Origin of the sequence: Kitasatospora sp. NPDC048545 (assembly GCF_040651155.1) — a bacterium.
Lineage (GTDB): Bacteria > Actinomycetota > Actinomycetes > Streptomycetales > Streptomycetaceae > Kitasatospora.
The window spans coordinates 1-111288 of the sequence record NZ_JBEZIQ010000026.1 but is presented as its reverse complement, the minus strand read 5'-3'; the positions used below and the strand labels follow the sequence as shown (position 1 = coordinate 111288).

Sequence of the window (111288 nt, the reverse complement as noted above, 5' to 3'; positions counted from 1 at the left end):
ATCGCGTTGTCCGCCCCGGCGGAGCCGACCGGCGTGATGGGAAGGCGCTCCCACTGCGGGAACTGGGCGGCGATCAACCGCCGTACCAGGGCCGCGTCGACCACCGGCTCGTCGGGGTGCATCCGGGTGGCAGCGCACATGCCCGGCAGCGTACAGCTCCGATCGTTTCCGTTCAGCCGTATTTCCCAACTGCGTGGACTTGTAGGCTGACGACATGGTGATCGGGCGGCAGACGGCGGGGGAACGACGGGCCCTGCGCGCGGCCCTGGCCGGGCTGGCGCTGCTCGTCCTACTGGGCGCGGTCGGGTGGTACAGCGAGCGCTCGGGCGGCCTGCTGGCGCTGCGCGACTGGTTCGACCGGCCGCTGCTGCTGTTCACCGTCGCGCTGCCGCTGCTGCTGGCGGTCCTGTACTGCGTCACCTGGCGGGCCTGGATCCGGGTGGTCCTGGGCATCGGCGTGCTGCTGACGGCCGCGGCGACGGTGCCGCTGTGGGTCTTCCTGGACGACCCGCAGGTCACCGGGACGCAGGGCGCGCCCGACCGGCCGGACCGGCGGATCGTCCGGCAGGAGGAGCCCGGGATGCTCAGCACCGCCCAGTGGGTCTTCGTCGACCAGGGCACCGGACTGACCACCCGCCGCTGGCAGGTCGCCTACGCGGGCTTCCGGTACGGCGACTCGATCGACGCCGTCTGGGACGGCCCGGACCGGATCAGGCTGACCTCCGGCGGCCGGACCACGGTGATCGACCTGGCCGCCGACGGCCGACCCAGCGGATCGCTCACGCTGGCGTGACCTGCACCCGCACCCCGATCGTGCCGTCCTTGCCGAACCGCAGCACGTTCGCGGTCAGCGCGATCGCGCACAGCAGCCCGTACTTGCGCCGCAGCAGCTTGCGGTAGGCGGGCGCCCGGACCGGGTCGAGCACGGCCGTGGCCGGGACCTGCGGGCCGAGCAGGTTGCCGCGGATGTCACTGGGGCCGACCAGCACGTCCCGGCGGTTGCGCAGGCGCTTGACCTTGCCGGTCTTCGTCACGGTGGTGAAGACCAGCGCGTCGCCGTCCCGCGCGACCCAGACCGGGGTGGCCACCGGAGCGCCGTTCCTCCGGTAGGTGGTGAACAGCAGGTACTTGGCGGCGGCGAGCCGCTCCAACTCGGCGGCAGCGTCCAGAGTGTCCATGCCCGCCAGCCTAGGGAGCCGCAACTGGGCATCGCTTGAGTCTCCTTGGGGCCGCCGGCCGGGCGCGCCACGCCCGGCCGGCACGGGTGCGGCCGGGCGTCGTCGCCGGTACCTGCCAGAATGCAGGGCGTACGGCGAAAGCACTGAAGGAGAAGGTGACCGGCTTCGTGACCACGCCAGTCGAACAGGTGGCCCGGCAGGCCCAGCACGCGATCGAGCGCAAGATCGCCGAGGAACTGGGCGTCCGCGAGGGGCAGGTGAAGGCGGCCGTCGACCTGCTCGACGGCGGCGCGACCGTGCCCTTCGTGGCCCGCTACCGCAAGGAGGCCACCGGATCCCTCGACGACACCCAGCTGCGCGGCCTGGAGGAGCGGCTGCGCTACCTGCGCGAGCTGGAGGAGCGCCGGGCGGCCGTCCTGGAATCGATCGAGTCCCAGGGCAAGCTGGACGACGCGCTGCGCGCCCGGGTGCTCGCCGCGGACTCCAAGGCCCGGCTGGAGGACATCTACCTCCCGTTCAAGCCGAAGCGGCGCACCAAGGCGCAGATCGCCCGCGAGGCAGGGCTGGAGCCGCTGGCCGACACCCTGCTCGCCGACCCCGCCCAGGACCCGGCGGTCCTCGCCGCCGGCTACCTCAACGAGTCGGTGGCGGACGCCCCGGCGGCCCTGGAGGGCGCCCGCGCGATCCTGGTCGAGCGTTTCGGCGAGGACGCCGACCTGGTCGGCTCGCTGCGCGAGCGGATGTGGACCCGCGGCCGCGTGGTCGCCACGGTCCGCGACGGCAAGGAGCAGGACGGCGCCAAGTTCGCCGACTACTTCGACTTCGCCGAGCCCTTCACCAAGCTCCCCTCGCACCGCATCCTGGCGATGCTGCGCGGCGAGAAGGAGGAGGTGCTCGACCTCGAACTCTCGCCCCACGACGGCGAATCCGAGGGCGACCTGCCCGGCGCCAACGACTACGAGCAGCGGATCTCCGCCCGCTTCGGCATCGCCGACCGCGGCCGCCCCGCCGACAAGTGGCTCGGCGACACCGTCCGCTGGGCCTGGCGCACCCGGATCCTGGTGCGCCTCGGCATCGACCAGCGGGCCCGGCTGCGCGTCGAGGCGGAGGAGGAGGCGGTGCGCGTCTTCGCCGCCAACCTGCGCGACCTGCTGCTCGCCGCCCCGGCCGGCACCCGCGCCACCATGGGCCTGGACCCGGGCTTCCGCACCGGCGTGAAGGTCGCCGTGGTGGACGCCACCGGCAAGGTCGTCGCCCACGACACGATCTACCCGCACCAGCCCGCCAACAAGTGGGACGCGGCCCTGAACACCCTCGCCGCGCTGGCGAAGAAGCACGACGTCGACCTGGTGGCGATCGGCAACGGCACGGCCTCCCGGGAGACCGACAAGCTCGCCGAGGACCTGATCAAGCGCCACCCGGAGCTGAAGCTCACCAAGGCGATGGTCAGCGAGGCCGGCGCCTCGGTCTACTCGGCCTCCGCGTTCGCCTCGCAGGAACTGCCGGAGCTGGACGTGTCGATCCGCGGCGCGGTCTCGATCGCCCGCCGCCTGCAGGACCCGCTGGCCGAGCTGGTCAAGATCGACCCCAAGTCGATCGGCGTCGGCCAGTACCAGCACGACCTGAGCGAGGTGAAGCTCTCCCGCTCACTGGACGCCGTGGTCGAGGACTGCGTCAACGCCGTCGGGGTGGACGTCAACACGGCCTCGGCGCCGCTGCTCACCCGGGTCTCCGGCATCACCGGCACGCTGGCCGACAACATCGTCGCCCACCGCGACGCCAACGGCCCGTTCCGCACCCGCAGGCAGCTGAAGGACGTCTCCCGGCTCGGCCCCAAGGCCTTCGAGCAGTGCGCGGGCTTCCTGCGCATCCCCGGCGGCGAGGACCCGCTGGACGCCTCCAGCGTGCACCCCGAGGCGTACCCGGTGGTGCGCCGGATCCTCGCCGCGACCGGCGGGGAGCTGCGGGAGCTGATCGGCAACGGCGAGCGGCTGCGCGCGCTGCGCCCGGCGGACTTCGCCGACGACACCTTCGGCGTCCCGACCGTCACCGACATCCTCGGCGAGCTCGACAAGCCCGGCCGCGACCCTCGCCCGGCCTTCCGCACCGCGACCTTCAAGGAGGGCGTCGACAAGATCGGCGACCTGGAGGTCGGCATGGTGCTGGAGGGCGTGGTCACCAACGTCGCCGCCTTCGGGGCCTTCGTGGACGTGGGCGTCCACCAGGACGGGCTGGTGCACGTCTCTGCGCTGTCCAGGACCTTCGTGAAGGACCCGCGCGAGGTCGTCAAGCCCGGCGACATCGTGAAGGTCCGGGTGGTCTCGGTGGACGTGCCGCGCAAGCGGATCGGGCTCACCCTGCGGCTGGACGACGAGGTCGGGCGCGAGCGCGGGGACCAGGGCGACCGGGGCGGCGACCGCGGGGACCGGGGCGACCGGCAGGCCCGTCCGCCGCGTCAGGAGCGGCGCGGCGGCGGTCCGGGCGGTCAGGGCGGTCAGGGCGGCCAGGGCGGCCAGGACCGGCGCGGTGGCCAGGGCGGTCGTGACCGTGGCGACCGTGGCGGCTCCGGCGGCGCGGCGCCGGCCAACAGCGCCATGGCGGACGCGCTGCGGCGGGCCGGCCTGACCGGTGGCGGCGACGGCGGCTCGGGCGACCGGCGCTCCGGCCGGCGCTGACCGGATCCGGGTGCACGACGGCGGGGCCGGTGGACACCACGTCCACCGGCCCCGCCGTCGTACCGGTCACCGTGCCGGGGCACCGCTCCGGTCAGGTCAGGATCTTGTCCTTGGCCTTCTGGTACTCCTCCTCGGAGATGGCGCCCTTCTCCTTCAGGTCCGCCAGTTTCGCCAGGTCGTCGACGTGGCCGGCGCCGCCGCCGGCCGCGTCGGACGCCGCCGCGTCCCGGATGTAGGCCTTGAACGCGGCGTCGTTCTGCCTGGCCTGCTCGATGTCGCGCCGGCCCATCGACTGCCCGCGGGCGATCAGGTAGACCAGGACGCCGATCAGGGGCAGGAGGATCACCAGGACCAGCCAGCCGGCCTTGCCCCAGCCGCTGAGGTCGTGGCTGCGGAAGATGTCCGTGATGATCTTGAACAGCAGGAAGAACCAGAGGATCCAGACGAACAGCTCCAGCATCGTCCAGAAGATGTTGAGCAGCGGGTAGTCGGTCGCGGCCAACGGTGACGCGGTCAGCGAAGAGGTGTCCATGGGTGATTCATATCACCACAAATCGGACACATGCCCCTGCTGTTCGGCCATTCCGGTGATCCTTCCCCGGAGCGGGACTAGCCCGGCCGCGCGGGTGACCGGTCCTGCCCGTGACCGGTCCTGCCCGTGACGGGTCCTATCCCAGGCCGGCCCGGCGCCGCAGCTCCACCGCCAGCCCGACCAGCTCGCCCCACCAGGCCTCGTGCCCGGTCAGCAGCAGCCGCTGCGCCTCGGCCGCCGGGACGGCGCGGACCTCGACCACCTGCTCGCCGTCCGCCGGGTTGGTCGGCGAGGAGTCCAGCACGACCTCGCCCCAGCCCCACAGCCAGGCCTTCTCCGGGTGCGGCTGCCACGGCCGGTACGGCACCGGGTCGTCGGTGCGGCAGCGGTGCGCGCCCAGCCAGCCCGGCTCGCCGACCAGCCGGGCGCCCGCCTCCTCGCGCAGCTCGCGCTCCAGGCAGGCGGCGACGCTCTCGTCCTGCTCCCGGGTGCCGCCGGGCAGGAACCAGTGGTCCTGGTCGTCCCGGCAGAGCACCACCTCGCCGTCCGCGAAGCCGACCAGGTGGATGTTGGTGACCAGGCCGTCCGGCGGCAGCTCGGTGGAGAACTGCGCGTCGTACCGTCCCCAGCTCCAGTACTGCGGCGCGTGCAACGCCGGGAAGCGGGAGGCGAGTTCGGCGGCTCTGACGGAGGCGTCGGTGCGGTCCGTGGTATCGGTCATTCGGTGATCGTAGTGCCGGCCGGGAAACGGCGGGGGACGGTCGGATGGACGAGGGCGATGCCGGAGGTGGAGAGGGCGCGCGGCCGCGGGGGAAGCGCCGGATCGACCGGCGCCCCGACCCAACTCCCCAGGGAGATCTCGGCGGTGATGCCCGGTCCGAAGCCGGCGATCAGCCCGGTGGTGCCCTCGGGGACGCCGCCGTCGTCGAACAGCCGGGACAGCGCGTCGAAGACGACGGCACTGGCGATGTTGCCGCGCTCGGTGAGCGTTGCACGGCTGTAGCGGAAGGCGGCCGGCTCCAGGTCGAGGAAGCGGCACAGGTCGTCCAGGATGCGCGGGCCGCCGGCGTGCACGATGTAGAAGCCGAGCCTGGAGACGTCCCAGCCGTGCTCGCCGGCCAGGCCGCGCAGTGCGGGCGCGAGCATCTCCATCGTGCCGGGCACCCGCTTGTCGAGCTGGAAGTGGAAGCCGGTCTCCTTCACCCCGTAGGAGATCCAGTCCTCGGTGTCCGGGACGAGGTGCGAGCCGTTGCGTTCGACCTGCACACCGTGCCCGCCGTGCCCGCGCATCACCACGGCGGCCACCGCGTCCCCGAACAGGCCGTTGGAGAGCAGCGAGCCGACGCCGAGGTCGGTCGGCTGGTAGCAGAGCGAGCAGAACTCGCAGGCGACGATGAGCACGTTGGCGCCGGGGTAGGCGCGGCAGAAGTCGTGCGCGCGGTTGACGGCGGCGCCGCCGGCCGCGCAGCCGAGCTGGGCGATCGGCACCTGGCGGGTGTCGGAGCGGAAGCCCATGGTGTTGATCAGCCAGGCGGTCATCGACGGCATCATGAAGCCGGTGCAGGACACGTAGACCATCAGGTCGATGTCCCGGGCGGTCAGCTCGGCGTACGCGAGCGCGCGTTCGACCACCTCGGGGACGCGGCGCTTGGCCTCGCGCTCGTACACCTCGTTGCGGACGGTGAAGCCCGGGTGGGTGAGGGTGCGCTCGATCGGCTGGACCAGGTGCCTGGTGCGTACGCCGGTGTTCTCGATCAGCCGCAGTGCCAGGCCGAGCTGGGGGTGGCCGGCGTGCAGGGCGCGGGCCAGGTCCAGGGTCTCGTCGAGGGTGATGACGTGCTCGGGCACGGCGATGGCGGGGCGGCAGAGTGTTGCCATGGGTGCGGGTCTCCCCTGGGGGGCCTGGGGGCAGGCCGGTGGATGCGTGGAACGGTGACGCCGGCCGCGCGGCGGCGGGCGGTGGTGCGCGGTGGTGCGCGGCGGCCGGGGAGGCGGCTACCAGGCCACCGGCAGGGTGCGCGGGAAGCGCCAGATCGAGCCGGAGTCCCAGTCGAGGTCGGCCGGTGCGACGGCCAGGCGCAGGCCGGGGAAGCGCCGCAGCAGGGTGCCGATGGCGACCTGCAGCTCCATCCGGGCCAGGTGCGAGCCGAGGCAGTGGTGCTGGCCGTGGCCGAAGGCCATGTGGGTGGGCGCGCCGCGGTCGAGGTCCAGCTCGTCGGGGCGCTCGTACACGGCCGGGTCGCGGTTGGCGGTCAGGTAGGAGACGTGCACCGCCTCGCCGGCCCGGATCGCCACCCCGCCCAGCTCGACGTCCTCGGTGGCGACCCGGGCGATGCCGACGCCCTGGCGGAACGGGATGAAGCGCAGCAGCTCCTCCAGGGCGCGCGGCAGCAGGTCGGGCTGGGCGCGGAGCTTGGCGAGCTGCTCGGGGTGGGTGAGCAGGGTGTAGGTGATGTTGCCGAGCTGGTAGGTGCTGGTGTCGTGGCCGGTGACCAGCAGGACCATCGCCATGACTGTCAGCTCGTCGGCGTCCAGCAGTTCGTCGCCGTCGCGGGCGGTGGCGAGCGCGCTGATCAGGTCCTCGCCCGGGTCGGCGCGGCGGGCGGCGGTGAGCTCGCCGAAGTAGGCGCGCAGGGCGGTCTTGGCGGCCTCCTGGCCGTCCCGGCTGCCCGGGCCCATCCGCATCATCGCGACGGCGTGGCCGCGCAGTTCGGCGCGGTCGTCGGCGGGGATGTCCAGCAGCTCGCAGATGGTGGTGAGCGGCAGCCGGCCGGCCAGGAAGTGCATCAGGTCGGCGGGGGAGCCGTGTTCCGCCATCTCGTCGAAGTAGTCGTCGACGGTCCGCTGGGTGGCCGGGCGCATCCGCTCGACCTGGCGGTTGGTGAAGCCCTGGGCGACCAGGCGGCGCAGCCGGTTGTGGGCGGGCGGGTCCATCAGGTTGATGGCCTCGGCCTGGGCGATCGGGGCCGGCGTCATTCGCGGCAGGTCGCGGCCGATGCCCGCGGCGCGGCTGAACCGGCGGTCGGTGGTGACCGTCCGGACGTCCTCGTAGCGGGTGGCCAGCCAGGCCTCGCCCTCGCCGTGCGGCAGTCGGATCCGGGCGACCGGGGCCTCGGCGAGCAGTCGCTTGAGGAGGGGGTCGAACTCCAGGCCGTCGGTGTGGTGGAAGGGGCAGTCCCACACGGGGGGAGTGGTGGTCACGGGCCTGTCCAATGGTCTTCGTCATGCCGGGTGATGCGGCCCGAGGGTTCTTCCGTTCGGGCGCGGACATGCAGATGTTCCCCCATGGACTGGCAAAAAGGCGGATTCGACGGGGAGTTAGCTCTAATGAGTGAGCTGGCTGATTGTCATGCGAACTGTCGGGTCACTGTGGCGAGTTGGGGATCAGCCCGCGCCGCCCGGCGCGACCAGCCCGGTCTCGTAGGCGAGGACCACCGCCTGCGCCCGGTCGCGCAGGTGCAACTTGGCGAAGATCCGGGCCACGTGCGTCTTCACCGTCGACTCGCTGAGGGTGAGTTCGCGCGCCAGCTCGGTGTTGGACAGCCCGCGTCCGAGCAGGGCCAGCACCTCCGCCTCGCGCGGGGTGAGCGGGGTGAGGTCGCGGTGCAGCGCCGGGCCGTCGGCGCCGGGGGCCGGGCGCGGGGCGCCGGCCGCGAACCGCTCGACCAGCCGCCGGGTGATCGAGGGCGCGAGCAGGGCGTCCCCGGTGTCCACCAGCCGTACGGCGGCGGCGAGGTGGGCGGAGGTGACGTCCTTCAGCAGGAAGCCGCTGGCACCCGCGGACAGGGCGGCGTAGACGTAGTGGTCCAGGTCGAAGGTGGTCAGCATGATCACCCGGCAGCCGGGCACCCCGGCGAGGATGCGCCGGGCGGCCTCCAGGCCGTCCATGCCGGGCATCCGGATGTCCAGCAGGGCGACGTCCGGCCGGTGCCGGGCGGCGGCGGCCACCGCCTCGGCGCCGTCGCCGGCCTCGGCGACCACGTCGATGCCGCGCGCGGTGAGGATCATCCGGAAGCCGGTGCGCACCAGCTCCTGGTCGTCGGCGATGACCACCCGGGGGCGGCGCTCCCGGCCCCCGTCCGCCGCGGTGCCCCCGTCCGCCACGTCGTCCTCCACGGTGCCCACGTCCGCCACGTTCTCCTCCTCCACCACGGTGCCCTCCGTCGGGCGCTTCGTCACGGCCGGTCCAGCGGGATGCGGGCGCGGACCCGGTAGCCCCCGCCGAGCCGGCGCCGGGCGTCCAGGTCCCCGCCGTACACGGCGACGCGCTCGCGCAGGCCGATCAGCCCGCGTCCGGCGCCGTCGCCCCGGCGGGGCGACGGGACGGGCCCGTCGGGCGCGGCGGCCGGTCCGCCGACGAGCACGCTCGGCCCGCTGTTGAGCACCTCGACCCGCAGGTAGTGGTCCGCGTAGCGCACCGTCACCTGGGCCGTCACCCCGGTCCCGTGCTTGAGCGCGTTGGTCAGTGCCTCCTGGACGATCCGGTACGCCGTCACGTCGATCCCGGCCGGCAGCGGCCTCGGCTCGCCGGAGATCCGGACCTCGACCGGCAGCCCGGCGAAGGCGAACCGGTCGACCAGCGGGCTCAGCCGGCCCAGGCTCGGCTGCGGCGCGAAGTCCTCCCGCACCGGCTCCTCGCTGCCGTCCGCGGCGGGGGCGAGCAGCCCCAGCAGGTGGCGCAGTTCGGTCATCGCGTCCCGGCCGGCGGCCTCGACGGCGGCCATCGCCGCCGCCGCCTCCTCCGGCATGGTGGCCAGTACCTCGCGTGCCGCGCCCGCCTGCACCACCATCAGGCTCACGTTGTGGCTGACGATGTCGTGCAACTCGGCGGCGATCCGGTTCCGTTCGGCGTCCACGGCGGTCCGGGCGGCGCTCTCCCGCTCCCGTTCCAGCAGCCAGCCGCGCTCGCCGATCGCCTCCCGGTGCAGCCGCCGCGCCCGGGCCAGCGCCACGGCCAGCCAGCCGGCGCCCGCGCACGCCACCCCGGCCACCGCGACGGCGGCCCATTCCGTCCCCGTTCCCCACACGGCGTCAGCTTCGCAGGTCACGTCATGATCCGCGTCACCCGGGGGTGCCGGGCCCGTACATCCCCGGTACTACGGCGGTGCGCGGTTACACCCCGGGTGGGACGTACCGGCCCCGCGCCCCCGCCTACCGTCGTCCACCATGAGCAACGACCACGACGGGACCTCCCGGCCGGACGACGCGCAGGTCGTCGTCGAGCTGTCCGGGGTCCACAAGGAGTTCGGCGACGCCAAGGCGCTCGACGGCGTCGACCTGCGGATCCGGGCGGGCGAGGCGGTCGCCGTGATGGGCCCCTCCGGGTGCGGCAAGTCCACCCTGCTGAACATGGTGGCCGGACTGGACCGGCCCACCGCCGGCACGGTCCGGGTGCAGGGGCAGGACCTCGGGCAGCTGAACGAGACCGGGCTGGCACTGTTCCGCCGCCGCCACATCGGCATGATCTTCCAGTTCTTCAACCTGATCGACGACCTCCCGGCCCTCGACAACGTCGCCCTGGCCGCCCAACTGACCGGCACCACCGCCCGCCAGGCCCGCCGCCGCGCACTGGAACTGCTCGACGAACTCGGCGTCGCGCACCGCAAGGACGTCTACCCGGCCGCGCTCAGCGGCGGCGAACGCCAACGGGTCGCGGTGGCCCGGGCCCTGGTGAACCGGCCGGCCCTGCTGCTCGCGGACGAGCCGACCGGCGCGCTGGACAGCCGCTCCGGCGAGCAGGTGATGGACCTGCTGATCGACCTCAACCAGATCGGGCAGACCCTGCTGATCGTCACCCACGACCCCAACCTGGCCACCCGCTGCGCCAGTCGGCTGGTCGAGGTCGCGGACGGCAAGGTGGCGCGCGAGCGGATGCTGGAGGCGCAGTCGTGACCGGCGCCGTGTGGCGGGCCTCCCGGGCGGCCGTGAAGCGCCGCCGGGTGCAGACCGTGGTGATCGGCCTGGTCGTCTTCTGCTCCACCACGACCGTGCTGCTCGCCCTCGCGGTGATCAGCGCGGCCCGGGCGCCCTTCGACGACGCGTTCTCCGGGCAGCGCGGCGCCCACGTCGTCGCCTCCTTCGACCCGGCCGCGGCCCCGGCGGAGCAACTGGCCGCCACCGCCCACCGGCCGGGTGTCGAGGCGGCTGCCGGGCCGTTCGACCAGGCCGTGGTGGAGGTCTCCGCCGACTGGGCCGGCCGCCCGCCCGGAGCACTGACCCTGGTCGGCCGGTCCGACCCGGCCGGGCCGGTGGACCGGGTGCAGATGCTGGGAGGCCGGTGGGCCACCGCGCCGGGCGAGGTGGTCGTCAACGAGCCGTTCGGGGGCTTCTCGGAGAAGCTCCTGAACCTTCGGATCCCGCTCAGCAGCGGCGAAGGGCTCACCGTCGTCGGCTTCGCCACCAGCATGAGCCAGAGCGCCGGCGGGTGGGTCACCCCCGCGCAGGCGGCCGCCCTGCACCCGGTCGCCCGGCAGATGCTCTACCGGTTCTCCGACGCCTCCGACGAGCAGCGGCTCGCCTCCGCCGTGGACACCGTCACGGAGGGCCTGCCGAAGGACGCGCTCACCAACACGCAGTCGTACCTGGTACTGAAGGAGGCCTTCTCGGCGGGCGCCGACGCCTACCTGCCGCTGATGACGGTCTTCGGCGTGCTCGGCCTGGTCGTCGCCGCACTGATCGTCGGCAACGTGGTGAGCGGCGCGGTGGTCTCCGGCTACCGGCACATCGGCGTGCTGAAGTCGATCGGCTTCACCCCGCGCCAGGTGGTCACCGTCTACCTGACGATGGTCTCGGTGCCCGCGGTCGTCGGCACCGTCCTCGGCACGGCGGTCGGCTGGGCGGCGTCGTACCCGATCCTGCAGTCCGCCTTCTCGGGGATCACCACCGGCACCGCCCGGATCGAACCGGCCCGCTGGCTGCCCGCCGCCACCCTGATCAGCGTCCCGCTGCTGGTCGTCCTCGCCGCGCTCGTCCCGGCCTCGCGCGCCCACCGGCTCTCCGCCGCCCAGGCCATCTCGGCCGGCAGCGCGCCGCGCAACGGGCGCGGGCTGAGGATCCAGCGCCGGCTGAGCGGCACCCGGCTGCCGCGCGCCGTCAGCCTCGGCCTCGGCCAGCCCTTCGCCCGCCCCGCCCGCACCGCGCTCACCATGTCGGCGATCGTGCTCGGCGTGCTCACCGTGACCGTGACGACCGGCCTGAGCAGCACCCTGACCAGGCTGATGGACCACAACGACGGCCACACCCACGTCACCGTGCAGACCGCCCACTTCGCCGGCAACAGGACCGAGCCCACGCTCACCCCCGCCCAGACCGAGACGATGCTGCGGACCACCCCCGGCGCCGAAGGGGTCGCCGTGCGCGGGCTGGTCCAGGTCGGGCTGGTCGGCTTCACCCAGCCGGTCTTCGCCGACTTCTACAGCGGCGACGACGCCGTCGACTCCAAGCGCCTCCAGGTGGTGAAGGGCCGCCCGGCGACCGGGCCGAACGAGATCGAGGCCGGGCCGTCCTTCCTCAAGCAGCACGGGCTGAAGCTCGGCGACCGGCTCACCCTGGACCTGGACGGGCGGCACCTGACCGTCACGGTGGTCGGCGAGGAGAGCCAGGGCAACGCCCGGGCGTTCACCTCCAACGGCGCCACCAGGGCCGCGCTCACCGACGACCCGCACGCCGTCGAGTACGACGTGAAGCTCGCCCCGGGCGCCGACGCCGAGGCCTACCAGCGGGCGGTCTCGGCCGCCGACCCGAGCCTGTCGCCCTCGGTGTTCGCGCCCGACCTGGCCGGTCCCGTCGTCGCGGTCATCAGCTTCGCCACGATCTTCACGGTGCTGCTGTCGGTGGTCGCCGCGCTCGGCGTCTTCAACACCCTGCTGCTCACCATCCGTGAGCGCCGCCGGGACCTCGGCATGCTGAAGTCGATCGGGATGACGCCCCGGCAGGTGGTGACGATGACGATCACCTCGGTGGCCTGGCAGGGCGCGGTCAGCGCGGTCATCGGCGTCCCGGCCGGGATCCTGGCGCACCGGCTGCTCGTGGAGAACGTCGCGAGCATCGTCTTCCCGGAGTCCACGATCGACGTCTGGGATGCCCTGCCGCTCACCGGGCTCGCCTTCGCGGGCGTCGCGATCGCCGTCCTGGGCGCGCTCGTCCCGGCGCGGTCGGCGGCGCGGCTGCCGATCGCGGAGGTGCTGCACAACGAGTGAGCCCGCCGGGGGACGGCGGGGGCGGTCGGACGGGAAACCGTCCCGTCGCCCCCGCCGTCCCGTCGCCCCCGCCGGGGAGGGCCGGGGCCGCGATCGACGCCGTGGGGCCGGTGATGCGGAACGGGCGGCAGGGGCGGATGAGGCGGCACTGTGCGCCACATGCCTGACGTGCCGTCAAGGAAAGCCGTTCGACGGCCTATCATCGCGCCATGTCCACCGCAGAGCTGATCCGCATCGTCTCCCGCTCCTCGCCCATGGCGCTCGCCCAGGTCGAGCGGGTCCGCGCCGAACTCGCCGTCCTGCACCCGGGCCTGCGCACCGAGGTGGTTCCGGTCACCACCTCGGGCGACCGCTGGACCGGCGACCTCGCCCACCTGGGCGGCAAGGGCGCGTTCACCAAGGAGGTCGACGCCGCGCTGCTCGCCGGAGAGGCCGACGTGGCCGTGCACTGCCTCAAGGACGTGCCCGCCGACCGTCCGCTGCCCGCCGGGACCGTCTTCTCCGCCTACCTGCGCCGGGACGACATCCGCGACGCCCTCGTCCACCCCGGCGGCCTGACCCTCGCCGAACTCCCGCCCGGCACCCGGATCGGCACCTCCTCCGTCCGCCGCACCGCCCAGCTCGCCTCCTCCCACCCGCACCTGGAGTGCGTGCCGATCCGGGGCAACGCCAACAGCCGGCTCGCCAAGCTCGAAGCCGGGACGGTGGACGCCCTGCTGCTCGCCGTGTCCGGCCTGGAACGGATCGGCGAGCAGGCGCGGATCACCGAGGTCCTCGGCGTCGAGGCGATGTGCCCGCCGATCGGCGCCGGGATCCTCGTCCTGCAGTGCCGCGAGGACGACACCGCGACCATCGACGCCGTCACCACGCTCGGCCACCACGACACCTGGCGCGAGGCGGCGGCCGAGCGGATGTTCCTGCACGTGCTGCAGGGCCACTGCAACAGCCCGATCGCCGGCTACGCCAAGGCCGAGCGGGACGGCCGCCTCTCGCTGCGCGGCCGGGTCTTCACCTCGGACGGCAAGCAGGTGCTGGACGCCCACGAGTGGGCGGGCGCGCTCAGCCCGGAGGACCTGGGGACCTCGGTCGCCCTGGCGCTCAAGCGGCAGGGGGCGCAGGAACTGATCTCCTCGATCCCGCACTGACCGCACTGACCGCACGGACCGCGGGGGCCGCACGGACCGGGCGGGATTCTCCCAGCCCCGAGGAGAACCGGGCGGGGGTCCGCGGCGTCCGTTGAGAAGTGATCAGTGCGGTGCTCGGCGCGATGCCGATGTTCTGGCCCGGGCTCCTGCTCTCGCTGGCGCCGGCGGCCCTGCTGAACCGGCAGGTGGGGCGGCTGCTGCGGGCCCACTGGGCGGTCGGCTTCGTGCTGCTGCTCGGGCTCGGCGGGGTGATCGTGGCGACCCTGCTGCCGGAGGCGTTCCGGCTCTCCGAGGACGCCGTCCGGCACTGCACCGTGGCCGGCGGGCGGCCGCGGTCGCCGTACGAGCTGCTGCACGTCCGGCACATCGAGCTCAAGCTGGCGACCTACGCCCCGGTCGGCTTCGCGGCCGCCCTGGCGGGCACCCGGCGGCGGGCGGCGGTGGCGCTGCTGGCGACGGCGGCGCTGCCGTTCGCGGTGTCGGTGTTGCACTACGCGCTGCCGGTGATCGGGCGGACCTGCGACGTGCAGGACGTCTGGGACGGCGTGCAGGGGGTCGTGTTGGGTGCGGCGGCCGGGCTGCTGGTCGGGCCGCTGGTACGGGCGGTGGCCCGGCAGTCCTGGCGCCGGGCCTGAGCGCCGGCCCGGGACCGGGGCGTCTGGCTCCTGTTCACCGGGCCTGAGCGCCGGTCACCGCTCCTGGGCAGGCTCGTCGAGGAGCGGGAAGAGGCGGGTGACGGCGGCGACCGGCCGGGAGCCGGCGGGGCGGGTGGCCGGGTCGGTGTCGCGGCCCCGGTAGCGGGCGAGGACCTGCCGGACGGCCTCGCCGACGGCCGCCAGTTCGGCGGGGGTCAGGTGGACGACGGTGCTGAAGGCCTCGTCGTGCTGCCACTGCGCCGGGGCTTCGGCGCGCCGGGCGAGCCAGCGCCGGTGGCTCTCGTCCTCCAGGCCCCGGGCCAGGGCGTCGAACCCCTCGTCGTCCGCGACGGGGCGTGGTTCCTGCGGCAGGCGCCACGGCCGGGCCCGTCCGTCGGCGGCCGGGGCCTCCTCGATCAGTCCGTGGCGGGCGAGCTGCCGCAGGTGGAACGAGCACAGGCCGGAGCTGTGGCCGAGCCGGGCGGCGGCCTCGGTGGAGGTGACGGTGCCGCGCTCCGCGAGCAGCTCCAGCAGCGCGGTCCGTACGGCGTGTTCGGGGAGGGCGCCGGTTCTGACGAGGTCTTCGGTCACTTTGCAAAGTCTGCTACTTTGCAAAGCCGATGACAAGCCCGACCCCCGGAGGAACCCCGTGTCCGAGCTGCGCGAACGTCCGACCGTCCTGCGGATCACCGAGGTGGGGGAGGACATCCTGCGCCGCACCTGCCGGACGGCGACCGACGAGGACTTCGGCAGCGAGCGCCTGGCCCGGCTGATCGACGACATGTTCGTCACCATGCACGTCGCCGAAGGCTGCGGCCTCGCCGCCAACCAGGTGGACGTGGACCTTCGGCTGTTCGTCTACGACTGCACCGACGACGACGGCGTCCGGCACGTCGGCCACGTGCTCAACCCGGTGGTGGAGGAGCAGGAGCCCGGCCGCGCGCTGATCGAGGAGGTCGAGGGCTGCCTCTCCGTCCCCGGCGCCAACACCCGGCTCGCCCGTCCGGTCAACACCGTCGTGCACGGCGTCGACCAGCACGGCGCCCCCGTGACGGTCGAGGGCACCGGCTACTTCGCCCGCTGCCTCCAGCACGAGACCGACCACCTGAACGGCGGGCTGTACATCGACCGGCTCTCCGCACGGGACCGCAAGCGGATGATGAAGCAGACCGCCGACCGCCGGGAGAAGGTGTTCGCCGAGCGGGCCGCCAGGGCCGCCGAGCGGGTCGCGGCCGACCGCTGAGGATCCCGCCGGACAAGCCCTCGTCGGCCGGGCCCTCGCCGACCGGGCCCTCACCGGCCGGGCTCTATGGTGACGCGGTGACCGAACCCGCGCACCTCGCCGCCGTCCGGGAGTCGTACGACACCGTCGCCGCCGACTACCTCCGCCTCGTGGTCCCGCCGGAGGGCATGGACCCCGTGTCACGGGCCGTGCTCGCCGCCTTCGCCGAGCTGGTCCGGGAGTCGGGCGGCGGCGAGGTCGCCGACCTCGGCTGCGGGCCGGGGCGGGTGACCGCGTACCTGGCCGGTCTGGGATTGACCGCCTTCGGCGTCGACGTGTCCGGGAAGATGATCGACCTCGCCCGCCGCGCCCACCCCGGACTCCACTTCCGCCGGGGCTCGATGGCCGACCTCGACCTCCCCGACGGCACCCTCGGCGGCATCCTCGCCTGGTACTCCGTCCACCACACCCCGCCCGAGCAACTCCCGGAACTCTTCGACGAGTTCGCCCGCGTGCTCGCCCCCGGCGGTCACCTGCTGCTCGGCGGCCACGCCGGTGAGACCGCCCGGCTGAACCCCACCCGGGGATACGGCCACCCGGTGTCCTACACCTCGCACCTGATCCCGGCGACGCGCCTGGCCGAGCTGCTGACCGCCGCCGGCTTCACCGTCACAGCACGGCTCGAACAGCCGAACCCGCGCGACGGATCCCGTTCCTACGTCTGCCTGCTGGCCGAATCCGACACAACGCCGTCGCATCACCCTGCGCCCCCGGCGGAATGAACGAGCAGGGCGGGGCGAAGTGCGGCGCCGCACCGGCCGCCGACGCAACGCGGTCGTACGGGGCGCACGGCCGAACCCGCCGGGTGGCGCGGACCGGCAGGGTGGATGTCGGTCGGGCCCGCTACCGTCGCTCGCCATGGACAAGGACCTCCTGAAGGACACCGACCCGCTGCCGGACCGGGTCGGGCACGTCGGCGGCATCGAGTCACTGACCCTCGACGGGCGCCGCCACTACTACGGGTTCGACTACGCGAGCGACCTGGTGCTGTCCCCGATGATCGAAGACCCGCACGTGATGGCGGACTTCGCGAGCCGGCACATGCGCCAGAGCACGGGCAGCCACGAAGCCGCCCACTGGGCGGAACTGGTCGCCGCCGCGGTCGACGGCTCCGCGCTGACCGACGACGACACCACGCGGGAGTTCGACTCGGAAGCCCTGCGGGCCGGCCTGCCCGAACCGGGGAGCCACCTGCTCTACCTCCTGGGCGCCGCCACCGGATGGGAGGACTGGTCCGAGGAGGCGCCGCCGGAGGTGCGGCAGGCGTACCGGCGGCTCGGATTCGACGAGGACGACGACGAGTTCCTCGACCACTGTCTGGAGGCCGTCCACGATCACGGCGCGAAGGCGCGACCCGACGAATGGGTGGTCATCCGCCACCACCTCACCACCGCGGTCCACCGACTGCCGGGCAACTGGAAGCTGCTGTTCGCGCCGCTCGCGGAAGGCGTGACCAGGATCGGGTGAGCGCGGCGATCCCTCGACGGGGTACACCAACGGCCCGTCACCCGGAAGGTGATGGGGCGCTGGGGGAGGGGGTTCGGTCAGACCTCGGCAGATCCGTGACGCGATGGCGGCGTACTACGCCCGGCCGGTGGAGAGCGGCCGCTCGCCGAACGTCGAGAAGTCCGGTTACGTGCTGCACGCCGCCGCCGATCCCGACGTGTTCATCGCCGAGATCGACACCGTCTTCGACGGCGATGACGGCGACGGCGACGGTGTGACCGTCTCCCTCGTGCAGATCTTCCGGGTGCGGGACGGGAGGATCGCCCGGCTGCGCGACTACGTCGGGTCCGCCGACGTCCTGCGCAGCACCGACAGCTACGGGGGAGGGTGGCCGGCGGGGGCGGTCGAGGGGTCAGTCGCCGCGGTTCGCCGTGACGAGCGAGTCGGCGAGGCGTTCCGCCGTGTCCTGGTCCAGCGGTCCGTGCCCGAGCAGGAAGCGGTACCAGAACACGCCGTAGACCTGGTCCACGATCAGGTCCAGGTCGGCGTTCCCGGCGAGCTCTCCGCGGTCGCGACCCCGGGAGAGGAGGTCGTGCAGGGCGTTGCGGCGGGTGGCGGTGAAGCTCCGCATGAGGTCGGCGAGGTGCGGGTCCCTGGCGGCCTCGCGGGCGAGGGCGCGCAGCGCGGAGGCGGTGGTGCCGTGCTGGGCGGCGTCGAAGGTGGTGGCGACGAAGGCGCGCAGGTCGGTGCGCAGGGCGCCGGTGTCGGGGCCGTCGACGTCCTGGTCGGCGCGGTCGGTGAGGGCGTCGAGCAGCACGGCGCCCTTGGAGGGCCACCACCGGTAGACGGTCTGCTTGCCGACGCCGGCCGTACGGGCGATGGCGTCGATGGTGACGGGCGCGCCGTCCGGGGCCGCGAGCAGGTCGAGGGCGGCGTCGAGGATCGCCCGGTGGGCGGCCTCGTTGCGGCGGCGTCCGGTGTGCGGCCGGGCGGACGGGGCCTGCCCGGGTGCCGGGTCGGTTCGCCCCGACCGTTCCGTTCGGGGTTCGGTCTCGCTCATGGTCTCCCGCTCCTCCGGTCCGTTCCCTTGTCCGCGCTTGACAAGACTAGCAGTCTCGACAAACATCATTGCCGGAACGGCCGGTCTCGACAAGTTGAAGGGCACCACCATGAGCACTGCATCGAACCTCTTCGCCGGACAGCGCGTCGTCGTCATGGGCGGCAGCTCCGGCATCGGCGAGGCCGCCGCCACCGCCTTCGCGGCCGACGGAGCCGAGGTCGTGGTCACCGGCCGCGACCGCGAGCGGCTCGACGCCGCCGTAGCCCGGATCGGCGGCAGGACCACCGGCCGCCGGCTGGACGCGGCCGACCCCGCCGCAGTCGCCGCCTTCTTCGCCGAGGAGGGCACCGTGGACCACCTGGTCGTCGCGGTCAGCGGCGCGGCCGGCAGCGGCCCGTTCGCCCGGCTCGACCTGGCCGAGCTCGCCACCGGCTTCGACGCCAAGTTCTGGCCCCAGGTCCGCGTCCTGCAGGCGGCGCTGCCGCACCTGCGCCAGGACGGCTCGGTCACCCTGATCACCGCCGCCTCCGCCCGCGCCGCCATCCCCGGCACCGCCGGACTGGCTGCCATCAACGGCGCGCTGGAGGCGATGGTGCCGCCGCTGGCCGTCGAGCTGGCCCCGCTGCGGGTCAACGCGGTCTCGCCCGGCGTGATCGACACCCCGTGGTGGGACCGCGTCCCGGCCGAGCAGCGCACCGCGCTCTTCGAGGGCCTCGCCGCCACCACCCCGGTCGGCCGGGTCGGCCGCGCCGAGGACGTCGCCCGGGCGATCCACATGCTGGCGGCCAACACCTTCGTGACGGGTGTGGTGTTCGACTGCACCGGCGGGGCCAACCTGCCCACCGGGCGCTGAGCACGCCGGACGGCCCGGCCCGGGAGCACTCCCCGGGCCGGGCCGTTGTCGCACCGCGCCCGTACGGTTCGGGCATGGACGTTCCCGAGGTGATCCCGATCCGGCACGAGCCGCAGGGTCGCACCCGCACCATCGGCCGCTGGCGGGGCGGCGAGTTCTTCGCCTCCGTCACCGGCCCGGCCGGCCGGCCGGGGTGGTACGCGGTGCTGCACCGCTTCGACCCCGCGGGCCGGCACCTCGACTCGCGGGTCCGGGCCACGGCCACCGGCCCGGAGGCCCGGCAGCTGCTGGACGCGTGGCTGGCCGCCCTGCCCGGCCGCGAGTACCGGGACATCGCGATCGCGCCGTTCGAGGTCCGGGTCGACGGCGAGCTGTTCGGGCTCGTCGTCGAGGAGGACGACGAGGTGGAGGAGGACGAGGAGGACTACCGCTTCACCGCGGAGCTCCTCCCCGACGGCCTGGGCTTCCACGAGCCGTGGTGCGGCTGCTACGACACCTGAGCGGCGGCCGCCCGGGACGGCCGGGCGGCCCGGCCCGTCACCACTCCGCGACCCGGTAGTCCTTGAGGAACACCCCCGACAGCGGCTCCCCGGCCTCGCCCCGGACGATCGGGTCGTAGACCCGGGCCGCGCCGTCCACGATGTCGAGCGGCGTGCGGAAGCCCAGCCCGGCGAGGCGGGCCTTCTTGGGCGCCGGGTTCTCGTCGGTGATCCAGCCGGTGTCGACGGCGCACATGTACACGCCCCGGGTGGCGAGTTCGGCGGCGCTGGTGCGGGTGAGCATGTTGAGCGCGGCCTTCGCCATGTTGGTGTGCGGGTGCCGCGCGGTCTTGTTGCGGACGGCGAACCGGCCCTCCACCGCCGTGACGTTGACGATGTAGCGGGAGGGGTGAAGGGAGGCCAGCAGCAGGGGCAGCAGCCGGTCGCAGAGCAGGGCCGGGGCCAGGGCGTTGACCAGCTGGGTTTCCAGGACCTCGGCCGGGTCGAGCGAACCGAGCGTGGCGGACCAGGAGTTGGCGGGGGCGAGGTCGGGCAGCAGCCCGGCCTCGTCGGTGCCGCCGCTCGGTTCGCCCGGGCCGCCCGTCCCGATCAACGACCCGGCTCCGGACGTCAGCCGGGCGCCCGGAGCGGACGGCCGGAAGCCCGGGGCGTGGCTGATCGCCCGGCGGTCGGCGGCGGGCAGGGCGTCCCGCTCGCCGGCGGCCAGCAGCGCGTACGACTCGGGCGGGCGGCGCAGCGTCTGGGCGGCGTTGTTGACGAGGATGTCGAGCGGACGTCCGTCGGCGCGGAACTGCTCGGTCAGGCCCAGGACCTGGCGCGGGTCGCGGAGGTCGATGCCGACCACGCTGAGGCGCTCCCACCACTGCTCGCTGCCCTCGGCGGCGCGGAAGCGGCGGACGGTGTCCTGCGGGAAGCGGCTGGTGACGGTCAGCTCGGCGCCGTCGCGCAGCATCATCAGGGCGAGCTGGAAGCCGATCTTCACCCGGCCGCCGGTGAGCAGCGCGCGGCGCCCGCGCAGGTCGGTGCGCAGGGCCCGGCGGGCGGTGTTGTCGGCCGAGCAGTCCGGGCAGAGCATGTGGTAGAAGCCGTCGACCCGGCGGTAGGCCTGTTTGCAGACGTAGCACTTGCGCCGGAGCTGCAGTTCGCCGACCGGTCCGGTGGGGTTGGCGGTGAGCGGTGCGTCCTCGCGGCGGTGCCGGGCGCCGGTCGCGGTGGCGGCGAGCAGTGCGGCGTCGGCCTGCCGGACGGCCTCCTTGGCCTCCTGGCGGCGGCGCTTGCGGCTCTCCATGACGAACGAGCTGAGCTGCCGCTCGACGTGCAGCCGGTCGCGGTCGTGCGGGGGCAGTGCCCGTAGCCGGCCGAGGGTGCGGCTGAACGCGGCGAGTTCCTCGGCGCTGGGGCCCGTCGCGCCGGCGGCCTCGCCGGTCGGATGGATCGTGCTGAGCTGGTTGTGGTCGTCCCGGACCGTCATGTCCGCCCCCTCGTGCCGTACAGGTGGGTGGGACAGTAGCCGACGGTCCGGGATGATGGGATGCCAATTTTCTCCGGTCGGCGGCCGACGGGCTCTTCCGGGAACGCCGGGGTGCCGGCGGCCCTTCCCGGGCTGCCGGCACCCCGGTCGTGCTGCGGGGATCAGCCCGCGTACCGGCTGAAGATCCTGGCGAACTCGTACGGCTGCTGCGGGATGTCGGTGCACTTGGAGAGCGAGCCGCCGGTGCAGGCGTTGGCGTCCCGGGTGGCGTCCCAGAAGGCGAGCAGGCCGAGGTGGTTCTGCTGGGCGAACGTCACCAGCTGCTGGGCGGCGGCCTGGTCGTAGACCTGGTGGTCGTCGTTCTCGCCGATCATCGGGGTGACGCCGACCATGGCCCACAGCCGGGCGTCGGTCTTCGCCGGGTAGAGGGCCTTGAGCTGGCCGAACAGCGACTGGGCGGCCTGGACGGCGGCGTTGCCGTAGTCCGTCCCGCTGCGGTAGTAGTCCATCGCCATGACGTTGACCAGGTCGGTGGTCACTCCGGCGTCGCGGGCCGACTTCGCGATGGCGACGCCCTCGGCGGTCAGGCCCTCGGGCAGGACCGGCAGGGTGAAGGAGACCTTGAGGCCGGGGTGGGCCTGCTGCAGCTTGGCGAGCGCGGCGGAGCGGCGGTCGTTGGCGGCGGTGTCGGCGATTGCCGCGCCCTCGATGTCGAAGTCGACGTAGCGCAGGCCATAGGCCTTCACCACGGCGTCGTACTCGGCGAACAGCGAGTCCACCGAGGTGCAGGCGGCGGCGAGTTCGGTGCCGCCGGCGCCGCCGAAGGAGACCTTGACGTCGCCGCCGGCCGCGCGCAGCGCGTCGATCTGGTCCTTGGCCCAGCCGGTGCGCGGGTCGTAGGCGTTGAACCAGCTGGCCTTGCAGCCGACGCCGGTGACGAAGCCCATGGTGTAGCCCTTGAGGTTGCCCGCCTTGGCCATGTCGGGCATGGACGGGGTGGGCCAGGCGCCCATGTCGATGTAGGGGGCGACCGGGAGCGGGGTGTTCGGCGGCGGGGTGGCCGGTGGCGGGGTGGTCGGCCCGCCGGTGGGCGTCGAGGTCGGGGTGCCGGTGGGCGTGCCGGTCGGGGTCGTCGAGGTGGGCGGCGGGGTGGTGGGGGTGCCGCCGGGGCCGGTCAGGGTGATGTCGTCGGCGAGGTAGCCGCCCTGCCCGTACCAGCCGTGCAGGTACACGGTGACGCTGGTGGTGGCGGGGCCGGTGGTGAAGCCGGTGGACAGCTGCTGCCAGCCGGCGCCGCCCGGGGTCCAGGCGGCCGGGTCGGTGACGCCGCTGCCGGTGGCTCCGAGATAGACGTACTGGCCCTGCACCCAGGCGCTGAGGCCGTAGGTGGTGTTGGGCCGGACGCTGACGGTCTGTCCGCACTGCGCGGTGTCGCTCGCGGTCACCGCCCCCTTCAGCGCGTACGTCCCGCTGTGCGCGCCGGAGCCGACGACGCCGCCGGTGTCGGCGGAACAGCTCCAGGGGCTGAGCGCGCCGCTCTCCAGGCCGCCGTTGGCGAGCAGGTTGCCGTCGGCGGCGCCGGCGTTCCCGGCGAGGACGGCCAGGCCGCCGGCGGCCAGCGCGGTGGCGGCGGTGAGGCTCAGCAGGGTGGTCCGGCGGGCGGGGCGGCGGTGCGTGGGGGCAGGCTGGATCGCGCTGGGCATGGGGGTGCCGCTCGGGACGTGGTGGGCCGCCCGCGCCGCGAGGGGGGAGACGCGGGGCGGGCGGCGGCCTGGGGTGGTCCGGTGCGGGGGAGCGCGGTGCTGAGCATCAAACTGGACTAGACCAGCTGTGCACGTCAAGCACTTCCCGGCACCGGACGCCCCGCCGAGGGCAGGTTTCAGGAGGGGTTAAGGCGGCGGCGCCCAGGGGCTGCGGACGGTCAGCCGCAGCACGGCTTGCACTCCGTGACCCGCACGTCGTCGATCACCGGGCCGTACGCCCCGGCCACGGTGCTGGCGAAGGCCAGGGTGGTGGAGGAGTTCTGGGCGACGAAGGTGAACTGCCGTCCCACGTACCCCATCGCGGCCGCGCTCCTGCCGGTGACGTCGAAGGTGAAGGCCTGGAAGTCCTGGCCGTCGATGCGCGCCCAGCCGGTCCGTACGGCGGGCCCGCCCGCCGGGTTGCCGGCCAGGGCGTACGTGACCGAGTAGGTGGCGCCGGGGGTGGTGGTGAAGGTCTGGGCGATGGTGCCGCTGTCGGCGCCGTTGAGGTCCACCGACTGGTCGCCCTCGGCGGCCTGCCAGAGGCCGGCGCTGATCAGGTCGACGCTGCCGGCGGTGATCCGCCACGGGCCGATGGTCTGACCGGCGGTCAGTTCGGTGAAGGCGTTCGCCGGGGCCTTGGGCGACTCGAAGCTGCCGTCGTCGAAGCGGCTGAGCGCGCGGTTGCCACCGGCGGCCTGGGCCGGGACGGCGAGCGTGACGGCGGCGGCCGCGAGCAGGGCGACGGCGGTGGTGCGGGTGCGCGAGAGCTGCATGGGTTCCTCCCCGATCGGATGTGAAACGGACGGGCCCGGTGGTGAACCGAGGCGTCGACGGTCGGCTGTGCACAGAGCGTCGACCGTCCCGGTCGGTGCTGCCAAGACCGGACGGTCGGCGCCCGGTCGTGCGGGAGGTCCGTGCGCGGGCTCCGGTGCGCTGGTTTGACGGGGCGTCACCTCCGTCGGCCCGGCGAAAGGTCCGGGGGCGAACGGCGGAGGACCGACGGTCGACTCGCCCGCCCGGTGGTGAAAGCGGAAGCACGCGCCCCGCTCGCGCCCCTACGGTGGGCCGATGACCATACGAACCGGCTTCGACGGACCGCGGATCTGCTTCCTCGGCGACTCCTTCGTCCAGGGCCTGGGCGACCCGGAGTTCCGCGGGTGGGTCGGCCGGGTGCTGCAGGCCGCGGCCCCGGGCGCCACCGCCTTCAACCTCGGCGTCCGGCGCGACTCCTCGGCGCAGGTGCTGCGGCGCTGTTGGCCCGAGGTCGGGGCGCGCGTCCTGCCCGGGGCGGACAACCGGCTGGTGGTCTCGGTCGGTGCCAACGACGCGATGGAGGAGGCCGGCGTTCCCCGGGTGGCGCACCACGACACCCTGGCGAACCTCGCCGCCCTGCTCGACGGCGCCCGCAAGCGCGGCCTCGGCGCCCTGGTGGTCGGCCCGCCGCCGGTGGTCTGCGGAGGAGCGGCGCACCTGGACCGGTTGCGGGCGCTCGTCCCCGCGATGGCCGGACTGTGCGCCGACGCCGGGGTGCCGTTCGTCGACGTCACCGGGGCGCTGGCCGGCGATCCGGTCTGGACGGCCGAGGCCCGGGCGGGGGACGGCGCGCACCCGGGAGCCGGCGGGTACGGGCGGCTGGCGGAGCTGGTCCTGGCGGGCGGCTTCCGCGCCTGGGCGGGACCGGGGCCCGGGCCGGACGGGTTCGGGCCGGAACGGACTTGACCTCGAGTGCACTCCAACGTGAAAGCTGACGGCGTCGATCACGCACCACCACGGAAACCACCGCGCGGACCGCGCGGACACCACGATGGGAGCACCGTCATGCGCAACGTCCCGTTCGGTACCACCGGCCCGGAGATCGGCGTCGTGGGTCTCGGCTGCATGGGCATGACCTGGGCCTACGACGTGCGGAACCGGGACGACGAGAACTCCGTCCGGGTGATCCGGCAGGCGCTGGACCTCGGCGTCGGCCTGATCGACACCGCCGACATGTACGGCCCCTACACCAACGAGGAGGTCGTCGGCGCCGCGCTGGCCGGCCCGTACCGGGAGCGCGCCTTCCTGGCCACCAAGGTGGGCATCGTCCCGGGCGGCGGCGGCCAGCAGGCGCGCAACGGCCGGCCCGAGCACGTGCGGCGCTCCATCGACGAGAGCCTGCGCCGGCTGGGCACCGACCACGTCGACCTCTACCAGCTGCACCGGGTCGACCCGGAGGTCCCGATCGAGGAGACCTGGGGCGCGTTCGCCGAGGTCGTCGCGGCGGGCAAGGCCCGGAGCATCGGCCTCTCCGAGGTGACCGTCGAGGAGATCGAGCGGGCGCGGTCGGTGCACCCGGTGGCCTCCGTGCAGAACGAGCTGTCGCTGTGGACCCGGGACGCGCTGGCCGAGGTGCTGCCGTACACCGAACGGCACGGGATCGCCCTGCTGCCGTTCTCGCCGCTCGGCCGGGGCTTCCTGACCGGCAGCATCTCCTCCTTCGACGAGCTGCCCGCCGACGACTTCCGCCGCCGGCTGCCGCGCTTCCAGCAGGACGCGCTCAAGGCGAACCTGGCGCTGGTCGCGAAGGTCCGGGCGGTCGCCGAGCGGATGGGTGCCACGCCCGCGCAGGTCGCGCTGGCCTGGGTGCTGGCGCAGGGCCGGTACGTCTTCCCGATCCCGGGCACCAGGACGCCGCGCTACCTGGTGGACAACGTGGGGGCTGCCGGGCTCGTGCTCTCGGCCGCCGACCTCGCCGAGCTGGACGGGCTGCCGGCGCCGACCGGCGGGCGCTACTGAGCGGTTCCCCGGCCGGCCGGTCCCGGCCGGCTCCGGGGGGCCTCGGGATCCTGGGTGTTCCGGGGGTCCTGGGTGTTCCGGCCCGCGCCGGATGGCCCGGACCGCTCCTTGACCCACACGAGCTGCCGTCCGGTCTCGCCCGGAGCCCGGACGGCGGCCTCGGCGATCCGGTCCAGCCGGTAGCCGAGCTTGCGCGGGACGGCCGCGCTGGCCGCGTTCGCCCGGTCGCAGTGGATCTCGACCCGGGTGATGCCGGGCAGGGCCAGCGCGGCCTCGGTCAGCGCCCCGGCCGCGGTGGTGGCGATGCCGCGGCCGACGTGCCCGGCGGCGACCCAGTAGCCGATCTCCAGCGCGCCCGGGCCGATCCGCCCGTGCAGGCCGAACGCGCCGATCACCCCGCCGGGTTCGCTGTTCAGCCCGGCCAGGTACATGAAGTCGGTGCCCGCTTCCCAGGCGGCGGAGCCGGCCCGGGCGAGCTCGGCGGTCTGTGCCCGGGTGGGGGCCTCGGCCGCCCACTCCAGCCAGGGGCGCAGGTGCTCCAGGTTGGCGCAGACGGCCCGGTTCAGCGCCACCGCGTGGGTGCTGCGGCGGCGGCGCAGCCAGAGGCCGCCGGGCAGCCGCAGCAGTTCGGGCGGCCGCCCGGTGGTCGCCTCCACGGCGGCCCGCGCCCGTCCGGCCGGGGCCGGGTCACAGGACCGTGACTGTGCTTGGCTCATGGCGGCGATTATGTCCTTGGCCCGGACCTGTCACCATCCGGGCCCCCTCCGGACACCCTGACGGCGGGCGCGCACGGGCCCGGCCCCGGCGTGCGGTCGGGACGGCCGGCGTGCCGCGGGGGCCTCCGGTGCACCACCGGGGCGCCCGGCGCCCGGGGTGTGGCCCCGGCGCGTCAGAGCCGGACCAGCACCTCGTCGAGCTCCTTGCGCCGCAGGTCCGGCACGCGCGCCCCCTCGGCCGGGTAGCCGACCGGGATCACGTAGGCCGCCCGCTCCTCGGCCGGGCGGTCGCACACCTCGTTGAGGAACCGCATCGGGCTCGGCGTGTGGGTCAGCGTGGCCAGTCCGGCCTGGTGCAGCGAGGCCAGCAGCAGCCCGACCGCGATCCCCACCGACTCCTTGGTGTAGTAGGGCCGCGGCGAGTCGGGGCCCTTGTGCACCTCGAACACCACGATCACGGCCGGCGCGTCCTCCAGGAACGGCTTGCGCCAGTCGGTGCCGATCGGCGCGAGCGCGGCCAGCCACTCCTCCGACGCCCGGTGGCCGTAGAACTCGCGCTCCTCGGCCTCGGCGGCCTCGCGCAGCCGCCGCTTGCGCTCCGGGTCGGTGATCACCACGAACCGCCAGGGCTGGACGTGCGCGCCGCTGGGCGCGGTGCCTGCGGTCCGCACCGCCCATTCGACGACGCCGTCCGGGATCGGGCGGGTGGCGTAGTCGCGGACGGTGCGGCGCCGGGCCATCACCTCGTGGAAGGACCTGCTGCGCTCCTCGGCCTCGTGGGCCGGGACGGTCATGGGGGCGAGGGGGACGGTCGGGTGGGACGTCCCCGCCGTGGTGCTCTCTGCACTGTCAACCATGGCGGACAGCACAGCACATGACGGCCCCTCCTGGAAGAGGTAGAGACCAATCCTGGAGGGGTGCGGCCACGCCGACGGCTACAGCTCGTGCACCCGGCCGCCGCGGACCTCGATCCGCCGGTTCACTGCGACGGTGTCCAGCATCCGCCGGTCGTGGGTGACCAGCAGCAGGGTGCCGGTGTACGAGCCGAGCGCGGACTCCAGCTGCTCGATCGCCGGGAGGTCCAGGTGGTTGGTGGGCTCGTCCAGCACCAGCAGGTTGACCCCGCGGGCCTGCAGCAGCGCCAGCGCGGCCCGGGTGCGCTCGCCGGGCGAGAGGGTGCCGGCCGGGCGCATCACGTGCACCGCCTTGAGGCCGAACTTGGCCAGCAGGGTGCGCACGTCCTCCGGCGAGAGCTCCGGGACGGCGGCCGCGAAGGCCTCCGCCAGCGGCTCCCCGCCCAGGAACAGCCCGCGCGCCTGGTCCACCTCGCCGACCACCACGCCCGAGCCCAACGAGGCGCTGCCGCCGTCGAGTTCGAGTCGGCCGAGCAGCGCGGCCAGCAGCGTGGACTTGCCCGCGCCGTTGGCGCCGGTGATCGCGACCCGGTCGGCCCAGTCGATCTGCAGGTCCACCGGGCCGAAGGCGAAGTCGCCGCGCCGGGCCACGGCCCCGCGCAGGGTTGCGACCACCGAGCCGGAGCGCGGCGCGGTGGCGATCTCCATCCGCAGCTCCCACTCCTTGCGCGGCTCCTCGACCACGTCCAGCCGCTCGATCATCCGCTGGGTCTGGCGGGCCTTGGAGGCCTGCTTCTCGGTGGACTCGGCGCGCACCGCGCGGCCCATCTTGTCGTTGTCGGAGGACTTGCGGCGGGCGTTGCGCACGCCGTGCTCCATCCAGCCGCGCTGCATCCGGGCGCGGGCCTCCAGCCCGGCCTTGGTGTCGGCGTACTCCTCGTACTCCTCGCGGGCGTGCCGGCGGGACACCGCCCGCTCCTCCAGGTACGCCTCGTAGCCGCCGCCGTACAGGTTGACCTGCTGCTGGTGCAGGTCCAGCTCCAGCACCTTGGTCACGGTGCGGGCCAGGAACTCGCGGTCGTGGCTGATCAGCACGGTGCCGGCGCGCAGGCCCTTGACGAAGGCCTCCAGCCGCTCAAGGCCGTCCAGGTCGAGGTCGTTGGTGGGCTCGTCGAGCAGGAAGACGTCGTAGCGGGAGAGCAGCAGCGAGGCGAGGCCGGCCCGGGCGGCCTGGCCGCCGGAGAGCGCGGTCATCGGCAGGTCGAGCGAGACCTTCAGCCCGAGCGAGTCGGCGACCTCCTCGGCGCGCTCCTCCAGGTCGGCGCCGCCGAGGTCCAGCCAGCGGTCCAGGCTCGTCGCGTACGCGTCGTCGGCGCCGGGCCGGCCCTCGACCAGGCCCTCGGTGGCCTCGTCCAGGGCGGCCTGGGCGGCCGCCACGCCGGTGCGGCGGGCCAGGAACGCGCGCACCGACTCGCCGTCGCGGCGCTCCGGCTCCTGCGGGAGGTGGCCGACGTTGGCACCGGCCGGGCTGAGCCGCAGCGAGCCGCCCTCGGGGGTGTCCAGGCCCGCCAGCAGCCGCAGCAGGGTCGACTTGCCGGCGCCGTTCACGCCGACCAGGCCGATCACGTCGCCGGGGGCGATGACCAGGTCCAGGCCGGAGAAGAGGGTGCGTTCGCCGTGACCGGCGCTGAGGTCCTTGACTACGAGTGTCGCGCTCATGATGGGGCCGATTGTAGAAGGAGCAGGGCCGCCACCGGAAAAGCCCGGGGGCCGCGGCCGTCACGGCCGCGGCCCCCGGGACCGGTGGGGATCATCCCCGGTGGATCACTTGGCCTTCTTCGAGAAGTACTCGAACATGTGCTGGGCCACGTCCTCCAGGTACGGACCGGCCTCGTAGGTGTTCGCGCCGTTGCCGATGGAGGTGTCGCTGACCAGGGCCGGCTTGCCGTCCTTGGTGGCGTACCAGCCGCCGCCGCTGCTGCCGCCGGTCATGTTGCAGCCGATCAGCAGCATCGCCGGGCGGCTCGGGTCGCCGGTCTTCTTGGACGGCTTGCCGCCGTCGCAGTGCTCCAGCTCGACGCCGTCGAAGGGCTTGCCCTCCGGGAAGCCGTAGTTGGAGACCGAGGCGAGCTGGTCGCGCGGGGCGTTGAACCACAGCGGCACGGAGCCGCCGACGGTCTCCTCCAGCGACTTGCCGTTCGGGTCGGGGTTGGCGACCTTGATGATGCCGAAGTCGTACTGGCTCCAGGGGCCGCCGTGCTCAGGGTCGGCCTCGCCGGTCCACTGCGGCGAGACCATGCCGGCGGTCGCGCCCCACTCGCCGTACGGCTCGGCGTCGTCCAGCTTGGACTTCTGCTTGTTGCCGTTGCTCAGCACGCCGTTGCTGTTGAACGCCGGGGCGAAGGTGATGTCGGTGTAGTACTTGTTGCCCTTGCCGCCGTGCAGGCAGTGGCTCGCGGTCCACACCAGGTTGCTCTTGCCGGGGTTGGCCGGGTCGGAGACGACGGTGCCGGAGCACACGTAGTCCTCGTTGCCGTCCTTGAAGAAGATCTTGCCGTTGACGTGCATGTTCTTCGGGAACGGGTGCGCCACGGGCTTCGCCGGGACCATGGCGGGCATCTGGTCCGGGCCGGCCGGCGGCTGGGCGGCGGTGGGCTGGGCCGGGGCGGCGCTGGTGGGCTGCGCGGTCGGCTGGGCGGGCGCCTGCGTCGGGTCCTGGGCGGGGGCCTGCGGCAGCGGCTTCGGCTTGGCGTCCAGCAGCTTCTGCAGGGTCCAGTAGCCCTTGACCGCCGGGGTGATGACGTTCGCCTGGGCCCACTTGTCCCAGTCCTCGAGCTTCCAGGTCTTCAGTTCCTCGACCGTCGGGAGCTTGATCGGGGCCGCGCCCGGCTTGCCGGTGGCACTGGCCGCGACCGAGGGAGCCGCGGTCTCGGCGCCGGCCGGGTCGGAGTTGTCCGGTCCGCACGCGGTGGCGACCACCATGGTCAGCGCGGCGACGGAGGCGCCCAGGACGGCACGGCTCGGCCGGGATATCGGTGACATGAGTTCAAATCCCCCTGTTGACTACCGCCATACGGCCCGTTCCTCGGGTACGGCCCCACCGGGCCGCAGGTATGGCAGGTGAGGAGTCTGCCATGTGGATAAGGATCTCCTTACACCCACCCCCGGCTGGGACGAGGCTGTCACCGGATCGGCACGGGATCGGCACGGGGCCTTCGTCGAGGCCCTGTTCGGGATGCTGTCCGGGGTGCCGCTGTGCCCTCCGGGTCCCGCCGGGGGCCCCGCCCCGGGCCCTTTGCGGGGGTTGCGGCCGGGCCCGGAAAACCGGTTGCACGCGTTCCCCGGCGTGCCTAGCGTGGTCAGGGTCATCAGCCAGACAAGGAGAAGGCCGTTGCTCTACTGAGGTCCCGGGACACCGCCCCGCCGCGCAGGCCCAGTTGCCGCGTGGTGCGCGAGTGTGCGACCTCAGTCACGGCCCCGTGGCGATCCTCCGTGTGACGCCACCCCTTCGTCCTCCTCGGCCGTACCGGTTCCGCACCAGCGGTGTCTCCCCGTGTTGCTCACCACCCCTTCGGCAACCACCCCGGGAGGCCCACATGGCACAACCCACCACCGCCGTCCTCTGCACCGACCTCACCTTCGAGTGGCCCGACGGCAAACCCGTCCTGGACGGCTTCCACCTCGCCGTCGGCCCCGGCCGCACCGGCCTGATCGGGCTCAACGGCGCGGGCAAGTCCACCCTGCTGCGGCTGATCGCCGGCGACCTCACCCCGGCCGGCGGCACCGTCCGGGTCGACGGCGAACTCGGCTACCTGCCGCAGGGCCTGACGCTCGACACCACCCTGCGGGTGGACGAGGCGCTCGGCGTCCGGGCCGCCCGCGAGGCCCTGCACGCCATCGAGTCCGGCGACACCGACCAGCGCCACTTCGACGCCGTCGGCGACGACTGGGACGTCGAGGAGCGCGCCCGCGCCACGCTCGACCGGCTCGGCCTGCACCGCCTCGGCCTCGACCGCACCACGGGCGAACTCTCCGGCGGCGAGGCGGTGCTGCTGCGGCTGGCCGCCCTGCTGCTGGCCCGCCCGGACGTCCTGCTGCTGGACGAGCCCACCAACAACCTCGACCGGGCCGCGCGCGAGCGGCTCTACGAGACGGTGGCCGACTGGCACGGCGTGATGCTGATCGTCAGCCACGACCGCGAGCTGCTGCGTCACGTCGACCGGATCGCCGACCTGCGGGACGGCGAAGTCACCTGGTACGGCGGCAACTTCGAGGAGTACGAACGCACCCTCGCGGCCCAGCAGGAGACGGCCGAGCGGCTGCTGCGCAACGCCGAGGCCGACGTCCAGCGCCAGAAGCGGGACTTGGTCGAGGCCCGGAGCCGGCTCGACCGCAGCGCCGCGTACGGCAAGAAGCGCTCGGTCACCCGCAACGACCCGCACATCTTCGCCGGGATGCTCAAGCGCAAGGGCCAGGAGACCGCCGGGCGGATCCAGGGCATGCACACCGAGCGGCTGGAGGAGGCCAGGGCGCGGCTCAGCGCGGCCGAGGAGGCGGTGCGCGACGACGCCGAGATCCGGATCGACCTGCCGCGCACCGCCGTCCCGGCCGGGCGCACCGTGCTGACCCTGCAGAAGGTTCGGCTGCCGCACGGCGGCACCGCCGACCTCGACCTGCGCGGTCCCGAGCGGATCGCCCTGGTCGGCCGCAACGGGGCGGGGAAGTCCACCCTGCTGCGCACCATCGCGGGCGAACTCGTCCCGCTGGAGGGGGAGATCACCACCCCGGTGCCGCTGCGGCACCTCCCGCAGCGGCTCGACCTGCTGGACGACGCGCTCAGCGTCGCGGAGAACGTCAAGCGGTTCGCCCCCGCCGCCGGGGACAACGCGATCCGCGCCCGGCTGGCCCGCTTCCTGTTCCGTGGCGCCCGCGCCGACCAGCCGGCCGCGACGCTCTCCGGCGGCGAGCGGTTCCGCGCGACCCTGGCCGCGCTGCTGCTGGCCGACCCGCCGCCGCAGCTGCTGCTGCTCGACGAGCCGACCAACAACCTGGACCTCGCCAGTGTCCGCCAGCTCACCCAGGCGCTGGCCGCGTACCGGGGCGCGCTGGTCGTGGCCAGCCACGACCTGCCGTTCCTGCGCGGCCTGGGCGTGACCAGGTGGCTGGAGCTGGACGGGGACCTGCGGGCGGTGGAGCCGATGTAGCGGATACGGGCACGGGGGAGGGCCAGGGAAAGGGCGCGGAGACGCGCACGGGCAGCGCGGCGCCGGCCGAGGCCGGTGCCGCGGTTACTGCCGGTGGCCCCCGGTGACCTCGGTGAGCACCCGTTGGGCCGCGCTCAGGGCCGAGTCCCTGAGCGCGGCCGGCTCGTCGGGGGCTGCCCCGGGGAGGATCGACGGCAAACCGTTCTGACGGCGGGTGGGAACGGGACGCCGGGCCCGATGCGCTGCGCCGGTGCCCGCGGCCCGGGTCCGCCGTCGGTGCCCGCTGCCCGTCTCCGCCGTGGGTGCCCGCCGCCGGTGTCCGCGGGTCACGTCTGCGGTGCGGGCCGCACCTTGCCCGCGACCAGCGTCCCGAGCCGGTCCAGCCCGACGACGAGGACGGCCAGGACGACGAACTCGACGGTCAGCTGGGCGATCTGGCCCCAGACGTAGCCGTAGCCCCTGGTGGTCGGGTCGAAGAAGAAGTACGGGTAGGGCAGCGGGTAGTCGTCGAACAGTGCGTTGCGGGCGAGCACGATCGCCGCGTAGCCGAGCGGGAAGGCCAGCCAGAGCGGGATGTCCTTCCAGGCCGCCGCGTTGCGCGGCTTCAGCACCAGCCAGTCGGCGATCACCATCACCGGTGTGACGTAGTGCAGGAAGAACGACGACCAGTGCGCCAGTCTGTCCGGGCCGCCGACCAGCCCCGGCAGCGGGCTGGCGCCGTGCTGCAGCAGGACGTGCGAGACCAGCCCGGTGATCAGGATGTACAGCGTGGCGGCGCCGCGCAGCCGGGGCGCGGGCGCGTCCACGCTGTCGCGCTTGAGCATCCAGTACACCGCTCCGATGAAGTAGCCGAGCACGATCACGTTGCTCTGCACGGTGAAGTACACCAGCGGTGCCGTCCCGAGGGTTAGGCCGAGGCCCGACGAGAGCACGATTCCCATGCGCCACCACAGCGCGGGTCGGGTCCGGACTGTCATGCGGCCACCAGTTCGTTTCAGGTGATACGGGAGGTATCGGACGGCTGAGGGGAAGACCGCACTCTACTCGCCGGTACCGGGGAGGTGGAACCCGCGTGCGATTCCCCGCGGCTGCCCGCGCCGCCTCCGGGCCCTCGCGGCCCGCTGCCCGCTGCCCGCAGGCATCACGCAGCGGGCCCTCAGCCCGGCAGCACGAAGCCCGACTCGTACGCCGCGATGACCGCCTGGGTGCGGTCCCGTGCGCCGAGTTTGGCGAGCACGCTGCCGACGTGCGTCTTCACCGTCTCCTGACTGACCACCAGTCGCGCCGCGATCTCGCCGTTGTTGAGTCCGGTGGCCATCAGCCGCAGCACCTGCCCCTCCCGCTCGGTCAGCCGGCCGACCGGTCCCCGGCCGGCCGAGGACTCCCGGCGGCGGTCCGTGCCGTGGCGCACCGCGAGTTCGCGGACGGCCGCCGGGAAGAGCAGCGAGTCCCCGCGCGCGACCAGTCGCACCGCCTGCACCATCTCCTCCGCCCGCGCCCGCTTCAGCAGGAACCCGGCCGCGCCCGCGCGCAGCGCGTCGTACACGTGGTCGTCGTGCTCGAAGGTGGTGACCACCAGGATCCGCGGCGGCTCGGCCATCCCGCCGACCAACTGCTCGGTGGCCCGGATCCCGTTGATGCCCGGCATCCGGACGTCCATCAGCACGACGTCCGGTCGCAGTTCGCGCACCAGGGGGACGACCTCGGCGCCGTCGGCGGCCTCGCCGACCACGGTGAGGTCCGGCTCGGCGTCGATCACCACCCGCAGGCCCATCCGGACCAGCCGTTCGTCGTCCGCGATCACCACGCGGATGCCGTCCGGACGGCCGTCCGCGCCGGTCCTCCCGCCGTCGTCGGCCCTGCCGTCGTCCGCCACGCCGCGTGCGCTGCCGTTCATGCCGTGTCCCTCGCTCACCGCGTCCCCGCCGTTCACCGTGCAGTCCCTCCCAGCGGCAGCCAGACGGCCAGCCGCCACGTCGTTCCGTCCGCGCTCGGCCCCGCCGTGCTGCCGCCGCGCAGCGCCGTCGCGCGCTCCCCGATGCCGCGCAGCCCGCGTCCGCCGCCGGGGCGGCTCGGCCGGGCAGGGCCCAGCGGGTTGGTCAGTTCGATCTCCAGCCGGTCCCCGGCCAGCCCGACCCGCAGTCCGGCAGGCGCCGGTCCGGCGTGCCGCAGCACATTGGTCAGGCCCTCCTGCACGATCCGGTACGCCTCGCGGGAGACCGGCGCGGGCAGGCCGGGCAGGCCGGGGGCCAGCTCGGCGTCCACCGTCACGCCGGTGCGGGCGAGCTGGCGGAGCAGGTCGTCCAGTCCGGCGAGGGTGGGCCCGGCCGGTCCGGTGGCCTCCGGGTCCTCCTCGCGCAGCAGGCCGAGCACGGTGTCGAGTTCGGCGACGGCCGCCCGCGCCGTCTCCTCGATCGCCTGCAGCGCCTCGGCGGCGAAGTCGGGGTTGGTGCGCAGCACCCGGGCGGCCGCCGAGGCCTGGATGCCGACCGCGCTGAGCGCGTGCCCGACCGAGTCGTGCAGTTCGCGGGCCAGCCGGTTGCGCTGGGCGAGTACGGTGGCCCGGCGCTCGGCGGTGGCCAGCCGCTCCTCCGGGGTCGGGCCGAGCAGGGCGGGGGCCCAGCGGGCGAGCAGCGCGCCGAAGCCCGCGTTGGCGAGCACGATCAGCAGCAGGACGGCCAGGCCCAGCAGCGGTCCGGTGATCATCCAGCCGGGGAAGCGGTTCTCCCAGAACGCGGCGAGGTCCCGGGCACCGCCGAAGGAGCACATCAGCACCACCGCGAACGGCGCCCCGGTCAGCGTCATCCCGGCGACCACCCCGCCGAAGAACAGGTGCAGCACGAACCAGAGCGCGGTGCGCCGGCGGGCAGGCCAGGAGCGGGCCGGCCCGGTGGCCAACTCCTCTGCCCGGGGCGCCGCGCACAGCGCCCGCGCGGCCGCGCCCTCCAGCCCCCGGACGGTCGGCACCAGTGCGGTGACGGCGGCCATCGGCAGCGAGGTGAACAGCGAGAGGAACTGCAGCAGCGCCTGCCGGGCGGGCGCCTGGGCGGCGTCGAGCGCGCCGAGCACCACCACCGACAGCAGCCAGTACGGCATCAGCAGCGCGCCGCCCAGCACCAGGTGCACCCAGCGCAGCCGCGCCCGCCGTCCGACCAGCGCCCCCGCCGCACGCCGCAGCCGTGTGCCCGCCCCCGTGATCACCCGGGTGACTCTATGTCAGCCGGGTGGTGGCGGGCCCCCCATTCGGTGAGCGCGATCGCGCCGGCGGCCAGCATCAGCAGGCCGGCCGAGAACTGCCCGGCCTGCACCAGCACCATCAGTCCGGGTACCGCGCCCGGCAGGTCGGGCACCGTCGTCGACGTCCCGAACGCCACCAACTGGTAGCCGCCCCAGCCGAACAGCGAGCCGGCGCCGATCCAGGCCGCCGTCAGCGGTACCCGCAGCCGTCGTCCCGGCCCGATCCGGAACGCGAGCACCAGCAGTGCCACCGCCGCGACCACCGCCATGGCGGCGGTGACGGCCTCCATCGTCGCGATGGACCGGCCGCGGTCGTCCGCCCAGCGCAGCGGGAGCCCCACCGTCCCGCCGGCGGCCCAGTAGGCCCGGGCCGCCGCGACGCCGAGCGCGACCGGGGCGGCGACGGCGGCGAGGGCGCGCTGCACGTTGCGGGTGGGGGAGTCGGGCAGGTCGCCGATCCGGGCCTGCAAGAGGCCGGCCCAGCGGCGGCGGGCGTAGAGCACGAAGGCGGTGATCAGGGCGATGCCCTGTACTCCGAAGCCGCCGTAGACCAGGGCGAACACCCAGCCCGCCAGCCCGTCGTCGGCGTGCTGTCCGGGCGGGCGGTGCTCCGGGCCGAGCACGAGTGAGGAGAGGAGGTCCGCCGGTACGGCGACCAGGATCGTCCCGAGCAGTCCGGTCGCGACCCACATCGGGAACGCCACCAGTCCGGCGGCCGCCCGGCGCCCCCACGGCCGGACGAAGGCGAGCGCGAGGGCGAGCGCGATCGCGTCCATGCCGAAGGTGAGGAGGTTGAGCGTCCACAGTCCGCCCAGCGCCCCCGGATCGCGCACGCCGACCTCGGAGCCGGTCAGCCAGAGCAGCTTCAGCATCAGGTAGGGGACGGTGGCGGCCATCGCGACCCCGGCCGCCACCACCCGTACCGCGTCGTCCTTGTGTCTCATGCCCCCACGGTCGCGTCCCGCCCGGGCCCCGGTCCTCAGCCCCGGGCGGGATCCCCCTCCCCCCGGCGGGGGATTCGCGGCTCAGGCCATCCGGTGGATCAGCCGGTCCTCCTCGTCGACCCGCCCGTCCGGGTCGGCCACCAGCCCGAGCCGTTCGGCGAGCCGGCGGGAGGGCAGGTTGTCGGCCCGGATCAGGGCGACCACCGGGATCCCGGGGAACCGCGGGCGCCCCTGCGCCATCGCCGCGCGGGCCGCCTCCGCCGCGTACCCCTGGCCCCAGGCGGACGGCCGGAACCGGTAGTAGAGGTTGAACACCCGCTCCCCGTCCAGGGTGTGCAGGTACAGCCCGGCGAAGCCGATGATCACCTCCGGCTCCTCTCGCGTGGCCACGGCGCAGTACCCGATCCCGTCCCGCACCCAGTCGGCCACGAAGCCGTCCAACGCCTCCTGGGCGGCCGCGAGGTCCCGCTGCGGCCCGTGCGGGTTGTACCGGTTGGTCTCCGGATCCCCGTGCACGGCGAACATGGCCTCGGCGTCCCCCTGCTGCGGCTGTGTGAGCACCAGCCGCTCGGAGACGGCGACGACCGTGCGGGCGGTGTGCTGGGCGGTGCTCATGACGATTCCCCCGTCGTGATTCGTAATGGATGCCTAGCAGGATAGGCCATTACATGTGCAGGTGCCCGTCGATATTCCCGGCCGTGCGGACCGGCGGCCGGACCGGCTCGCGGCGGAGCGGCGCGGAGGTCTTGTTACCGGCGGGTCGCTTGCCTATCATCCCGAGTGTTACAGCTTTACTGTCAAACCCTGAAGGGGTTCTGCGGCCAGTGCGTGACACAAGCAGTCCAGCGGGCCCGGGCGGCCCGGCCCCGTCCGCGGGCGGGCCGCCGGCGGGCGGACCGCTGGCGGGCGTGCGGGTGGTGGAACTCGCGGGCATCGGGCCGGGCCCGTTCGCCGCGATGCTGCTCGGGGACCTCGGCGCGGACGTGGTGCGGGTGGACCGGCCGGAGCCCTCGCCGCTCGGGACGGACCCGGCGTACGACCTCAGCAACCGCAACAAGCGCTCCGTGCTGGTCGACCTGAAGTCGCCTGGCGGGCCGGGGCTGGTGCTGGACCTGGTCGAGCGGGCCGACCTGCTGATCGAGGGCTACCGGCCCGGTGTCGCGGAGCGGCTCGGCGTCGGCCCGCAGGCGTGCCTGGCGCGCAACCCGGCACTGGTGTACGGCCGGATGACCGGATGGGGACAGGACGGGCCCCGGGCCGCGACCGCCGGGCACGACCTCGGGTACGCGGCGGTCGCCGGGGTGCTGGGGATGGTCGCGGCGGCGCCGGGCGGCGCCGACCAGGCGCCCGGGATCCCGGCCAACCTGCTGGGCGACTACGCGGGCGGCTCGCTCTACCTGGTCGTCGGCCTGCTCGCCGGACTGCACCATGCCCGGGCCACCGGCGCGGGCCAGGTGGTGGACGCCGCGATCGTGGACGGTGCGGCACACCTCGGCAGCATGCTCTGGGGGCTGCTCGCGGCCGGCCACTGGCAGGACCGCCGGGGCGTCAACCTGCTGGACGGCGGCGCACCGTTCTACGCGGTCTACCGGGCCGCCGACGGCGGATACCTGGCCGTCGGCGCGCTGGAACCGCGCTTCTACGCCGAGTTCGCCCGACTGCTGGAGCTCGGCCCCGACGCACCCGGCCAGTACGACCCCGCCCGTTGGCCGGAGCTGCGGGCCCGGATCGCGGCCCGCTTCGCCACCCGGACCAGGAGTGAGTGGGAGGCGGTCTTCGAAGGCTCCGACGCCTGCGTCGAACCGGTGTTGACGATGCGTCAGGCCGCGGGCGACGGCCACCTGGCGGCGCGCGGGACGTACGTCGAGGCGGACGGCGTCACCCAGCCCGCCCCCGCCCCGCGCTTCTCCGCCACCCCCGGCGCGCTGCGCCGCCCGCCGGCCCGGCCGGGGGCGGACACCGCCGAGGTGGCCAGGGACTGGGGCGTCCCGGGCCTCGGCGCCGCGGCGGGCGATTCGACGGCGGACGGTTCCGGGACCGACCGCTCCGGGACTGACCGCTCCGGCGTGGGCCGCTCCGGGACTGACCGCTCCGGCGTGGGCCGCTCCGGGCCGGACGAGGCCGCTGCGGTCGACACCGCAGCAGAGCAAGGAGAGTAGCGTTGCAGCGCGAGATCTTCACCGAGCAGCACGACGACTTCCGGGCCACCGTGCGGGCCTTCCTCGCCAAGGAGGTGCTGCCGCACTACGACCGCTGGGAGAAGGCCGGGATCGTCGACCGCTCCGTCTGGCTCGCGGCCGGACGCCAGGGCCTCCTCGGTATCGCCGTCCCCGAGGAGTACGGCGGTGGCGGCACCCCGGACTTCCGCTACGCCGCCGTGCTGGCCGAGGAGTTCGCCCGGGCCGGCGCCTCCGGGTTGGCGATCGGCCTGCACAACGACATCATCGGCCCCTACCTCACCTCGCTCGCCACCGAGGAGCAGAAGCGCCGCTGGCTGCCCGGCTTCTGCTCCGGCGAGCTGATCACCGCGATCGCGATGACCGAGCCCGGCACCGGCTCCGACCTGCAGGGCATCCGCACCCAGGCGGTCGACCGGGGTGACCACTTCCTGCTCAACGGCGCCAAGACCTTCATCTCCAACGGCATCCTCGCCGACCTGGTCGTCGTGGTCGCCCGGACCACCCCCGAGGGCGGCGCGCACGGTCTGAGCCTGCTGGCCGTCGAGCGCGGCACGCCCGGCCTCGAGCGCGGCCGCAACCTCGACAAGATCGGCCAGAAGGCCCAGGACACCGCCGAACTGTTCTTCGAGGACGTCCGGGTGCCGAAGGAGAACCTGCTCGGCGAACTCGACGGCGGCTTCGTCCACCTGATGCAGAACCTCGCCCAGGAGCGGCTCACCATCGCGGCCGCGGCGATCGCCGGTGCCGAGTACCTGGTCGAGATCACCACCGACTACGTCAAGCAGCGCGAGGCGTTCGGCCGGCCGCTGGCCACGTTGCAGCACGTCCGCTTCGAGATCGCCGAACTGGCCACCGAATGCGCCGTCACCCGGACCTTCGTCGACCGCTGCATCACCGAGCACAACCGCTACGCGCTCACTCCGGCCGACGCCTCGATGGCCAAGTGGTGGGCCACCGAGCTGCAGAAGCGCACCGCCGACCGCTGCCTCCAACTGCACGGCGGCTACGGGTACATGACCGAGTTCCCGGTCGCCCGGGCGTTCACCGACGGCCGCATCCAGACCATCTACGGCGGCACCACCGAGATCATGAAGGAGATCGTGGGCCGTTCCATCCTCGGCTGACCCCTCCGGCGATTCCTCTCCGACCGGCCCGACCGGCCCGGCCCGGTTTGGCACCGGAACCCCGAAGCCCCGAAGCCCCGGCCCCGAAGCCCTGAAGCTCTGAAGCCCTGAAGTCCGAAGCCCGAAAGGCATTCCCATCGTGACCACCGAAGCGTACGTCTACGACGCGATCCGCACCCCGCGCGGCCGGGGCAAGGCCACCGGCTCGCTGCACGCCACCAAGCCGATCGACCTGGTCGTCGGCCTGATCCACGAACTGCGCCGCCGGTTCCCCGAGCTGGACCCGGCCGCGATCGACGACATCGTGCTGGGCGTGGTCAGCCCGGTCGGGGACCAGGGCTCCGACATCGCCCGGATCGCGGCCGTCGCGGCCGGCCTGCCCGACACCGTCGCCGGGGTCCAGGAGAACCGCTTCTGCGCCTCCGGCCTGGAGGCCGTCAACCTGGCCGCGGCCAAGGTCCGTTCGGGCTGGGAGGACCTGGTCCTGGCCGGCGGCGTGGAGTCGATGTCCCGGGTCAAGATGGCCTCCGACGGCGGCGCCTGGTTCGCCGACCCGATGACCGCCTACGAGACCAACTTCGTCCCGCAGGGCATCGGCGCCGACCTGATCGCCACCATCGAGGGCCTCTCCCGCACCGACGTGGACGCCTTCGCCGCCGAGTCCCAGGCCCGCGCCGCCAAGGCCCAGGCCGACGGCCTGTTCGACCGCTCGGTGGTCCCGGTGCGCGACCGCAACGGCCTGGTCGTGCTGGAGCGCGACGAGTTCATCCGCCCCGGCACCACCGTCGAGACCCTGGCCGGCCTCAAGCCCTCCTTCGCCCAGATCGGCGAGGCCGGCGGCTTCGACGCCGTCGCCCTGCAGAAGTACCACTGGGTGGAGGCCATCGACCACGTCCACCACGCGGGCAACTCCTCCGGCATCGTGGACGGCGCCGCCCTCGTCGCCATCGGCAACCGCGAGGTCGGCGAGCGGTACGGGCTGCGTCCGCGTGCCCGGATCGTCTCCGCCGCCGTCTCCGGCTCCGAGCCGACCATCATGCTCACCGGCCCCGCCCCGGCGACCCGCAAGGCGCTCGCCAAGGCCGGTCTGACCGCCGCCGACATCGACCTGGTCGAGATCAACGAGGCCTTCGCCGCCGTCGCGCTCCGGTTCATCCGCGAACTCGGCTTCCGTCCCGACCAGGTGAACGTCAACGGCGGCGCGATCGCCCTCGGCCACCCGCTCGGCGCCACCGGCGCGATGCTGCTCGGCACCGTCGCCGACGAACTGGAACGGCGCGACCTGCGCTACGGCCTGATCACCCTCTGCGTGGGCGGCGGCATGGGCATCGCCACCATCGTCGAGCGCGTCTGAGCCCACCCGTCGCCCGCCGCCACCCTTCCCGGGGCACGTTCCTCCGGACCCCGTCCGGGAGACCCCCTCGCGTGGCACCTCGCTTTGCAGACCTGGAGACCGTGAACCCATGAGCGACACCACCACCATCCGCTGGGAGCAGGACCAGGACGGCGTGGTCACCCTCGTCCTCGACGACCCCACCCAGTCCGTCAACACCATGAACGAGGCCTTCACCGCCGACTTCGAGACCGCCGTCGGCCGGCTGGCCGGACTCGGGGACGCGCTGCGCGGAGTGGTGATCACCTCCGCCAAGAGGACCTTCTTCGCCGGCGGGGACCTGCGGATGCTCTCCGCGGCCCGCCCCGAGGACGCCGAAGCCGTCTTCGAGAAGTCGATGCGGATCAAGCGCTCGCTGCGCACGCTGGAGACCCTCGGCAAGCCGGTCGTCGCCGCCGTCAACGGCAGCGCGCTCGGCGGCGGCCTGGAGCTCGCCCTCGCCTGCCACCACCGCATCGCGCTGAACACCCCGGCGAGCCGGATCGGCCTGCCCGAGGTCACCCTCGGCCTGCTGCCGGGCGGCGGCGGAGTGGTCCGCACCGTGCGGCTGTTCGGCATCACCGACGCCCTGCTGAAGTACCTGCTGCAGGGCCGCCAGTACCGCCCGGCGCAGGCGCTGGAGCACGGCCTGGTGCACGAACTGGTCGACAGCACCGAGGAGTTGACCACCCGGGCGCGCGCCTGGATCGAGGCCAACCCGACCGCCGTCCAGCCCTGGGACGTCAAGGGCCACAAGATCCCCGGCGGCACCCCGACCACCCCGGCCTTCGCCGCCAACCTGCCCGCCTTCCCCGCCAACCTGCGCAAGCAGCTGAACGGCGCGCCCTACCCGGCCCCGCGCAACATCCTGGCCGCCGCGGTCGAGAGCGCCCAGGTGGACGTCGACACCGCGATGGTGATCGAGGCCCGCTACTTCACCGAGCTCGCCTGCGGCCAGACCAGCAAGAACATGATCCAGGCGCTGTTCTTCGACATGCAGGCGGTCAACTCCGGTGCCGGGCGCCCCAAGGACGTCGAGCGCCGGACGGTCCGCAAGGTCGCCGTGCTCGGCGCCGGGATGATGGGCGCGGGCATCGCCTACGCCTGCGCCAAGGCCGGCATCGAGGTCGTCCTCAAGGACGTGAGCACCGAGGCCGCCGAGCGTGGGAAGGCCTACTCCGAGGGGCTGCTGAACAAGGCCGTCGCGCGCGGCCGCTCCACCGAGGCCAAGCGTGACGAACTGCTCGCCCGGATCACCCCCACCGGCGACGCCGCCGACCTGGCCGGCTGCGACACGGTGATCGAGGCGGTCTTCGAGAACACCGAGCTCAAGCACAAGGTGTTCCAGGAGGTCGAGGGCGTCGTCGCCCCCGACGCGCTGCTCTGCTCCAACACCTCCACCCTGCCAATCGGCGTGCTCGCCGAAGGCGTCCGGCGCACCGGCGACTTCATCGGCCTGCACTTCTTCTCGCCGGTCGACAAGATGCGGCTGGTGGAGATCATCCGCGGCCCGCAGACCGGCGACGAGGCCCTCGCCCGCGCCTTCGACCTGGTCCGGCAGATCGACAGGACCCCGATCGTCGTCAACGACTCCCGAGGCTTCTTCACCTCGCGGGTCATCGGCCAGTTCCTCAACGAGGGCGTCGCCATGGTCGGCGAGGGCATCCACCCCGCCTCCGTCGAGCAGGCCGCCGCCCAGGCCGGCTACCCCGCCAAGGTGCTCTCCCTGATGGACGAGCTCACCCTCACCCTCCCGCGCAAGATCCGCGACGAGTACCGGCGCTCGGTCGAGGACGGCGGCGGCACCTGGACGCCGCACCCGGCCGACGCCGTGGTCGACCGGATGGTCGACGAGTTCGGCCGCCCTGGCCGCAGCGGCGGCGCCGGCTTCTACGAGTACGGCGAGGACGGCCGGCGCGGGCGGCTCTGGCCGGGACTGCTGGAGCACTTCACCGCTTCCGGTGCGGACGCCGCCGAGGTGCCCTTCGAGGACCTCAAGGAGCGGATGCTGTTCAGCGAGGCGCTGGACTCGGTGCGCTGCCTGGAGGAGGGCGTGCTGACCTCGGTCGCCGACGCCAACGTCGGCTCGATCCTCGGCATCGGCTTCCCCGCCTGGACCGGCGGCGTCTTCCAGTACATCAACGGGTACGAGGGCGGCCCGGCCGGCTTCGCGGCCCGCGCCCGCGAACTCGCCGCCGCGTACGGCGAGCGGTTCGCGCCGCCGGCGCTGCTGGAGCGGATCGCGGCCGAGGGGCGGACGTTCACGGACTGACCCGGGTGCCGCCCGGGGTCGGGCGGTGCCGTGTTCCGCACGATGCCGCCCGACCCCGGGCCTCACGCCCGGCGGGGTTCCCCGGTCGGCCCGTCGGGTTCCTGCCCGGGCTCGTGTCCGGTCGGCTGTCCGGGCTCGTGTCCGGGCTCCTGTCCGGCTGGTTGTCCGGGCTCGTGTCCGGCCGGTGGCCCGGTCGGTTCGGCGGGCAGCACCACGGTCAGTTCCTCGCCGAGTTCCTCCCGGAGCGAGCGCTGGAACGCCGTGACCAGGGCCTGCGCCACCATCGGCTGGATGTGGTCCGTCAACGCCTTCATCCGGGCCAGCTCGTCCGGCGCCGGCTCGCTCTCCCGGAACGGCTTCCACACCGTCTCCCGGAACAGCCGCTGCAATTCCCGTGCCGTCGCCCGGCTGTGCTCCAGCACCACCGCCCGGGCGGTCAGCAGCGTCTCCAACGGGATCGGCACGTCCAGGATCCGCACGCCCAGCGGCAGCAGGCCCGGATCCACCCGGAACACTTCCGGGTCGTCGGTCCGCTCCAGCGCCCCCATCGCCGCGAGCCGTCCGACCTGCTCCTCCGACAGCCCCCGCCCGGTGCGCCGTTCCAACTGGGCCCGGCCCAGCTCCTCGACGGCCTCCGGCGTCCAGGACGCCACCAGCGCCCGGTGGATCGCCAGGTCCAGCGGAGTACTGTCCTCCGGCAGCCGCGCCAGGTAACGCTCGATCGCCGCCAGCGTCAGCCCCTGCCGCTGCAACTCCTCGATCAGCCCCAGCCGGTCCAGGTGCGCCGCGCCGTACAACCCCACCCGCCGCGGCCCCAGTTCCGGCGGTGGCAGCAGCCCCTTCGTCCCGTAGAACCGCACCGTCCGCACCGTCACCCCGGCCCGCGCCGCCAACTCGTCCACCGTCAGCCGCACCTCGCCCGCTACGGCGCCGTGCTCCCCCATCTGCTGCCTCCCGCGCTGGCACACTCCTGCTGTGACAGCAGCAGTGTGACAGTGCGGCCCGTGCCGGTCCACCGGCGGTGGGTGGTGGGTCGGGCGTGGCGGTGGACGGGGGCCGGCATGCGGTCGGGCGGGACACCGTGACGCCGACGCGGGCGGGGTGCCGGTTCCGCAGGACGGGGTCACGCCGACGCCCCCGCCCTTCCGCCGGAGGTCCGGCTCGGGTCGGGGGCGTCATGTGGGGCCGCCCGGAATCTCCGGGGTCTCCCGTGTTTCCACAGGTCCCCGAGGCTCCCCGGTCGTTCGGGGCCTCCGGTCGTTCGGGGCTGCCGATTGCGGTGCGCGGTGGGCCCGGGTGTAGCCCCTCCACTCGTTGAGGCCGAAGCCGGATCCCCCCGGGGGTGAGCCGGGTCACCCCCGCGGCGGCGCGCTGTCGGAGAGGGTCAGGCGAGGGCGGCGTGGTGGCGGCGGGTGACTTCGGGGTGGGCCCGGGTGTAGCCCTTCCACTCGTTGAGGCCGAAGTCGGCGAAGAGGGGGTTGTCGGGGTCCTCGGTGGCGCCGGGGGCGTGGTGGGCGAGCGGGAAGTCCAGCGGCGCGATGTGGGCGTCGAGGCGCGGGTTGTAGAAGAACGGGACGGAGAAGCGCTCGCGGGCGCCGGCCGGGCTGACGACCCGGTGGCTGGTGGCCTTGAGGTAGCCGTCCGTGGCGACCTCCAGCAGTTCGCCGAGGTTGACGACGAACGCGCCCTCCATCGGCGGCACGTCCAGGAAGCTGCCGTCCTGGCGCTCGACCTGGAGTCCGCCCACGGTGTCCTGGAGAAGCAGGGTGATGAAGCCGTAGTCCTTGTGGGCGCCGACGCCCTGGCCGGCGCCGTCCGGGGCGGTGCCGGGGTAGCGGACCAGCTTGAGGCGCAGGTGGGGGTGGCCCGCGAAGGCCTCGTCGTAGAAGTCGGGGCGGGCGCCGATCGCGGTGAGGAGTTCGTGCAGCAGCCGGCGGGCGACCCCGCCGAGGTGGTCGATCCAGCCGAGTGCGGCGGTGCGCAGTTCGGGGAGCGCCGCGGGCCACTGGTTGGGGCCCTCCAGCCACCAGTACGGGGGCTCGCCGGCGCCGGGGACGTGCGCGGGCAGTTCGGCGCCGATGTCCAGCTGGTCGCGCCAGTCCTGGCTGCCGCCGGTTCGTTCGTCGCCGGTGCGGGTGTAGCCCCGGTAGTGGGGGGAGTTGAGGTTGCTCACGGCGAGCCGGTCGGCTTCGGGGAGGGTGAAGAAGGCGCGCATGGCCCGGGTGAGCGCGGCCGTCTCCTCCGGGGTGACACCGTGGCCGACGAGCTGGAAGAAGCCGACGCCGGTGGCCGCGGCGCGGAGTTCGTCGTGCAGGCGGCGGCGGTCTTCCGCACTGCCGTCGGCGAGCGAGAGGTCGATCACCGGGAGGGCGTCCGCGGGGGTGGAACCGGAGCCGGTTTCGGATATGGGGGTGTGCTGCTGCGTCATGTGTGACATCCGCTGGGTCTCGTCCCGGCCGGGCCCGGTGGTCGACCGGGGGCGCCTGAGCAGGGCCTGGTGCGGCGGGTGCTCCGGGTGCCGGGAGGCGGGGGCGGCCGGGTGGGGCCGCCGTTGAGGGTGGGTGGTGAGAGGTTCAGCCGGAGCGTCGACAGGACATGGTGGTCACGCGGAGCAGGTCCACGTGACGGCGGCGAACAAGGATGAGCACCTCACCAGCCTAAATGACCGGTTCGGCGGCGGGCGAGCCCCCTGCAGCGGAGGGCCACTCATCACTTGTCGGTGGTCGTTCAGTCACGGAGCGTTCGATCATTCGCGTACGGCGGTCGGCGGCCCCTTTCAGGCGTTGTTGAGGTAGGCCAGGACCGCCAGGACCCGGCGGTTGTCGTCGTCGGAGGGCTGGAGGTCGAGCCGGACGAAGATCGACGCGGTGTGCTTGGCGACTGCCCGTTCGGTGATCACCAGCTGCTGGGCGATGGCGGCGTTGGAACGGCCCTCCGCCATCAGGCCCAGCACCTGCCGCTCGCGGGGGGAGAGGGTGGAGACCGGGCCGGCCGAGGAGTTGTGGGTGAGCAGCCGGGTGATCACCTCCGGATCCATCGCGGTACCGCCCTGGGCGACCCGTCGGACGGAGTCGATGAACTGGGCGCCGTCCATCACCCGGTCCTTGAGCAGGTAGCCGATCCCGCCGGTGCTGCCTGCCAGCAGCTCGCGCGCGTACAGCTGCTCCACGAACTGCGACAGCACCAGGACGGGCAGGCCCGGGTGCGCCTGACGGGCGGCCAGCGCGGCCCGCAGCCCCTCGTCGGTGAAGCCCGGCGGCAGCCGGACGTCGACCACGGCGATGTCGGGCCGGTCGGCGTCCACCGCGGCGAGCAGTTGGTCGCCGTTCTCGACCGCCGCGGTGACCTCCATGCCGTTGGCCTCCAGCAGCCGGGTCAGGCCGTCCCGGAGGAGGAAGAGGTCTTCGGCGATGACAACGCGCACGGGATCTCCAGGTTCACGATGGTCGGACCACCGGACGGGCTGCTGATCGCGAGCACCCCGTCGAAGGCGGCCAGTCGGCGTTCGGTTCCGCTGAGGCCGGTGCCCCGGGACGGGTCGGCGCCGCCGCGCCCGTCGTCGGTCACCGATATCCGCAACAGCCCGCCACTGTGCCCTATCTCGATCCACACGTGCGAGGCGCCCGCATGCTTCACCACGTTGGCCAGCAACTCGGTGACCGCGAAGTAGGCGGCCGACTCCACCGGCGCGGGTGCCCGGCCCGGCAGGGCGCCGGTGAAGGTGACCGGCAGTGGTAGGTCCAGTGCCGTCGCCTGCACCGCGTCGGCCAGTCCGCGGTCGGCGAGCACCGGGGGGTGGATGCCGCGGACTAGGTCCCGCAGCTCTCCCAGTGCCTTCACCGAGGACGTCCGGGCCTCCGCCAGCAGCGGGCCCAGGGCGTCCGGGTCGTCCTTCAGCTGCTCGGCCACGGTCAGCAGCATGCCCAGGGCCACCAGCCGGGCCTGCGCCCCGTCGTGCAGGTCCCGCTCGATCCGGCGCAGTTCGGCGGCCCCGGCGTCGATGGTGTCCGCCCGTGTCCGGGCCAGGTGGCTGACCTGGTGGGCGAGTTCGGTCCGGCGGGAGGGGCCGAGCAGGGCCCGGACGGTCCACTCGTGGATCCGCAGGACCGGCGGGGCGGCCCACAGCGCGGCCACCGGGGCGACGGTCAGGCCCATCCCGTAGATCACGCCGAGCGCGACGAACGGCCCGTTCCGGCCGAAGACCTGCAGGGCGACCGGGGTCAGCACGATGACCGCGGCGGTGAGGAGCACCGTGCAGCCGGTGAGCAGCACCCAGGCGAGGTCCCGCCAGGTCGCCGGGTCGGTCAGCCAGCCACCGGCCCGGAGCCGCTGCCAGGGGCCGGTGGCGCCGGGCGGTCGGCGGTACGGCACCGGGACCGGCCGGCCGCTCCACTTCCCGACCACCCGCCTGCTCTCCGTCGCGGTCCAGCGCGCGCCGAACAGGGCGAGGACCAGCAGGGAGGGCGCCAGCCAGAGCGAGACGGAGCGGCCTCCCGGCGCGGCTCCGCCGTAGAGGTGCGTCGCCATCACCGCGATCGCGCCCGGCGCGAACAGGGCGGCCCCGACGGCCCGGCCACCGCCCCCGGTGGCCCAGCAGAGCGCCCAGAGGGCGACCGGCCCCAACGGCACCGTCAGGATCAGCGGGCCGCCCGGCCCGAACGGCCGGGACTCGTCCGGGCCGAACAGCGCGGCGGCCAGCAGGACCGGCCCGGCCAGCAGCGAGACCAGGCCCGTCACGGCCAGCGTCACCGCGTACCAGGCGCGCACGCCGTCCACGAGGGCCTGGCCCATCTGCCGGGCGGCCCGGCCGGTCGCCCCCGTCGCACCCGCCCCTGCCCCCGCGCCGACCGTCCCTGTTCCGGTGCTCGCGTCCGGCCTCATGATGCGCCCCCTCGCCGTCCCGGAGTCCCCGTCCGGGGGCTCCGAAGCCCTTGGCCCCGAAGCCCCCGAGGGCCCGGTTCCGATCTTTCGGTGAGTCAGTCTGCCCGGCCGCCGCGGTCGGCGCTCTAGGCCTGGACACCCACTTCGGGGTGTATCTGGATACACCCCGCAGAGGCCGTCCAGACGGCTGTCCGCACCCCCGTGCCGATTCGTAGCGTCATGTCCCGTCAGCCGGCCCGGGTCCTCCGGTGCCGGACCCCGAACCGTGGAGGGCCCGTGAACGCGCCGATCATCCGGATCCGCGGCGTCAGCAGGACGTACGACCGATCCGCCGCCGCCCGCCCCGCCCTGGCCGGCCTCGACTTGGAGGTACGGGCCGGCGAGGCGCTGGCCGTGGTCGGCCGCTCGGGCAGCGGCAAGTCCACCCTGCTGAACCTGATCGCGGGCCTCGACCGCCCGAGCGAGGGAGCGGTGGAGGTGGACGGCGTGGCCGTCCACCGGCTCGGCGAGGCCGCGCTGGCCGAGTACCGGCGGCGCCGGATCGGCATGGTGTTCCAGTTCTTCAACCTGCTGGACGACCTGAACGTCGAGGACAACGTCCTGCTCCCGGCCCAGCTCGCCGGGATGCGGAAGGAGCAGGCCCGCGCCCGGGCCGGCGAGCTGCTGGAGCGGCTGGGGGTGGCCCGGCACGCCAGGGCCTTCCCCGGCCGGCTCTCCGGCGGTGAGCGCCAACGGGTCGCGGTGGCGCGGGCGTTGATGAACCGCCCGCCGTTGCTGCTGGCCGACGAGCCCACCGGAGCGCTGGACACCGCCTCGGCCGCCGACGTCCGCGACCTGCTGCGCGGGCTCAACGCCGAGGGCCAGACGATCCTGCTGGTCACCCATGACACCGCGCTCGCCGAGGCCTGCGCGGACCGGACGATCGAGCTGCTCGACGGCCGACTGGTCCGGGACACCGCGGCCGTGCCCGCTCCCGGGGGCGCGCGGTGATCCGGGGGCGGGGAGCGCATCGGAGTGGGCGGACGGGGAACGGGTGCGGGCGGGCGAACGCCGCGCAGGAGCGGAACGGGGTGGGCGGATGAGCGCCCTCGGCAAGGTGGTCCGGGCCGGGGTGGGTCGCAAGCGGGTGCAGACCCTGGTCATGGTGCTCACCACGATGATGTCCGTGACGGCGTGCATCCTCGCGATCGGGCTGCTGGTCGCCGCCCGGGGCCCGTACCAGCGGTCCTTCGCCGACCAGCACGGCGCACACCTCAACGTGCTGTACGACCCGGCCGGGGCGAGCCCCGCCCAGCTCGCCGCGGCCGCCCACGCGCCCGGCGTGACGGCCTCGGCCGGTCCCTACCCGGCGGTCACCGTCCGGGCGCGGACAGGAGAGGACACCAGGATCCCGCCGCCGGGCAGCCCGCTCCCGCCGATGACACTGGTCGGCCGGGCCCAGGACGGCCCGATGGACGGCCTGCGGATCACCATGGGCCGCTGGGTCGCTGGCCCCGGCGAGGTGGTGTTCCTCGACGGCCACTCCCCGCTGGCCGTCGGCGACAGCATGCGGTTCCCGGACCTGCCGGGGCAGCCGACGCTCAAGGTCGTCGGCCTCGCCGCCTCCGTCTCCTGGAGCGCGGACGGCTGGGTCGCCCCCGAGCAGGTCGCCGGGCTGACGGCGCCCGGCACGACGCCCGCCGCCCAGTACCTCTACCGCTTCGCCCGCGCCGGTACCGACGCCGAGGTGGAGGCCGACCACGCCGCGATCGCTGCCGCGGTGCCGCCCGGCGCGCTCACCAGGGCGACCTCCTACCGGCCCGCCCAGGCGGAGGCGGACCGGACGGCCTCGACCTTCGTCCCGTTCGTCACGGCCTTCGGGGTGCTCGGCCTCGCCCTGTCGGTGCTGATCATCGGCGTCGTGGTCAGTGGCGCGGTCACCGCCGCCACCCGGCGGATCGGTGTTCTGAAGGCCCTGGGCTTCACGCCGGCCCAGGTGACGCGCGCCTACGTCGGCCAGGCGCTGATCCCTGCCGGAGCGGGCACGGCACTCGGCGTGCTCGGCGGCAACCTGCTCTCCGTGCCCGTCCTCGGCATGGCCCACAAGGCCCTGCGTGGCGGTCTGCTCGGCATCCCGCTCTGGGTGGACCTCACGGTCGCGGCGGCGGCCCTGGCCGCCGTGACGGTCACCGCGCTGGTGCCGGCCCTGCGGGCCGGACGGCTGCGCACGGTGGAGGCACTCGCGGTCGGCCGGACGGCGCCGGGCGTCGAACGGGCCGCCGCCCGGGGCGGTGCGGGCCGGGCGGGGACGGCGGGCCTCCTGACGGGGATCCGGAACGGGATCGGCCGACTGCCGGTGCCGCGCTCGCTGAGCCTCGGGCTGGCGGGCCCGTTCCACCGGCCGGGCCGTTCGGTGACGACGGGGGCCGCGGTGGTGCTCGGCACGGCCGGAGTCACGCTCTGCGTCGGCCTGACGCTCTCGCTCGGCCTGGTCCAGGACGGTCTGGAGGCCGGGCGCGCCGACAAGGTCGTGGTCCGGACCCCGATCGAGGGCACCACGGAGCCCGTCGACCACGTGGACGAGGCGGCTGTGGCGCGGGCGATCGGCGCCCGCCCGGGGACCAGGGCCTGGTACAGCACCGTCCCGTCGCCGGTGGCCCTGGCCGGGAACACCGGGCGCTCGGACGTGGTCGCGTTCAGCGGCGACGCCTCGTGGAACGGCTACCAGCTGGTCACCGGCCGCTGGTTCCACGGACCCGGCGAGGTCGTGGTCGGATCGGCCTACCTCCGCGCCAACCAGGCGAAGGTCGGCGACACCGTGACCCTCACCGACCACGGGCGCACCACCCCGGCGAAGATCACCGGCGAGGTCCTGGCCACCGGGGACTCCGTATTCCTGGACCGGGCCGCGCTGGCCCCGATCGGCGGCGCCGTCGCCACCGAGGCGATCTCCTTCCACATCGACCTCACCCCCGGCACCGACGCGAAGGCGTACGCCGACGCGCTCGACGACGTGGTCCGGCCGATGGGATTGGGCGCCGAGCCGGGCGAGCAGCACATCAGCATCGTGGTGCTGGCGATGAACACCCTGGCGGGCACGCTCACGCTGCTGCTCTCCGTGGTCGCGGGGCTCGGAGTGCTCAACACAGTGCTGCTGGACACCCGGGAGCGGGTACACGACCTCGGCGTGCTCAAGGCGCTCGGGATGTCGCCCCGGCAGACCGTCGGCATGGTGCTCACCTCGGTCTGCGGGAGCGGGCTGGTGGCCGGCCTGATCGGGGTGCCGATCGGGATCCTGGTGCATCACCAGGTGATGCCGGCGATGGCCCGCGCCGCCGGGATCGGCGTGCCCGGCGCGGACCTCGGGGTCTTCGACCCGTCGGTGGTGGGGCCGCTGATACTCGGTGGGCTGGTGCTGGCCCTGCTCGGCGCCGCGCTCCCCGCCACCTGGGCGGCCCGGACCCGGACGGTCACGGCGCTGCGGACGGAGTGACGGCAGGAGAGCGCTCGGCGGCGGGCCGCTCCCGCAGGCACGTCCCCTGCGGGAGCGGCCCGCCCGGGCGCAGCTACCGCAGGGGCAGCCGCACCCAGGAGCAGCCCGTCCCGGAGCAGCCGAACTCGGAGCAGCCGAACTCGGAGCAGCCGAGTTCGGGACAGCCGAGGCCAGGACAGTCCGGCTCGGGACAGCCCGGCTCAGAGCAGCCGCGCCGCCGCGTACGCCTCCATGGCGCTCCGCTGGTACGCGGCCAGGCCCGGGGCGATGGCCTCGTAGGCGGTGCTCCACTGCTCGTTCTCGGTGCAGGACCGCGCGATGGCGAGGTACTCCTCCGCCGGAACGGACCGGATCGTGCCGAGCAGCCCGTACTCCTCGGCGGTCATGCTCTGCACGGGCTCGGCGTCGGCCGGGTGGCCGGCCGCCATCAGCTCGGCCAGGCGGATCATGCGCGCGGTCCGCTCGCGCTGCCCGGCCTCGATCTCCTCCGGGCTCATCGCGGCGGTCGCGCGCCGGGCCGCCTCGGCGTGCTCGGGGAAGTCGCGCAGGCTCGCGTCGACGTCGTCGGGCCGGATGCCCTCGAACAGGTTCTCGGGGCGGTTGATGGTCATGGGTGTGCCGTCCTTCCGGGAGTGTTCCAGGTCGACGATCGTGCGGGAAACGGTGGAGGCCAGGGCGTCCAGCCGGTCGCGTTCGGTGACCAGCCTCCGGTGATGGCCCCGCAGGGCGTCCAGCTCGTCCACCTGATCGCCCAGGATCCGGGCGATCTCGGTCAGCCCCACGCCCAGCGCCCGCAGGACGAGGATCTGCTGCAGCTGCAGCAACTGCCGTTCCTCGTAGTAGCGGTGGCCGTTGGAGCCGATCCGGGCCGGCGGCAGCAGTCCGATCTCGTCGTAGTGCCGCAGAGTCCTGGCGGTCACCCCGGACAGCCGGGCCACCTCTGCGATCGGCCAGGCCATGGCCGCCTCCCCTCGCTTCCGATTCCCCACGGTCGTCGTACCGGGGCCGGTTCCTCCGGCCCTGGTCACGACGGTAGGAGCTGCCGTTGCGGCAACTTCAAGCCCTTGTGTCCGAGGTCCGTCCCGGCCCGGCCGCCGGGGCGTCGTCGAACCAGTCCAGGGACTGCCCGTGCGGCCCGGTGAAGGCCACCGGGCGCCCGTCCCGGGCCAGCGCGAACAGCCCGGATCCGGCCGGGGCCGGGCGGGGGAGGCGCCGGGCGACGGCGGGCAGGACGGAGACCGCCTCGTTGGAGATCCAGTGCCCGGGCAGCTCGCGGACGGTCGCCGCGAACTCCTCCCGCGCCTCCGGGGGCAGGTACGCGAGGACGGCGCTGTGGAACACCACCGGTGTGGCCCCCGCCGGTACCCGGGCCACCAACTCCCGTACCGTCGCGTTGAGATCGCCGCGCACCAGCAGCGGAGGTTCGGCCCGGGCGACCCGGACGGCGCCGCGCAGCCGGTCCAGCCGGTGGGTCTGCTCCGGCCAGACCAGCGACTCCAGCCAGCGCACGTCCTCCTCGGCCCGGACGTCCAACGGGTTGAGGTCGATGCCGGCCCGCCACACCACCTCCGGCAGCCGCTCCCGCAGGGAGGCGGGCAGCGGCACCGGCCCGCTGACGGCGCAGTCCAGCGCCACCGGGCTCGCCGCTGCGCCGAACTCGGCCACCGGGTCACCCGCGCCGTCCGCGGGCAGGTACCGGTAGCGGTAGCGGTCGGGGTAGAGGCAGAGCCCGGCCGAGGCGCCGACCTCGATCAGTGCGAGCGGCTGCGGCAGCGTCGCCAGCAGCGGCAGCAGGGTGGCGCAGCGGCCCGCCTCGTTGGTCTGCGTGCGGCGCTCCAGCATCGTGGCCGAGGTCTCGTCCCAGTGGGCCGCCACCCAGTCGCGGAAGGCCGGCCAGCCCTCCGCCACCGGCCCGCCCAGGTGGCGGACCGCGCCGAACAGCAGGTTCGGTTGCCGCTTGGCGGCGGGCAGTCCGTCCAGCAACGCGCACAACCGCCCGTCCTCGGCGACGCGTTCGGCCAGTTCCCGGTAGGTCGCGGAGTTGCCGCGGGCCTCCTGCTCCGCGAACGTGCGGTAGAGGTCCCCTGTATCGCCGTGCATCCCGCAGGTGTCCTTCCGTGTGATCGAACCGCCCCACCCTACGGCCGGTCCGCAGCACTCCGGGTGCCCTCCCGCCCTGCTCCCCGCCACACCGCCGACCGGTCCGGGCCGATCCGGGTCAGCCCGACCAGTCCGAACAGACCGACCAGCCGGGAACAGCTCGGGTCAGCCCGGCCCGGGCCCCGGTTGCCGCCACCCCAGCCCCGGGTACGGGTGCGGCCGGACCAGCCGGACCGGGCCGGTCGCCGCCCACGCCACCACCGTCAGCAGGTCGTAGAACAGCACCGGCGCCCAGAACGGGGTGGCGGACAGGCTCCGGCGCTCGAACCGGCACCAGGCATCGGGCGGCAGCCAGGATGCGCCCGTCTCCAGCAGCCGCCAGCCGCCAGCCGCCAGCCGCCAGCCGTTAGCCGCCCGGCCGTGCTCGCAGTGCTCGGCGCAGTCCAGCGACCGGACGTACAGCAGGTCGTACAGCACGCCGACCGAGGCGAGGGAGAGGGCGACGGCACCGGCGGACGGCGGCGTCACCCCAGCATGCCGCCCATGTGCCCGTCCTCGGCGAGCAGCCGCCAGGAGCAGCCGGGCGAGGCGAATGCCTCCGGGTCGACGGCTTCCACCAGCCGGTCCACCACCGTGCTCAGCAGCGACTGCGGGTCGAACACCGCCCAGGTGTCGTGGCTCCGGCCGTGGTCCCAGCGCTCCCATTCGGCGCGCAGCCGTTCGTACGTCCAGAGCGCGTAGAGCAGGGCGGACAGGTCGCGGTTCAGGTAGGCCTCGGGCTGGCCGTCGTCGTACCAGTCGGGCAGTTCCAGTCGGCCGGTGGCGCCGTCCAGGGCGATCGTGAGGTCGGTCGGCCAGTCCCCGAGGGCGATGAAGTCCCGCTGGTACGGGCGCTCCTCCTCGCCGTCGAAGTACTCGGGGTACGCCTCGCCCATGGTGACCAGCGGTTCCTCGCACACTCCGAAGATCGCTCCGCCCAGCGGCAGTCCGACCTCGGTCAGCAGGCGTCGGGTCGGCTCGTGCACCAGGGCGGCGGGCAGGTGCTCGGGCCGGAAGCGGTGCACCTGTCCGGGGCCGTCGTCCTCGTTCGTCAGCGCGGCGAGTTCCGCCACGAGCTCGGGGCCGACCTCGTACGCGGGCCCGTCCGGGCCGCCGGGCAGCGCACCCCAGCCCAGCGCGTGCACCAGCAGTGCGGTGCTCCAGTGCGCGGGCGGCGCGGAGTCGTCGGAGAACAGGCCCGGGTCGGCCTCCCGCATCAGCCGTTCGGCCCGCGCCACCACCTCGGCGACGACGGCCGGGCCGCGCTGCCCGTCCAGGGCCTCCGGCCGTCGGGCGGCCTCGGCGACCGCCTCGACCTCCCTCACCAGGCCGGCCAGCGCGGTCAGGTCGGAGGCGAGCAGGTCCCGTCGCGGGCCGCCGTTGTCGAGGAGCACCTCGCCGGTCGTCCCGTCGAGCAGCACCAGGTTGCCGACGGCGGCGAAGGGCGTGCAGTAGTCCGTCTCCCCGAGGACGAAGAGCCGTTCCCCGTCGGCGGGGAGCGGCCGCAGCACTCCGGTCGCGAGCGCGCCGAAGTCCAGGAACGCCCCGGCGGCCGGCAGGCCCTCCCGTGCCAGGAACTCCCGGCTTCCCGCGTGCACCACCCCGCCGGGCAGACCTGCCACTTGCTCACACCCCACGTGCCCCACCCTTCCCCGGCCCTGACCCCCAGACCCTAGCGGCCCGGCCCGACATCGCCACGGAGGTTTCGGGGGTGGGGGCGGGCCGGGGGTGCGGTGACGGGGCGGTTCCGCCACGGACGGTCGGGCGGTCCGGCCCGCCGGAGACTCCCGCCTCCGCACCCCTGCGCCGTCATGCCCGCGGGACCAGGCCCCCCTACGCCCCGAGGTCCGCCGGGTCCACGTTCCAGCGCTCGGGCAGGTCCGCGTCGCAGAGGGCGCAGGCGTAGTGCTCCTCGCGGACGAGGTTGCACCCGGCGCACCGGGGGCAGCGGCGGAAGACCGCCGCGTACGTGAAGGCGTCCGGGTGCGGCAGGCCGATGCGGGCGAGGGCGGCGGCCACGGCGGGCCAGGAGGCGGTGTCGGGGCAGTAGCCCGTGGAGTGGTTGCTGACCGTCCCGACCTCCCAGCCCCCGGGGACCTCCCGGCCTCCGCCGTCCGCCCGGTCCCCGGCCGACCGGCGGAACCCGATCTCCCCGGCGCTCAGCACCACGTCCCCACCCGCGCAGGCGACGTGCTCGCTGCGGCGCGGGGCGAGCCGCAGCGCACCGCCCAGGTCGACCACGAAGGTGAAGGGCTCCGCCAGCTCCTCCGCCGTCCGCGCGGCCACCCAGGCCGTGAACTCGTCGGCCGTCCGCACCGGTTGACCGCCGGGACCCCCGGCCCCGCGCAGCTCGGGCGGTCCCACGTACCGGTACGCCCGGCCGAAGCCGTCCGCGACCTCCGCCGCGACTCCCCGTCCGGCCAGCAGTGCCTTCCAGTACGCCATTTCGGCGGCCGTCCCGCTCAGCCCGAAGTCCCGCAGCTCGGCGAGGAGCGCACGCGCCTCCTGCAGCGGGGCCGACGTGCCCTCGCGGAGCGCCCGCAGTGCCGCGACCGGGTCGGTCAGCGGCCCGGCGAGTCGGAGCCGGGCCGGTCCGTGGGCGGTCAGCAACGCCTCGCGGACGTCGGCCGGGATCGCCTCCGGGCCCGAGTGCTCGCACAGGTAGGCGTCGCAGTGCGGGCAGGAACGCTCGGCGTCCCACCACAAGTCCCGCCCGTGCATCAGGAACTGTCCGACGCTGCGGACGGCGGTGCCCCCGCAGTCCCCGCACCGGACGGCCATCCGCACACCCTGTTCCGTGACGGTCATGCCGGACACCCTACGGCGGCCGTCCGTTCATCGGGCCGTCCGGTGATCGGGCCGTCCGGTGATCGGGCCGTCCGTTCATCGGGCCGTCCGGTGATCGGGCCGTCCGTTCATCAGTCGGTCCGGCCGTCCGGCCGTCCGGTCAGCTGCCGAGCGGCTCCAGCCGGACCAGGACGACCGTGGTCTCCTCGTCCGGCTCCACGAGGGCGGCGCGGACGCGGTGGCGCCTGGTGGGCAGGTCGAGGCGGAGCCGGCCCTCGGCGGCGGACTCCTCGCCCGTCCACCCGGCGTCGAACAGGTACACCGGCCCGTCCGGCACCTCCCGGGTCGACGCCGGCCCCCATGCGGCGCGCCGCAGCGCGCGCGGCACGGCGGCGAGGACCGCCTCCTCCGTCTCCGCCGCCACCCACCGCAGCAGCAGGCCCTGTTCCGGCAGACAGGTCGTCGACGCCGGTTCGTCGCCGAGGACCAGCGCCTGGGTCCGGCCGACGTCCAGCAGCCCGATGTGGTCGTCGATGCCGCAGGCGCGGTCGTAGTCGGAGCCGGCGCAGCCGGTCCACGCGCCGAGCACAGTCCCGGGGACGAGCACCAGCGGCCCGCCCTCCGAATCGATCCACTCCATCAGGTCCATTCCATCAGGTCCATCCGGGCACGGTACCCGGCGGTCCGGACGGCCCTGCGGTTCAGGCGAGCCCGCCGGCCTTCCGGGCCGCCCGCTCCACGCGGTCGTGGTGGGCCCGCCACCAGTCCGCGTCGCCCTCGGCGGTGTTGACGCCGTCGGGCCGCTGGCCGACGGCGCCGTCGACGAGTTCGCGGACCAGGTCGGCGTGGCCGACGTGGCGGTGACTCTCGGCGATCATGTGGACGAGGACCCGGTGCAGGGTCTGCTCGGGGCGGTCGCCGAACGGCAGCCGGCCGGTCGCGTCCAGCGGCAGGGCCTCGATGGTGGCGTCCGAGTGTGCGCAGGCCCGCCGGTAGCGCCCGACGATCTCCTCGGTGCTCTCGTCGGCCCGCGCCCACAGGTCGCCGTTCGGCTCGGTGTCGCCGGTGAACCACAGCGGGGTCGGCTCCGGGAAGGGCCGGCCGAAGGTGTCGCCGAAGTACATCGCCTCGGCCCCGGTGAGGTGCTTCACCAGACCCAGCAGGTTGGTCCCGGTGGGGGTGAGCGGGCGGCGCACGTCGTACTCGGACAGGCGGTCGAGCTTCCAGAGCAGCGCGTCGCGGGCGTCCTGGAGGTACACCTGGAGGTCGGTCTTGTCATCCGTCACGGTCATGGGACCAGTCTGCTGATCGCAGGAATTCCGTCCATCGTTTTCCGGCGCAGGGCGATCGCCAACCCGTGCCATGATCAAGGCCGTTGACCCGGTGACCGTCACGAAGGGACGGACCCGGCCGACAGCCGGACCCAGGACGAGACGCTGTTCGCCGGAGCGGCCGCCCACTACGCGCGCGGCAGGCTCCCGTACGCGCCCGGCCTGGCGGAGGCGCCGGCCGGGGCACTTGGGCCGGACGGGCGGGGGCGGCTGCTCGACCTGGGGTGCGGGCCGGGGACGCCGGCGGTGGGGGCGGACCCGGACGCCGGGATGATCGCCGAGGCGCGGTGGGCGGGCGCCGGGCAGTCCGGGTCACCCGGGTGCGGGCCCGGGCCGAGGAACTGCCCCCGGGCCGAGGAACTGCCCCCGGGCCGAGGAACTGCCCCCGGGCCGAGGAACTGCCCCCGGGGCTGGGCACCTTCACGGTGGCCACCCTCGGCCGGTCCTTCCACCGGACGGACCCGCGACCTGGTGGCGGCGACCGTCCGTCGGATGCTGCGCCCCGGCGGCGCGCTGGTACACGTATCGGACCTGAAGCCGGGCGCGGAGCCGGGGCGGGCTTCACCGGTCCGCAGCGGATCGTCGTCCCGGGCGGGCAGCCGCCGGAGCGTACGGTCGACGACACGGTCGCGGGCGTCTTCTCGTTCTCCTCCTCGGCCCCGCACCTCTTCACCGACCGCCGTCCGACCTTCGAGACGGACCTCCGCGAGCTGCTCGTGCGGGCTTCTCCGGCAGGCCTGTTCTCGGAACGGCGACCGGGCGCCGAGGTGTTCATCCGGAGCCCGCAGTGGAAGTGACGAATCGTCAATTCCACTGCGGGGGAGAGTCCGTCAGCGGACCACGTCGAAGACCTGCTTCTGCAGGCCGTTGCCGTAGACCTCGTGCTCGACCAGCTTCAGCTTCTGGGCGTCCTTGTCCGTGCCGCTGAACAGGCGCTTGCCCGCGCCGAGCAGCAGGGGGTAGACGAGCAGGTGGTAGCGGTCGATCAGGCCGGCGTCCGAGAGTGCCCGGTTCAGGGCGGCGCTGCCGTGGACGATGATCGGGCCGCCCTCGGTCTCCTTCAGGGCGGCGACCTCGTCGAGCGAGCGCAGGATGGTGGTCTCGCCCCAGTTCGACACCAGGTCCTCGTCGGTGAGGGTGCTGGAGACGACGTACTTGGGGAGGGACTTGTAGCGGGCGAAGTCCGCCATGTCCGGCCAGACCGGGCTGAAGGCCTGGTAGCTGACCCGGCCCAGCAGCATCGCGGTGGCCTCCTCCTGCTCCCGGCCCTTGATCTCGAACGCCTCGGGGAGGAATTCGACGTCCTTGAAGGTCCAGCCGGAGTTCCGGTAGCCGGGCTCTCCGCCGGGGGAGTCGACGACGCCGTCGAGCGAGATGAAGGCGGTGCTGATCAGGGTGCGCATCGGTGGTTCCTCTGTTCCTCGTTCTCGGGGGTTTCCGGTCATCGGGTGAGCGGTCGGTCGGTTGGGCGGTCGGTTGGGCGATCGGGCCTACGTCGGGCGGGTGTGCAGGCGGGCGGGCAGCCCGTGGGCGGTCAGACGAGGAGGCCGGTCAGCCACCGCTGCCAGGCGGCTTCGGCGCCGTCCGTCGCGGGGCCGAAGAGGTGGTGGAACATCAGCGCCAGCCCCTGGCCGTGGTGGAAGGTGTAGAGCCCGTCGGCGGTGCGGATCCCCAGGCGTTCGTCGTCGGCCCAGACCACCTCGCCGTCCAGCGGCGGCAGGCCGGCCGGTTCGGCGTGGGCCCGTGCGCCCGCGGTGACCGGGAGGGGCAGCGACAGGGCGTCGGCGAGGGCCGTGCGGAGCTCGGGGTCCGGCCGCCCGGCGGACGGTGCCGCGGCGAAGACGGGGACGGCGGTGCGCCCGGTGAAGTGGGTGAGGTACTCGCGGAGCGTGTGGAGGTGGAAGGGCCAGCCGCGGCGCAGCGCGTCGTACTCGTCCTGCCAGTCGTCGCCGAGCAGGCCGCTGTGGACGACGCGGAGCACGGTGGCGCCGCCGTCCCGCCCCTCGATCAGGTACTCGAAGGCCATGAAGCGGCCGTCCTCGGCGGTGGCCGTGCGGGTGGCCAGGCGCTTGCCGGGCTCGTAGGCGGTGATCACCGCTTCCGCGCGGTGGCCTCCGGTCTCCATGGCGGCGGTGCCGCCCTCGCGCGGGTCCAGTTCGTTGCGGCCCATGAACCAGGAGTCGATCCCCGGTCCGGTGGCGATCGCCTCCCAGACCTGTTCGGGGCTCGCCGGCAGGGAGGTCGTCAGCTCGATCTCGAACGGGTGGGTCATCGCGGGTTCTCCTGGTTCGGTTCGGCTCCGACCTGCGGTGCTTCGGCCCCGGCCCCGGCCTGAGGTGCCCCGGCTCCGCTTCCGGGTTCGGCCTGAGGTGTCCCGGCCTGAGGCGTCCCGGCTCCGGGCCGGGCCGTCGCGGGGATCTGGTGGAGTCCGACGATCACCCGGTGGCTGCGGCCCCCGGGGGCGGACTCGTCGTGGTAGCGGCTGACGAGGGTCGCCACGGTCTGGGCGAGTTCCTCGGCGAACGCCGTCCGGTCGGCGGCGGAGGCGAACCGCACCTGGGCGTCGATGCCGAAGGTGGCGACCCGCCGCCGGGCCCGGGCGGCGCCGGTCAGCAGGGTCCCGACCTCCTGCACCAGTCGGGAGCCCAGGGCCAGCAGCCAGTTGGCGGAGAGCTGGTCGGGGGAGCGGGCGGGGTCCGGGCTGACGGCGGCCAGGACGCTGGGGGAGATCACGTAGGAGGCCGCGGTGGCGCGGTACACCCGTTCGGTGACGTTGCCCTTGCGTCGTTCCTCGGCGAGTTCGACGAGTCGGTGCCGCTCCAGTTCCTTCAGGTGGTAGTTGACCTTCTGCCGGGGCAGGCCCAGGCGGGCGGCCAGCATGGCGGCCGAGCCGGGTTCGGCCAGGGCGGCGAGGATCCGGGCCCGGATCGGGTCCAGGGACGCCTCGGCCGCGGCGGGTTCTTCGATCACAGCGACGTCCAGCACTCCTCCAGCTTCCAACCGACAAAAAAATTTGTCAAGGAAAAAAGGTTTGTCGGTAGCCCGGTCGGCCGAGCGCTTTCCCCCGTCCGGCGGCGGCACCCGCCCCGACCTGCACGGAGAGTGACGGGTGGGGCCGCCGAGTCGGACTTGAATCTTTGCGAACGGATGTTCGATCCTGGAGCTGTGCCCGTTTTCGAATCTGTTTTCGAATCCATCGTCGAGCAGCCCGCACGCCCCACGCTCCGACCGGTGGCGCTCCCGGCTGCCCTGCCGGGAGCGCCGGGCGAAGGACGGGCGGAGGCCCGGGGCCTGCTGCCGGTGCCGTCCGCGCTGCGGGAGGTGCTGCCGGACGGCGGACTGCGCCGCGGGACGGCGGTGTCCGTGGCGGGCGGGGACACCGGACTGTTGCTGGCGCTCGCCGCCGGGGTGCGGGAGACCGAGGGCGGCTGGGCCGCGGCGGTCGGGCTGCCGGACCTCGGGCTGGCCGCCGCCGAGGGGTACGGGCTGGACCTGCGCCGACTGCTGGTCGCGGACGACCCGGGGCCGCACTGGGCCGAGGTGGTGTCCGTGCTGGCCGGCGCGGTCGAACTGGTCATGCTGCGCCCGGACGGCCCGGTGCCGCCGAAGCTGGCCGCCCGGCTGGCGGCGGTGCTGCGGCGCAGCGGCTGCGTTCTCCTGGTGGCCGGTTCGTGGCCGGGCGCGGCGCTGCGGCTGGGGGTGCGGTCCGGACGCTGGTTCGGGCTGGGCGACGGCCACGGGCAGCTCACCGGCCGGCAGGTCGAGGTGGTGGCCGAGGGCCGCGGCTCGGCGGTGCGTGGCCTGACCGCCCGGCTCTGGCTGCCCGACGAGCACGGCGCGGTGCGCCCGCTGCCGGAACGCCCGTTCCAGGAACGTCCGTTCCCGGAACGCGAACTCCCGGAACACGCGCTCCGGCCGCGCCCGGACCAGCTGCGCCCGATCAAGGTCGGTCCGAGCCAGGTGGGCCCGGCCGAGGAGCAGTCGCAGCCCGTGACGGAACCGGTCGCAGCCCGTGCCGCGGCGGTGGTCTGAGATGCCCGGGAGCGAGGTACCCGGGGGCGGGACGCCGACGACCGGGACGCCCGCGAATGGAGTGCCCGCGAGTGGAGTACCCGCGACCGGGACGCCCGCGACCGCCGGGGACCGGACCCCCCGGGTGCTGGTCGTCTGGTGCCCGGACTGGCCGGTGGTCGCCGTCACCGGCGACGACCCGGTGGCGGTGACCGAGGGCGGGCGGATCCTCGCCTGTTCGGCGGGCGCCCGGGCGGCCGGGGTGCGGCAGGGGCAGCGGCTCAAGCTGGCCCAGCGGCTCTGCCCGGAGCTGGAGCTGCGCGACCGCGACCCGGAGGCGGAGACCCGCCGCTTCGAGCCGGTGGTCGCGGCGGTGGAGGCGTTCACGCCCCGGGTGGAGGTGATCCGCCCAGGCCTGTGCGCGATCCCGGTGAAGGGCCCGGGCCGCTACTTCGGCGGCGAGGAGGCGCTGGCGGCCAAGGTCCGTACGGCGGTGGCGGACGCCCTCGGCCGGCCGCCCGTCCCGGACGCCGTCCCGGGCGCGGTGGCGGTCGAACCCTCCGGAACGCGAACGCCCGAGCCTTCCGGAACACCCGAGCCCTCCGAATCCCCAGGAACTCCCGAGGCCCCAGGAATCCCAAGAACCCCAGGAACCCCAGGAACCCCAGGAACCCCAGGAACCCCAGGAACTCCCGAGACCCCCGAACCCCTCGGCGCGGCCCCGCCGGCCACCCCCCACGCCCAGGTCGGCGTCGCGGACGGCCTGTTCGCCGCGGTGCTCGCCGCCCGCGCCGGGGTACTGGTACCGGCCGGCCGGACCGCGGAGTTCCTCGCCCCGTACCCGGTGAGCGCGCTGGGCGACGAGGCCCCGGCCGAGTTGCTCGGGCGGCTCGGCCTGCCCACCGTCGGGGCGTTCGCCGCGCTGCCGTCCGAGGCGGTCGCGGACCGCTTCGGCCCGTCCGGGACGGTCGCGCACCGGCTGGCCCGCGGGCTGCAGCCGCGTCCACTGGTGCCGCGCGACGAGGAGCCGGACCTCGCCGTCGAGCAGTGCTTCGACCCGCCGGAGCCGCTGGCCGAGCCGTTGGTGTTCGTCGGCCGCACGCTGGCCGAGGCGCTGCACCAGCGGCTGGCCGGGGCCGGGCTGACCTGCCGCCGGGTGGCGGTCGAGGTGGCCTGCGCGGACGGCCGGACGGTCTCCCGGCTGTGGCGGCACGAGGGCCGGCTGTCGGCGACGGCGCTGGCCGAGCGGGTCCGCTGGCAGCTCCAGGCGTGGCAGGGCGCCGGCACCTTCGCGGCCGCCGGGGAGGGCTCCGACACCGGTTTCACACTGCTCCGCCTGGCCCCCGACGGTCTCTCCCCGGACCAGGGCCGCCAGTTGGCGCTGTGGGGCCAGGCCGTCGCCGACGACCGGGTGGAGCGCGCGGTCGCCCGGGTGCAGGCGGTGCTCGGGCACGCCGGGCTGCGCCGGATCGAGCCGGCCGGCGGGCGCGGCCCGGGGGAGCAGGCGGTCAGGGTGCCGTGGGGCGAGCCGTACGAGGCGGCGGTTCCGGTCGACGCACCGTGGCCGGGGCGGCTGCCGGAGGTGTGGCCGGCCGTGGTGCTGCGGGATCCGGCGCCGGTGCGGGTGCTGGACGCGGCCGGGCAGCCGGTCACGGTGGACGGGCGGGCGGGGGTGTCGGCCCGTCCGGCCCTGGTCGTGGTCCGGGGCCGGGAGGAGCGGGTGGACGGTTGGACCGGGCCGTGGCCGGCGGTCGAGTACTGGTGGGACCAGTCGCTCGCCCGCCGCCGGGCGCGGTTCCAGGTGGTGGTGGGTGGCGGCCGGGCGCTGCTGCTCACCGTGGAGGGGGGTGCGTGGTACGTGGAGGCCGGCTACGACTAGGCCCGGACAGGGCCTGGCGGCCCCGGACCCGGACGAGGGGGGAGGACGAGCACGAGAACGACGAAGGCGACCCCCGATGGGCTTCACCAGCCACCCCACCGTCCCCTGGAGCGAGCTGCACCGCCGGCTGACCGGCGCGGCGCCGGACCGCACGGTCGTCCCGCTGCGCCGCCCCGTTCCGGAGGAACCCCCGGCCGCCCCGAAGGGCTCCGCCGAGCCCTGGGCCGAGCTGCACGTCCACTCCGCCTTCAGCTTCCTGGACGGCGCCAGCGACCCGGAGGCCCTGGTCGCCGAGGCGGCCCGGCTGGGCGTGGAGACCCTCGCGGTCACCGACCACGACGGCCTGTACGGCGCCGTCCGGCTCGCGGAGGCGGCCCGGGGCACCGGCGTGGCCACCGTGTTCGGGGCCGAGCTGACCCTCCGCCACTCCCCGGAGGAGACCGAGCACCTGCTGGTCCTCGCCCGTGACCCGGCCGGTTACCGCCGTCTCTCCGCCGCGATCGCCGCCGCCCAGCTGGCCGGCGGCGCGAAGGGCCGCCCGGTGTACGACCTCGCGGCGCTGGCCGCCGCGCACGGCGGCCACTGGGCGGTGCTCACCGGCTGCCGCCTCGGCCGCGTCCCGGCGGGCCTCGCGGACGGTACGGCCGGGCAGCGGCTGCACACCCTCACCGAGGCGTTCGGCCGCGAGAACGTGCACGTCGAGCTGATCGACCAGTGGCTGCCCGGCGACGACCGGCGCAACGACGCCCTGGCCGCGCTCGCCGCCGGACACGGACTGGCCACCGTCGCCTCCACCAACGCCCACCACGCCGGCCCCGCCCAGGGCCGCCTCGCGCAGAGCCTCGCCGCGCTGCACGAGCGCCGCACCCTGCAGGACGCGGTCGGCCGGACCCTGGCGGCCGGCACCGCGCACCTGCGCTCGGGCCGCGAGATGGCCGGCCGGCTGGCCCGCTTCCCGGGCGTGCAGCGGGCCACCGTCGAACTCGGCCGGGCCTGCGCCTTCGACTTCGCCACACTGGACCCGGAGCTGCCGGGCTTCCCCGTCCCCGAGGGCGAGACCGAGATCAGCCACCTGCGTGCCCTGGTCGCGGCCGGCGGACCGGCCCGCTTCGGCCCCGGCAACGCCGCCGCCCGCCGCCAGCTCGCCAAGGAGCTGGACGTGATCGAGGACCTCGACCTGGCCGGCTACTTCCTGATCGTGCACGACATCGTGGACTTCTGCCGGGACCGGGACATCTGGTGCCAGGGCCGCGGCTCGGCCGCCAACTCCGCGGTCTGCTACGCCCTGGGGATCACCGCCGTCGACCCGATCCACTACCGGCTGCTGTTCGAACGCTTCCTGTCCACCGCCCGGGACGGGCCGCCCGACATCGATCTGGACATCGAGAACCGCCGCCGCGAGGAGGTCATCCAGTACGTCTACGGCCGTTACGGGCGCGAGCACGCCGCCCAGGTCGCCAACGTGATCACCTACCGGCCCCGGCTGGCGATCCGCGACGCCGCCCGGGTGCTCGGCTACCCGCAGGGGCAGGTGGACGCGTTCAGCCGGCAGACCGACTTCCGCTCCGCCCCCGGCGCGGACGCCGTCATCCCCGCCGACGTGCTCTCGCTCGCCGCCCAACTCCACGGCCTGCCGCGCCACCTGGGCATCCACTCGGGCGGCATGGTGCTCACGAAGGAGCCGATCGGGGAGATCTGCCCGACCGAGTGGGCCCGGATGCCCGGGCGTTCCGTCCTGCAGTGGGACAAGGAGTCCACCGCCGGCGCCGGGCTGGTGAAGATCGACCTGCTCGGCCTCGGCATGCTCGCCGCGCTGCACGACGCCTGCGCGCTGGTCGCGGAGCACCACGGCCTGCGCTACGACCTGGCCACCATCCCGGACGACGACAAGGGCGTGTACGCGATGCTGCGCCGGGCCGACACCGTCGGCGTGTTCCAGGTCGAGTCCCGGGCGCAGATGGCGACCCTGCCCCGGCTCAAGCCGGACCACTTCTACGACCTGGTGGTCGAGGTCGCGCTGATCCGACCCGGCCCGATCCAGGGCGGCTCCGTCCACCCGTACCTGCGCCGCCGCGCCGGGGTGGAGCCGCCAGGCTGCCCGCACCCGCTGATGGAGAACGCGCTCGGCAAGACCCTCGGGGTGCCGCTGTTCCAGGAGCAGATGATGCAACTCGCCATCGACTGCGCCGGGTTCACCCCCGCCGAGGCCGACCGGCTGCGGCAGGCGATGGGGGCCAAGCGTTCGCACGAGCGGGTCGCCCGGCTGCGCGAGCGGCTGCTGGGCGGGATGGCCGAGCGCGGCATCCCGCCGGAGGTCGCCGAGGACGTCTACGGCAAGATCGAGGCCTTCTCCAGCTACGGCTTCCCGGAGAGCCACGCGATCAGCTTCGCCTACCTGGTGTACGCCAGCGCCTGGCTCAAGCACCACTTCCCGGCGGCCTTCACCTGTGCCCTGCTGGCCAACCAGCCGATGGGCTTCTACTCGCCGCTCAGCCTGGTCGCGGACGTCCGGCGGCACGGCGTGCGGGTGCGCGGGGTGGACGTCAACGCCAGCGGGGCGCGGCCCACCCTGGAGCCGTACCGGGGGCCGACCCCGAAGCCGCCGCTGACCGCCGGACGCCCGCAGCCGGCCATCCGGCTCGGCCTGGAGACCGTCCGCGGCATCGGCACCCCGCAGGCCGAGGCGATCGCGGCCGGGCAGCCGTACACCGACCTGGAGGACTTCGCCCGCCGCACCGGCCTGCCCGCGCCCGCCCTGGAGGCGCTTGCGACCGCGGGCGCCTTCGACTGCTTCGGCCTGACGCGACGTCAGGCACTGTGGACGGCCGGGGCGTTCGCCGGGGTTTCGGCGGAGCTGCTCCCCGGCACCACGCCCGGCACCGAGGCGCCGGACCTGCCCGGCATGAGCCCGGTCGAGGAGACCATCGCCGACCTGTGGGCCACCGGCACCTCCGCCGCCGGCCACCCGCTCCAGCACCTGCGCGACCGGCTGGAGCGCGGCGGCGCCCTGTCAGCCGCCCAACTCCCGGACGTACCACCGGGAACGGCGGTGGTGGTCGGCGGCTTGGTCACCCACCGGCAGCGGCCGCCGACGGCCGGCGGGGTGCTCTTCCTCAGCCTGGAGGACGAGACCGGCCTGATCAACGTGATCTGCAACCGCCCGGTCTGGGAGTCCCAGCGCCGCACCGCCCTGGACCGGGCCGGGCTGCTGGTGCACGGCCGCATCGAGCGCGACCGGGGCGCCACCAACCTGATCGCGACCCGGCTCACCCCGCTCAGGATCGGCCTCTGAGGGCGTTCCGATTCCCCGGTCCGATGCCCCGGCGCGGGATCCCCGGTAGCGGAATCCCCCGTGCGGCCCTCGGCGGGGAATCCCTCAGTGCGGGTACCCGATCTCCGCGAGGTCCCCCGCGAGCTCCGCCAGGTCGGTGTCCGGGTTGAGTGCCGCCACCACGGCCGGGGTGAGCGGCCGCAGCGCCAGGACGGGCCGGATCGCGGCCAGGGACGGCGGCTGCTCCGGCTCGAAGTACTCCTCGGCCCAGTCCCGGTAGGCCTCGGCCGAGACGTCCAGCAGCAGCGCGAACGGGCCCGCCGCGCCTCCGTCGACGGCGTCGCCCTGCCAGGCCGCGTCCCCGTGAGCCCGCCAGAAGAAGGCGGTGGCGACCGGCTCCGCCTCGTCCCCGGCGCCCAACTGCTCGACGCAGCCGCGGAACTCCTCGGGGACGGCGGCGAGCGGCTTCAGGGTGGTCGGCACCTCGTGGTCGAAGCTCCGCCCGTAGACGCCGACGGGGGAGAACAGCACGAACCAGTCGTTGCCCTGGCCGTCACGCATCGAACCGAGGGCTTCGTCCTCGGACCAGCGGGAGTCGTAGGAGTAGTACCGGCCGCCCCAGTCGTCCGGGCTGAGGACCGCGTCGAGCACGGCCAGCGCGCGGCAGCGGTCGCGCAGCTCGGGGACGGTGGGCAGGCGGCCGATCAGGTCGTTCATGCCCGCCATTGAACCCCGGGGGTCCGACAGGCACCCCGGACTCCCCGGGCCCCGGTTCCCTCCGGCCCCGGTCCCCTCCGGCCCCCGGCCCCTGACTTCCCGGGCCCCTCTCGGCCCCGGACTCCCTAGGCCCCGGGCTGCCGCCCCTTGCCCGGCGCGCCGGCGAAGGCCTGGGCGATCGGGAGCCAGGCGGTGGCGACCGGGCCGGTGGCGGTGAGGTCGAGGTCGTCCCGGTGGCGGCGCTGGGTCACCAGGAGGCAGAAGTCCAGGGCCGGGCCCGTCACCACGTCCTGTGCGCCGGCCGGGCCGAAGACCCACGTCCCGCCGTCGGGGGCGGTCAGTTCGAGCCGGACCGGGTGCTCCGGCGCGGGCAGGCCGTGCGCGCCGAAGGCGAAGCCCAGGGTGCGCAGCCCCAGGTGGGCGATGTGCCGCAGCCGGGCGGTGGGCTCACGGGTGACGCCGAGCGAGTCCGCGACGTCCTGGCCGTGCGCCCAGGTCTCCATCAGCCGGGCGGTGGCCATCGAGGCGGGCTTCATCGGCGGGCCGAACCAGGGCAGCCGCACGTCGGAGGGGGCGGCGGCCAGTGCGGCCAGCACGTCCTCCCGCCCGGCCCGCCAGCGGGCGAGCAGCGCGGCCGGCTCGGCGGCCGCGCCCTCCCGGGCACCCTCCTCGACCGGGTCGGCGCCGGCCTCCAGCAGTGTGCCGACGCGGTCGCGGAGTGCCGCGCCGAAGCCCTCCGCGTCGCGCGCGGCCAGCGCCGTCCAGTCGTCGGTCCAGGCGAGGTGGGCGATCTGGTGCGCGACGGTCCAGCCTGCGGCGGGCGTCGACCGGCTCCAGCCTTCCGTCGGCAGACCGGTCACCAGTCCGTCCAGGACGGCGCTCTCGGCCCGCAGGTCCTCCAGGAGCCCGCCCAGGACGTCCGCCGGAGGCGGGGTCGGGGTCTTCGGGTCGGTCATCGGCTTCCCTTCGGTCACGGCGGCCGCTACCCGCCGGTAGCCTCGGCCGCACCCTACGCCCGTGCCGTCACGGGCGCGCGCCACTCCACGAAAGACGCACGTCAGGACTCTCGCCACCGGTCCCGGCGCGTGTGAGAATCGCGCGATGAAAAGCGCGGACACCCCCCGAACTGCGCGACCCCACGGCCGATCCGCCCGCCCGGACGGCGATGCCGCACGCCCCGGCCGATCCGCACGCCCCGCCGGCGGCGCCGAAGGACCGGCCGAGGCCGAAGTCGCCGCGCGGGCCGCCGCGCTGGTGCGGGACGCCGTGCTCGGCGACCTCGCCCGCCGGGTGGTGGCGGAGTGCGGGGTGGACGTCGGGCTGGTCGGGCTGCCGGAGTCGCTGCCCGGGCGCGGGAAGGGCGGCGAGGGCATGGTGCTGCGCCACTGGGCGGGCACCCGGGCCGACCTGCTGCACAACGTGGCCGTCCCGGCCGGCCTCGGCCTCGGTGGCCGTGCGCTCGCCGAGCGCGCGCCGACCTGGGTGCCCGACTACCGTGCGGCGACGACCATTTCGCACCACTACGACGCGGCCGTGGCCGCCGACGACCTGTACGCGATGCTCACCGTCCCGCTGATGGACGGCGCCACCGTGCACGGCGTGGTCTACGCCTCGGTACGCGCCGTCGTGCCGTTCGGGGACGTCCGGATATCCGCGGTCGGCGCGCTGGCGGGGGCCGCCGCCCGGGCGCTCGCCGGGGCGGCCGAGTGGAGCCGCGAGAAGCCCCGGCCGGCCGCCCCCGCACGGCCGTTGACCCCGCGCGAGCACGAGGTGCTGCGCTGGGCGGCGACCGGCCGGACCAACCCGGAGATCGCCGCCCGACTGGGCCTGACCTGCAACACCGTGACCGGCTACCTCAAGTCCGCGATGCACAAGCTCGGCGTCCGCAACCGGACCGAACTCGCCCTCGCGGCAAGGGAGTCGGGGCTGGTCAGTTGACCTGCCGCTGCCGTCCGGTCCAGTACGGCTCGCGCAGCCGGAACTTCTGCAGCTTCCCGGTGGCGGTGCGCGGCAGCGCGTCCCGGAACTCCACCGAGGTGGGCGACTTGTAGCCGGCCAGCCGCTGCTTGCAGTGCGCGATCAACTCGGCCTCGGTGACCGGATCGTGGCCCTCCCGGAGGACCACCAGTGCCTTCACCGTCTCGCCCCACTTCTCGTGCGGCACCCCGATCACGGCCGCCTCGGCGACCGCCGGGTGGCCGTACAGGCAGTCCTCCACCTCGATCGAGGAGACGTTCTCCCCGCCGCTGATGATGACGTCCTTCTTCCGGTCCGAGATGCTCAGTTGGCCGTCCACGACGGTGCCGCCGTCGCCGGTGTGGAACCACTCGTCCCGCAGCGCCTCGGCGGTCGCCTCCGGCTGCTGCCAGTAGCCGTCCAGCACGGTGTTGGAGCGCACCAGCACCTCGCCGGAGGCGTCCACCCGCACCCGGGTGCCGAGCGCGGGCGCGCCGGCCTGCACCAGCTTCTCGGCGCGCTCGGCGGCCGGCAGGGCGTCCCACTCGGCCCGCGAGCGGTTGACCGTGACGATCGGCGCGGTCTCGGTCAGGCCGTAGAGCTGCATGAACTCCCAGCCCAGCTGCTCCTCGACCTGCTGCACCACCGAGGTCGGCGGCGGGGCGCCGGCCACGATCATCCGCACCCGGTCCCGGCCGGGCACCGGGCCGTCCCAGTCGGCGGCCGCGTCCAGCACCATCTGCACCACGGCGGGAGCGCCGGACAGGAAGGTCACCCCGTGCTGCTCGACCCGGCGCAGGATCTCCGCGCCGTCCACCTTGCGCAGCACGATGTGCTTGGCGCCGAGCCCGGTGAGGGAGAACGGCAGGCCCCAGCCGTTGGCGTGGAACATCGGCAGGGTGTGCAGGTAGACGTCCCGGTCGTTCGCGCCGTAGTGCAGGCCCATCAGCGTCGCGTTGAGCCAGACGTTGCGGTGGGTGAGCTGGACGCCCTTGGGACGGGCGGTGGTTCCGCTGGTGTAGTTGATGGTGGCGGTGTCGTTCTCGGAGAACGCGTACGGCCGGGGGGAGTGGTCGTGGTCGTACAGCAGGGCGTCACTGTCGGCGCCGAGCACGAACGTGTGCTTGGCCACCACCCCGTGGAGCGCGTCGGCGACTTCGGGGTCGACGAGCAGGACGGAGGCGCCGCTCTGCTCGACGATGTACGACACCTCCTCGGCCTTCAGCCGGAAGTTCACCGGCACCAGCACCCGGCCGTGGCCGCTCACCCCGAAGAAGGAGGTGAGCAGCCGCGCCGAGTTGTGCGAGACGATCGCGACCCGTTCGCCGGGCCCGACGCCGAGCCGGTCCAGCCCGGCCGCCTGGGCCCGGGCGAGTTCGGCGACCCGGCGGTAGCTCAGCTCGCCCCAGGATTCGGCCGGCTGCGCCGGCTCGTCGACGATGCCGACCCGGTCGCCGTAGACCAGCTCGGCCCGGTCGAGGAAGTCCATCACGGAGAGTGGAATCTGCATGGGCCCACTGTCCTCTCCCACCCGCCCCCTGCACACCCCCGATCGGGGGTGTCACGCGCGTGTCGCCCCCTCGGCCGCGACGAGGGCGGCCGCCAGCCGGTCCCGCGCCTCGGTCTGGGCGGCGATCCGGCGCTCCAGCACCCCCAGCCGGGCCCGGGCGACCGCGAGCACCCGTTCCGACGGCGGGCCGGCGAGCACGTCCCCGTCCAGGCAGCCCAGCAGCGGGCCGAGGTCGTCCAGGGTGAGCCCGGCGCCGACCAGCGCGCGGATGTTGCGCACCCGGACGACCGCCGACTCCCGGTAGTCGCGGTAGCCGTTCGGCTCGCGCCCGGAGTCGATCAGCCCGGCCTGCTCGTAGTGCCGCAGTGCCCGGACGGTCGCGCCCGTGGCCCGCGCCAGCTCGCCGATCCGCACCCGTTCGGCCCCCTCCGCCTCGTCCGCGGGTCAGCCCACCAGCGCGCCCCCGTCGACGGACAACACTACGCCGGTCACGAACGAGGCCTGCGGCGCGGCGAGTTGCACGATCGCCCAGGCGACCTCCGCCGGGCGGCCGATCCGGCCCAGCGGGGTGTGCGCGATCTGCCAGGCCCGCAGCGCCGCCAGCTGTTCGGGGCTGCGCCCGGCGTGCTCGCCGATGGGCGTCCCGATCGCGCCCGGTGCCACCGCCACCACCCGGATCCCGCGCGGCGCCAGCTCCACCGCCCAGCTGCGGGTCACCGTCTCCAGTGCGGCCTTGCCCGCCGCGTACACCGAGCCGGACGGCCAGCCGCGCTGTCCGACGGCGGTGCTGACGTTGACGATCACGCCCCGGCTGTCCGCCAGCGCCGGCAGGGCGGCCTGGCCCAGCAGGACCGGGGCCAGCAGGTTGGTGGCCAGCAGGGCGTCGATGCCCTCCCGGGTGTACGCGCCGAGCTTCCCGCCGCCGCCGGTGACACCCGCGTTGTTGACCAGCACGTCCAGCCGTCCGAACCGCTCCAGTGCCGCCCCGACGATCGCCTCCGGCGCGTCCGGCCCGGTCACGTCCGCGGCCAGCGGCTCGATCGAGGACGGGTGCGCGGCGGCCGTCTCCGCCAGCGGCCCCGGCCGCCGCCCGACCGCCAGCACCCGTGCGCCCCCGGCGGCGAAGGCCCGCGCCGTCTCCCGCCCGATGCCCGTCCCGGCTCCGGTGACGACCACGACCCGGTCCTGCGGCACGCTCCCGGCGCTCCCGCGGGAGTCACCCCCGCGGGCGTCGTCCACGGGTCCGACGTCCGCACAGGTGCCGTTCCTGCGGGCGTCGTTCCTTCGGGTGTCGTTCAGGGGGAACTCGTTCATGGACACCACCTTCCGACCCTGCCGCAGGCGTCAGGGTCAAGCGGGATCCCGCAGCCGGCGAGCGGACGTCCGGGGCCGGCGGCCGGACCGGGGGACAGGAGCGCCGCCGTCCGCTTGCTGTGCCCGGCGCGAACAGCGGGCCCGCGACCCCGGCGTGCGAGCCGTCCGCCTGCTAGGAAGGTCACGACGCACGGTCACGCACCCACGGGGAGAACATCCATGAGCGACCAACGGCCCACGAGCCTGTACGACGCCGTCGGCGGCCTCGACGCGCTGCGCCGCCTCAGCCACACCTTCTACCGGGGCGTCCTCGCCGACCCGCTGCTCGCGCCGGTCTTCGCCGACTTCACCCCCACCCACATCGAGCACGTCGCGGTCTGGCTGGCGGAGGTCTTCGGCGGCCCGACCTCCTTCACCGACGAACTCGGCGGCCACCAGGCCCTGTTGCGCGCCCACCTGGGACTGAGGATCACCGAGGAGCAGCGGCTGCGCTGGATGGAGCTGATGGCCGAGGCCGTCCGCGAGGAGCTGCCGGCGGACGAGCTGCTGCGCGCCCGGGTGCTGGAGTACTTCGACTGGGGCACGAAGATCGCCGAGGACGTCTCCGCCTCCCCGGCCGGCACCGACCTCGGCGAGCCCGGCCCGACCCCGCGCTGGAACTGGGAGGGGCAGGCGAAGTGACCGCAGCCGCAAACCCGGTGGCCGAGGGCCTGGTGCTGCGCCCCTTCGAGGACGCCGACGCGCCGGCCCTGGTCGAGGCCTACCGGGACGAGACCCTGCGCCGCTTCACCCGCACCCCGGTGGACGACGAGGAGCAGGCCGCGCACTGGCTCGGGCAGCAGCGCGAGGGCCGGGCGGCCGGCACCCGGTACTCCTTCGCGGTGCTGGACGCCGGCGGGCTGGTCGGCAACGTCGTGCTCAAGCGCGGCACCCCGGGCGGGGAGAGCGCGGAGGTGGGGTACTGGACGGCCGGTCCGGCCCGCGGCCGGGGCGTCGCCCCGCGCGCGGTGGAGGCGCTCACCGCCTGGGCCTTCGCCGCCTTCGCTGAGGACGGCCTGCGCCGGATCGACCTGCTGCACGAGGGCGACAACCACGCCTCCTGCCGGGTCGCGGAGAAGAGCGGCTACGCCTTCGCGGAGATCCTCCCGGCGTTCCCGCCGTATCCGCTGGACGGCCACCGGCACTCCCGGAAACGGCTGGACGGATCCGAACGGGGCAGTTCAGAGTAGGCCCATGGCTTCTCTGGTACGACATGTGACGATCGATTGCGCCGACCCGTTCGCCCTGGCGACGTTCTGGGCCGGGGCGCTGGAGGGCACCCTGGGCGAGGACGACAATCCGGGCGACGAGGAGGCCCTGGTGGAGTCCGCCGGCGCCGCGCTGCTGTTCATCCGGGTGCCCGAGGGCAAGCCGGCGAAGAACCGGGTCCACCTGGACCTGCAGCCGCAGGACCGCAGCCGGGACGAGGAGGCGGAGCGCCTGGTCGCCCTGGGCGCCACCGTGCTGGCCGACCGGCGCCGGCCGGACGGCACGGGCTGGATCACCCTGGCCGATCCGGAGGGCAACGAGTTCTGCGTCGAGCGCAGCAAGGCCGAGCGCGCCACCACCGGGCACGTCTGACCGGACATGCCTGACCGGACACGCCTGACCGGACATGCCTGACCCGGCACGCCTGACCGGGCGTCCCGGTCCGGACACCCGCCCCGGCCGCCCGCGCGTCCCCCCGCCCCGGGGGACGCGCGGGCGGCCGTCCGTTCGGGCGCGCCGGCGGCGGGGTGTCACACGGGAGGCCCAACCCTCCGGTCGTCGCCGGGGATCCGCCCGATAATCGACATGTCAGACGCCGTCCGGCAGGTGCGGCCCCCACCGAGCCACCAGGCAGGTACCCCATGGCCAGGATCGCCGTGATCGGCGCCAACGGCAGCATCGGCGGCGCGGTCGTCGTGGAGGCGGCGTCCCGCGGCCACGAGGTCACCGCCGTGGTCCGCGACCCGGGGCGCTACCGGGGCGCGGCCGCGGTGGTGGAGCGCGGGGACGTGCTGGACCCGGCGGACGTCGCCCGGGTCGCGGCCGGCCGGGACGTCCTGGTGAGCGCCGTCGGCGGCGGCGACGGCCCGGGCCACCTGGCGCTGATCGAGCCCGCGGCCCGTTCCCTGGTCGAGGGCCTGCGCGGGCTGGACGGGCCGGTGCCCCGGCTGGTCGTGGTGGGTGGCGCGGGCAGCCTGGAGACCGCCCCGGGCGTCCGGGTCTGGGACGCCCCGGGGCTGCCGGAGGCGATCCTGCAGATCATGCACGCGCACGGTGCGGCGCTGGACTACTACCGGACGGTCGCCGACCTCCGCTGGACGGTGCTCAGCCCGGCCGCCGAGATCGGCCCCGGTGAGCGGACCGGCCGCTACCGCACCGGCCTGGAGCAGTTGCTCGCCGACGCCGAGGGGCGCAGCAGGATCTCGGTGCCGGACTACGCGGTCGCCCTGGTGGACGAGATCGAGCAGCCCGAGCACATCGGCGAGCGCTTCACCTGCTGCTCCCTGTGACGGTCGACCTGTTCCCCGTGCCGGTCGGCGTCGGGCCGCCCGGGCCGCCCGACGCCGAGGGGCTCAGCCCAGCTGGACGGAGCGCTTGGCCAGCCCCATCCAGAACCCGTCGATGACGCTGCGCTGGCTGTCCAGGTCGGCTTCGCCGGCGCCGAGGGTGACGAACAGCGGGGCGAAGTGCTCGGTGCGGGGGTGGGCGAGGCGTCCGGCGGGTGCCTTGTGCTCGAAGTCGAGCAGCGCGTCCAGGTCGCGGGCCTCCAGGGCGCGCCGGCCCCAGTCGTCGAACTCGGCCATCACCGAGGTGATCCGGCCGTCGCTGCTGAGCGCCCGCAGGTTGTGGGTGAAGAAGCCGCTGCCGATGATCAGCACGCCCTCGTCGCGCAGCGGGGCCAGCGTGCGGCCGATCTCCAGCAGTCGCTGCGGGTCGAGGGTGGGCAGCGAGACCTGGAGCACCGGGACGTCGGCCTCGGGGTACATCTCCACCAGTGGGACGTAGGCGCCGTGGTCGAGCCCGCGGTCGGGGATGTCCTGGACGGGCGTGCCGGGGGCGCGCAGCAGCTTGCGCACGCGGTCGGCGAGTTCCGGCGCGCCGGGGGCGGCGTACCGGACCCGGTAGTAGTGCTCGGGGAAGCCCCAGAAGTCGTAGACCAGTGGGACGCTGGTGACGGCGCCGAGGGCGAGCGGGGCCTCCTCCCAGTGGGCGGAGACCATCAGCACGGCCTTGGGCCGGGGCAGGTCGGCGGACCAGGCGGCCAGCTGGCCCGGCCAGAGCGGGTCGTCGGCCAGCGGCGGAGCGCCGTGCGACAGGTACAGGGCGGGCATGCGCTCGGGGGCCGCGGCGCTCATGGCGTCCTCCTCGGGACCGGATCGTGAGGGTTCACGGTGGGTGGTGTGGTCGATTCCGATAGTAGTTCAAATTTGAACGTCTACTCCGATCGACGGTACACCTTCGTTCGAATTTGAACAACAGGAGTAGGCTTCGCCCCATGTCCTCACTGAACGAACCTCGCTGGCTGGACCCGGACGAGATGGCCGCCTGGCGGGGCTTCGTCGCCGCGAGCAACCTGCTGAACCGCCGGCTGGAGCGCCAGCTCAAGGAGGACTCCGGCCTCTCCCACCAGCAGTACGAGATCCTGGTGCACCTGTCCGCCGCCCCCGGCGACTCGCTGCGGATGACCGAACTCGCCGACAAGCTGGTCACCTCCAAGAGCGGCCTGACCTACCAGGTCACCCAACTGGAACGGAGGGGCCTGGTCGCCCGCCGCTCCTGCCCCAGCGACGTGCGCGGCGTCTTCGCCGAACTCACCGACCAGGGGCGGGAGATGCTGCGCCAGGCCGCACCCGGGCACGTCGCCCTGGTCCGCGAGCTGCTGATCGACGTGCTCACCCGCGAGCAACTGGCCGTCCTCGCCGAAGGCCTCGGCGAGGTCAGCGCCCGGCTGCGCCTGGACGAAACCCCCTAGCCCCGCGGCCCGGCCCCGGTCCCCCCTGTGTCCGGGTCTTTCCCGGTGCTCCGGTCCGCGGCGAGGGTGGCCGCCCGCTCCCGCAGCAGCTCCCGCTCCCGCTCGTTGCCGGTCAGCGCCGCCGCCCGTTCGAACTCCGCCAGGGCCTCCTCCACCCGCCCCAACCGGGCCAGCAGATCGCCCCGCACACTCGGCAGCAGGTGGTAGCCGCGCAGTGCCGGCTCGGCCGTCAGTGCGTCCACCAACTCCAGCCCGGCCGCCGGGCCCCGGGCCATCGACACGGCCACCGCCCGGTTCAGCGCCACCACCGGGGACGGCGACAGCGCGGACAGCCGCTCGTACAGCGCGGCGATCGTCGCCCAGTCGGTGTCCTCGTAGCGCCGCGCCTTCGCGTGGCACGCGGCGATCGCCGCCTGCACCGAGTACGGCCCGGTGCCCGCCCGCTGCAGGGCGTCGAAGCCGCGCCGGATCAGCAGCCCGTCCCAGCGGGCCCGGTTCTGGTCCGCCAGCAGCACCGGCCGGCCGTCCGGCCCGGTCCGGGCGGCCGTGCGTGAGGCCTGGAACTCCAGCAGCGCGGCCAGCCCGTGCGCCTCCGGTTCGGCCGGCATCAGCGCCGCCAGTACCCTGGCCAGCCGCAGCGCGTCCTCGCACAGCCGGGGGCGGAGCAGGTCGCCGCCACTGGTCGCCGAGTACCCCTCGTTGAAGACCAGGTAGATGACCTCCAGCACCGACGACAGCCGCTGCGCCCGGTCCTCCCCGTACGGCACCTCGAACGGCACCGCCGCCTTCGCCAGCGCCCGCTTCGCCCGGACGATCCGCTGCGCCACCGTCGGCTCGGGCACCAGGAAGGCGCGGGCGATCTCCGGGGTGGTCAGCCCGCCGAGCAGCCGGAGGGTGAGCGCGATCCGCGCCTCCGCCGACAGCACCGGGTGGCAGGCGGTGAAGATCAGCCGCAGCAGGTCGTCGTCGATCTCGTCCGGTTCGGACGGCTCGTGCGGCGGCACGTCCTCCGACGACCGCCCCACCTCGGCGAGCTTGCGGGCGTAGACCTCCCGGCGGCGGACCAGGTCGATCGCCCGGTGCTTGGCGGTGGCCGTCAGCCAGGCGCCCGGATTGTCCGGGACACCCTCCTGCGGCCACCGCTCCAGCGCGGCCACCAGCGCGTCCTGCGCCAGTTCCTCGGCGATGCCGACGTCCCGGACGATCCGGGTCACCCCGGCGATGATCCGGGCGGACTCGATCCGGAACACCGTCTCGACCACCGCCGCCACGGTCCGGTCCGCCGGGGTGCCGCCCGCGGTCGTACCGGCCGTCGGCGACGAGCCTGCGGCGGTGCCGTCCGCCGTCGTGCCGTCCGCCGTCGTGCCGTTCGTCTCAGCCCTCTCCGTCACGGCCACCCATCAGAGCAGCCGGCGGTGGGGGAGGCAAACACTGCCACGGCGGTCACTTCGGCGGTTCGGGCATCTCCTCGATCTGCCGGACCTCGGCCTCGACCGGCCAGTGCACCGGGTGGGTCTGCAGGAAGCGCCGGGTCCACTCCAGGGCTTCGGCCCGGTCCTTGCACTGCAGGATGGCGTAGCCGCCGATGACCTCCTTGGTCTCGGTGAACGGCCCGTCGGTGTGGCCGACCTTCCCCTCGTGCCAGGTCAGCCGGGTGCCCTGGGACGTCGGGGTCAGCCCGGCGGTCTCCAGCATCACGCCGGCCTTGGTGATCTCCTCGAACAGGGCCCCCATCCGCTGTTCGAACCCCGGGTCCGGCTCCCATCCGGCGCGGTCCTGCTCGTCGATCCGGATCAGTGTCATGAAGCGCGGCATGGTGACTCCTCGGTCGGTCGGGCGGGGCCTCTCCCCGCCTCTCACCCCTGCGTCGAACGGGCCGGCGCCGGATCGACACCGCCCGGGAGGAATCTTCCGCCGGGTTCCGGAAGCAGGCCCGCATCGGCCCGCATCGGCCTGCACCCGGCCCGGAGCGCCGTCCGGGGCCGAATGGCATGCACGTGCGGACGACGGATGAGGTGGCCGCAGATTCCGGTCGGACCGGGCATTCTGCATCGCATCTGCGGATGAACACCGCCTTTCACCCCGGCAGCTGCGAATGTGTGGACCTTCCTTCGGGTAGTCCTCTCCCGGGCCGCGACGCAGCGGCCCGGGAGGAGGGAGCACCATGACCCCGGCCAGACCCACCGTCCGGCTGCACGGCCACCTCGACCGCCCCGCCGAGCTGACCGTCGACCAGCTGCGCACCCTCCCCGCCCACCGGGTCGAGGTCAGCTTCGACTGCCGGACCGAGGGCGAGCAACGCCACGGCTACGAGGGCCCGGCGCTGCTGGACGTGCTGCGCGAGGCCCGGCCCCGGATCGACTTCTCCGGCCGCAAGCAGCGGCTGAGCTTCCTGCTCTCCGTGGTCGGCGCCGACGGCCACCGGGCGGTGGTCTCCTGGGCCGAGATCGACCCGGACTTCGGTGACCGGCGGATCCTGCTGGCCACCAGCATGGACGGTGCCCCGCTGGACGCCGTCGGCCCGCAACTCGTCGTCCCGGACGACCACTGCGGCGCCCGTTACGTCAGCGCCGTGACCGCCGTCTGGCTCGGCCCCCTCGGTGACCCGGCGCACCCCACCGCCTAGGGTTCGTCACCTGCGGCAAAACACTCGCCGGAGCCGGGTTTCCGTGCCAACATGCCCCATATGGGGACGATTCTGCACGGCGCGCTGGTGACGCTCCGACCGGCCACCACCGACGACATCCCGGCCCTGGCGGCCATCCGTGGCACGCCCGAGGTGTTCGCCCGCTGGCGGGGCGGTGACGACCTGCCGGCCGAGGTGGCCAACGACCTGGAATCGCCCGACACGGAGACCTTCGCCATCGACCTGGGTGGTCAGGTGGTCGGCGCCATCCAGTGGTACGCCAACAACGACGACGAGTACCGGCACGCCGGGATGGACCTCTACCTCGATCCGACGGTGCACGGCCTGGGCCTGGGCACCGACTCGGTGCGCACCATGGCCCGGTACCTGGTGCACGAGCACCACTACCACCGCCTGGTGATCGACCCGGCCGCGGACAACCTCGCCGCGATCCGCTGCTACGCCAAGGTCGGCTTCCGGGAGGTCGGCACGATGCGCCAGTACGAGCGCGGTTCGGACGGCACCTGGCACGACAACCTCCTGATGGACCTGCTCGCGGACGAACTGCTCGACGGCTGACGGCGGTCCGCGCGGGCTCCGGCGGCGCGGCGCGGGTGGTGCGAAGGTGTACAGACACCTTGTCGCCCACCCGCCCAGAGCTGTACAGACATCTCGCGGTCACATGATCGGCCGGAACTGCTCTCCTGGCGTTCTCCCCGACGTACCGGTCGGTAGCTAGCGTTCCCCCGCCAAGTCCCGACGCCGGTCACCCCGGCGCCGGGCCCGCAGGGTAGACGAATCCCCCAGGAGAACGCCCATGCTCTCGCGTCGTACGGCCACCGCCCTCACCTCGGCAGCCGCCGCCGCTCTGCTGCTCGGCGGCACCGCCCCGGCCGCCACCGCCGACACCCCGGCGAGCCCCACCACGCTGTCCGTCCTCGCCTTCAACGTCGACCTCGGCACCGCCGTCGTCGACAGCACCCAGAACGAGCAGGCCTCCCGCCGCACCCCGGTGATCGAGCAGATCGTCCGTCAGCACGACGCCGACGTCGTCATCCTGGACGAGCAGTTCAACAACAGCTCGACCGCCGACATCAACAGCAAGCTCGCCGACCTCTACCCGTACCGGACGCCGGTGGTCGGCGGCACCTGCTCCGGCGGCGGCTGGACGGGCGTCAGCGGCAACTGCTCCACCTCGTGGTTCGTCATCAACGGCGGCACGATGATCCTCTCCAAGTACCCGATCACCGCCCAGTACGCCCATGTCTTCGGCAACTCGACGTACGGCACCTGGGACTACCACGCCAACAAGGGCGCGGCGCTGGTGAAGGTGACCAAGAACGGCAGCACCGCCTGGGTGGTCGGCACTCACCTGCAGGCCGACGAGTCGGACGTCTCCACCGACACCACCCAGTCCACCCGGCTCGGCCAGCTCGCCGAGATCCGCGCCTGGGCGGACGGGATAGCCGGCAGCGGCGCCCCGGTGCTGATCGGCGGCGACCTCAACGTCGAGTACTTCCACGGCCAGGCCCGCGGCGACTACGCCAACGCCCAGAACGCGGTGAACGGCGTGCTCGGCACCCCGGCCACCGACCCGGGCCAGAACCGGACCACCATGGACTGCCCGGTCTCCTCCTGGTGCCAGTACATGGCGGGCGTCGAGACCTTCCCCAAGGACTACCGGGACGACCTCGACTACATCGGCTACCTCAACGCCCCGGGCCGTCCGGTGCCGGCCGCGATGTCGGCCGTGAAGGTCGACTTCGACCCGCAGGCGGGCTGGGCCCCCGGGCAGCCCGACACCGTCGCGCCCAGCGACCACTACCCGGTCGAGGCGACGTTCCGGCTGAACTGACGCCCGGCCAGGGCCGGGCGGGCCGGTGTCAGCCCGGGGCCAGCCGGTGTCAGCCCAGGGCGGGCCGGTCCGGTGCCGGGCAGCCGCAGGAGCGCCGCACCACCAGCCGGGCCGGGAAGGTCCGGGTGCCGGTGGCGCGGTGCTCCGCCCCGCCGAGCACGAGCTCCAGCGCGGCGCGGGCCATCTCGTCCTGCGCGGTGGTCACGGTGGTCAGCGCGGGCCCGGCGATCACCGCCTCGGCGATGTCGTCGAAGCCGGCGACCGCGAGGTCCTCGGGCACCCGGATCCCCAGGTCGTCCGCGGCCCGCAGCAGGCCTATCGCCTGGTCGTCCGTCGCGCAGAACACGGCGGACGGCCGGTCGGGGCGGGCCAGCAGGGCGAGCCCCTCGGCGTGCGCCCGGACGCGGTCGAACGGCGCGGGGACGAGCCGTCCCTCGGTCGGCAGCCCGGCCTCCTCCAGGGCGGCGACCCAGCCGGCCGTCCGCCCGGTGACCGGGTCGTGCGGACTGAGCGCGCGGGTGCCGCCGAAGCAGTGCACCTCGGCGTGCCCGTGCCCGAGCAGGTGGCGGACCACCTCGCGGGCGCCGCCCTCGTCGTCCGCGACCACGGAGACGCCGTCGGCGGTCTCCGCCCGGTGGTGCAGCAGGACGACCGGGGTGCCGTCGGCGACGTCGAAACCGGTCAGCCCGGGGGTGGCCGGGTCCTGGGTGACCAGGATCAGGCCGTCCACCTGCATCCCGAGGAAGGCGCGGATGTAGTGCGCCTCACGCTCGTCGGCGTAGTCGGAGTTGCCGATCAGCAGCAGCCGGCCGTGATCGGCGGCGGCCTGCTCGACGGCGTGCGCGAGCCCGGCGAAGAACGGCTGCCGGGCGTCCGGCACGACCATCCCGAGCAGGTTGGTCCGGCGCCGCGCCATCGCCTGGGCGACCCGGTTGGGCCGGTAACCGAGCTCCTCGACCGCCGCGAGCACCCGCGCCCGGGTCGCCGGCGCCACCGGCCGCGGCCCGTCGTTGATCACATAACTCACCACGGCCGTGGACGTTCCCGCCGCCCGCGCCACATCGTCCCGTGTCACCCTCGCCATGACCGGTGAGCCTACACACCGCCTCCGACCAGCGGGATTCGCCAGGTCCCGGCGGCCCCGATCGGCCGTCCCCGCTTGCGGGGCCCCGGTGGCCCCGTCCCGACGCCGGCGGGACGGGCGGCCTCCGGTGCCGCCGCCGACCGTGGGAGCAGGTCGATGAGCACGCCGCCACCGCGCCGGACCCCGCCGCGCCGCACAGCCGTCCGGCCGCCGCGCCCGACGGCGGCGTTCACGGTCCCGGGCGGGATCGTCCTCCTCGGACGGGCCCGGTCCCGGGGTTCCGGAGCTCCCCGGGCACCCTCACCGTCAGTGACGTCTCCCGCAGCCGGAAGTCCAGCGACTCGTACAGGCGGCGGGCCGGGTTGCCCTCGGTCACCACCAGGTGCACGTCGGCGAGCCCGCGGGCGGCGGCGTCCGCGACCGTCCGGCGCAGCAGGTCGGCGCCGAGGCCGCGGTAGCCGCGGCGTGGGTGGCGGAAGACGTCGCCGACCCACGGCAGGCCGTTGCGGTCGGTCAGGACCACCCCGGCGACCACGCGGTCCTCGGCGTCCACGGCGAGCACGCTGGAGGGCAGGACCGGGCCGATGGCCTTCCCGGCGAGCAGCAGTCCGAGCCGCTCGGCCAGGGCCCGGGCGTCGTCGCCCGGGAAGTGGTCGACGTGCCCGGGGGCGAAGGCGGCCCGCCACGCCTCGAACAGTTCCTCGGGCGCACGGTCGCAGGGCACCGCCCGCAGGCCCTCGCGCAGCGGCGCCCCGGCCCAGTCGGCGGGCGGGGGGTCGGCGCGCAGGTCCCGTCGGAAGGTGTGCGCGTGGCGCAGCACCGTCGCACCGTCCGCCACCAGCCGCCGCCCGAGTTCGGGGCTGCCGGAGACCACCCAGCCGGGCAGCTCGGCCCGGATGAACCCGGCGGTGTCCGCCGATTCGTCCAGCACCTCCAACCGGTCGGCCCAGGGCCGGCCCTCCCGTTCGCCCAGCCGGTAGCGCAGCACCGGGGTGCCGTCGCCGTCGTGCCTGACCACCCAGTCGGCCTCCGCCATGGCCCACCCCTTTTCACGAGTTCTGACGAGATCGTTCGTCGGCGGCTCATGCTCACCAGAACCGGGCGCGCGGGGCAACCGGTTTTCGTGCGGCGTGCGGCGTGCGGCGTGCGGCGTGCGGGGCGCGGGGATCGGCGTGCGGGGATCGGCGAGCAGCGGGCGGCGGGCGGTGTGGCGGGCGGTCCGGGGTGGGCGCTGGTTCAGGCCACCACCGCCGCGCGGACGCAGAGCACGTCCGGCAGGTGGGAGAGCAGCAGTGACCAGCTCTCGCCCTCGTCCCGGCTGCCGTACACGTCGCCGGTCCGGTTGCCGAAGTAGATCCCGGCCGGGTCGGCGTCGTCGGTGCGCAGGGCGTCGCGCAGCACGATGCCGTAGTGGTCCTCGCCGGGCAGGCCGTCGGCGAGCTCCTGCCAGCTGTCGCCGCCGTCGTTGGTGCGGAAGACGCGGCAGCGGCGGCCGGGCGGGATGCGGTCGTCGGAGCCGCCGAGCGGGACGAGGTAGGCGGTGCCGCCCCGGCGGGGGTGGGCGGCGACGGCGAAGCCGAACTCGGCGGGCAGCCCGTCGACGATCGAGCGCCAGCTGCCGCCCCAGTCGTCGCTGCGGTAGACGCCGCCGTGGTTCTGCAGGTAGAGCCGGTCGTGGTGGACGGGGTCGGGGGCGATCTTGTGCACGCACTGGCCGAACTCGGGGTACTGGCTCTGCTCCGGGAAGAACTCGGCGCGCAGCCCGGTGTTGGAGGGATCCCAGCTGTCGCCCCCGTCCTTGCTGCGGTAGACGCCGCCGCTGGAGACGGCGACCAGCAGCCGCTGCGGGTCGCGCGGGTCGGTGAGGACGGTGTGCAGGCCCTGCCCTCCGTAGCCCGCGCCCCACTGGGGCCGCTGCGGGTGGTCCCAGAGCGATTCGACCAGTGCGAAGGTCTCGCCGCCGTCGGTGGAGCGGAACAGTGCGGCGGGCTCGGTGCCCGCGTAGACGACGCCGGGGGCCTCGGCTCCGGTGGGCTGCAGCTGCCAGACCCGGGTGAGCGAGGCGCCGGTGGACTCGGGGAAGCGGATGGCCGGCCGGGCCGGCTCGTGCCAGCTCGCGCCGAGGTCGTCGGACCGCCAGACCGAGGGGCCCCAGTGGCTGCTGTCGGCGCCGGCCAGGATTCTGGTCCGGCCCTCGCGGCGGTCGACGGAGACGGAGTAGATCGCGTTCATCGGGAAGTGCGGCCCGCTGAACTCCCACGTCAGCCGGTCGCGGCTGCGGCCGAGAAAGAGGCCCTTCTCGGTTCCGACGGCCAACAGCACCTCGGTCATGCCTCACACCACCTGGTCAACGAGCACGGCCCCCGGGAACGGCCCCCGACTGCCAGTGTCCCGCCGTCCATCGGTGGTCACATCTCGCCGCGCCGTTCACCCGGGAGGCCGGTCCGTTCACCCGGAGGGCCGTCGGCTCGGGAGGGCTACCCCCGGCAGCCCTCCAGCAGCCGCAGCCAGACCTCGCTGATCGTCGGGTACGCGGGCACCGCGTGCCAGAGCCGGTCGATCGGCACCTCGCCGACCACCGCGACGGTCGCCGAGTGCAGCAGTTCGGCCACCCCGGGGCCGACCAGGCAGGCGCCGACGAGTACCTGGCGGTCCAGGTCGAAGACCACCCGGGCCCGGCCGTGGTAGTCGTCGCCGTACAGCGAGGCCCCGGCGACGGCGCCGAGGTCGTGGTCGACGGTCTTGACCCGCAGCCCGGCCTCCTCGGCGTCGGCCAGGGTCAGGCCGACGGCGGCGACCTCCGGTTGCGTGAACACCACCTGCGGCGCGCCCGCCAGGTCGGCGGACGCGGCGTGCGCGCCCCAGCGTGCGGTGTCCAGCGGGCGCCCCTGGGCGCGGGCGGCGATCGCCGCACCCGTGATCCGCGCCTGGTACTTGCCCTGGTGGGTGAGCAGTGCGCGGTGGTTGACGTCCCCGGCGGCGTACAGCCACCCGCCGTCCACGCCGAGCACCGTGCAGCTGTCGTCCACCTCCAGCCAGTCGCCGGGCTTCAGCCCGACCTGCTCCAGCCCGATGTCGGCGGTGCGCGGGGCCCGGCCGGTCGCGTACAGCACCTCGTCGGCGGTCAGCTCACCGCCGTCCCCGAGCGTGAGGGTCACCGGCCCGGAGCCGTCCGTCCGTCCCACCGCCGTGACCTCGGTACCGAAGCGGACGTCCACCCCGGCCTTCCGCAGGCCCTCGGCGACCAGCTCGCCCGCGAACGGTTCCATCCGCGGCAGCAGCCGGTCCCCGCGCACCAGCAGTACCACCTCGGAGCCCAGCGCCCGCCAGGCGGTGGCCATCTCCACCCCGACCACACCGCCGCCGACCACCGCCAGCCGCCCGGGGACGGCCGGTGCGCCGGTGGCCTCCCGGTTGGTCCAGGGGTGGGCCTCGGCCAGCCCCGGCACGTGCCCGGGCAGCACCGGACGGCTGCCGGTGCACACCGCGACGGCGTGCCGAGCGGTGAGCACCCGCTCGCTGCCGTCCTCGGCCTCCACCGTCACCGTCCGGTCCCCGGCCAGCCGGCCGTGGCCGCGGACCAGCTCGATGCCGGTGTCCCGCAGCCACCGCACCTGGCCGTCGTCGTTCCAGTGCGAGGCGAAGGAGTCCCGGCGGGCCAGCACCGCGGCCGCGTCCAGCCGCCCGCCGCCGACCGCCTCCCGGGAGCCGGCCACCGCGCGGGCGTCGGCCAGCGCGGCCACCGGGCGCAGCAGGGCCTTGCTCGGCATGCAGGCCCAGTACGAGCACTCGCCGCCGACCAGTTCGGCCTCCACGATCACCGTGCGCAGCCCGGCGGCCATCGTCCGGTCCGCCACGTTCTCGCCGGTCGGGCCGGCCCCCAGGACGATGACGTCGTACTCCTCGGCGGTGCTGGTCATGCCCGGTCCTCCGTCGTGTCGATGGCCACCCCGGCCCGCAGGGCGAGGGTGACCGGCGTGCGTTCGCAGATGTCGAGCAGCCGGGCGCGCTGGTCCCCGTCCAGGCCGCCGGTCAGGGCGACCCGGCGGGAGATCCGGCGGGAGATCCGGCCCCGGCTGCCGTCCGTCTCGTACCCGAGCCTGACCCGGACCCCCTCCAGCGGCCACTTCTTGCGTTCGGCGTACATCCGCAGGGTGATCGCGGTGCAGGAGCCGAGCGAGCCGAGCAGGAGCGCGAACGGCTCCGGCCCGCTGTCCGAGCCGCCCCGGCGCACCGGCTCGTCGGAGGTCAGCGGGTGGGTGCCGGCCCTGACGTCCACGCGGAAGGGCGCGTCGGCGGCGCTGCCGGTGACCACGGCCGAGGTGACCCGCCTGAACTCGGGCCCGGCGGCGGGCGGTTCGGTACGGGAGGTCTGTTCGCTCACGGGGCCTCGCTCTCCGCTCGGGTACGACGTGGGGCCCATCCTGCCGGGCCGGGCCCGCGGGCGCGACGGACGGACACGCGCAGGACGCGCAGGGGACACAGCGGTGCGCGCACGGGACACCCCCGGGGGCGTGCGCAGGCAGGACGGGGCCGGCGGGGGCGACCCGGGGCGGGCGGGCTCAGAGCGCGGCGAGCTCCGCGAGCACCGCCGCCGTGTCGGCCGGGCGGGAGAACATCGGCCAGTGCCCGGTCGGCAGCTCGCGCAGCTCCCAGTTCGACCCCGCCATCGCGGCGAAGTACGGGTGGCCGGCCGCGATCAGCTCGCGGACCTGGGAGAGCGGGAACGAGCAGGACACCAGCGCCTGCGGCAGCGCGGCGCCCGCGCCGGTCAGCCGCAGTGCGTCCCGGTACACCCGGGCGGGGTGCGGGGTGGCGAGGGAACGGACCCGGGCCAGGGTGTCCTCGTCCATGCCCTCCACACCGGCGCCGTGGGCGCTCAGGTACTCCCACGACGGCATCGGGAACCGGCCGTCCGCCACCGAGGCATCGGCCGTCTGCTGGTAGTCGGGCTGCCAGAGGTCGTAGACCGCGGAGCCGTCGAGCAACGGGCCGCTGTCCAGGTACACCACCCGGCGGATCCGCTCGGGCATCCGGTCCGCGAGCCCGCCCACCGCGGCGCAGGCGCCGCTGTGGCCGACCGGCACGACCTCCCACAGGTCCTCGCGGACCAGCAGGTCCGCCAGGTCGGCGATGTGGTCCTCCAGGCCGAAGTCGCCGCTCTCGCCCGCCCGTTCGGCCAGCCCGGGCAGACTCACCGGGAATACCCGGTGCCCGGCGGCGCGCAGCGGCGCGGCCACCTCGTCCCAGGCCCAGGCGCCGAGCCAGAATCCGGGGACCAGTACGAACGTGCTCATGGTGGATCGCTCCTTCGGCGGTGGGGCTGCTGTCACCGACGACTCTAGGAGCGGAGGCGCACGGTGGTCAGCGGATTTCCCGTCGGTGTGTCCCCGGCGAGCTGCGGAGCAAGGCGAGCGGCGGAGCACAGCGAGCGGGGGAACACGGCGAGGGCCCGGGGAGACGACGACGCTCCCCGGGTGCTCGCCGACCGGCCCGGCCTCAGGCCTGGCCGCCGGCCGCCTGCTCCTCGGCGACCTTCCGCTTCACCTCGGCCATGTCCAAGCCGCGGGCCTGACCGATCAGGTCCTCGAACACCGCCTCCGGCAGCGCGCCGGCCTGCGAGAAGACGAGCACGCCCTCACGGATGATCGCCAGCGTCGGGATCGACTGGATGCCGAACGCGGCGGCCAACTCCTGCTGCGCCTCGGTGTCCACCTTGGCGAAGACCAGGTCCGAGTGGCGTTCCGCCGCCTTCTCGTACACCGGGGCGAACTGGCGGCAGGGACCGCACCACCCGGCCCAGAAGTCGATGAAGACGAACTCCTTGCCCTCCGGACCGGGGACGATGTCGTCGAAGTTCTCCTTGGTCAGCTCGACCGTGCTGCTCATCTCGCGATTCCTTCCCTTCCGGAGGTGGCGGTACAGGCCATGTGCCCGCGACAACCGTGCCGGTCGGCACCCTATTCCGGGGCGTCCGGCGGCCCCGCGCCGACCGGCGGTCCCGGCGTTGAGCAGCGGGCCGCCACCGTCCGTACAGGAGGGTGTCCAGTCCGTCCAGGCCGCGGGAGGCATCCCATGCACAGCGAACCGCGCACCCGCCGGGCAGCCGTGCTGGCCGCCACCGGCATCGCGGCGGCCGCCCTGATCGCCGGCTGCGGGTCGTCCGGGGGCAGCAGTTCGAGTGCGCCGAGCACGTCGGGCAGCCCGAGCGCCCCGGCGAGCGCGACTCTGCAGACCGCCAAGGACCCCACGCTGGGCACGATCGTCACCGACAGTTCCGGCTTCACGCTCTACCGCTTCGACCAGGACCGGAGCAACCCGTCGGAGTCCCACTGCGACGGCAGCTGCGCCGTGATCTGGCCGCCCGAGCACGCCAACGGCGCCGTCACGGTCAAGGGCATCGACAGCAAGCTGGTCGGCACGGTCACCCGCTCCGACGGCACCCAGCAGGTCACCGTCAACGGCTGGCCGGTCTACCGCTACTCGCCGGACACCAAGCCCGGTGACACCAAGGGCCAGGGCGTGGGCGGCACCTGGTTCGCGGTGACCCCGAGCGGCGGCAAGGCGGCCGCCACGGCGAACTCCAACCCCATGCCCAGTACTCCGGGCTACTGACCGATGTCGACCGCCCTCGACCGGGAGGCCCGGGTGCGCAACGATGAAGTGGTGACCGAGGAGCACCACGTCGGCGGCACCGCCGGCCACGGCACGGGGGCGTCGGACGAGGAGTTGATGCGCGCCCTGTACCACGAGCACGCCGGTCCGCTCTTCGGCTTCGTGCTCCACCTGGTCGCCGGCGACCGGCAGCGGGCCGAGGACGTCGTCCAGGAGACCCTGGTCCGCGCCTGGCGCAACATCCACCGCCTGGACCCGGGGGTGGGCTCGCTGCGGCCGTGGCTGGTGACCGTCGCCCGCCGGATCGTGATCGACGAGCACCGCAGTGCCCGGGCCAGGCCGCGCGAGGTGGACGCGTCGGCCCTGGAGGTGCTGCCCGCCGAGGACGAGCTCGACCGGGCACTGCGGATGATGACCGTCGCGGACGCGCTCGGCGACCTCTCGCCGGCGCACCGCGAGATCATCGTCGAGACGTACCTGAAGGGCCGCACGGCCAACGAGGCGGCCGCCGAACTCGGCATCCCGGCCGGGACCGTGCGGTCGCGGGTCTTCTACGCACTGCGCTCGCTGAGGCTCGCGCTGGAGGAACGGGGAGTGACATCGTGACCGAGCGTCCTGACCCTGTGCCCGGCGTGCCGGACGGTCCGGCCGGTGACCCCCGCAGCCCCGGCGGGCCGGACCGCGCCTTCGGCGAGCCGGAGCACGTCGACGCCGGTGCCTACGTCCTCGGCCTGCTGGAACCCGCCGAGCGCGCCGCCTTCGAGCAGCACCTCGCCGACTGCCCGCAGTGCGCCGAGCAGGTGGCCGAACTCGGCTTCGTGGAACCGCTGCTGGCCGAGTACGCGGGCTCCGCGAAGGCGGCCGGGCTGGACCCGGCCGGCCCCGCCCCGCACCCCGACCCGCAGCTCCTGGACCGGCTGGTCGCCGAAGTCGGCACCGTCCGGCGGCGCGGCCGGGTGCGGCGGCTGGTCCTGGCGCTGGCCGCGACCGCGATGGTGGCGGCGGGCCCCGCGGTCACGGCCGCGGTGCTCACCGCCGACAGCACCCCCGCCGTGGTTGCCGTGGCCGAGCAGTTCAGCGCCACCGACCCGGCCACCGGCGCGCACGCCACCGTCGGCGTGAACGGCACCACCTGGGGCAGTCAGGTCAGCATGCAACTCTCCGGCGTCCGGGGCCCGTTGACCTGCAGCCTGATCGCCGTCTCGCACGGTGGCGGGCAGCAGACGGTGAACACCTGGACCGTCCCGGCGGGCAGCTACGGCAACGACGGCGTGCTGCACACCACCGGCGGCGCGGCCCTCCAGCCGGGCGACATCGACCACTTCGAGGTGCGCGTACAGGACACCGGCGCCCTCCTGGTCGCCGTCCCGGCTCACCGGGCCTGACCCGCGCCCTGCGCGAGGACCCGGCTCAGTACGGCCCGTGCACGTGGTGGTACGCGGCCAGCCGCTCGATCCGGGCCGTTCCCCGGACACCGGGCCAGTGCGGATCCGGCTCGCCGGTGCCGGACATGTGCTCCCGCCGCCAGGTGCGGCTCCAACCGACCCGGATCGTCGGCTCGAAGCTGTGCCGGCGCCCGCACGGGCAGGGCGTCAGCACCCGCGCGCAGGAGCGGCACAGCCCGGCGTGGCCGTGGCCGGTCGGGACCGGCAGCGCGGGGCCCTCCTCCCCGCAGGCCGGGCAGCCGGGCAGCTCGGCGCCGTCCAGCAGCGCGTTCTGCCGCCGCACGTATGCGGGCAGGGTCAACGGCGGGTGCAGGAAGGGGTCGTGGAGCCAGGCGGAGTCCGGCGAGTCCCACCGGTACCGGTACTGGTCCCACCAGGGTGCCACCGACGTCTCCCGCCGCCCGGCCCGCTTCTGCGCCCGGCGCTGCCGTACGTACTCCTCGGCCCGGGCTCGCCACAGCTCACGGGCCTCGTGCAGCTCCTCCACCGCGCGCACCAGCGCGTCGGGGTCGGTCTCCAGGTGCCGGGGCATCCGGGCGCTCACGGTGAGGTGGTGGTAGGTCGCCCGCAGGCCGTAGGGGGCGAAGCAGGTCAGGCAGGTCCGCAGCGCGCTGTGCCGCCGGTACGGCGGGAGCGAGGTGTCGTGCACCCGGGCGCGGTGGGTGTGGAAGCTGGTCATAGCGGGGGCTCCAGGCTCAGCGCGCGGGCGATCGCGGTGGTGACGGCGGGCGCGTGGTCGGGCAGTTGCCGCTCGGCCCAGCGCGCCGCCAGGGCGAGGAAGTCACGCAGGTCCCGCTCGGCCCCGGCGAGCAGCCGGCGCAGCTCGTCCGGGGACAGCTCGATCACCGGGCTGTGGTCGTCCTCGGCGTCCTGGGTCAGCCGGACGGTGCGGCCGACCCACTCGACCCGGGCGTCCGGGTCGTGGCCGAACCAGGCCGTGCCCGCGCCGTCGGTCACGTCCAGCCATGCGCGCCAGTCCTCCAGGCCGGTGCAGCAGCCCGGTGCGAAGACGGTGCCGGTGGCGGTGTCGGTCACCCGGAGCCCGCCGGGGGCGAAGAGGTCCGGCACGGTGAGCAGCCCGTGCAGGAAGGCGCCCAGGGGGTCCTCGGGCCGCGGACCGCGCCCGTCGGCCTCCTCGGGGTCGATGTCGTTGCGGTCGGCGAGCCGCCACACGGCCGTGCCCACCTCGGCCGGTGTCGACCGGCCGTCCAGCACCAGGTACTCCCAGCGTTCGTGCTCGCCCGTGGGCCAGAGCTCGAAGCCGTCGGGGGCGAAGATCTCCAGGACCGGCTGCATCGACATCATCCGGCGATCATGCCGGAGGCCGGCCGCGCCGGGCACGGCATTTACGCGGCGTCCGCGGCGATCGCGGCCAGCACCCGCCCACAGCGCCGGGCGAAGGCGCGCTGGGCGAGCGGGAGCAGCGGGCCGACCAGCCGGGCGTACCGGGCGACGGGGCGGCTGAAGGCGGCGACGGTGAACCAGACCGACCCGTCGGGGCACAGCTCGACCGCGAAGGTCTCCTCGCCGCGGGCCAGGTGGCCGTGCCGCGTTCCGTAGGTGAAGCCGTAGCGGTCCGGGCCGTCGACGGTGGCCAGCACCCGGTTGGGGGCTCCCGCGCGCAGCGGGCCGAGGCCGATGGCGCAGTGGACGGCGAGGCCCGGGCCGGCCCGCTCGGCCCCGGCGTCGATCCGCACGCCCGCGAGCCGGTGCATCCGCCAGCCGAGCAGGGCGGCTCCGGCGACCTCCAGCGCGGCGCGGCCGTGGCCGACGAGGGCCCGGTGCCGCAGGTGGTTGTAGCCGTCGGGCAGTGCGCCGGTGGCGCTGGCGCCCTGCTCGGGGTAGCTGAGGTCGTTCATCGGTGGGCCTCCGCGGTGTCGGGCCGGTTGTCGTTCCGGTGGTCGAGCTGCTTGTCGAGTCGGTTGTCGGGGCTGTCGGGGCGGCGGTCGGGCGGGCTGTCGGGGCGGCTGTGGAGCCGGCGCCAGGCGAGGAGGGCGCAGAGGGCGAAGCCGAGGGCGTTGCCGACGCCGTGGGTGGCGGCCATCCAGGCCAGGGTGGGGTGGGGGAGTCCGGCGGCCCGGCCGAGTGCCCACCAGAGGGCGAGAACCATGGTGACTGCGAGGACGGCCGAGGAGACGCCGAGCAGCCGGGCGGTGGCGGTGTCGCCGCTGTGGTGGCTCAGCTCGCGCCAGGTGACCAGCCCGACCAGCCACATCCCGGTGGTCAGCACCAGGGCTCCGGCGAACTGCCACCAGGTGCCGAGGAAGTACCCGGCCAGCACCAGCAGGGTGCCGGCCGGGACGCTGAGCGCCGCGCAGCGGGCCGCGGTGGAGCCGGCCCCGGCGGTGCGGCAGACCAGCCCGGCGACCAGGGCGGCGGTGAACCCCGCGTAGTGGAAGTGCGGGACGGTCAGGGCCAGGATGTGCGGCTCGAAGCCGAACAGCGGGTAGCCGGAGCGCTCGGCGACCAGGGCGACCCCGGCGACCGAGGGCGCGGCGAGCGCGGTGAGCACCGCGACCTCGGCGGGTGCGAGCGAGCGGGTGCGGGCCAGCCGCAGCGGTGCGTGCAGGGCGATGACCAGGGTGCCCAGCGCGTAGACGGCGGCGTTGCCGGTGGCGAGGCCGCCGTGCGGCAGCCAGAGCGAGAGCGCGCCGGGTACGGCGGCGAGCGGCCAGAGGCGGCGGACCCGGGCGAGCCCGGGTTCGTCGATCAGGGCGAGGCCGAGCGGGACGACGGCCCCCATGCCGAGCAGGACCAAGAGGTCTACCAGTTCGGTGGTGCCCTTTCCCATGGCGGACACACCCTTCTTGAACGTGTTCAAATGAGCTTCGCCGCCGACTCTACGTCGCCGACTTGAACGCGTTCAACTCGTCCCCGTCGCGGTCCCGGCCCGGCCGGCCTGGTGGGAACGCCGGGTGCGGCGCACTCTGGAGGGGTAACCGATGGAGGTGATCCGCCATGCAGACGCAGACTCTGGTCGGTTGGCACATCGAGATGGAGTTCCGCGAGGACGGGCCGCGCACCAGTGCCGCCGCCATGCTCCGGCTCGGCGACGGGACCGAACTGCGTGCCCACGGCTACAGCAGCCGCCACCCCTCCGACCCGGAACAGCTTCGGGTCGGCGAGGAGGTCGCTGGGGCCCGCGCGCTCAACGACCTCGCCTCGCAACTGCTCACCAAGGCCCACGGCGAGATCCAGGAGGTCAGCCCCGTCCCGACCCACCCGCTGTCGTGACCGCCCGGCGCCCGGCAGGCGGTGGCGCCGGACAGGAGTCGGGCCGCCCGCGGATCCCGCTGATCTGCCCGCGCTGCGGGCACGAGCAGCAGGTCGTCCCCGGCGGCCCGGAACGGGCGGTCAAGGTCGTCCACGTCGGGACCGGCCGGGAGGCCTGCGAGCCCGGGGACCTGGCGCGGGCACCGGACGACGGGACCTGAGGGCGGGACCTGCCGACGGGACCCGCCGAACGGATCCCGGGGACGGGAACACGGGCACGGCGAACGTCGGCCCGCGCCCCGTCGGCCTGCGCCCCCGGGCCCCGTCGGCGTGCGCCCCCGGGCCCCGGGGGCGCACGCATGCCCCGGCCCGGTCGACTGCCCGGTCACCCCGGCCGGGCCGCCCTCAGTTGACGCAGTACGTGCCCGGCGGCTGCCACTCCGGCCCGACCAGGCGCTGCTCCAGCACGTTCGGGGTGATCCGGATCCCGACCGTCCCGGCCAGCCCGACCCGGAACCGGCTGCGGGCGAGCGCGATCAGCGCCGTCAGTCCGTACTTGTTGATGAGCGAGGCGCGGTAGCGCGCGGTCGCGTCGGCGTCGCAGAGCCGGGCGTGGGCCGGCACGCTGCGGCCGGTCCGGCGCCCGTGGGCGTCGCAGGGGCCGATCAGCACCCTGGGGTGGCGGCGGATCCGCTCGGCCTCGCCGGAGTGCGCGGGGGTCCAGATGCCGAGGGCCGTGCCGTCCGGCACCACCCAGAGCTGGGATTCGATCCGGTTGCCGTCCTCGTCGAAGGTGGTGAGCAGGAGGTACCGGCTGTCGGCGAGCCGGTCGGTCCGGTGGTGCACGACGTCCTCCCTCGGGGTCGGGCGGCTCGGTGCCCGTGGCGCCCGGCGCTCGTGCGGTACTCCTCGGCGGTCGGCCCGGGGGTCCGCGCGTGCGCACCCGGTGGGCCCGCGGGGCGGCCCCGCCGGTTGCGGGTGGGTGCCCCGGCCGGGCCACTCCATTCTGGTCCACCGGGGCGGGCAGTTCGAGGGGGCGGGGCTGCCCGTGTGCCGGGTGCGAGGCCGCTCGCCGACCGGGGACCGCCGGTCGCTAAGATCATCTCGCAACACGACGCGAAGGGGAGCCAGTGGCGCGGGTTGCGGTCATAGGCGGGGGTATCAGCGGGCTGGGGACGGCGCTCATGCTCGGACGGCGGGGCCACGCGGTCACGTTGTTCGAACAGGATGCCCGGCAGGCCGGGGAGGACCTGGACGGGGACTTCTTCGACTGGGGCAGGCCCCGGGTCCCGCAGGCCGTCCAGCCCCACTCGTTCCTCGCTCCCGTGCGCACCGTGCTGCGCGCCGAGGCCCCCGACGTCCACGCCGACCTGCTGGCGCGCGGAGCCCGGGAGTACCACGACTTCGACTGGTTCGACGAGCACCCGCCGCACCGGGCCGGCGACGAGGAACTGGTGACCCTGCGGACCCGCCGCATCGCGCTGGAGGCCGCCCTGACCGCGGCCGTCGGGCGGGAGCCCACCGTCGAGGTCCGGCGGGGCCACCGGGTGGACGCCCTCACCTTCGAGGAGGGCCGCCCGGCCCGGGTCACCGGGGTGCGGGCGGGAGCGCGAACGCACCGGGCGGACCTCGTGGTCGACGCCTCCGGCCGCCGCTCGTCGGTCCCCGACCGGCTGGTCGAGGCCGGCTGCCGCCCGCCCGTGGTCGAGAGCCACCGCACCGGGATCACCTACCTGGCCCGCTGGTACCGCCTGCGCGCCGACGGCCCGCGCGACCCCGGGCGGGTGAAGGGCGGCTCGACCGCACCCTTCGCGATGGCCGGCGTCTTCCCGTCCGACAACGACACCTTCGCGCTGAGCATGGTGCTGTCCACGGGTGATCCGACCCGCGGTGCGCTCACCGACCCCGCCGTGTTCGAGGCCGTCGCCCGGAGCTTCCCCGCGACCGCGGCCTGGCTCGCCCTGGAGCCCGAACCGCGCCCCGCCGTCCTGGCGATGGCCGGCCTGGACAACCGCTGGACCTCCCTCGTCGACGACGACGGACCCGTCGTCACCGGCCTGGTCAACGCCGGGGACAGCCTCGTCCACACCAACCCCACCCTGGGCCACGGCGTGGCCCTCGGCCTGCTCGCCGCCCAGTACCTCGCCACCCACGTCGACCGGATCGCCGCCGACCCCGCCGACTACCACGACTGGACGGTGCGGACCCTCCGGCCGTGGTTCGACGCCCAGGTGACGGCCGACCGGGCCAACGAGCAACGCCTCTCCGAGAACGCGCCGCCCGCCGACCGCCGGGCCGCCGCCCTGGCCGTCTGCGCCTTCGAAGACCCGGTCGTCATGCGGGCCCGGGCCCAGGTGCGCCACCTCCTGCGCACCCCGGACGAGGCCTACGGCAGCGACGAGGTGCAGGAGCGCGTCACCGCCTGGCTGGCCGCCCGCCCGGACTTCACGCCCGGCCATGACGGCCCGACCCGGGACCGGTGGGACGCGCTCATCCCGGCCTGAGCACCGGCTCGCACGGCGGCGGCCTCCCGCGGGCACCGGCACGCCGGCGGCGGCCCGGTAACGGCGAGGGCCCGGTAACAGTGAGGGCCCGGAAACGGCGAGCGGCCCGCCCGGTGTCGTGAGACACCGGACGGGCCGCGTACGCACCCGAGCAACCCCTGGGCGTCAGTGCACCAGCACCGGCACCGCGTCGTTCTCCGCAGCGCCCGCGTCGGCGCCCGCACCCGGGGCCGCACCGGGACGGCCGGCGTTGATGAAGGTGAAGGCGACGGTGGCCGCGGCCACCAGGATCCCGAAGGACACCCAGATCGCGGTCGAGAAGCCGTGCACCATGCCGCCGAACTGCAGCGCCTTGGCGGCCTCGGGGGAGGTGGCGGCCGCGGCGGTGGCGTGCGAGGCCAGCCAGCTCGTGGTCGCGCTGGCCGCGATGGTGTTCAGCAGCGCGGTGCCGATGGCGCCGCCGACCTGCTGCGAGGTGTTGACCATCGCGGAGGCCACGCCCGCGTCGCGCGGCTGGACGCCGTGCGTGGCGAGGCTCATGGCCGGCATGAACGCGGTACCCATGCCGAGGCCCATCAGGACCAGGCCGGGCAGGATCAGCGCCGGGTACGAGGTGTCCAGGCTGATGTGGGTCAGCAGGAACATGCCGATCGAGGCGACCAGGAAGCCGGGCGCCATCAGGTAGCGCGCCGGGACCCGGGTCATCAGCCGGGCGCCGATCTGGGTCGAGCCGGTGATCATGCCCGCCACCATCGGCAGGAAGGCCACGCCGGTCAGCACGGGGCTGTAGCCGAGCACGATCTGCAGGTAGTAGGTCAGGAAGAGGAACAGGCCGAACATGCCGATCACGGCCATGCCCAGCGACAGGTACACCCCGCCGCGGTTGCGGTCCAGCACCACGCGCAGCGGCAGCAGCGGGGCCTTGACCTTGAGCTCCACCACCACGAAGGCGATCAGCAGCACGGCGGCCGCGGCGAACAGGCCCAGGGTGCTTCCGGCCGTCCAGCCGGAGGACTCGGCCCGGGTGAAGCCGTAGACCAGGGAGACCAGGCCGGTGGTCACCAGCAGCACGCCGGGGACGTCCAACCGGTTGCGGTTGCGGCCCTCGGCGGGCTCGCGGATCACCATGACGGCGCCGGCGGCGGCCACGATGGCGAACGGGATGTTGACGAAGAAGGTCCAGCGCCAGTTCATGTACTCGGTCAGCAGGCCGCCGAGGATCAGACCGATGGCGCCACCGCCACCGGCGATCGCACCGTAGATGCCGAACGCCTTGGCGCGTTCCTTGGCCTCGGTGAAGGTCACCGCGAGCAGCGACAGCGCGGCCGGGGCGAGCAGCGCGCCGAACACGCCCTGCAGGGCGCGGGCGCCGAGCAGCATCGCGGTGTTGGCCGCGGCGCCGCCGAGCGCGGAGGCGAGAGCGAAGCCGGTCAGGCCGACGATGAAGGTCCGCTTGCGGCCCCAGAGGTCCGCGATCCGGCCGCCGAACAGCAGCAGGCCGCCGAAGGCCAGCGCGTAGGCGGTGATCACCCACTGGCGGTTGCCGTCGGAGATGCCCAGGTCCCGCTGTGCGGAGGGGAGGGCGATGTTCACGATGGTCGCGTCGAGGACGACCATCAGCTGGGCGAGGCCGATGAATATCAGCGCCTTCCAGCGCTGGGGATCGGGCAGTGTCGCCGGTCGGGCGTCGGTTCGGGACATGGGGGTACTCACTTCACGGTGCGAGGTGTGCGTGAACGGTCGACTGCCGTACGGGAACGCCGGGTTGCCGTACGGTGAAAGCTGCTCGGAGCGCGTGCGCGGGCAGGCTCGGGGCGGTGCCGCTCAGGAGCGCGGGCCGCCCGGTGCCGTCGGTCGGATCGGGTGTGCCGGTCGGATCGGGTCTCGGATCAGGTGTGGTGGATCGGTCGGTTCCGGGGCTGGAAGTCGTCGAAGGTCGCGGCCCGGCCCGGCAGGACCGAACGGGCCGGCGTGCGCAGGCCGTCCAGGAAGATCTGCAGGTGCCGGTGCACGAAGTCGTCGAGCAGCAGGCACGAGGTGTTCGGCAGCGGTCGGGTCAGCTGGCTCATCGCGATGAACAGGTCACCGTGGTCGACGTCCGGCCGGAGTTCGCCCGCGGCCCGGGCGCGCTCCATCAGCCCGCCCACCGCGGACTGCAGACGCTCCCGGATCTCGGCCAACTCCGGGTCGTGCGGGTCGACGTGACTGCTGAACAGTGTGCAGAGGCCGCCGACCTTCTCCGCGACGGTCGCGTGCGCGAACCGCTGCAGAGCATCGAACGGGCCACCGCCGTCAGGAGCTTCCGCCTCCACCGTCGCCGTTTCCGCGAGACCCAGGATGCGGTTCTTGACGAGCAGGACCACCTCACGGATCAGTGCCATCCGGTCCGGGAAGTTCCGGTAGAGAGTGGCATTGCCGACCCCTGCCCGCTTCGCGATCTCGTCCAGCGGTGCGTCCGCACCGTGCTCGACGAACGCGTCCCGGGCCGCCAGCACGATCCGCTCCCGGTTCCGGCTCGCATCCGCACGCAACTTCGGCGTACGGGTGCTCCCCGCGGGACGGACCGACTCTTCGGCGGCGGTGGTCACGACGACTGCTCCTCCAGGATACCGGGGAAATTCTCCCCGCTTCTGCCAACGTAGTCGAAAACGGGGAATCTGTCCCCGGAATTTCCTCCCGGGATGTGACCCGCGTCACATCGCCGTGGCTCCGGGGTCCTCGTCGGTCGTCGCCCCGGGGTCCTCGTCGACGGCGGTCAGATTGCTCTCCAGTCGCTCCAGCAGGCGCGCCAGTGCGGCCCGGTCGGCCTCGTCGAGTCCGGCCAGCGTGATCGCCTCCAGTTCCCGCCAGGACCGCGCGACCCGGTCGCGCAACGCGCAGGCGGCCGCCGTCGCCTCGACCACCACGGCCCTCCGGTCGGTCTCGCTGCGCCGCCGACGCAGGAACCCCGCCTGCTCCAGGCGCTGCACCATCCGCGTCACGGTGGAGGCGTCCACCCCGAGCTCCTCGATCAGCGCCGCCTGCGGCTGCGGCCCGCGCTCCCAGAGCAGCATCATCAGCAGCTCCTGGCCGGCGTGCAGGCCGTGGGGGCGCAGCAGGCGTTCGGCGTTGGCCCGGTGCAGCCGGGAGACCCGGGCGATGGCCTGGCTGATGCCGCCCGCCTCGGCGAGGGGCTGGTTCCTTGGATCGCGCACGCGGTCATTGTATGGGCAATCAATGGGCTGGCAGCCTGCGGGCGGCCGAGGGTTGTCTGTGGCCATCGGGTGGATTCCCCTTGCGCTGACAGCGGTCCGAGGCGTTTACTTGGCCGCGCAAGCAAAATGATTGGCCGCGCAAATAATGCGCGGCCGAGGCGACCAGGGGAGCAAGCCATGCGAGTCATCAGCCAGACCGTGCGCGTCAACGACCCGGCGAACCCCGACGAGACGTCCCTCACCCGTGACGACGTCTGGGCCGGCCTGCTGCGCAAGGCCGAGAACGCGGTGCCCTTCGTCGCCGCGATGGACGAGTGCACCGTCCTGGAGCGCACCGGGAACGGTCTGGTGCGGGAGGTCGTCTTCCACGGGGAGCGGGTCCGCGAGGAGATCGTCTTCCACCCGAAGACCCGGGTCAGCTTCTTCCGCCGCGACGAGGTCGCCACCTGGGTGATCCACAACGACATCGACGAGGACGAGGACGGCCTCACCCTGACCTTCCGCGGCGAACTCGACCTCGGCGGCGGCGACGCCGAGGAGGCTGCCGCCGAGCGCATGCACGCGGGCTACCTCCTCGCCCTGCAGACCACCCTCAAGCTCTCGCGCGAGGCCGCCCGCGAGGCGTGACGGCCGGTTCCGGGGCCGTGGCGCGCGCTGTCGTCGTAAGCCGGAAAGCCTGTAACCACTCGCCGGCGCGTGCGTTGACCCGGGGGGTGCCCAGGCGAAGGAGGAAGGCCCGTGACCGCGATCTCCGAGCGCCCGCAGATGCTGCCCGAGCAGTTCGAGGAGTTCGCCCGTCATCCGGGCCGGACCGTCGAAGGCATCCGGCTGGAGTTCATCAACGGGAAGCTGGGGATCAAGCCCGTGCCAGAGGGCGACCACGGCCGCATCGTCCAGTGGCTCAACCGGATCTGCATTCAGGCCCGGCCGGAGCTCCACGTACATGACCAGGGGCTGAAGATCGAGGGCTACCGGGGTGGGTTCGCTCGCCCGGACGGCACGCTCGCCGATGCCGGTGCCTTTGTAGGGCGGGGAGACTGGGCCACGACCGAGGACGTGCTGATGGTCACGGAGGTCACTTCGTTCGACTCCGACACCGATCGTCGGGACCGCGTCGAGAAGCCACGCGCCTACGCCGAGGCCGGCATCCCGGTCCACCTGCTGATCGACCGGGACTCCGCCGAGGTCGTCGTTCACAGCCAGCCGGACGGCGTCCGCTACGAGAGCGTCCGGACCCTCCCCTTCGGCAGGACCGTGCGGCTGCCGGACCCGGTGGGGATCTCCCTGGACACCGAGCCGCTGAAGAACTGGGTGCGCTGATCCCGGGCATGGCTTCCCCGGGGTGTCAGGGCTCGCGGCCTAGGCTGTGGGCGTCCCGGGCGGCCTGTGGGCCGCGCGCGTCGGGAGGGGCCCGGCGGCCGGGTGGGCGAGGAGGTCCGCGATGGGCAGCGGTGAGACCGCCAGGGTGCGTTGTGTGCCGGCCGTTCCGTGCTGGGTGAGCCTGATGTCCCGGGACCTGGACAGGGCCAAGGCGTTCTACGGACCGCTGCTCGGGTGGGAGTTCGAGACCGGCCCGGACCACTTCGGGCCGTACGTGCACGCGGTGGTCGACGGCGAGGCGGTGGCCGGCCTCGGGGTCGCGGGCGAAGGGGCGATCCCGGTCGCCTGGACCAGCTACTTCGGGACGGAGAGCGCCGACGCGGCCGCCGACGCGGTGCGCGAGCGCGGTGCGACGCTCGCGATCGGCCCGCTGGCCTTCGACGCCGGACGGGTGGCGTTCGCGGCCGACCCGGCGGCTGCCGTGTTCGGCATCTGGGAGGGCCCGCTGGGCCGGGCCCGCAAGCTGGAGCTGCCGGGGGCCCCGGTCTGGATCGAGCTGCGGACCCCCGACCCGTTCGCGGCGGCGCTGTTCTACGGCGAGGTGTTCCGCTGGGACGGCCGTGACCCGGAGCGCTTCGACGTCCGCTGGGAGCACGACCGGGTGGTGCTGCGCGCCGAGGGGAACAGCGTCGCCGCGCTGGCCAGGGAGGAGTCGAGCGGCCCGGCGGGGATGCCCCCGCACTGGGAGGTGTCCTTCGCCGTCCCGGACACCGACAAGGCGCTGGCCCGGGCGGTCGAGCTGGGTGGCGCGGCGCTGGGCCCGGTCTTCGACTCCCCGTACGGGCGGGTGGCCCGGCTGCGGGACCACGAGGGCGCCCGGTTCGCGGTGATCGGGCCGAAGCCCTGACCGTCGGGGGCGGTGTCACGGCCTGGGCGCGCTGACCGCGGGGCAGCCGTGATCGACGGCGGGCCCGCGGTCAGTCGGCCGTTCCGAGCGTCTCGCGCTCGGCGCGCAGCCGGTCGCCGAGTGCGGCGCGGGCGGTGGCGGGCACGGACTTGCGGGCGGCGCGGAAGAGCTGCTCCTCCTCGCCGCGCAGGTGGCGCCGGAGGGTGTCGTCGAGGCCGCGCAGCAGGGTGTCGAAGGCGGGGTCGGCCGGGCGGAGCGCCTGCAGGTCGGAGAGGTACTGCCCGATCGCCAGGTGGTCGTGGATGCTGCTGAACACCAGTGCCCCGCCGTCGGGCACGTCGTGCTGCACGACCGGGAAGAGGTGTTCCTCCTCGGCGGCGCAGTGGGCGAACAGCAGGTCGGTCAGCCTGGTGACCAGGTCGCCGCGGTCGGTGCTGCCGGCCGGGGCGGCCCCGATCGCGTCGAGCAGCTCGGTGACGGCCCGGTGGTCGGCGGTGAACTCGCCGAGGATGTCCGGCCTGCGACTCATGGCTCGCCCGCCTCTCGCACGGAAACTGGCCCCCGTGCCTTCCAGTATCCGGCGTCGCGCCGGTCAGCCGGGTGAGCGGGCGGTCATCCTCCGTCCCGCCGCCCGGCGAGGCCGAGCAGCCGGGTCTGCGGGTCGGCGTCCTCGGGCACCGGCAGCGGCGGGTCGAAGAGCCCGCTGCCGGAGAGGTCGCCGTAGCCGGAGATCTGGCCGAGCGCGAAGTCGACGAGTACCGCCGGGAGCCGGGTGCGCCGTCCGGTGCCTTCGGCGAGGTCCCAGGTGTGGATCGCCAGGTCGGTGGTGAGCTGGTCCAGGTAGTACTGGCCGGAGACGTCCCCGAAGGAGAGGTGGACGGTCAGGTCGGCGGCGCCGGGGACGGCCCAGGCCTGGCGGGCGGCCTCGGCGGCGTCGGTCCAGGCGGCGACCGGGTCCGCGCCGAGCACGTCGCCGTCGAAGCGGCCGCCGACCTCGCCGATGGTGGCCCCCATCAGCAGTTCGGGAACCCAGAGCTGTTCGCCGGTGAGGTGGTTGACCAGGTCGCGGACGGACCAGTCGCTGCACGGGGTGGGGGAGTCCCACTGGTCGGGGGTGATCAGCCGGACGCGTTCGTCGAAGGCGGCCAGGGCCTCGGGGTACGGGGTGCCGGTGCGCGCGGCCCGCTGGTGTTGCCTGCGTTGGGACATGCCTCCACCCTGCCCCGGGCCGGGTGGGGGCCGCGAGTCGCCCACGGACCGTCAGTTGTTCAAATTCGAACTCCAAGGTACGGTCGGGAGGCGGCAGGTTCAAATTTGAACAATGGTGCCGGGGTGACGACCCCCGCCCGCCGCCCCACCACACGCACGCGCGCCGGCCCAGGCCGGCGGCGACCGACCGACCCCGATCGATGGAGACGCGCATGCCGAGCAGCAGCCCGAGCACGACCGCCGCCACCAGCCCCACCGTCCGCCCGGCCCGGGAGACTTCCGGCCCCGCGGCGACCTCCCCGCACGCCTACGACGCCGGACTCCTGCTCCTGCGCCTCGTCCTCGGCCTGACGATGGCCGCGCACGGCAGCCAGAAACTGTTCGGCTGGTTCGGCGGCGGCGGGATCGACGGCACCGGTCAGTTCTTCACCATGAGCGGCTACCCGGCCGGCAACGCCATGGCCGTGGTGGCCGGCCTCACCGAGACGCTGGGCGGACTCGCCCTGGCCGTCGGCCTGTTGACCCCGCTGGCGGGCGCCGCGATCGTCGGCACGATGGTCAACGCGATCGCCGTCACCTGGGGCGGCGGCTTCTTCGCCCCGAAGGGCAGTGAGTACGAGCTGCTGCTGACCGCCGGTGCGGCCGCGCTCGCGCTGACCGGCCCGGGCCGCTACGCGGTGGACCGCTTCCTGCCGGTGGTGCGGGCGCACCGCCTGGCGTACGGCGTGGCCGCCGTCGTGGTCGGCCTCGCGACGGCGGGTGTGATCCTGTTGCTGCGCAAGTAGCACGCACGCGGCGACCGCGCACGTCGCGCGGGCGGCGACCGCCTACGTCGCGCGGACGCGGCAACTGACCGGCCCGGAAGCCGTGGTGACGAACCGTCACCACGGCTTTCGCGCGTTTTCCCCGCAAACTGCACACAGTAGCCAGGGTTCACAAGGCCATGTGATGTGTGCCATGGTACATGTCACACTCCCCACCGTGTCCATGGCGGAACCGCCCCCACGCGGCACCGCCACCAACGGTCCTCGCCCCCCCACCGGCCGCGCCCCAATCGCGGCCGACGACGGCCCGGAGGCCCCCACGTGAGTCCTTCACGTCTGCTGCGCATCGCGCAGCCGGCACGATTGCTGACGCTGTTCCTGTCCCTCTTCCTGGCGGTCGGCCTGTTCGCGCCGCAGAGCCAGGCCGCGCCCGCCGCCGCCCCCGGTGGCGCGCCCGCCCCCGCCGGCTCCGCCGGACCGGCGCCGCAGCCCGCCACCGGCACCCCTGCGCGGGGTACCCCCGAACGGGGCGTCGGCGAGCGGCAGTTCGCCTCCGCCGACCAGCGCGCCCCGCTGCCGCTGGACACCCGGCCGGCCGAGGCCCGGCAGGCCGCGCAGGCCCGCAGCCTGGCGGCGGCCGAACAGGCCTGCAACACCGGCGACTTCACCGGCCGGACCGGCAGCGACCTGGTCCAGCACATCAAGGCCGCCGACATCCAGTGCATCAACAGCCTCTTCCAGCTCACCGGCGGCGACGCCCGCGGCGCGTTCCGCGAGGAGCAGATGACCACGGTCGCGTACGCGCTGCGCGACGCGGCGGGCAGCTACCCGGGCGACAACTCCACCTCCGTCGAGCAGCTGGTGCTCTTCCTGCGCGCCGGCTACTTCGCGCAGTGGTACCACCCGGGTGACGTCGGCACGTACGGCACCGCCCTGCAGACGGCGATCCGCTCCGGCCTGGACGCGTTCTTCGGCGGCGCGCACTCGCGCGACGTCGGTGCCGGCAACGCGCCGATCCTCGGCGAGGCCGTCACCCTGATCGACAGCGCGCAGGAGAACGTCCGCTACCTCCCGGTCGTCAAGCGGCTGCTGACCGACTACGACAGCGCCACCTGGAACCCGGCCGGCATGGCCTGGTCGGTGAACCCGGTGTTCACCGTGCTGTTCCGCGGTCACCAGGTGGCCGGCTTCGACGCGGCCGTCGAGGCCGACCCGAGCGTCCTGGACACCCTCGCCGCCTTCGCGACCCGCAACAACGACCTGCTCGGCGGCGACTTCGGCGTGCTGGTCTACAACGCGACCAAGGAGCTGACCCGCTTCCTGAAGGACACGGCCCTCCAGGCCAAGGTCCGTCCGCTCGCCAAGGACCTGGTCGCGAAGTCCGCGCCGAACGGCCGCACCGTCTTCCAGTGGGCCGCGGTCGCCGACGCGGTCGGCTACTACGACGCCGCCAACTGCTCGTACTACGGCACCTGCAACGCTGCCGACCAGCTCAAGGCCGGCGTGCTGACGGTGAACCACACCTGCAGCCCGAGCATCAAGCTGATCGCGCAGGCGCTGGACAGCACCCAGCTGGGCACCGCCTGTACCAGCCTGACCGGCCAGGACGCCTACTTCCACTCGGTGGTCAAGGACAACGGCCCGGTCAAGGACGACGGGAACAACACGATCGAGGTCGTGGTCTTCCACTCCTCGCTCGACTACCAGGTGCTCGCCGCCGCCATCTACGGCATCGACACCAACAACGGCGGCATGTACCTGGAGGGCGACCCGGCGAAGGCCGGCAACCAGCCGCGCTTCCTCTGCTACGAGGCCGAGTGGGCCCGCCCGTCCTTCGAGATCTGGAACCTCAACCACGAGTACACCCACTACCTCGACGGCCGGTTCGACATGTACGGCGACTTCAACGCCGGCATGACCACCCCGACCGTCTGGTGGGTCGAGGGCTTCGCCGAGTACGTCTCCTACTCCTACCGGAAGGTGACCAACGACGCCGCCATCGCGGCCGCCGGACGCCACACCTACAAGCTGAGCGACCTCTTCGACACCGCCTACGGCGACCAGGACCGGGTCTACCGGTGGGGCTACCTCGCCGTCCGCTACATGCTGGAGCAGCACCGCCCCGACATGGACGCGGTCCTCGCCAAGTACCGGGTGGGGGACTGGGCCGGCGCCCGCACCCTGCTGAAGACCACCATCGGCACCCGCTACGACGCCGGCTTCGACAGCTGGCTGACCGCGTGCGCGAGCGGTGCCTGCGCCACCGGCCCGACGGTCCCGCAGGTGCCGGAGTGCACCGCGGCCGACACCCGGCAGCTGGACGCCGGCTGCGCCCGCAGCAACGTCGCGGCCACCACGGGCAACTACGCGCACTTCTACCTCCTGGTGCCGGCCGGCACCAAGCAGGTGAAGATCACCAGCAGCGGCGGCACCGGCAACGGTGACCTCTACTACAACCCGGCGAGCTGGGCGTACACCGACGGCTACGCCACGCGCTCGGCGGGCCCGGACAACTCCGAGACGCTGACCGTGACGAACCCGCCGGCGGGCTACGTCTACTTCAGCCTCTACGCCCAGCAGGGCTTCAGCGGGGTGACCGTCACGAGCGAGATGTGAGCCGAAGACGGCGAACGGACAGGTGACCGCCCCGGCGGAGCGCTTCGGCGCCCCGCCGGGGCGGGTCCGTTCCCGTTGCGTTCCGCGGGCGCCGGGGACGTGCGGCCCCGGCGGGCTCGCCGGTGCCGACGCCCCGGCCCGCTACCCGCCGAGCCGCACCAGCGCCAGGGTGATGTTGTCCGGCCCGCCGGCCTCGATCGCCGCCTTCCAGAGCTCGAACGCGGCCTTGCCGTCGGACCGTTCGCCGCCCTCCCCGGAGCGGGCCAGCACCTCGGCCAGCTCCTCCTCGGGCACCGGGTCGGTCAGGCCGTCGCTGCAGATCAGGTACCGGTCGCCGGGCGCCAGCGGGGCCACCCGGACGTGCGGTTCGACGAAGGTGAGCCCGAGCGAGCCGCCGAGGGTCTGGGTGACCATCGAGGTGGTGCGCCGGCCGGGCGGCAGCGGCGGACTGTCGTCGACGCTCACCCGGCGCAGCCCGTCCCCGGCGATCCGGTAGACCCGGCTGTCGCCGACGTTGAAGACCACCGCCCGCTCGGGCAGCAGCACCAGCCCGGCGACGGTGGTGCCCATCGCGGCGAGTTCCGGCTCCCCGGCGGCGGCCGCGTAGACGGCCCGGTTGCACTCCTGCAGTTCCTCCCGGACGGCCTCCTCGCCGTCGAGGGCGTCCCCGTCGGCGGCGAGCCGGCGCGCGACGACGGCGCTGGCCACCTCGCCGCCGGGATGGCCGCCCAGACCGTCGGCCACCGCGACCACGCAGGGCGGGCCGAGCGGGAACAGCAGGGTCTGCGGGTTGCTGGTGACCGTGGCGCAGAGCGTCCAGGGGCCGACCGTGAGGCTGTCCTCGTTGTGCTCCCGCACCAGGCCCTCGTGGCTCAGCGCGCTCACCGCGATGTACGGCGCCATCGTCCGCCGCCCTTTCCGGAGTCCCCGCCGATCGTCGACGCCCCGCCTCCCTTCCATTGTGGGTGGGAATACCCGACCCCACCCGGCTGCTAAGGTGGTTGAAAGTTGGACTACCTGGGACGTGGTGATCAGCATGCAGTTCGGAATCTTCTCCGTCGGCGACGTGACGACCGACCCCACCACCGGCCGCACCCCGAGCGAGCACGAGCGGATCAAGGCCATGGTGGCGATCGCCCGCAAGGCCGAGGAGGTCGGCCTGGACGTCTTCGCGACCGGCGAGCACCACAACCCGCCGTTCGTCCCGTCCTCCCCGACGACCATGCTCGGCTACATCGCCGCGCAGACCGACCGCATCATCCTGTCCACCTCGACGACCCTGATCACCACCAACGACCCGGTGAAGATCGCGGAGGACTTCGCGATGCTGCAGCACCTGGCCGAGGGCCGGGTGGACGTCATGATGGGCCGCGGCAACACCGGCCCGGTCTACCCCTGGTTCGGCAAGGACATCCGCCAGGGCATCCCGCTCGCGGTCGAGAACTACGCGCTGCTGCACCAGCTGTGGCGCGAGGAGGTCGTGGACTGGCAGGGCCGCTTCCGCACCCCGCTGCAGGGCTTCACCGCCACGCCGCGCCCGCTGGACGACGTCCCGCCGTTCGTCTGGCACGGCTCGATCCGCAGCCCCGAGATCGCCGAGCAGGCCGCCTACTACGGGGACGGCTTCTTCGCGAACAACATCTTCTGGCCCAAGGAGCACTTCCGGAAGCTGGTGAACCTCTACCGCGAGCGCTACGCCCACTACGGACACGGCACGCCCGAGCAGGCGGTCGTCGGGCTCGGCGGGCAGGTGTTCATGCGGAAGAACTCCCAGGACGCGGTGCGCGAGTTCCGTCCGTACTTCGACAACGCGCCGGTGTACGGCCACGGGCCCTCGCTGGAGGAGTTCACCGAGCAGACCCCGCTGACCGTCGGCAGCCCGCAGGAGGTCATCGAGAAGACGCTGACCTTCCGCGAGACCTTCGGCGACTACCAGCGCCAGCTGTTCCTGATGGACCACGCCGGTCTGCCGCTGAAGACCGTGCTGGAGCAGCTGGACCTGCTCGGCGAGGAGGTCGTTCCGGTGCTGCGCGAGGAGTTCGCCAAGGGCCGCCCGGCGCAGGTGCCGGACGGGCCGACCCACGCCGCGCTGGTCGCGGCCCGCGACCGGAAGGCCGACGAGAAGGCCGACGAGGAGAAGGTGGAGGCGTCCAAGTGACCGCGTACAAGCTGGTGGTGGTGAGCGCCGGGCTGAGCAAGCCGTCCTCGACGCGCCTGCTGGCCGACCGGCTCGCCGACTCGACCGTGCGCCGACTCGCCCTGGAGGGGCGGGAGGTGGACGTCACCGTGGTCGAACTGCGCGACCTGGCCGTGGAGATCGCGAACAACCTCGTGACCGGTTTCCCCGGCGCCGCGCTGCGCGAGGCGGTCGAGGCGGTCACGGAGGCGGACGGACTGATCGCGGTGACGCCGATCTTCACGGCGTCCTACAGCGGACTGTTCAAGTCCTTCTTCGACGTGGTCGACAACGACGCGCTGACCGGCAAGCCGGTGCTGATCGCCGCCACCGGCGGCACGCCCCGGCACTCGCTCGCCCTGGAACACGCCGTGCGCCCGCTCTTCGGCTACCTGCGCGCGGTGGTGCTGCCGACGGCCGTCTACGCGGCCACCGACGACTGGGGCGCGTCCGGGGACGGCCTCACCGACGGGCTGCCGCGCCGGATCGACCGCGCGGCGGGCGAGCTGGCGGCGCTGCTGTCCGGCCGGGCCCCGGCGGCGCCGGCGGTGCCCGAACAGGTGGTGCCGTTCGAGCAGCAGCTGGCGGCCCTGCGGGGCTGACCGGTCGGGACGGGCGACGGAGGGGCGGGTGTGCGATGCGGCGCACCCGCCCGTCGCCGTGCCCCGGCGGCGGCCCGGAAGTGCCCGGGGCCCGTCGGTTCGTCCGGATGCGTGTCGGCCGCGCCGAATTGTCCGCTCTGCGATGTAATCATTCCCATGATCAGATTGATGGTGGTCGATCCGGTCGTCGGCACGGTGTCCTGAGCCCGGCGTCCCGAGGAGGACCACGACATGCAGCCCGAACCGCAGGCCCAGTCCGACCCGCAGGACGCACCCGAACCGCGGCCCAGGACCGAACCGCAGGCCGTGCTCTCGCCGCTGACCAGCGCGGCGATCTTCCTGGTGCTCACCGTCGGACCGGGGGGCGAGGACGCCGTCCGCGACCTGCTGCCCGACCTCGCCGGACTGCGCCGCTCGGTCGGCTTCCGGGCCCCCGAAGGCGGCCTCACCTGCGTCACCGGCATCGGCTCCGCGCTCTGGGACCGGCTCTTCGACGGCCCCCGGCCCGCCGCCCTGCACCCCTTCCAGGAGGTGGCCAGCACCCACCACCGGGCCCCGGCCACCCCCGGTGACCTGCTGCTGCACCTGCGGGCCGAGCGGATGGACCTCTGCTTCGAGCTGGCCGGGCAGCTCACCGACCGGCTCGCCGGGGCGGCCGTCGTGGTCGACTCCGTCCAGGGCTTCCGCTACTTCGACGACCGGGATCTGCTCGGCTTCGTGGACGGCACCGAGAACCCCGAAGGCCGGGCCGCCGTGACCGCCGCGCTGGTTGGCGCGGAGGACCGGGACTTCGCCGGCGGCAGCTACGTCGTCGTCCAGAAGTACCTGCACCAGCTGGACAAGTGGAACGAGCTGAGCGTCGAGGAACAGGAGGGCGCGGTCGGCCGGACCAAGCTCACCGACATCGAACTGGCCGACGACGTCAAACCCGCAGACTCGCACGTCGCGCTCACCGTGATCACCGGCCCGGACGGCGAGGAGCGGAAGATCGTCCGCTTCAACATGGCCTTCGGCTCCTTCGCGCACGGCGGTGAGTCCGGCACCTACTTCATCGGCTACGCGCGCGACCCCGGGGTGACCGAGGAGATGCTGCGCAACATGTTCGTCGGCGACCCGCCCGGCACCACCGACCGGCTGCTCGACTTCTCCACGGCCGTCACCGGCTCGCTGTTCTTCGTCCCGACCGCCGATTTCCTCGGCTCCCCGCCGCCGGCGCCGGGCACCGCACCGCCCGCAGTCGGCGGCCCGCCGGGCACCGCACGGCCCGCCGCCGACGGCTCGTTGGGCATCGGCAGCCTCAAGCAGACCCCCCGACAGCAGCCCGGAACAGGACCCCGCGCATGAACAACCTCCACCGGGACCTCGCCCCGGTCTCCGCCCCGGCCTGGGAGGAGATCGAGGAGGAGGCCCGCCAGACCTTCGAACTGCACATCGCCGGCCGCCGGGTGGTCGACCTGACCGGGCCCGGGGGCGCCGGGCTCGCCGCCGTCGGCACCGGCCACCTGACCGGCATCGAGCCACCCCTCGACGGCGTCCGGGCGCAGGCCCGCGCCAGCCGTCCGGTGGTCGAACTGCGGGTGCCCTTCACCGTCTCGCGCGCGGCCGTGGACGACGTCGAGCGCGGCTCCCGGGACTCCGACTGGCAGCCGGTCAAGGACGCCGCCCGCACCCTCGCCCTCGCCGAGGACCGGGCCGTCTTCGAGGGCTACCGCGCCGCCTCCATCGAGGGCATCCGGGCCGGCGCGACCAACCCGCCGGTCCCGCTCCCCGAGGACGTCCGGGAGTACCCCGAGGCCGTCAGCCGCGCCCTCACCGCCCTGCGGCTGGCCGGCGTCGGCGGCCCGTACTCGCTCCTGCTCGGAGCCGCCGCCTTCACCGCCGTCAACGAGACCAGCGACCACGGCTACCCCGTGCACAACCACCTGGCCCGCCTGCTCGACGGTGACATCATCTGGGCCCCCGCCATCGAGGGTGCCTTCCTGCTCTCCACCCGGGGCGGCGACTTCGAACTCGTCCTCGGCCAGGACGTCTCGGTCGGCTACCTCGCGCACGACGCCGACACCGTCCGGCTCTACCTCCAGGAGTCGCTGACCTTCCGCGTCCACACCGGGGAGGCGGCCGTCGCCCTCGGCGGCGCGGAGCAAGGGGGCGGCCCGGACGGCCCGAGGGCCCCGGGACACCAGGAAGGGTACTGAGTGCCTTTACCAGGGGTACTGAGTGCCGTATTCTCTCGGTGGAGCCTCTGACGCCAGTCGAAGAGAGCCGGCACGGTACGCCGGTCCAGGTGGTGCTCGCGGCGCGCGGGTCGCGGCCGGGCCGGACTTGGCACTCAGTACCCTCGGCATGACCTGAGGCCATGGATCCAGTGCACCCGTGCACCCGTGACAGGAGAACCGCTCATGAGCTTGAGGATCGTCGTCTGTGTGAAGTACGTGCCGGACGCGACGGGTGACCGTCGTTTCGCGGACGACCACACCACCGACCGGGAGGGTGTG

The 111288-nt window shown here is 74.2% G+C and carries 110 protein-coding genes and 1 pseudogene (1 of these 111 only partly in view); 49 read left to right on the top strand and 62 right to left on the bottom strand.

The genetic code is table 11. From position 1 onward, the window contains the following. On the bottom strand, positions 1 to 140 hold the 5' portion of the coding sequence (locus tag AB0D10_RS24295; protein ID WP_360259889.1) for an aminoglycoside phosphotransferase family protein. Its footprint begins 760 nt before the window's first position; 140 of the gene's 900 nt are visible here — the first part of the coding sequence; its start codon is at positions 138 to 140; the stop codon falls past the left edge of the window. Between the two features lie 74 nt (positions 141 to 214). Here AB0D10_RS24295 and AB0D10_RS24290 point away from each other — a divergent pair, with 74 nt between their 5' ends. Next, the gene (locus tag AB0D10_RS24290; protein WP_360259887.1) at positions 215 to 793 is read left to right on the top strand and encodes a hypothetical protein; all 579 of its coding nucleotides are present in this window, start codon (positions 215 to 217) and stop codon (positions 791 to 793) included. On the opposite strand, the gene AB0D10_RS24285 is transcribed toward AB0D10_RS24290, so the two are convergent. After that, positions 780 to 1178: a PPOX class F420-dependent oxidoreductase gene (locus AB0D10_RS24285; protein ID WP_360259884.1), complete on the bottom strand. Its 399-nt coding sequence runs from the start codon at positions 1176 to 1178 to the stop codon at positions 780 to 782. The genes AB0D10_RS24290 and AB0D10_RS24285 overlap by 14 nt on opposite strands. Positions 1179 to 1345: 167 nt before the next feature. On the opposite strand from AB0D10_RS24285, the gene AB0D10_RS24280 reads away from it, so the two are divergent. Further along, the gene (locus tag AB0D10_RS24280) at positions 1346 to 3853 is read left to right on the top strand and encodes a Tex family protein (protein ID WP_360259881.1); all 2508 of its coding nucleotides are present in this window, start codon (positions 1346 to 1348) and stop codon (positions 3851 to 3853) included. Positions 3854 to 3944: 91 nt separating this feature from the next. On the opposite strand, the gene AB0D10_RS24275 is transcribed toward AB0D10_RS24280, so the two are convergent. The 6 genes from AB0D10_RS24275 to AB0D10_RS24250 all read right to left on the bottom strand — a co-directional run bounded on the left by AB0D10_RS24275 (position 3945) and on the right by AB0D10_RS24250 (position 9433). After that, positions 3945 to 4385 (bottom strand): SHOCT domain-containing protein, encoded by a 441-nt coding sequence (locus AB0D10_RS24275; protein ID WP_360259879.1) that lies wholly within the window; start codon positions 4383 to 4385, stop codon positions 3945 to 3947. A 136-nt stretch (positions 4386 to 4521) separates the two neighbouring features. After that, complete coding sequence (locus tag AB0D10_RS24270) at positions 4522 to 5106, bottom strand: NUDIX hydrolase (RefSeq protein WP_360259877.1); 585 nt, start codon at positions 5104 to 5106, stop codon at positions 4522 to 4524. Further along, positions 5103 to 6263, bottom strand: coding sequence for a type III polyketide synthase (locus tag AB0D10_RS24265; RefSeq protein ID WP_360259875.1), 1161 nt, complete (start codon positions 6261 to 6263; stop codon positions 5103 to 5105). Before AB0D10_RS24265 ends, AB0D10_RS24270 begins: the two co-directional genes overlap by 4 nt. 117 nt (positions 6264 to 6380) lie before the next feature. Next, the gene (locus tag AB0D10_RS24260; RefSeq protein WP_360259872.1) at positions 6381 to 7586 is read right to left on the bottom strand and encodes a cytochrome P450; all 1206 of its coding nucleotides are present in this window, start codon (positions 7584 to 7586) and stop codon (positions 6381 to 6383) included. Positions 7587 to 7769: 183 nt separating this feature from the next. Continuing rightward, positions 7770 to 8489 carry a response regulator transcription factor gene (locus tag AB0D10_RS24255; protein WP_360259962.1) on the bottom strand — a complete coding sequence of 240 codons (720 nt, stop codon included), beginning with the start codon at positions 8487 to 8489 and terminating at the stop codon, positions 7770 to 7772. A 71-nt stretch (positions 8490 to 8560) separates the two neighbouring features. Next, positions 8561 to 9433 carry a histidine kinase gene (locus AB0D10_RS24250; protein WP_360259870.1) on the bottom strand — a complete coding sequence of 291 codons (873 nt, stop codon included), beginning with the start codon at positions 9431 to 9433 and terminating at the stop codon, positions 8561 to 8563. Between the two features lie 118 nt (positions 9434 to 9551). Between AB0D10_RS24250 and AB0D10_RS24245 the strand changes: the two genes are divergently transcribed. The 4 genes from AB0D10_RS24245 to AB0D10_RS24230 all read left to right on the top strand — a co-directional run bounded on the left by AB0D10_RS24245 (position 9552) and on the right by AB0D10_RS24230 (position 14363). Next, a complete protein-coding gene (locus AB0D10_RS24245; protein ID WP_360259868.1) occupies positions 9552 to 10277 on the top strand; it encodes an ABC transporter ATP-binding protein in 726 nt (241 codons plus the stop codon). Continuing rightward, positions 10274 to 12583 (top strand): FtsX-like permease family protein, encoded by a 2310-nt coding sequence (locus AB0D10_RS24240; protein WP_360259866.1) that lies wholly within the window; start codon positions 10274 to 10276, stop codon positions 12581 to 12583. Before AB0D10_RS24245 ends, AB0D10_RS24240 begins: the two co-directional genes overlap by 4 nt. A 209-nt stretch (positions 12584 to 12792) precedes the next feature. Beyond that, a complete protein-coding gene (gene hemC, locus AB0D10_RS24235) occupies positions 12793 to 13728 on the top strand; it encodes a hydroxymethylbilane synthase (protein WP_360259864.1) in 936 nt (311 codons plus the stop codon). 98 nt (positions 13729 to 13826) lie between these two features. Beyond that, positions 13827 to 14363, top strand: a complete 537-nt coding sequence (locus AB0D10_RS24230; RefSeq protein WP_360259862.1) for a hypothetical protein — start codon at positions 13827 to 13829, stop codon at positions 14361 to 14363. 54 nt (positions 14364 to 14417) lie between these two features. Here AB0D10_RS24230 and AB0D10_RS24225 read toward each other — a convergent pair whose 3' ends face one another. Next, positions 14418 to 14954, bottom strand: a complete 537-nt coding sequence (locus tag AB0D10_RS24225) for a winged helix-turn-helix domain-containing protein (protein ID WP_360259860.1) — start codon at positions 14952 to 14954, stop codon at positions 14418 to 14420. Positions 14955 to 15012: 58 nt separating this feature from the next. On the opposite strand from AB0D10_RS24225, the gene def reads away from it, so the two are divergent. The 3 genes from def (at position 15013) to AB0D10_RS24210 (ending at position 17112) form a co-directional block, all read left to right on the top strand. After that, positions 15013 to 15606 (top strand): peptide deformylase, encoded by a 594-nt coding sequence (def, locus tag AB0D10_RS24220; protein ID WP_360259858.1) that lies wholly within the window; start codon positions 15013 to 15015, stop codon positions 15604 to 15606. Positions 15607 to 15683: 77 nt separating this feature from the next. Continuing rightward, positions 15684 to 16367, top strand: a complete 684-nt coding sequence (locus tag AB0D10_RS24215) for a class I SAM-dependent methyltransferase (protein ID WP_360259856.1) — start codon at positions 15684 to 15686, stop codon at positions 16365 to 16367. A gap of 136 nt (positions 16368 to 16503) precedes the next feature. Beyond that, entirely contained in the window at positions 16504 to 17112 is a 609-nt protein-coding gene (locus tag AB0D10_RS24210; protein WP_360259854.1) for a hypothetical protein, read from the top strand. A gap of 391 nt (positions 17113 to 17503) precedes the next feature. Here AB0D10_RS24210 and AB0D10_RS24205 read toward each other — a convergent pair whose 3' ends face one another. Then, positions 17504 to 18151, bottom strand: coding sequence for a TetR/AcrR family transcriptional regulator (locus AB0D10_RS24205; RefSeq protein WP_360259851.1), 648 nt, complete (start codon positions 18149 to 18151; stop codon positions 17504 to 17506). Positions 18152 to 18260: 109 nt separating this feature from the next. Here AB0D10_RS24205 and AB0D10_RS24200 point away from each other — a divergent pair, with 109 nt between their 5' ends. Further along, positions 18261 to 19004: an SDR family oxidoreductase gene (locus tag AB0D10_RS24200; protein ID WP_360259849.1), complete on the top strand. Its 744-nt coding sequence runs from the start codon at positions 18261 to 18263 to the stop codon at positions 19002 to 19004. Between the two features lie 74 nt (positions 19005 to 19078). Then, positions 19079 to 19504, top strand: a complete 426-nt coding sequence (locus AB0D10_RS24195; RefSeq protein ID WP_360259847.1) for a hypothetical protein — start codon at positions 19079 to 19081, stop codon at positions 19502 to 19504. Between the two features lie 37 nt (positions 19505 to 19541). Here AB0D10_RS24195 and AB0D10_RS24190 read toward each other — a convergent pair whose 3' ends face one another. From AB0D10_RS24190 to AB0D10_RS24180, 3 genes are all read right to left on the bottom strand, one after another. After that, positions 19542 to 20975, bottom strand: coding sequence for an SDR family NAD(P)-dependent oxidoreductase (locus AB0D10_RS24190; RefSeq protein ID WP_360259845.1), 1434 nt, complete (start codon positions 20973 to 20975; stop codon positions 19542 to 19544). Positions 20976 to 21136: 161 nt separating this feature from the next. Next, a complete protein-coding gene (locus tag AB0D10_RS24185; protein WP_360259843.1) occupies positions 21137 to 22678 on the bottom strand; it encodes a carbohydrate binding domain-containing protein in 1542 nt (513 codons plus the stop codon). Positions 22679 to 22896: 218 nt separating this feature from the next. Then, positions 22897 to 23493, bottom strand: a complete 597-nt coding sequence (locus tag AB0D10_RS24180) for a choice-of-anchor C family protein (RefSeq protein ID WP_360259841.1) — start codon at positions 23491 to 23493, stop codon at positions 22897 to 22899. A 295-nt stretch (positions 23494 to 23788) separates the two neighbouring features. Between AB0D10_RS24180 and AB0D10_RS24175 the strand changes: the two genes are divergently transcribed. Both AB0D10_RS24175 and AB0D10_RS24170 read left to right on the top strand, forming a co-directional pair. After that, a complete protein-coding gene (locus AB0D10_RS24175) occupies positions 23789 to 24439 on the top strand; it encodes a GDSL-type esterase/lipase family protein (protein WP_360259839.1) in 651 nt (216 codons plus the stop codon). A 99-nt stretch (positions 24440 to 24538) separates the two neighbouring features. Continuing rightward, positions 24539 to 25492 carry an aldo/keto reductase gene (locus AB0D10_RS24170; protein ID WP_360259837.1) on the top strand — a complete coding sequence of 318 codons (954 nt, stop codon included), beginning with the start codon at positions 24539 to 24541 and terminating at the stop codon, positions 25490 to 25492. Here the strand turns inward: AB0D10_RS24170 and AB0D10_RS24165 are convergent. From AB0D10_RS24165 to AB0D10_RS24150, 4 genes are all read right to left on the bottom strand, one after another. Next, a complete protein-coding gene (locus tag AB0D10_RS24165) occupies positions 25486 to 26208 on the bottom strand; it encodes a GNAT family N-acetyltransferase (RefSeq protein ID WP_360259835.1) in 723 nt (240 codons plus the stop codon). The genes AB0D10_RS24170 and AB0D10_RS24165 overlap by 7 nt on opposite strands. Before the next feature lie 173 nt (positions 26209 to 26381). Further along, a complete protein-coding gene (locus AB0D10_RS24160) occupies positions 26382 to 27065 on the bottom strand; it encodes a nitroreductase family protein (RefSeq protein WP_360259833.1) in 684 nt (227 codons plus the stop codon). A gap of 78 nt (positions 27066 to 27143) precedes the next feature. Next, positions 27144 to 28781 carry an ABC-F family ATP-binding cassette domain-containing protein gene (locus AB0D10_RS24155; protein WP_360259831.1) on the bottom strand — a complete coding sequence of 546 codons (1638 nt, stop codon included), beginning with the start codon at positions 28779 to 28781 and terminating at the stop codon, positions 27144 to 27146. A 105-nt stretch (positions 28782 to 28886) separates the two neighbouring features. Further along, on the bottom strand, positions 28887 to 30104 hold the full coding sequence (locus AB0D10_RS24150; protein ID WP_360259829.1) for a hypothetical protein: 1218 nt from the start codon (positions 30102 to 30104) through the stop codon (positions 28887 to 28889). Positions 30105 to 30658: 554 nt separating this feature from the next. Here AB0D10_RS24150 and AB0D10_RS24145 point away from each other — a divergent pair. Beyond that, on the top strand, positions 30659 to 32266 hold the full coding sequence (locus tag AB0D10_RS24145; protein ID WP_360259827.1) for an ABC-F family ATP-binding cassette domain-containing protein: 1608 nt from the start codon (positions 30659 to 30661) through the stop codon (positions 32264 to 32266). A 326-nt stretch (positions 32267 to 32592) separates the two neighbouring features. Here the strand turns inward: AB0D10_RS24145 and AB0D10_RS24140 are convergent, their stop codons facing one another. The 5 genes from AB0D10_RS24140 to AB0D10_RS24120 form a co-directional block, all read right to left on the bottom strand. Continuing rightward, positions 32593 to 33243, bottom strand: coding sequence for a Pr6Pr family membrane protein (locus AB0D10_RS24140; RefSeq protein ID WP_360259825.1), 651 nt, complete (start codon positions 33241 to 33243; stop codon positions 32593 to 32595). Positions 33244 to 33422: 179 nt separating this feature from the next. Beyond that, positions 33423 to 34163 carry a response regulator transcription factor gene (locus AB0D10_RS24135; protein ID WP_360259822.1) on the bottom strand — a complete coding sequence of 247 codons (741 nt, stop codon included), beginning with the start codon at positions 34161 to 34163 and terminating at the stop codon, positions 33423 to 33425. 32 nt (positions 34164 to 34195) lie between these two features. After that, positions 34196 to 35467, bottom strand: a complete 1272-nt coding sequence (locus AB0D10_RS24130) for a histidine kinase (RefSeq protein ID WP_360259820.1) — start codon at positions 35465 to 35467, stop codon at positions 34196 to 34198. Beyond that, the gene (locus tag AB0D10_RS24125; RefSeq protein WP_360259818.1) at positions 35464 to 36447 is read right to left on the bottom strand and encodes a hypothetical protein; all 984 of its coding nucleotides are present in this window, start codon (positions 36445 to 36447) and stop codon (positions 35464 to 35466) included. The genes AB0D10_RS24130 and AB0D10_RS24125 overlap by 4 nt, the downstream gene beginning before the upstream one ends. 81 nt (positions 36448 to 36528) lie before the next feature. Beyond that, positions 36529 to 37062 (bottom strand): GNAT family N-acetyltransferase, encoded by a 534-nt coding sequence (locus tag AB0D10_RS24120; protein WP_360259816.1) that lies wholly within the window; start codon positions 37060 to 37062, stop codon positions 36529 to 36531. Between the two features lie 284 nt (positions 37063 to 37346). On the opposite strand from AB0D10_RS24120, the gene AB0D10_RS24115 reads away from it, so the two are divergent. From AB0D10_RS24115 to AB0D10_RS24100, 4 genes are all read left to right on the top strand, one after another. After that, positions 37347 to 38606 (top strand): CaiB/BaiF CoA-transferase family protein, encoded by a 1260-nt coding sequence (locus tag AB0D10_RS24115; RefSeq protein ID WP_360259959.1) that lies wholly within the window; start codon positions 37347 to 37349, stop codon positions 38604 to 38606. 2 nt (positions 38607 to 38608) lie between these two features. Then, positions 38609 to 39751 carry an acyl-CoA dehydrogenase family protein gene (locus AB0D10_RS24110; protein ID WP_360259813.1) on the top strand — a complete coding sequence of 381 codons (1143 nt, stop codon included), beginning with the start codon at positions 38609 to 38611 and terminating at the stop codon, positions 39749 to 39751. Positions 39752 to 39890: 139 nt separating this feature from the next. Further along, a complete protein-coding gene (locus AB0D10_RS24105; RefSeq protein WP_360259811.1) occupies positions 39891 to 41105 on the top strand; it encodes an acetyl-CoA C-acetyltransferase in 1215 nt (404 codons plus the stop codon). A 109-nt stretch (positions 41106 to 41214) separates the two neighbouring features. Further along, positions 41215 to 43395 (top strand): 3-hydroxyacyl-CoA dehydrogenase NAD-binding domain-containing protein, encoded by a 2181-nt coding sequence (locus AB0D10_RS24100; RefSeq protein WP_360259808.1) that lies wholly within the window; start codon positions 41215 to 41217, stop codon positions 43393 to 43395. Positions 43396 to 43457: 62 nt separating this feature from the next. On the opposite strand, the gene AB0D10_RS24095 is transcribed toward AB0D10_RS24100, so the two are convergent. The 4 genes from AB0D10_RS24095 to AB0D10_RS24080 form a co-directional block, all read right to left on the bottom strand. Beyond that, positions 43458 to 44339 (bottom strand): MerR family transcriptional regulator, encoded by an 882-nt coding sequence (locus AB0D10_RS24095; protein WP_360259806.1) that lies wholly within the window; start codon positions 44337 to 44339, stop codon positions 43458 to 43460. A gap of 440 nt (positions 44340 to 44779) precedes the next feature. Further along, the gene (locus AB0D10_RS24090; RefSeq protein WP_360259804.1) at positions 44780 to 45823 is read right to left on the bottom strand and encodes a 2-oxoglutarate and iron-dependent oxygenase domain-containing protein; all 1044 of its coding nucleotides are present in this window, start codon (positions 45821 to 45823) and stop codon (positions 44780 to 44782) included. A 348-nt stretch (positions 45824 to 46171) separates the two neighbouring features. Then, positions 46172 to 46819: a response regulator transcription factor gene (locus AB0D10_RS24085; RefSeq protein ID WP_360259802.1), complete on the bottom strand. Its 648-nt coding sequence runs from the start codon at positions 46817 to 46819 to the stop codon at positions 46172 to 46174. After that, complete coding sequence (locus AB0D10_RS24080; RefSeq protein WP_360259800.1) at positions 46771 to 48276, bottom strand: histidine kinase; 1506 nt, start codon at positions 48274 to 48276, stop codon at positions 46771 to 46773. The genes AB0D10_RS24085 and AB0D10_RS24080 overlap by 49 nt, the downstream gene beginning before the upstream one ends. A 276-nt stretch (positions 48277 to 48552) precedes the next feature. Between AB0D10_RS24080 and AB0D10_RS24075 the strand changes: the two genes are divergently transcribed. Together AB0D10_RS24075 and AB0D10_RS24070 are read left to right on the top strand one after the other, a co-directional pair. After that, entirely contained in the window at positions 48553 to 49266 is a 714-nt protein-coding gene (locus tag AB0D10_RS24075) for an ABC transporter ATP-binding protein (protein ID WP_360259798.1), read from the top strand. Positions 49267 to 49354: 88 nt separating this feature from the next. Next, positions 49355 to 51748: an FtsX-like permease family protein gene (locus AB0D10_RS24070; RefSeq protein ID WP_360259796.1), complete on the top strand. Its 2394-nt coding sequence runs from the start codon at positions 49355 to 49357 to the stop codon at positions 51746 to 51748. Positions 51749 to 51948: 200 nt separating this feature from the next. On the opposite strand, the gene AB0D10_RS24065 is transcribed toward AB0D10_RS24070, so the two are convergent. The 7 genes from AB0D10_RS24065 to AB0D10_RS24035 form a co-directional block, all read right to left on the bottom strand. Beyond that, positions 51949 to 52707, bottom strand: coding sequence for a MerR family transcriptional regulator (locus tag AB0D10_RS24065; protein ID WP_360259794.1), 759 nt, complete (start codon positions 52705 to 52707; stop codon positions 51949 to 51951). 97 nt (positions 52708 to 52804) lie between these two features. Next, positions 52805 to 53848 (bottom strand): DUF2332 domain-containing protein, encoded by a 1044-nt coding sequence (locus tag AB0D10_RS24060; RefSeq protein WP_360259792.1) that lies wholly within the window; start codon positions 53846 to 53848, stop codon positions 52805 to 52807. Between the two features lie 165 nt (positions 53849 to 54013). Further along, positions 54014 to 54376: a hypothetical protein gene (locus tag AB0D10_RS24055; RefSeq protein WP_360259790.1), complete on the bottom strand. Its 363-nt coding sequence runs from the start codon at positions 54374 to 54376 to the stop codon at positions 54014 to 54016. Then, a complete protein-coding gene (locus AB0D10_RS24050; protein ID WP_360259788.1) occupies positions 54373 to 55509 on the bottom strand; it encodes an SUKH-4 family immunity protein in 1137 nt (378 codons plus the stop codon). Before AB0D10_RS24050 ends, AB0D10_RS24055 begins: the two co-directional genes overlap by 4 nt. A gap of 211 nt (positions 55510 to 55720) precedes the next feature. Beyond that, entirely contained in the window at positions 55721 to 56695 is a 975-nt protein-coding gene (locus tag AB0D10_RS24045) for a hypothetical protein (protein WP_360259787.1), read from the bottom strand. A gap of 139 nt (positions 56696 to 56834) precedes the next feature. Next, the gene (locus AB0D10_RS24040) at positions 56835 to 57314 is read right to left on the bottom strand and encodes an Imm21 family immunity protein (protein ID WP_360259785.1); all 480 of its coding nucleotides are present in this window, start codon (positions 57312 to 57314) and stop codon (positions 56835 to 56837) included. 61 nt (positions 57315 to 57375) lie between these two features. After that, on the bottom strand, positions 57376 to 57966 hold the full coding sequence (locus AB0D10_RS24035; RefSeq protein WP_360259783.1) for a DinB family protein: 591 nt from the start codon (positions 57964 to 57966) through the stop codon (positions 57376 to 57378). Positions 57967 to 58292: 326 nt separating this feature from the next. Between AB0D10_RS24035 and AB0D10_RS24030 the strand changes: the two genes are divergently transcribed. Further along, on the top strand, positions 58293 to 58802 hold the full coding sequence (locus tag AB0D10_RS24030) for a hypothetical protein (protein ID WP_360259781.1): 510 nt from the start codon (positions 58293 to 58295) through the stop codon (positions 58800 to 58802). 33 nt (positions 58803 to 58835) lie between these two features. Here AB0D10_RS24030 and AB0D10_RS24025 read toward each other — a convergent pair whose 3' ends face one another. The 3 genes from AB0D10_RS24025 to AB0D10_RS24015 all read right to left on the bottom strand — a co-directional run bounded on the left by AB0D10_RS24025 (position 58836) and on the right by AB0D10_RS24015 (position 60990). Beyond that, complete coding sequence (locus AB0D10_RS24025) at positions 58836 to 59408, bottom strand: dihydrofolate reductase family protein (protein ID WP_360259779.1); 573 nt, start codon at positions 59406 to 59408, stop codon at positions 58836 to 58838. Between the two features lie 131 nt (positions 59409 to 59539). Further along, on the bottom strand, positions 59540 to 60277 hold the full coding sequence (locus AB0D10_RS24020) for an SRPBCC domain-containing protein (RefSeq protein WP_360259778.1): 738 nt from the start codon (positions 60275 to 60277) through the stop codon (positions 59540 to 59542). Further along, a complete protein-coding gene (locus AB0D10_RS24015; protein ID WP_360259776.1) occupies positions 60274 to 60990 on the bottom strand; it encodes a helix-turn-helix domain-containing protein in 717 nt (238 codons plus the stop codon). Before AB0D10_RS24015 ends, AB0D10_RS24020 begins: the two co-directional genes overlap by 4 nt. Before the next feature lie 246 nt (positions 60991 to 61236). On the opposite strand from AB0D10_RS24015, the gene AB0D10_RS24010 reads away from it, so the two are divergent. From AB0D10_RS24010 to AB0D10_RS24000, 3 genes are all read left to right on the top strand, one after another. Next, positions 61237 to 62037 (top strand): hypothetical protein, encoded by an 801-nt coding sequence (locus tag AB0D10_RS24010; protein WP_360259773.1) that lies wholly within the window; start codon positions 61237 to 61239, stop codon positions 62035 to 62037. A 124-nt stretch (positions 62038 to 62161) separates the two neighbouring features. Continuing rightward, a complete protein-coding gene (locus AB0D10_RS24005; RefSeq protein WP_360259771.1) occupies positions 62162 to 63895 on the top strand; it encodes a DNA polymerase Y family protein in 1734 nt (577 codons plus the stop codon). A 76-nt stretch (positions 63896 to 63971) separates the two neighbouring features. Next, positions 63972 to 67187, top strand: a complete 3216-nt coding sequence (locus tag AB0D10_RS24000; RefSeq protein ID WP_360259769.1) for an error-prone DNA polymerase — start codon at positions 63972 to 63974, stop codon at positions 67185 to 67187. Positions 67188 to 67271: 84 nt separating this feature from the next. On the opposite strand, the gene AB0D10_RS23995 is transcribed toward AB0D10_RS24000, so the two are convergent. Together AB0D10_RS23995 and AB0D10_RS23990 are read right to left on the bottom strand one after the other, a co-directional pair. Then, positions 67272 to 67883: a hypothetical protein gene (locus tag AB0D10_RS23995; RefSeq protein ID WP_360259767.1), complete on the bottom strand. Its 612-nt coding sequence runs from the start codon at positions 67881 to 67883 to the stop codon at positions 67272 to 67274. A gap of 125 nt (positions 67884 to 68008) precedes the next feature. Continuing rightward, positions 68009 to 68839, bottom strand: coding sequence for a TIGR03084 family metal-binding protein (locus AB0D10_RS23990; protein ID WP_360259764.1), 831 nt, complete (start codon positions 68837 to 68839; stop codon positions 68009 to 68011). 145 nt (positions 68840 to 68984) lie between these two features. Here AB0D10_RS23990 and AB0D10_RS23985 point away from each other — a divergent pair, with 145 nt between their 5' ends. Further along, positions 68985 to 69821, top strand: coding sequence for a LuxR C-terminal-related transcriptional regulator (locus AB0D10_RS23985; RefSeq protein ID WP_360259762.1), 837 nt, complete (start codon positions 68985 to 68987; stop codon positions 69819 to 69821). Here AB0D10_RS23985 and AB0D10_RS23980 read toward each other — a convergent pair. From AB0D10_RS23980 to AB0D10_RS23970, 3 genes are read right to left on the bottom strand one after another with little or no spacing between them, the layout of a single operon-like run. After that, positions 69814 to 71349 carry an AMP-binding protein gene (locus AB0D10_RS23980; RefSeq protein WP_360259760.1) on the bottom strand — a complete coding sequence of 512 codons (1536 nt, stop codon included), beginning with the start codon at positions 71347 to 71349 and terminating at the stop codon, positions 69814 to 69816. The two genes, AB0D10_RS23985 and AB0D10_RS23980, sit on opposite strands and share 8 nt — an antisense overlap. Before the next feature lie 51 nt (positions 71350 to 71400). Then, on the bottom strand, positions 71401 to 71763 hold the full coding sequence (locus AB0D10_RS23975; protein WP_360259758.1) for a MerR family transcriptional regulator: 363 nt from the start codon (positions 71761 to 71763) through the stop codon (positions 71401 to 71403). 30 nt (positions 71764 to 71793) lie between these two features. After that, a complete protein-coding gene (locus AB0D10_RS23970) occupies positions 71794 to 72663 on the bottom strand; it encodes an SDR family oxidoreductase (RefSeq protein WP_360259756.1) in 870 nt (289 codons plus the stop codon). A gap of 219 nt (positions 72664 to 72882) precedes the next feature. On the opposite strand from AB0D10_RS23970, the gene AB0D10_RS23965 reads away from it, so the two are divergent. The 4 genes from AB0D10_RS23965 to AB0D10_RS23950 all read left to right on the top strand — a co-directional run bounded on the left by AB0D10_RS23965 (position 72883) and on the right by AB0D10_RS23950 (position 75200). Then, positions 72883 to 73344 carry a group II truncated hemoglobin gene (locus AB0D10_RS23965; RefSeq protein ID WP_360259754.1) on the top strand — a complete coding sequence of 154 codons (462 nt, stop codon included), beginning with the start codon at positions 72883 to 72885 and terminating at the stop codon, positions 73342 to 73344. Further along, positions 73341 to 73892 carry a GNAT family N-acetyltransferase gene (locus tag AB0D10_RS23960; RefSeq protein ID WP_360259752.1) on the top strand — a complete coding sequence of 184 codons (552 nt, stop codon included), beginning with the start codon at positions 73341 to 73343 and terminating at the stop codon, positions 73890 to 73892. Before AB0D10_RS23965 ends, AB0D10_RS23960 begins: the two co-directional genes overlap by 4 nt. A gap of 4 nt (positions 73893 to 73896) precedes the next feature. Next, the gene (locus AB0D10_RS23955; protein WP_360259750.1) at positions 73897 to 74283 is read left to right on the top strand and encodes a VOC family protein; all 387 of its coding nucleotides are present in this window, start codon (positions 73897 to 73899) and stop codon (positions 74281 to 74283) included. A 269-nt stretch (positions 74284 to 74552) separates the two neighbouring features. Continuing rightward, on the top strand, positions 74553 to 75200 hold the full coding sequence (locus AB0D10_RS23950; RefSeq protein ID WP_360259748.1) for an NAD(P)H-binding protein: 648 nt from the start codon (positions 74553 to 74555) through the stop codon (positions 75198 to 75200). A gap of 63 nt (positions 75201 to 75263) precedes the next feature. Here the strand turns inward: AB0D10_RS23950 and AB0D10_RS23945 are convergent, their stop codons facing one another. Beyond that, positions 75264 to 76046: a class III extradiol ring-cleavage dioxygenase gene (locus tag AB0D10_RS23945; RefSeq protein ID WP_360259745.1), complete on the bottom strand. Its 783-nt coding sequence runs from the start codon at positions 76044 to 76046 to the stop codon at positions 75264 to 75266. Positions 76047 to 76195: 149 nt separating this feature from the next. Between AB0D10_RS23945 and AB0D10_RS23940 the strand changes: the two genes are divergently transcribed. Beyond that, positions 76196 to 76663: a MarR family transcriptional regulator gene (locus AB0D10_RS23940; protein WP_360259957.1), complete on the top strand. Its 468-nt coding sequence runs from the start codon at positions 76196 to 76198 to the stop codon at positions 76661 to 76663. On the opposite strand, the gene AB0D10_RS23935 is transcribed toward AB0D10_RS23940, so the two are convergent. Together AB0D10_RS23935 and AB0D10_RS23930 are read right to left on the bottom strand one after the other, a co-directional pair. Continuing rightward, positions 76660 to 77934 carry an RNA polymerase sigma factor gene (locus AB0D10_RS23935; protein ID WP_360259955.1) on the bottom strand — a complete coding sequence of 425 codons (1275 nt, stop codon included), beginning with the start codon at positions 77932 to 77934 and terminating at the stop codon, positions 76660 to 76662. The two genes, AB0D10_RS23940 and AB0D10_RS23935, sit on opposite strands and share 4 nt — an antisense overlap. Positions 77935 to 78106: 172 nt before the next feature. Next, a complete protein-coding gene (locus AB0D10_RS23930) occupies positions 78107 to 78478 on the bottom strand; it encodes a YciI family protein (protein WP_360259742.1) in 372 nt (123 codons plus the stop codon). Positions 78479 to 78827: 349 nt separating this feature from the next. Here AB0D10_RS23930 and AB0D10_RS23925 point away from each other — a divergent pair, with 349 nt between their 5' ends. The 3 genes from AB0D10_RS23925 to AB0D10_RS23915 all read left to right on the top strand — a co-directional run bounded on the left by AB0D10_RS23925 (position 78828) and on the right by AB0D10_RS23915 (position 81144). Next, positions 78828 to 79289, top strand: a complete 462-nt coding sequence (locus AB0D10_RS23925) for a molybdopterin-dependent oxidoreductase (RefSeq protein ID WP_360259740.1) — start codon at positions 78828 to 78830, stop codon at positions 79287 to 79289. Between the two features lie 60 nt (positions 79290 to 79349). Then, positions 79350 to 79868 carry a GNAT family protein gene (locus AB0D10_RS23920; protein WP_360259738.1) on the top strand — a complete coding sequence of 173 codons (519 nt, stop codon included), beginning with the start codon at positions 79350 to 79352 and terminating at the stop codon, positions 79866 to 79868. Between the two features lie 238 nt (positions 79869 to 80106). After that, positions 80107 to 81144, top strand: a complete 1038-nt coding sequence (locus AB0D10_RS23915; protein WP_360259736.1) for a sphingomyelin phosphodiesterase — start codon at positions 80107 to 80109, stop codon at positions 81142 to 81144. A gap of 49 nt (positions 81145 to 81193) precedes the next feature. Here AB0D10_RS23915 and AB0D10_RS23910 read toward each other — a convergent pair whose 3' ends face one another. The 7 genes from AB0D10_RS23910 to AB0D10_RS23880 form a co-directional block, all read right to left on the bottom strand. Beyond that, entirely contained in the window at positions 81194 to 82228 is a 1035-nt protein-coding gene (locus AB0D10_RS23910; protein ID WP_360259734.1) for a LacI family DNA-binding transcriptional regulator, read from the bottom strand. Between the two features lie 229 nt (positions 82229 to 82457). Continuing rightward, a complete protein-coding gene (locus AB0D10_RS23905; protein ID WP_360259732.1) occupies positions 82458 to 83264 on the bottom strand; it encodes a GNAT family N-acetyltransferase in 807 nt (268 codons plus the stop codon). Positions 83265 to 83464: 200 nt separating this feature from the next. Then, the gene (locus AB0D10_RS23900) at positions 83465 to 84559 is read right to left on the bottom strand and encodes an exo-alpha-sialidase (protein WP_360259730.1); all 1095 of its coding nucleotides are present in this window, start codon (positions 84557 to 84559) and stop codon (positions 83465 to 83467) included. A 146-nt stretch (positions 84560 to 84705) separates the two neighbouring features. Then, positions 84706 to 86148 carry an NAD(P)/FAD-dependent oxidoreductase gene (locus AB0D10_RS23895; protein ID WP_360259728.1) on the bottom strand — a complete coding sequence of 481 codons (1443 nt, stop codon included), beginning with the start codon at positions 86146 to 86148 and terminating at the stop codon, positions 84706 to 84708. Continuing rightward, a complete protein-coding gene (locus tag AB0D10_RS23890) occupies positions 86145 to 86612 on the bottom strand; it encodes an OsmC family protein (protein WP_360259726.1) in 468 nt (155 codons plus the stop codon). Before AB0D10_RS23890 ends, AB0D10_RS23895 begins: the two co-directional genes overlap by 4 nt. Before the next feature lie 178 nt (positions 86613 to 86790). Further along, positions 86791 to 87525, bottom strand: a complete 735-nt coding sequence (locus AB0D10_RS23885) for an alpha/beta hydrolase (RefSeq protein WP_360259724.1) — start codon at positions 87523 to 87525, stop codon at positions 86791 to 86793. 202 nt (positions 87526 to 87727) lie between these two features. Continuing rightward, positions 87728 to 88117 carry a thioredoxin domain-containing protein gene (locus tag AB0D10_RS23880; RefSeq protein ID WP_360259722.1) on the bottom strand — a complete coding sequence of 130 codons (390 nt, stop codon included), beginning with the start codon at positions 88115 to 88117 and terminating at the stop codon, positions 87728 to 87730. 186 nt (positions 88118 to 88303) lie between these two features. Between AB0D10_RS23880 and AB0D10_RS23875 the strand changes: the two genes are divergently transcribed. From AB0D10_RS23875 to AB0D10_RS23865, 3 genes are read left to right on the top strand one after another with little or no spacing between them, the layout of a single operon-like run. Then, positions 88304 to 88843, top strand: coding sequence for a hypothetical protein (locus AB0D10_RS23875; RefSeq protein ID WP_360259719.1), 540 nt, complete (start codon positions 88304 to 88306; stop codon positions 88841 to 88843). 48 nt (positions 88844 to 88891) lie between these two features. Continuing rightward, positions 88892 to 89449, top strand: coding sequence for a sigma-70 family RNA polymerase sigma factor (locus AB0D10_RS23870; protein WP_360259952.1), 558 nt, complete (start codon positions 88892 to 88894; stop codon positions 89447 to 89449). After that, positions 89446 to 90228 (top strand): zf-HC2 domain-containing protein, encoded by a 783-nt coding sequence (locus AB0D10_RS23865; protein WP_360259717.1) that lies wholly within the window; start codon positions 89446 to 89448, stop codon positions 90226 to 90228. The genes AB0D10_RS23870 and AB0D10_RS23865 overlap by 4 nt, the downstream gene beginning before the upstream one ends. 25 nt (positions 90229 to 90253) lie before the next feature. On the opposite strand, the gene AB0D10_RS23860 is transcribed toward AB0D10_RS23865, so the two are convergent. The 4 genes from AB0D10_RS23860 to AB0D10_RS23845 are packed head-to-tail and all read right to left on the bottom strand — an operon-like array spanning position 90254 to position 93079. Continuing rightward, a complete protein-coding gene (locus tag AB0D10_RS23860) occupies positions 90254 to 90967 on the bottom strand; it encodes a hypothetical protein (protein WP_360259715.1) in 714 nt (237 codons plus the stop codon). After that, positions 90964 to 91593 (bottom strand): hypothetical protein, encoded by a 630-nt coding sequence (locus AB0D10_RS23855; protein ID WP_360259713.1) that lies wholly within the window; start codon positions 91591 to 91593, stop codon positions 90964 to 90966. Before AB0D10_RS23855 ends, AB0D10_RS23860 begins: the two co-directional genes overlap by 4 nt. 41 nt (positions 91594 to 91634) lie before the next feature. Further along, entirely contained in the window at positions 91635 to 92147 is a 513-nt protein-coding gene (locus AB0D10_RS23850) for a DUF1990 domain-containing protein (protein WP_360259710.1), read from the bottom strand. Then, complete coding sequence (locus tag AB0D10_RS23845; RefSeq protein WP_360259707.1) at positions 92144 to 93079, bottom strand: YndJ family protein; 936 nt, start codon at positions 93077 to 93079, stop codon at positions 92144 to 92146. Before AB0D10_RS23845 ends, AB0D10_RS23850 begins: the two co-directional genes overlap by 4 nt. Positions 93080 to 93246: 167 nt before the next feature. On the opposite strand from AB0D10_RS23845, the gene AB0D10_RS23840 reads away from it, so the two are divergent. Both AB0D10_RS23840 and AB0D10_RS23835 read left to right on the top strand, forming a co-directional pair. Beyond that, positions 93247 to 93522 carry a DUF1876 domain-containing protein gene (locus tag AB0D10_RS23840; RefSeq protein ID WP_360259705.1) on the top strand — a complete coding sequence of 92 codons (276 nt, stop codon included), beginning with the start codon at positions 93247 to 93249 and terminating at the stop codon, positions 93520 to 93522. Next, on the top strand, positions 93519 to 93722 hold the full coding sequence (locus AB0D10_RS23835; RefSeq protein ID WP_360259703.1) for a hypothetical protein: 204 nt from the start codon (positions 93519 to 93521) through the stop codon (positions 93720 to 93722). The genes AB0D10_RS23840 and AB0D10_RS23835 overlap by 4 nt, the downstream gene beginning before the upstream one ends. 184 nt (positions 93723 to 93906) lie before the next feature. Here the strand turns inward: AB0D10_RS23835 and AB0D10_RS23830 are convergent, their stop codons facing one another. After that, positions 93907 to 94347, bottom strand: coding sequence for a PPOX class F420-dependent oxidoreductase (locus AB0D10_RS23830; RefSeq protein ID WP_360259701.1), 441 nt, complete (start codon positions 94345 to 94347; stop codon positions 93907 to 93909). Positions 94348 to 94631: 284 nt separating this feature from the next. Between AB0D10_RS23830 and AB0D10_RS23825 the strand changes: the two genes are divergently transcribed. Next, positions 94632 to 96005, top strand: coding sequence for an FAD-dependent oxidoreductase (locus tag AB0D10_RS23825; protein WP_360259699.1), 1374 nt, complete (start codon positions 94632 to 94634; stop codon positions 96003 to 96005). Between the two features lie 165 nt (positions 96006 to 96170). Here the strand turns inward: AB0D10_RS23825 and AB0D10_RS23820 are convergent, their stop codons facing one another. From AB0D10_RS23820 to AB0D10_RS23810, 3 genes are all read right to left on the bottom strand, one after another. After that, positions 96171 to 97706 carry an MFS transporter gene (locus AB0D10_RS23820; protein ID WP_360259697.1) on the bottom strand — a complete coding sequence of 512 codons (1536 nt, stop codon included), beginning with the start codon at positions 97704 to 97706 and terminating at the stop codon, positions 96171 to 96173. A 188-nt stretch (positions 97707 to 97894) separates the two neighbouring features. Next, positions 97895 to 98593: a TetR/AcrR family transcriptional regulator gene (locus AB0D10_RS23815; protein ID WP_360259695.1), complete on the bottom strand. Its 699-nt coding sequence runs from the start codon at positions 98591 to 98593 to the stop codon at positions 97895 to 97897. Between the two features lie 105 nt (positions 98594 to 98698). Continuing rightward, positions 98699 to 99199 (bottom strand): MarR family winged helix-turn-helix transcriptional regulator, encoded by a 501-nt coding sequence (locus AB0D10_RS23810; protein WP_360259692.1) that lies wholly within the window; start codon positions 99197 to 99199, stop codon positions 98699 to 98701. A 177-nt stretch (positions 99200 to 99376) separates the two neighbouring features. Here AB0D10_RS23810 and AB0D10_RS23805 point away from each other — a divergent pair, with 177 nt between their 5' ends. The 3 genes from AB0D10_RS23805 to AB0D10_RS23795 all read left to right on the top strand — a co-directional run bounded on the left by AB0D10_RS23805 (position 99377) and on the right by AB0D10_RS23795 (position 101426). Next, entirely contained in the window at positions 99377 to 99826 is a 450-nt protein-coding gene (locus AB0D10_RS23805) for an SRPBCC family protein (protein WP_360259690.1), read from the top strand. A gap of 111 nt (positions 99827 to 99937) precedes the next feature. After that, a complete protein-coding gene (locus tag AB0D10_RS23800) occupies positions 99938 to 100519 on the top strand; it encodes a Uma2 family endonuclease (RefSeq protein WP_360259689.1) in 582 nt (193 codons plus the stop codon). 121 nt (positions 100520 to 100640) lie between these two features. Further along, positions 100641 to 101426, top strand: a complete 786-nt coding sequence (locus tag AB0D10_RS23795) for a VOC family protein (RefSeq protein WP_360259687.1) — start codon at positions 100641 to 100643, stop codon at positions 101424 to 101426. A 70-nt stretch (positions 101427 to 101496) separates the two neighbouring features. Here the strand turns inward: AB0D10_RS23795 and AB0D10_RS23790 are convergent, their stop codons facing one another. Together AB0D10_RS23790 and AB0D10_RS23785 are read right to left on the bottom strand one after the other, a co-directional pair. Beyond that, the gene (locus AB0D10_RS23790) at positions 101497 to 101955 is read right to left on the bottom strand and encodes a hemerythrin domain-containing protein (RefSeq protein ID WP_360259684.1); all 459 of its coding nucleotides are present in this window, start codon (positions 101953 to 101955) and stop codon (positions 101497 to 101499) included. An 83-nt stretch (positions 101956 to 102038) separates the two neighbouring features. Further along, positions 102039 to 102635, bottom strand: a complete 597-nt coding sequence (locus tag AB0D10_RS23785) for a TIGR03086 family metal-binding protein (RefSeq protein ID WP_360259681.1) — start codon at positions 102633 to 102635, stop codon at positions 102039 to 102041. A 212-nt stretch (positions 102636 to 102847) separates the two neighbouring features. On the opposite strand from AB0D10_RS23785, the gene AB0D10_RS23780 reads away from it, so the two are divergent. Together AB0D10_RS23780 and AB0D10_RS23775 are read left to right on the top strand one after the other, a co-directional pair. Continuing rightward, positions 102848 to 103420, top strand: a complete 573-nt coding sequence (locus AB0D10_RS23780; protein WP_360259679.1) for a DoxX family protein — start codon at positions 102848 to 102850, stop codon at positions 103418 to 103420. A gap of 300 nt (positions 103421 to 103720) precedes the next feature. After that, positions 103721 to 106015, top strand: a complete 2295-nt coding sequence (locus tag AB0D10_RS23775) for a M9 family metallopeptidase (RefSeq protein ID WP_360259677.1) — start codon at positions 103721 to 103723, stop codon at positions 106013 to 106015. Positions 106016 to 106156: 141 nt separating this feature from the next. Here the strand turns inward: AB0D10_RS23775 and AB0D10_RS23770 are convergent, their stop codons facing one another. Continuing rightward, positions 106157 to 106918 carry a protein phosphatase 2C domain-containing protein gene (locus AB0D10_RS23770; protein ID WP_360259675.1) on the bottom strand — a complete coding sequence of 254 codons (762 nt, stop codon included), beginning with the start codon at positions 106916 to 106918 and terminating at the stop codon, positions 106157 to 106159. Between the two features lie 133 nt (positions 106919 to 107051). Between AB0D10_RS23770 and AB0D10_RS23765 the strand changes: the two genes are divergently transcribed. The 5 genes and pseudogenes from AB0D10_RS23765 to AB0D10_RS23745 all read left to right on the top strand — a co-directional run. After that, entirely contained in the window at positions 107052 to 108173 is a 1122-nt protein-coding gene (locus AB0D10_RS23765; protein ID WP_360259672.1) for an LLM class flavin-dependent oxidoreductase, read from the top strand. Continuing rightward, complete coding sequence (locus AB0D10_RS23760) at positions 108170 to 108793, top strand: FMN reductase (RefSeq protein WP_360259670.1); 624 nt, start codon at positions 108170 to 108172, stop codon at positions 108791 to 108793. Before AB0D10_RS23765 ends, AB0D10_RS23760 begins: the two co-directional genes overlap by 4 nt. A 231-nt stretch (positions 108794 to 109024) precedes the next feature. Next, a complete protein-coding gene (locus tag AB0D10_RS23755) occupies positions 109025 to 110137 on the top strand; it encodes a Dyp-type peroxidase (protein WP_360259668.1) in 1113 nt (370 codons plus the stop codon). Continuing rightward, positions 110134 to 110988, top strand: a complete 855-nt coding sequence (locus AB0D10_RS23750; RefSeq protein ID WP_360259665.1) for a family 1 encapsulin nanocompartment shell protein — start codon at positions 110134 to 110136, stop codon at positions 110986 to 110988. Before AB0D10_RS23755 ends, AB0D10_RS23750 begins: the two co-directional genes overlap by 4 nt. Positions 110989 to 111192: 204 nt before the next feature. After that, positions 111193 to 111288 (top strand): annotated as a pseudogene (locus AB0D10_RS23745) (electron transfer flavoprotein subunit beta); the annotation flags it as partial.

Coding starts and splice junctions, on each gene's coding strand:
- AB0D10_RS24290 (WP_360259887.1), top strand. CDS start 215: ATGGTGATCGGGCGGCAGACGGCGGGGGAACGACGGGCCCTGCGCGCG.
- AB0D10_RS24285 (WP_360259884.1), bottom strand. CDS start 1,178: ATGGACACTCTGGACGCTGCCGCCGAGTTGGAGCGGCTCGCCGCCGCC.
- AB0D10_RS24275 (WP_360259879.1), bottom strand. CDS start 4,385: ATGGACACCTCTTCGCTGACCGCGTCACCGTTGGCCGCGACCGACTAC.
- AB0D10_RS24270 (WP_360259877.1), bottom strand. CDS start 5,106: ATGACCGATACCACGGACCGCACCGACGCCTCCGTCAGAGCCGCCGAA.
- AB0D10_RS24265 (WP_360259875.1), bottom strand. CDS start 6,263: ATGGCAACACTCTGCCGCCCCGCCATCGCCGTGCCCGAGCACGTCATC.
- AB0D10_RS24245 (WP_360259868.1), top strand. CDS start 9,552: ATGAGCAACGACCACGACGGGACCTCCCGGCCGGACGACGCGCAGGTC.
- hemC (WP_360259864.1), top strand. CDS start 12,793: ATGTCCACCGCAGAGCTGATCCGCATCGTCTCCCGCTCCTCGCCCATG.
- AB0D10_RS24210 (WP_360259854.1), top strand. CDS start 16,504: ATGGACAAGGACCTCCTGAAGGACACCGACCCGCTGCCGGACCGGGTC.
- AB0D10_RS24205 (WP_360259851.1), bottom strand. CDS start 18,151: ATGAGCGAGACCGAACCCCGAACGGAACGGTCGGGGCGAACCGACCCG.
- AB0D10_RS24200 (WP_360259849.1), top strand. CDS start 18,261: ATGAGCACTGCATCGAACCTCTTCGCCGGACAGCGCGTCGTCGTCATG.
- AB0D10_RS24195 (WP_360259847.1), top strand. CDS start 19,079: ATGGACGTTCCCGAGGTGATCCCGATCCGGCACGAGCCGCAGGGTCGC.
- AB0D10_RS24190 (WP_360259845.1), bottom strand. CDS start 20,975: ATGACGGTCCGGGACGACCACAACCAGCTCAGCACGATCCATCCGACC.
- AB0D10_RS24185 (WP_360259843.1), bottom strand. CDS start 22,678: ATGCCCAGCGCGATCCAGCCTGCCCCCACGCACCGCCGCCCCGCCCGC.
- AB0D10_RS24180 (WP_360259841.1), bottom strand. CDS start 23,493: ATGCAGCTCTCGCGCACCCGCACCACCGCCGTCGCCCTGCTCGCGGCC.
- AB0D10_RS24175 (WP_360259839.1), top strand. CDS start 23,789: ATGACCATACGAACCGGCTTCGACGGACCGCGGATCTGCTTCCTCGGC.
- AB0D10_RS24170 (WP_360259837.1), top strand. CDS start 24,539: ATGCGCAACGTCCCGTTCGGTACCACCGGCCCGGAGATCGGCGTCGTG.
- AB0D10_RS24165 (WP_360259835.1), bottom strand. CDS start 26,208: ATGAGCCAAGCACAGTCACGGTCCTGTGACCCGGCCCCGGCCGGACGG.
- AB0D10_RS24160 (WP_360259833.1), bottom strand. CDS start 27,065: ATGGTTGACAGTGCAGAGAGCACCACGGCGGGGACGTCCCACCCGACC.
- AB0D10_RS24155 (WP_360259831.1), bottom strand. CDS start 28,781: ATGAGCGCGACACTCGTAGTCAAGGACCTCAGCGCCGGTCACGGCGAA.
- AB0D10_RS24150 (WP_360259829.1), bottom strand. CDS start 30,104: ATGTCACCGATATCCCGGCCGAGCCGTGCCGTCCTGGGCGCCTCCGTC.
- AB0D10_RS24145 (WP_360259827.1), top strand. CDS start 30,659: ATGGCACAACCCACCACCGCCGTCCTCTGCACCGACCTCACCTTCGAG.
- AB0D10_RS24140 (WP_360259825.1), bottom strand. CDS start 33,243: ATGACAGTCCGGACCCGACCCGCGCTGTGGTGGCGCATGGGAATCGTG.
- AB0D10_RS24135 (WP_360259822.1), bottom strand. CDS start 34,163: ATGAACGGCAGCGCACGCGGCGTGGCGGACGACGGCAGGGCCGACGAC.
- AB0D10_RS24125 (WP_360259818.1), bottom strand. CDS start 36,447: ATGAGACACAAGGACGACGCGGTACGGGTGGTGGCGGCCGGGGTCGCG.
- AB0D10_RS24120 (WP_360259816.1), bottom strand. CDS start 37,062: ATGAGCACCGCCCAGCACACCGCCCGCACGGTCGTCGCCGTCTCCGAG.
- AB0D10_RS24100 (WP_360259808.1), top strand. CDS start 41,215: ATGAGCGACACCACCACCATCCGCTGGGAGCAGGACCAGGACGGCGTG.
- AB0D10_RS24095 (WP_360259806.1), bottom strand. CDS start 44,339: ATGGGGGAGCACGGCGCCGTAGCGGGCGAGGTGCGGCTGACGGTGGAC.
- AB0D10_RS24090 (WP_360259804.1), bottom strand. CDS start 45,823: ATGACGCAGCAGCACACCCCCATATCCGAAACCGGCTCCGGTTCCACC.
- AB0D10_RS24080 (WP_360259800.1), bottom strand. CDS start 48,276: ATGAGGCCGGACGCGAGCACCGGAACAGGGACGGTCGGCGCGGGGGCA.
- AB0D10_RS24070 (WP_360259796.1), top strand. CDS start 49,355: ATGAGCGCCCTCGGCAAGGTGGTCCGGGCCGGGGTGGGTCGCAAGCGG.
- AB0D10_RS24065 (WP_360259794.1), bottom strand. CDS start 52,707: ATGGCCTGGCCGATCGCAGAGGTGGCCCGGCTGTCCGGGGTGACCGCC.
- AB0D10_RS24060 (WP_360259792.1), bottom strand. CDS start 53,848: ATGCACGGCGATACAGGGGACCTCTACCGCACGTTCGCGGAGCAGGAG.
- AB0D10_RS24045 (WP_360259787.1), bottom strand. CDS start 56,695: ATGACCGTCACGGAACAGGGTGTGCGGATGGCCGTCCGGTGCGGGGAC.
- AB0D10_RS24040 (WP_360259785.1), bottom strand. CDS start 57,314: ATGGAGTGGATCGATTCGGAGGGCGGGCCGCTGGTGCTCGTCCCCGGG.
- AB0D10_RS24035 (WP_360259783.1), bottom strand. CDS start 57,966: ATGACCGTGACGGATGACAAGACCGACCTCCAGGTGTACCTCCAGGAC.
- AB0D10_RS24025 (WP_360259779.1), bottom strand. CDS start 59,408: ATGCGCACCCTGATCAGCACCGCCTTCATCTCGCTCGACGGCGTCGTC.
- AB0D10_RS24020 (WP_360259778.1), bottom strand. CDS start 60,277: ATGACCCACCCGTTCGAGATCGAGCTGACGACCTCCCTGCCGGCGAGC.
- AB0D10_RS24000 (WP_360259769.1), top strand. CDS start 63,972: ATGGGCTTCACCAGCCACCCCACCGTCCCCTGGAGCGAGCTGCACCGC.
- AB0D10_RS23995 (WP_360259767.1), bottom strand. CDS start 67,883: ATGAACGACCTGATCGGCCGCCTGCCCACCGTCCCCGAGCTGCGCGAC.
- AB0D10_RS23990 (WP_360259764.1), bottom strand. CDS start 68,839: ATGACCGACCCGAAGACCCCGACCCCGCCTCCGGCGGACGTCCTGGGC.
- AB0D10_RS23985 (WP_360259762.1), top strand. CDS start 68,985: ATGAAAAGCGCGGACACCCCCCGAACTGCGCGACCCCACGGCCGATCC.
- AB0D10_RS23980 (WP_360259760.1), bottom strand. CDS start 71,349: ATGCAGATTCCACTCTCCGTGATGGACTTCCTCGACCGGGCCGAGCTG.
- AB0D10_RS23970 (WP_360259756.1), bottom strand. CDS start 72,663: ATGAACGAGTTCCCCCTGAACGACACCCGAAGGAACGACGCCCGCAGG.
- AB0D10_RS23965 (WP_360259754.1), top strand. CDS start 72,883: ATGAGCGACCAACGGCCCACGAGCCTGTACGACGCCGTCGGCGGCCTC.
- AB0D10_RS23955 (WP_360259750.1), top strand. CDS start 73,897: ATGGCTTCTCTGGTACGACATGTGACGATCGATTGCGCCGACCCGTTC.
- AB0D10_RS23950 (WP_360259748.1), top strand. CDS start 74,553: ATGGCCAGGATCGCCGTGATCGGCGCCAACGGCAGCATCGGCGGCGCG.
- AB0D10_RS23945 (WP_360259745.1), bottom strand. CDS start 76,046: ATGAGCGCCGCGGCCCCCGAGCGCATGCCCGCCCTGTACCTGTCGCAC.
- AB0D10_RS23930 (WP_360259742.1), bottom strand. CDS start 78,478: ATGCCGCGCTTCATGACACTGATCCGGATCGACGAGCAGGACCGCGCC.
- AB0D10_RS23925 (WP_360259740.1), top strand. CDS start 78,828: ATGACCCCGGCCAGACCCACCGTCCGGCTGCACGGCCACCTCGACCGC.
- AB0D10_RS23920 (WP_360259738.1), top strand. CDS start 79,350: ATGGGGACGATTCTGCACGGCGCGCTGGTGACGCTCCGACCGGCCACC.
- AB0D10_RS23915 (WP_360259736.1), top strand. CDS start 80,107: ATGCTCTCGCGTCGTACGGCCACCGCCCTCACCTCGGCAGCCGCCGCC.
- AB0D10_RS23910 (WP_360259734.1), bottom strand. CDS start 82,228: ATGGCGAGGGTGACACGGGACGATGTGGCGCGGGCGGCGGGAACGTCC.
- AB0D10_RS23905 (WP_360259732.1), bottom strand. CDS start 83,264: ATGGCGGAGGCCGACTGGGTGGTCAGGCACGACGGCGACGGCACCCCG.
- AB0D10_RS23900 (WP_360259730.1), bottom strand. CDS start 84,559: ATGACCGAGGTGCTGTTGGCCGTCGGAACCGAGAAGGGCCTCTTTCTC.
- AB0D10_RS23895 (WP_360259728.1), bottom strand. CDS start 86,148: ATGACCAGCACCGCCGAGGAGTACGACGTCATCGTCCTGGGGGCCGGC.
- AB0D10_RS23885 (WP_360259724.1), bottom strand. CDS start 87,525: ATGAGCACGTTCGTACTGGTCCCCGGATTCTGGCTCGGCGCCTGGGCC.
- AB0D10_RS23880 (WP_360259722.1), bottom strand. CDS start 88,117: ATGAGCAGCACGGTCGAGCTGACCAAGGAGAACTTCGACGACATCGTC.
- AB0D10_RS23875 (WP_360259719.1), top strand. CDS start 88,304: ATGCACAGCGAACCGCGCACCCGCCGGGCAGCCGTGCTGGCCGCCACC.
- AB0D10_RS23860 (WP_360259715.1), bottom strand. CDS start 90,967: ATGACCAGCTTCCACACCCACCGCGCCCGGGTGCACGACACCTCGCTC.
- AB0D10_RS23855 (WP_360259713.1), bottom strand. CDS start 91,593: ATGATGTCGATGCAGCCGGTCCTGGAGATCTTCGCCCCCGACGGCTTC.
- AB0D10_RS23850 (WP_360259710.1), bottom strand. CDS start 92,147: ATGAACGACCTCAGCTACCCCGAGCAGGGCGCCAGCGCCACCGGCGCA.
- AB0D10_RS23845 (WP_360259707.1), bottom strand. CDS start 93,079: ATGGGAAAGGGCACCACCGAACTGGTAGACCTCTTGGTCCTGCTCGGC.
- AB0D10_RS23840 (WP_360259705.1), top strand. CDS start 93,247: ATGCAGACGCAGACTCTGGTCGGTTGGCACATCGAGATGGAGTTCCGC.
- AB0D10_RS23820 (WP_360259697.1), bottom strand. CDS start 97,706: ATGTCCCGAACCGACGCCCGACCGGCGACACTGCCCGATCCCCAGCGC.
- AB0D10_RS23805 (WP_360259690.1), top strand. CDS start 99,377: ATGCGAGTCATCAGCCAGACCGTGCGCGTCAACGACCCGGCGAACCCC.
- AB0D10_RS23795 (WP_360259687.1), top strand. CDS start 100,641: ATGGGCAGCGGTGAGACCGCCAGGGTGCGTTGTGTGCCGGCCGTTCCG.
- AB0D10_RS23790 (WP_360259684.1), bottom strand. CDS start 101,955: ATGAGTCGCAGGCCGGACATCCTCGGCGAGTTCACCGCCGACCACCGG.
- AB0D10_RS23785 (WP_360259681.1), bottom strand. CDS start 102,635: ATGTCCCAACGCAGGCAACACCAGCGGGCCGCGCGCACCGGCACCCCG.
- AB0D10_RS23780 (WP_360259679.1), top strand. CDS start 102,848: ATGCCGAGCAGCAGCCCGAGCACGACCGCCGCCACCAGCCCCACCGTC.
- AB0D10_RS23770 (WP_360259675.1), bottom strand. CDS start 106,918: ATGGCGCCGTACATCGCGGTGAGCGCGCTGAGCCACGAGGGCCTGGTG.
- AB0D10_RS23765 (WP_360259672.1), top strand. CDS start 107,052: ATGCAGTTCGGAATCTTCTCCGTCGGCGACGTGACGACCGACCCCACC.
- AB0D10_RS23755 (WP_360259668.1), top strand. CDS start 109,025: ATGCAGCCCGAACCGCAGGCCCAGTCCGACCCGCAGGACGCACCCGAA.
- AB0D10_RS23750 (WP_360259665.1), top strand. CDS start 110,134: ATGAACAACCTCCACCGGGACCTCGCCCCGGTCTCCGCCCCGGCCTGG.